This is a genomic window from Trichocoleus sp. FACHB-40 (assembly GCF_014695915.1).
GTDB classification, from domain to species: Bacteria; Cyanobacteriota; Cyanobacteriia; order Cyanobacteriales; family FACHB-T130; genus Funiculus; species Funiculus sociatus.
In genome coordinates this window covers 1-115,343 of record NZ_JACJPF010000111.1, presented here as the reverse complement: position 1 = coordinate 115,343, position 115,343 = coordinate 1, and the positions used below count along the sequence as shown (strand labels likewise).

General features: G+C 45.3%; 92 protein-coding genes and 2 pseudogenes (1 of these 94 running past the window's edge). 55 read left to right on the top strand and 39 right to left on the bottom strand.

All coding sequences use genetic code 11. The features are described from left to right. Positions 1–499, bottom strand: partial view of a ParA family protein gene (locus H6F63_RS27380; RefSeq protein WP_190442655.1) — the 5' portion only. It extends 443 nt beyond the left edge of the window; 499 of the gene's 942 nt are visible here — the first part of the coding sequence; it begins with the start codon at positions 497–499; its stop codon lies off the left edge, out of view. A gap of 419 nt (positions 500–918) precedes the next feature. Between H6F63_RS27380 and H6F63_RS27375 the strand changes: the two genes are divergently transcribed. Genes H6F63_RS27375 through H6F63_RS27360 form a run of 5 tightly spaced genes read left to right on the top strand, consistent with a single transcriptional unit; the run spans position 919 to position 5,155 of the window. Continuing rightward, entirely contained in the window at positions 919–1,353 is a 435-nt protein-coding gene (locus H6F63_RS27375; protein WP_190640446.1) for an HHL1-like protein, read from the top strand. A 47-nt stretch (positions 1,354–1,400) separates the two neighbouring features. After that, positions 1,401–1,523 carry a hypothetical protein gene (locus H6F63_RS30740; protein WP_277876503.1) on the top strand — a complete coding sequence of 41 codons (123 nt, stop codon included), beginning with the start codon at positions 1,401–1,403 and terminating at the stop codon, positions 1,521–1,523. A 48-nt stretch (positions 1,524–1,571) separates the two neighbouring features. Beyond that, complete coding sequence (locus H6F63_RS27370; protein ID WP_190640445.1) at positions 1,572–3,032, top strand: AAA family ATPase; 1,461 nt, start codon at positions 1,572–1,574, stop codon at positions 3,030–3,032. Beyond that, on the top strand, positions 3,029–3,916 hold the full coding sequence (locus H6F63_RS27365) for a Rho termination factor N-terminal domain-containing protein (RefSeq protein ID WP_190640444.1): 888 nt from the start codon (positions 3,029–3,031) through the stop codon (positions 3,914–3,916). The genes H6F63_RS27370 and H6F63_RS27365 overlap by 4 nt, the downstream gene beginning before the upstream one ends. 30 nt (positions 3,917–3,946) lie before the next feature. Beyond that, positions 3,947–5,155: a glycosyltransferase family 4 protein gene (locus H6F63_RS27360; protein ID WP_190640443.1), complete on the top strand. Its 1,209-nt coding sequence runs from the start codon at positions 3,947–3,949 to the stop codon at positions 5,153–5,155. A gap of 52 nt (positions 5,156–5,207) precedes the next feature. Here H6F63_RS27360 and H6F63_RS27355 read toward each other — a convergent pair whose 3' ends face one another. The 4 genes from H6F63_RS27355 to H6F63_RS27340 form a co-directional block, all read right to left on the bottom strand. After that, positions 5,208–6,266 (bottom strand): fatty acid desaturase, encoded by a 1,059-nt coding sequence (locus H6F63_RS27355; RefSeq protein ID WP_190640442.1) that lies wholly within the window; start codon positions 6,264–6,266, stop codon positions 5,208–5,210. Positions 6,267–6,419: 153 nt separating this feature from the next. Further along, complete coding sequence (locus H6F63_RS27350) at positions 6,420–6,662, bottom strand: hypothetical protein (protein WP_190442663.1); 243 nt, start codon at positions 6,660–6,662, stop codon at positions 6,420–6,422. 146 nt (positions 6,663–6,808) lie between these two features. Further along, positions 6,809–7,312, bottom strand: a complete 504-nt coding sequence (locus tag H6F63_RS27345; protein ID WP_190640441.1) for an isoprenylcysteine carboxylmethyltransferase family protein — start codon at positions 7,310–7,312, stop codon at positions 6,809–6,811. Between the two features lie 93 nt (positions 7,313–7,405). Next, positions 7,406–8,356: an aldo/keto reductase gene (locus H6F63_RS27340; protein ID WP_190640440.1), complete on the bottom strand. Its 951-nt coding sequence runs from the start codon at positions 8,354–8,356 to the stop codon at positions 7,406–7,408. A 178-nt stretch (positions 8,357–8,534) separates the two neighbouring features. On the opposite strand from H6F63_RS27340, the gene H6F63_RS27335 reads away from it, so the two are divergent. Then, the gene (locus H6F63_RS27335; protein ID WP_190640439.1) at positions 8,535–9,980 is read left to right on the top strand and encodes a BCD family MFS transporter; all 1,446 of its coding nucleotides are present in this window, start codon (positions 8,535–8,537) and stop codon (positions 9,978–9,980) included. Positions 9,981–10,067: 87 nt separating this feature from the next. After that, positions 10,068–10,871: an inositol monophosphatase family protein gene (locus H6F63_RS27330; RefSeq protein WP_190640438.1), complete on the top strand. Its 804-nt coding sequence runs from the start codon at positions 10,068–10,070 to the stop codon at positions 10,869–10,871. 68 nt (positions 10,872–10,939) lie between these two features. On the opposite strand, the gene H6F63_RS27325 is transcribed toward H6F63_RS27330, so the two are convergent. Beyond that, on the bottom strand, positions 10,940–11,812 hold the full coding sequence (locus H6F63_RS27325; RefSeq protein WP_190640437.1) for a ChaN family lipoprotein: 873 nt from the start codon (positions 11,810–11,812) through the stop codon (positions 10,940–10,942). 97 nt (positions 11,813–11,909) lie between these two features. Then, positions 11,910–13,025, bottom strand: a complete 1,116-nt coding sequence (locus tag H6F63_RS27320; RefSeq protein ID WP_190640436.1) for an ATP-binding protein — start codon at positions 13,023–13,025, stop codon at positions 11,910–11,912. Between the two features lie 152 nt (positions 13,026–13,177). On the opposite strand from H6F63_RS27320, the pseudogene H6F63_RS30260 reads away from it, so the two are divergent. Further along, a pseudogene (locus H6F63_RS30260) lies at positions 13,178–13,342 on the top strand (hypothetical protein); the annotation flags it as partial. 69 nt (positions 13,343–13,411) lie between these two features. Here the strand turns inward: H6F63_RS30260 and ppsA are convergent. The 3 genes from ppsA to H6F63_RS27300 form a co-directional block, all read right to left on the bottom strand. Continuing rightward, a complete protein-coding gene (gene ppsA / locus H6F63_RS27310) occupies positions 13,412–15,889 on the bottom strand; it encodes a phosphoenolpyruvate synthase (protein WP_190640435.1) in 2,478 nt (825 codons plus the stop codon). A 161-nt stretch (positions 15,890–16,050) separates the two neighbouring features. Beyond that, on the bottom strand, positions 16,051–17,049 hold the full coding sequence (gene gap, locus H6F63_RS27305; RefSeq protein WP_190640452.1) for a type I glyceraldehyde-3-phosphate dehydrogenase: 999 nt from the start codon (positions 17,047–17,049) through the stop codon (positions 16,051–16,053). A 295-nt stretch (positions 17,050–17,344) separates the two neighbouring features. Beyond that, the gene (locus tag H6F63_RS27300) at positions 17,345–17,491 is read right to left on the bottom strand and encodes a hypothetical protein (protein WP_190640434.1); all 147 of its coding nucleotides are present in this window, start codon (positions 17,489–17,491) and stop codon (positions 17,345–17,347) included. 175 nt (positions 17,492–17,666) lie between these two features. On the opposite strand from H6F63_RS27300, the gene H6F63_RS27295 reads away from it, so the two are divergent. The 6 genes from H6F63_RS27295 (at position 17,667) to H6F63_RS27270 (ending at position 25,240) form a co-directional block, all read left to right on the top strand. Continuing rightward, positions 17,667–18,533, top strand: a complete 867-nt coding sequence (locus H6F63_RS27295) for an STAS domain-containing protein (protein ID WP_190640433.1) — start codon at positions 17,667–17,669, stop codon at positions 18,531–18,533. A gap of 16 nt (positions 18,534–18,549) precedes the next feature. Continuing rightward, positions 18,550–18,966, top strand: a complete 417-nt coding sequence (locus H6F63_RS27290; protein WP_190428087.1) for an STAS domain-containing protein — start codon at positions 18,550–18,552, stop codon at positions 18,964–18,966. A gap of 4 nt (positions 18,967–18,970) precedes the next feature. Next, on the top strand, positions 18,971–19,351 hold the full coding sequence (locus H6F63_RS27285; RefSeq protein ID WP_242020172.1) for an anti-sigma regulatory factor: 381 nt from the start codon (positions 18,971–18,973) through the stop codon (positions 19,349–19,351). A gap of 4 nt (positions 19,352–19,355) precedes the next feature. Continuing rightward, positions 19,356–20,387 (top strand): ATP-binding SpoIIE family protein phosphatase, encoded by a 1,032-nt coding sequence (locus H6F63_RS27280; RefSeq protein ID WP_190640432.1) that lies wholly within the window; start codon positions 19,356–19,358, stop codon positions 20,385–20,387. A gap of 352 nt (positions 20,388–20,739) precedes the next feature. Continuing rightward, the gene (locus tag H6F63_RS27275; RefSeq protein WP_190640431.1) at positions 20,740–22,902 is read left to right on the top strand and encodes an ATP-binding protein; all 2,163 of its coding nucleotides are present in this window, start codon (positions 20,740–20,742) and stop codon (positions 22,900–22,902) included. Next, positions 22,895–25,240: a response regulator gene (locus tag H6F63_RS27270; protein WP_190640430.1), complete on the top strand. Its 2,346-nt coding sequence runs from the start codon at positions 22,895–22,897 to the stop codon at positions 25,238–25,240. Before H6F63_RS27275 ends, H6F63_RS27270 begins: the two co-directional genes overlap by 8 nt. A gap of 31 nt (positions 25,241–25,271) precedes the next feature. Here the strand turns inward: H6F63_RS27270 and H6F63_RS27265 are convergent, their stop codons facing one another. After that, a complete protein-coding gene (locus H6F63_RS27265; protein WP_190640429.1) occupies positions 25,272–25,931 on the bottom strand; it encodes a heterocyst differentiation related protein in 660 nt (219 codons plus the stop codon). Between the two features lie 327 nt (positions 25,932–26,258). On the opposite strand from H6F63_RS27265, the gene H6F63_RS27260 reads away from it, so the two are divergent. The 9 genes and pseudogenes from H6F63_RS27260 to H6F63_RS27220 all read left to right on the top strand — a co-directional run bounded on the left by H6F63_RS27260 (position 26,259) and on the right by H6F63_RS27220 (position 37,360). Next, positions 26,259–26,666, top strand: coding sequence for a GFA family protein (locus H6F63_RS27260; protein WP_190640428.1), 408 nt, complete (start codon positions 26,259–26,261; stop codon positions 26,664–26,666). A gap of 274 nt (positions 26,667–26,940) precedes the next feature. Continuing rightward, positions 26,941–29,403 carry a CHASE2 domain-containing serine/threonine-protein kinase gene (locus tag H6F63_RS29575; protein WP_199298313.1) on the top strand — a complete coding sequence of 821 codons (2,463 nt, stop codon included), beginning with the start codon at positions 26,941–26,943 and terminating at the stop codon, positions 29,401–29,403. 321 nt (positions 29,404–29,724) lie between these two features. Further along, complete coding sequence (gene bchI, locus H6F63_RS27250) at positions 29,725–30,849, top strand: magnesium chelatase ATPase subunit I (protein WP_190428100.1); 1,125 nt, start codon at positions 29,725–29,727, stop codon at positions 30,847–30,849. A gap of 158 nt (positions 30,850–31,007) precedes the next feature. Next, positions 31,008–31,790, top strand: a complete 783-nt coding sequence (locus H6F63_RS27245) for an ABC transporter ATP-binding protein (RefSeq protein WP_190442696.1) — start codon at positions 31,008–31,010, stop codon at positions 31,788–31,790. Positions 31,791–31,875: 85 nt separating this feature from the next. Beyond that, positions 31,876–33,324 (top strand): MlaD family protein, encoded by a 1,449-nt coding sequence (locus H6F63_RS27240; RefSeq protein WP_190640427.1) that lies wholly within the window; start codon positions 31,876–31,878, stop codon positions 33,322–33,324. Between the two features lie 204 nt (positions 33,325–33,528). Continuing rightward, the gene (locus H6F63_RS27235) at positions 33,529–34,764 is read left to right on the top strand and encodes an LL-diaminopimelate aminotransferase (protein ID WP_190640426.1); all 1,236 of its coding nucleotides are present in this window, start codon (positions 33,529–33,531) and stop codon (positions 34,762–34,764) included. A gap of 533 nt (positions 34,765–35,297) precedes the next feature. Then, positions 35,298–35,789 (top strand): DUF4383 domain-containing protein, encoded by a 492-nt coding sequence (locus H6F63_RS27230; protein ID WP_190640425.1) that lies wholly within the window; start codon positions 35,298–35,300, stop codon positions 35,787–35,789. A gap of 275 nt (positions 35,790–36,064) precedes the next feature. After that, positions 36,065–36,472, top strand: a pseudogene (locus H6F63_RS27225) (NAD(P)/FAD-dependent oxidoreductase); the annotation flags it as partial. A gap of 516 nt (positions 36,473–36,988) precedes the next feature. Then, positions 36,989–37,360 carry a signal peptidase I gene (locus H6F63_RS27220; RefSeq protein ID WP_190640424.1) on the top strand — a complete coding sequence of 124 codons (372 nt, stop codon included), beginning with the start codon at positions 36,989–36,991 and terminating at the stop codon, positions 37,358–37,360. A gap of 77 nt (positions 37,361–37,437) precedes the next feature. Here H6F63_RS27220 and galK read toward each other — a convergent pair whose 3' ends face one another. After that, on the bottom strand, positions 37,438–38,502 hold the full coding sequence (gene galK, locus H6F63_RS27215; protein WP_190640450.1) for a galactokinase: 1,065 nt from the start codon (positions 38,500–38,502) through the stop codon (positions 37,438–37,440). 420 nt (positions 38,503–38,922) lie between these two features. Here galK and H6F63_RS27210 point away from each other — a divergent pair, with 420 nt between their 5' ends. Continuing rightward, a complete protein-coding gene (locus tag H6F63_RS27210) occupies positions 38,923–39,141 on the top strand; it encodes a hypothetical protein (protein ID WP_190640423.1) in 219 nt (72 codons plus the stop codon). Between the two features lie 52 nt (positions 39,142–39,193). On the opposite strand, the gene H6F63_RS27205 is transcribed toward H6F63_RS27210, so the two are convergent. The 5 genes from H6F63_RS27205 to H6F63_RS27185 all read right to left on the bottom strand — a co-directional run bounded on the left by H6F63_RS27205 (position 39,194) and on the right by H6F63_RS27185 (position 46,371). Continuing rightward, complete coding sequence (locus H6F63_RS27205) at positions 39,194–40,504, bottom strand: glycosyltransferase (RefSeq protein ID WP_190640422.1); 1,311 nt, start codon at positions 40,502–40,504, stop codon at positions 39,194–39,196. Positions 40,505–40,971: 467 nt separating this feature from the next. Continuing rightward, a complete protein-coding gene (locus H6F63_RS27200; RefSeq protein ID WP_190640421.1) occupies positions 40,972–42,009 on the bottom strand; it encodes a DUF6745 domain-containing protein in 1,038 nt (345 codons plus the stop codon). Between the two features lie 174 nt (positions 42,010–42,183). Further along, the gene (locus H6F63_RS27195) at positions 42,184–43,278 is read right to left on the bottom strand and encodes a M24 family metallopeptidase (protein ID WP_190640420.1); all 1,095 of its coding nucleotides are present in this window, start codon (positions 43,276–43,278) and stop codon (positions 42,184–42,186) included. Positions 43,279–43,376: 98 nt separating this feature from the next. Beyond that, positions 43,377–44,477 carry a galactose-1-phosphate uridylyltransferase gene (gene galT / locus H6F63_RS27190; protein WP_190640419.1) on the bottom strand — a complete coding sequence of 367 codons (1,101 nt, stop codon included), beginning with the start codon at positions 44,475–44,477 and terminating at the stop codon, positions 43,377–43,379. Next, positions 44,389–46,371, bottom strand: a complete 1,983-nt coding sequence (locus H6F63_RS27185; RefSeq protein WP_190640418.1) for a sugar-binding domain-containing protein — start codon at positions 46,369–46,371, stop codon at positions 44,389–44,391. Before H6F63_RS27185 ends, galT begins: the two co-directional genes overlap by 89 nt. A gap of 396 nt (positions 46,372–46,767) precedes the next feature. Here H6F63_RS27185 and H6F63_RS27180 point away from each other — a divergent pair, with 396 nt between their 5' ends. Continuing rightward, entirely contained in the window at positions 46,768–47,472 is a 705-nt protein-coding gene (locus H6F63_RS27180; RefSeq protein ID WP_190640417.1) for a glutamine amidotransferase, read from the top strand. A gap of 56 nt (positions 47,473–47,528) precedes the next feature. Here H6F63_RS27180 and H6F63_RS27175 read toward each other — a convergent pair whose 3' ends face one another. After that, positions 47,529–47,855, bottom strand: a complete 327-nt coding sequence (locus H6F63_RS27175) for a metalloregulator ArsR/SmtB family transcription factor (RefSeq protein ID WP_190640416.1) — start codon at positions 47,853–47,855, stop codon at positions 47,529–47,531. A 145-nt stretch (positions 47,856–48,000) separates the two neighbouring features. Here H6F63_RS27175 and trxA point away from each other — a divergent pair, with 145 nt between their 5' ends. Together trxA and H6F63_RS27165 are read left to right on the top strand one after the other, a co-directional pair. Then, positions 48,001–48,366: a thioredoxin gene (gene trxA, locus H6F63_RS27170; protein WP_190428120.1), complete on the top strand. Its 366-nt coding sequence runs from the start codon at positions 48,001–48,003 to the stop codon at positions 48,364–48,366. Between the two features lie 101 nt (positions 48,367–48,467). Beyond that, positions 48,468–49,574: an alkene reductase gene (locus H6F63_RS27165; protein WP_190640415.1), complete on the top strand. Its 1,107-nt coding sequence runs from the start codon at positions 48,468–48,470 to the stop codon at positions 49,572–49,574. A gap of 44 nt (positions 49,575–49,618) precedes the next feature. Here the strand turns inward: H6F63_RS27165 and H6F63_RS27160 are convergent, their stop codons facing one another. The 6 genes from H6F63_RS27160 to pbpC all read right to left on the bottom strand — a co-directional run bounded on the left by H6F63_RS27160 (position 49,619) and on the right by pbpC (position 58,277). Then, positions 49,619–50,785 carry a pyridoxal phosphate-dependent aminotransferase gene (locus H6F63_RS27160; RefSeq protein WP_190640414.1) on the bottom strand — a complete coding sequence of 389 codons (1,167 nt, stop codon included), beginning with the start codon at positions 50,783–50,785 and terminating at the stop codon, positions 49,619–49,621. A gap of 134 nt (positions 50,786–50,919) precedes the next feature. Then, positions 50,920–51,666 carry a Mut7-C RNAse domain-containing protein gene (locus H6F63_RS27155; protein WP_190640413.1) on the bottom strand — a complete coding sequence of 249 codons (747 nt, stop codon included), beginning with the start codon at positions 51,664–51,666 and terminating at the stop codon, positions 50,920–50,922. 379 nt (positions 51,667–52,045) lie between these two features. After that, on the bottom strand, positions 52,046–52,768 hold the full coding sequence (locus H6F63_RS27150) for a pentapeptide repeat-containing protein (RefSeq protein WP_190640412.1): 723 nt from the start codon (positions 52,766–52,768) through the stop codon (positions 52,046–52,048). A gap of 157 nt (positions 52,769–52,925) precedes the next feature. Then, complete coding sequence (locus H6F63_RS27145) at positions 52,926–54,569, bottom strand: glycoside hydrolase family 15 protein (RefSeq protein WP_190640411.1); 1,644 nt, start codon at positions 54,567–54,569, stop codon at positions 52,926–52,928. 223 nt (positions 54,570–54,792) lie between these two features. After that, positions 54,793–55,620 (bottom strand): hypothetical protein, encoded by an 828-nt coding sequence (locus H6F63_RS27140; RefSeq protein WP_190640410.1) that lies wholly within the window; start codon positions 55,618–55,620, stop codon positions 54,793–54,795. A gap of 326 nt (positions 55,621–55,946) precedes the next feature. After that, a complete protein-coding gene (gene pbpC, locus H6F63_RS27135; protein ID WP_190640409.1) occupies positions 55,947–58,277 on the bottom strand; it encodes a penicillin-binding protein 1C in 2,331 nt (776 codons plus the stop codon). Here pbpC and H6F63_RS27130 point away from each other — a divergent pair. The 4 genes from H6F63_RS27130 to H6F63_RS27115 all read left to right on the top strand — a co-directional run bounded on the left by H6F63_RS27130 (position 58,169) and on the right by H6F63_RS27115 (position 60,738). Continuing rightward, positions 58,169–58,435 (top strand): hypothetical protein, encoded by a 267-nt coding sequence (locus H6F63_RS27130; protein WP_190640453.1) that lies wholly within the window; start codon positions 58,169–58,171, stop codon positions 58,433–58,435. The two genes, pbpC and H6F63_RS27130, sit on opposite strands and share 109 nt — an antisense overlap. Positions 58,436–58,548: 113 nt before the next feature. Beyond that, complete coding sequence (locus H6F63_RS27125) at positions 58,549–59,859, top strand: glycosyltransferase (protein ID WP_190640408.1); 1,311 nt, start codon at positions 58,549–58,551, stop codon at positions 59,857–59,859. 199 nt (positions 59,860–60,058) lie between these two features. After that, entirely contained in the window at positions 60,059–60,352 is a 294-nt protein-coding gene (locus H6F63_RS27120; protein WP_190419249.1) for an AbrB/MazE/SpoVT family DNA-binding domain-containing protein, read from the top strand. Beyond that, positions 60,349–60,738, top strand: coding sequence for a type II toxin-antitoxin system death-on-curing family toxin (locus H6F63_RS27115; protein WP_190640407.1), 390 nt, complete (start codon positions 60,349–60,351; stop codon positions 60,736–60,738). The genes H6F63_RS27120 and H6F63_RS27115 overlap by 4 nt, the downstream gene beginning before the upstream one ends. Positions 60,739–61,011: 273 nt before the next feature. On the opposite strand, the gene H6F63_RS27110 is transcribed toward H6F63_RS27115, so the two are convergent. Further along, positions 61,012–61,707 carry a Uma2 family endonuclease gene (locus H6F63_RS27110; RefSeq protein WP_190640406.1) on the bottom strand — a complete coding sequence of 232 codons (696 nt, stop codon included), beginning with the start codon at positions 61,705–61,707 and terminating at the stop codon, positions 61,012–61,014. Between the two features lie 158 nt (positions 61,708–61,865). Here H6F63_RS27110 and H6F63_RS27105 point away from each other — a divergent pair, with 158 nt between their 5' ends. The 3 genes from H6F63_RS27105 to H6F63_RS27095 all read left to right on the top strand — a co-directional run bounded on the left by H6F63_RS27105 (position 61,866) and on the right by H6F63_RS27095 (position 71,697). After that, entirely contained in the window at positions 61,866–67,607 is a 5,742-nt protein-coding gene (locus tag H6F63_RS27105; RefSeq protein WP_190640405.1) for an alpha-2-macroglobulin, read from the top strand. 157 nt (positions 67,608–67,764) lie between these two features. Then, positions 67,765–68,448, top strand: a complete 684-nt coding sequence (locus tag H6F63_RS27100) for a hypothetical protein (RefSeq protein ID WP_190640404.1) — start codon at positions 67,765–67,767, stop codon at positions 68,446–68,448. Between the two features lie 303 nt (positions 68,449–68,751). Continuing rightward, positions 68,752–71,697: an EAL domain-containing protein gene (locus H6F63_RS27095; RefSeq protein ID WP_190640403.1), complete on the top strand. Its 2,946-nt coding sequence runs from the start codon at positions 68,752–68,754 to the stop codon at positions 71,695–71,697. A gap of 198 nt (positions 71,698–71,895) precedes the next feature. On the opposite strand, the gene H6F63_RS27090 is transcribed toward H6F63_RS27095, so the two are convergent. From H6F63_RS27090 to H6F63_RS27075, 4 genes are all read right to left on the bottom strand, one after another. Further along, positions 71,896–73,068: a patatin-like phospholipase family protein gene (locus H6F63_RS27090; protein WP_190640402.1), complete on the bottom strand. Its 1,173-nt coding sequence runs from the start codon at positions 73,066–73,068 to the stop codon at positions 71,896–71,898. A gap of 79 nt (positions 73,069–73,147) precedes the next feature. Further along, positions 73,148–73,513: a dihydroneopterin aldolase gene (folB, locus tag H6F63_RS27085; protein WP_190640401.1), complete on the bottom strand. Its 366-nt coding sequence runs from the start codon at positions 73,511–73,513 to the stop codon at positions 73,148–73,150. A 35-nt stretch (positions 73,514–73,548) separates the two neighbouring features. Further along, positions 73,549–74,481: a bestrophin family ion channel gene (locus H6F63_RS27080; protein WP_190640400.1), complete on the bottom strand. Its 933-nt coding sequence runs from the start codon at positions 74,479–74,481 to the stop codon at positions 73,549–73,551. A 185-nt stretch (positions 74,482–74,666) separates the two neighbouring features. Further along, complete coding sequence (locus H6F63_RS27075; protein ID WP_190640399.1) at positions 74,667–75,974, bottom strand: glutamate-5-semialdehyde dehydrogenase; 1,308 nt, start codon at positions 75,972–75,974, stop codon at positions 74,667–74,669. A gap of 333 nt (positions 75,975–76,307) precedes the next feature. On the opposite strand from H6F63_RS27075, the gene H6F63_RS27070 reads away from it, so the two are divergent. Beyond that, positions 76,308–77,339: a diacylglycerol kinase family protein gene (locus H6F63_RS27070; protein ID WP_199298311.1), complete on the top strand. Its 1,032-nt coding sequence runs from the start codon at positions 76,308–76,310 to the stop codon at positions 77,337–77,339. A gap of 101 nt (positions 77,340–77,440) precedes the next feature. Here the strand turns inward: H6F63_RS27070 and H6F63_RS27065 are convergent, their stop codons facing one another. The 3 genes from H6F63_RS27065 to H6F63_RS30735 all read right to left on the bottom strand — a co-directional run bounded on the left by H6F63_RS27065 (position 77,441) and on the right by H6F63_RS30735 (position 82,207). After that, positions 77,441–79,021: a metallophosphoesterase gene (locus tag H6F63_RS27065; protein WP_190640397.1), complete on the bottom strand. Its 1,581-nt coding sequence runs from the start codon at positions 79,019–79,021 to the stop codon at positions 77,441–77,443. A 1,537-nt stretch (positions 79,022–80,558) separates the two neighbouring features. After that, the gene (locus H6F63_RS27060) at positions 80,559–81,920 is read right to left on the bottom strand and encodes an NAD(P)/FAD-dependent oxidoreductase (RefSeq protein WP_190640396.1); all 1,362 of its coding nucleotides are present in this window, start codon (positions 81,918–81,920) and stop codon (positions 80,559–80,561) included. Between the two features lie 164 nt (positions 81,921–82,084). After that, complete coding sequence (locus H6F63_RS30735) at positions 82,085–82,207, bottom strand: hypothetical protein (protein WP_277873914.1); 123 nt, start codon at positions 82,205–82,207, stop codon at positions 82,085–82,087. On the opposite strand from H6F63_RS30735, the gene H6F63_RS27055 reads away from it, so the two are divergent. Both H6F63_RS27055 and H6F63_RS27050 read left to right on the top strand, forming a co-directional pair. Beyond that, positions 82,198–82,695 (top strand): DUF29 domain-containing protein, encoded by a 498-nt coding sequence (locus tag H6F63_RS27055; RefSeq protein WP_190640395.1) that lies wholly within the window; start codon positions 82,198–82,200, stop codon positions 82,693–82,695. The two genes, H6F63_RS30735 and H6F63_RS27055, sit on opposite strands and share 10 nt — an antisense overlap. Positions 82,696–82,969: 274 nt before the next feature. After that, positions 82,970–83,608: a Uma2 family endonuclease gene (locus H6F63_RS27050; protein ID WP_190640394.1), complete on the top strand. Its 639-nt coding sequence runs from the start codon at positions 82,970–82,972 to the stop codon at positions 83,606–83,608. Positions 83,609–83,784: 176 nt separating this feature from the next. Here H6F63_RS27050 and H6F63_RS27045 read toward each other — a convergent pair whose 3' ends face one another. Next, the gene (locus tag H6F63_RS27045; RefSeq protein WP_190640393.1) at positions 83,785–84,375 is read right to left on the bottom strand and encodes a TetR/AcrR family transcriptional regulator; all 591 of its coding nucleotides are present in this window, start codon (positions 84,373–84,375) and stop codon (positions 83,785–83,787) included. Positions 84,376–84,466: 91 nt separating this feature from the next. Then, positions 84,467–85,021 (bottom strand): GNAT family protein, encoded by a 555-nt coding sequence (locus H6F63_RS27040; protein WP_190411806.1) that lies wholly within the window; start codon positions 85,019–85,021, stop codon positions 84,467–84,469. A 249-nt stretch (positions 85,022–85,270) separates the two neighbouring features. Between H6F63_RS27040 and H6F63_RS27035 the strand changes: the two genes are divergently transcribed. The 17 genes from H6F63_RS27035 (at position 85,271) to H6F63_RS26955 (ending at position 103,034) form a co-directional block, all read left to right on the top strand. Next, positions 85,271–86,620 carry a cytochrome P450 gene (locus H6F63_RS27035; RefSeq protein WP_190640392.1) on the top strand — a complete coding sequence of 450 codons (1,350 nt, stop codon included), beginning with the start codon at positions 85,271–85,273 and terminating at the stop codon, positions 86,618–86,620. 371 nt (positions 86,621–86,991) lie between these two features. Next, a complete protein-coding gene (locus tag H6F63_RS27030) occupies positions 86,992–88,815 on the top strand; it encodes an aspartate kinase (protein WP_190640391.1) in 1,824 nt (607 codons plus the stop codon). A gap of 190 nt (positions 88,816–89,005) precedes the next feature. Then, entirely contained in the window at positions 89,006–91,543 is a 2,538-nt protein-coding gene (locus tag H6F63_RS27025; RefSeq protein WP_190640390.1) for a tetratricopeptide repeat protein, read from the top strand. Between the two features lie 162 nt (positions 91,544–91,705). Next, positions 91,706–92,113, top strand: coding sequence for a hypothetical protein (locus H6F63_RS27020; protein ID WP_190640389.1), 408 nt, complete (start codon positions 91,706–91,708; stop codon positions 92,111–92,113). Between the two features lie 210 nt (positions 92,114–92,323). Beyond that, positions 92,324–93,703, top strand: coding sequence for a hypothetical protein (locus H6F63_RS27015; protein ID WP_190640388.1), 1,380 nt, complete (start codon positions 92,324–92,326; stop codon positions 93,701–93,703). A gap of 83 nt (positions 93,704–93,786) precedes the next feature. Further along, complete coding sequence (locus H6F63_RS27010) at positions 93,787–94,482, top strand: Uma2 family endonuclease (protein ID WP_190640387.1); 696 nt, start codon at positions 93,787–93,789, stop codon at positions 94,480–94,482. Continuing rightward, positions 94,479–95,408 carry an RluA family pseudouridine synthase gene (locus tag H6F63_RS27005; RefSeq protein ID WP_190640386.1) on the top strand — a complete coding sequence of 310 codons (930 nt, stop codon included), beginning with the start codon at positions 94,479–94,481 and terminating at the stop codon, positions 95,406–95,408. Before H6F63_RS27010 ends, H6F63_RS27005 begins: the two co-directional genes overlap by 4 nt. 75 nt (positions 95,409–95,483) lie before the next feature. Then, on the top strand, positions 95,484–95,621 hold the full coding sequence (locus H6F63_RS27000) for a hypothetical protein (RefSeq protein ID WP_190640385.1): 138 nt from the start codon (positions 95,484–95,486) through the stop codon (positions 95,619–95,621). 729 nt (positions 95,622–96,350) lie between these two features. Beyond that, positions 96,351–96,869, top strand: a complete 519-nt coding sequence (locus H6F63_RS26995) for a phycocyanin subunit beta (protein ID WP_190424722.1) — start codon at positions 96,351–96,353, stop codon at positions 96,867–96,869. An 86-nt stretch (positions 96,870–96,955) separates the two neighbouring features. Then, on the top strand, positions 96,956–97,444 hold the full coding sequence (gene cpcA / locus H6F63_RS26990) for a phycocyanin subunit alpha (RefSeq protein ID WP_190424724.1): 489 nt from the start codon (positions 96,956–96,958) through the stop codon (positions 97,442–97,444). A gap of 131 nt (positions 97,445–97,575) precedes the next feature. Beyond that, positions 97,576–98,451 (top strand): phycobilisome linker polypeptide, encoded by an 876-nt coding sequence (locus H6F63_RS26985; protein WP_190640384.1) that lies wholly within the window; start codon positions 97,576–97,578, stop codon positions 98,449–98,451. A gap of 116 nt (positions 98,452–98,567) precedes the next feature. Further along, on the top strand, positions 98,568–98,846 hold the full coding sequence (locus H6F63_RS26980; protein WP_190444310.1) for a phycobilisome linker polypeptide: 279 nt from the start codon (positions 98,568–98,570) through the stop codon (positions 98,844–98,846). Positions 98,847–98,957: 111 nt separating this feature from the next. Beyond that, positions 98,958–99,743 carry a HEAT repeat domain-containing protein gene (locus H6F63_RS26975; protein WP_190640449.1) on the top strand — a complete coding sequence of 262 codons (786 nt, stop codon included), beginning with the start codon at positions 98,958–98,960 and terminating at the stop codon, positions 99,741–99,743. A gap of 81 nt (positions 99,744–99,824) precedes the next feature. Continuing rightward, positions 99,825–100,442, top strand: coding sequence for a HEAT repeat domain-containing protein (locus H6F63_RS26970; RefSeq protein ID WP_190640383.1), 618 nt, complete (start codon positions 99,825–99,827; stop codon positions 100,440–100,442). A 96-nt stretch (positions 100,443–100,538) separates the two neighbouring features. Beyond that, positions 100,539–101,372, top strand: coding sequence for a phycobilisome rod-core linker polypeptide (locus H6F63_RS26965; RefSeq protein ID WP_190640382.1), 834 nt, complete (start codon positions 100,539–100,541; stop codon positions 101,370–101,372). 71 nt (positions 101,373–101,443) lie between these two features. Then, the gene (locus H6F63_RS26960) at positions 101,444–102,190 is read left to right on the top strand and encodes a phycobilisome rod-core linker polypeptide (RefSeq protein WP_190640381.1); all 747 of its coding nucleotides are present in this window, start codon (positions 101,444–101,446) and stop codon (positions 102,188–102,190) included. Positions 102,191–102,272: 82 nt separating this feature from the next. Beyond that, complete coding sequence (locus H6F63_RS26955) at positions 102,273–103,034, top strand: phycobilisome rod-core linker polypeptide (protein WP_190640380.1); 762 nt, start codon at positions 102,273–102,275, stop codon at positions 103,032–103,034. 18 nt (positions 103,035–103,052) lie between these two features. Here H6F63_RS26955 and H6F63_RS30730 read toward each other — a convergent pair whose 3' ends face one another. From H6F63_RS30730 to H6F63_RS26945, 3 genes are all read right to left on the bottom strand, one after another. Further along, on the bottom strand, positions 103,053–103,184 hold the full coding sequence (locus H6F63_RS30730) for a hypothetical protein (RefSeq protein ID WP_277876501.1): 132 nt from the start codon (positions 103,182–103,184) through the stop codon (positions 103,053–103,055). Continuing rightward, complete coding sequence (locus H6F63_RS26950) at positions 103,168–103,869, bottom strand: Uma2 family endonuclease (RefSeq protein ID WP_190640379.1); 702 nt, start codon at positions 103,867–103,869, stop codon at positions 103,168–103,170. Before H6F63_RS26950 ends, H6F63_RS30730 begins: the two co-directional genes overlap by 17 nt. A 528-nt stretch (positions 103,870–104,397) precedes the next feature. Continuing rightward, positions 104,398–106,263 carry a response regulator gene (locus H6F63_RS26945; RefSeq protein WP_190640378.1) on the bottom strand — a complete coding sequence of 622 codons (1,866 nt, stop codon included), beginning with the start codon at positions 106,261–106,263 and terminating at the stop codon, positions 104,398–104,400. An 807-nt stretch (positions 106,264–107,070) separates the two neighbouring features. On the opposite strand from H6F63_RS26945, the gene H6F63_RS26940 reads away from it, so the two are divergent. Beyond that, positions 107,071–111,480 carry a GAF domain-containing protein gene (locus H6F63_RS26940; protein ID WP_190640377.1) on the top strand — a complete coding sequence of 1,470 codons (4,410 nt, stop codon included), beginning with the start codon at positions 107,071–107,073 and terminating at the stop codon, positions 111,478–111,480. A gap of 28 nt (positions 111,481–111,508) precedes the next feature. Here H6F63_RS26940 and H6F63_RS26935 read toward each other — a convergent pair whose 3' ends face one another. Both H6F63_RS26935 and H6F63_RS26930 read right to left on the bottom strand, forming a co-directional pair. Continuing rightward, positions 111,509–113,284, bottom strand: a complete 1,776-nt coding sequence (locus H6F63_RS26935) for a PAS domain-containing protein (protein WP_190640376.1) — start codon at positions 113,282–113,284, stop codon at positions 111,509–111,511. Between the two features lie 542 nt (positions 113,285–113,826). Next, complete coding sequence (locus H6F63_RS26930; RefSeq protein ID WP_190640375.1) at positions 113,827–114,528, bottom strand: iron-containing redox enzyme family protein; 702 nt, start codon at positions 114,526–114,528, stop codon at positions 113,827–113,829. Positions 114,529–115,343: the final 815 nt, after the last annotated feature.

The following is a 115,343-nucleotide window of genomic DNA, read 5'->3' as shown; positions in this document are numbered from 1 at the left end:
TCAAGAGGTTATAGCCGGGAGCGCAGTCCAAAATAATGAAATCATAGTCTTTAATAACCGGCTCTAAAATTCCTCTGATTAATTCCCTTTCAAAGTTATTCCAGACTTCGATGAAGTTATTGTTGTCCCCATTCATCGCTTTTTCATGGAGCATTTCGGAAACTAAAAATTCATCGTAGAGGTCAATGTCTCCCGGTAATAAATCGAGTCCTTTGACTGTGCAAACGTAAGGTTGAATGATATCTTGAATTGACAACTTGCTGGGAATTTCTGGTCTAATTGCTTTGTAAACCAGTTGCCTTAATGTGCGCTTTTCTTTCCGGCTCTTGCCAAAGTCTTGTGGCGACATTAGGCTGAGCGTAGCGCTGATTTGGGTGTCTAGATCGACAACTAAAACCCGCTTCCCATAAGTTTTGGCTAAACAAGTCGCCAAGTTGACGCTGAGAGTCGTCTTACCGACACCGCCTTTCATGTTTACCGTTGCAATGACATATCCCATGTGTTCGCTCCTCTGGTGGGTGATGCTCGCTCTTACAGCGAATCCCCGGCACTCGATCGCTGGTCAACTGTTACAGCCTTAATAATAATCTTGGATTCTTTGTCGGAAGGCAATAGTGCGCCTTGAAGAGTTGCGCCGACTTTGCGATCGCAGTGTCTCCCTTGTCAACTAAGGAGAAGGCGAGCGCTGCAATATATTAACCGCTTTGGGCTTATGAGAGCGATAAACCTAACTTTCTGTCTCAAGTTCGTTTCTCATGGCTGAATATTTATAGATGCTGTGAAATATTCCCCAGAAGCGCGATCGCTCTCGTTAATTCAATAACTCTAGCTGATTGTGCGCCAGAACCGCATCCGCCTTGCGCGATCGCAAATGCTTAAAATTATGTAAAATTTTGTAAATACCTGAAAACAAGATTTATGACAACTAATAGTGGATTCGGCAAAGCCAAGACAAACAAAAAACCAACCAAATCCGCCTCTAAACGCACTCAAGCTTCCAAGCACTACGACAAATTGAAGTCGGAAGGCGTACCAGAATTTAATATATACATTCGCACTCAGGGTAAAAAGAACTGGTATCCAGCGGGTTCTCTAGCAGTAAATCGCACCAGCCAGATTAATCAAGCCATCTTTCAAGAAGAGGAGAACTTGCGCGAAGCCTCCTTACGCCTGTATCCAGTGCTACGAAAGAATAAAAGCCAGTTGGAATATGGCTATCGTCTCAAAGGTTCTGAATTTGCAGATGAGCCGATTGAGGTTGCGGTTCCTCAAGAGCCAGTTTTACCTAACTTCTTCCAATCGACTTTCGATAAGGTGAAGAACAGCTTCTCTGGTTTGTTCAAGCGCGGTTAATTTTTTTTAATTAAAGGATAGTTTAAGCGATCGCGTGGCGAGGAAAAATGCGCGATCGCTCAAATTTACTATTGCTGCTGTCAGACGTGCGAGGCTACACTCATAAAAGTATCAAAAAACATCATCTCAGGTTAGCGATCGCCCTGGCGCGGAAAACTTCATTCTATTGAGTAGGTTTAAGGTTCCAATCGGTGCAGTGTTATTAAGGAAGTACAGAATTGAACTTTAATCCTGAGCTTTGCCGCAACGAGAGCGAAGTAGAAAGTAAACTCATAGTTCAATATCTGCTGCCACAGCTAGGATACACTCCAGAAACTTGGCATCAAGAGATTGCCGTTGGCAGCATTCGATTAGACTTTTTGGCATTTGCAGCGCAAGTTGTTCCATTTGTATTGGATGACAACTCGCCGTTAAGTGTCGTGATGGAGGCAAAGCATCCTAATCAAAACTTAAATAGACATACTGGTAGGCTCAAGCGCTACTTAACGAGTTTAAATGTAGAATATGGATTGCTAACAAATGGTAAGGAACTTAGAATTTACCAGAAAGTTCAGGATGATATTCAGTTAGTATTTCACTGTTTGGGCAGAGAAATTAGCTCTAGAATAGACGAAATAAAAACTCTCATTGGTAGAGATAACTTAAAAGAAAAACCTACTGAAATCGAAAATATCCAGATTAATCCCAATGAGAACCAAATCCCCACCTCTAAAAATTCACCAGCAAACCCTTCGATTGAAGTAACAAACGTACAAGCGGATTCAATTAATTTTCAACCCCAATCTACTGAACTTATTAAAGAGAAAAGGCAACATACTGTGAAAACAATTGCAATTTACCACAACAAAGGCGGCGTAGGCAAGACAACAACCGTAGTCAACCTAGCCGCCGCTATCAGGAAGAAAGGCAAAAAAGTCCTTATTGTTGACTTAGATAGCCAAGCTAATACTACCTTTGCAGCAGGTTTAGCAAAATTTGATGATGAAGAACTAGATGAGGTAAAAGATTGCAATGTTCGTCATCTATTGCAGTCAGAAGAGTTTTATCCTATAAACGAAGTTGCTAAGAAATCTCAGTATACTAACCCAGAAATTGATGTGTTGCCTTCCCACATCAGTTTAATGCAATACGAAACTGAGCTAAATCAACAAGATTCTAGTAAAATAATGCTTTTGCAAAAACTAAAAGCAGTAGAAGGTCAATATGATGTTGTAATTATTGATACGCCACCATCTTTAAACCTTTATGCCAGAATTGCCTTAATTACAGCTGACTATCTAATTATTCCTTCGGATCTAAAACCCTTTGCTAATCAAGGGTTAGTAAACGTTAAAGATTTTGTTAAAACAATTAATGGGTATCGGAAATTTCTCAACAAGCCACCCATTGAAATATTAGGTGTTCTTCCTTGTAAAATATCTACTAATTCCAGGTTTGGGCAATATACCTTACCAAAGCGCTTAGAAGTGATTCCTAAACGCTACGATTTGAAAGTAATGGAAAGCGTTATTTATGAAAGAGAGGAACTGGCAAAATGTACCGAAAGAATGCAGATTGTAGGTAATATAGAAATACCAGATCCAATATCGGTGCTTGATTTTAAGCCAGATTCCCTCTCAGCTAAGGAATTTGAGTTACTAGCAAAAGAAGTTTTGCAAGAAATAGGACTAAGTGCATGAAATTATCTACTTCGCTCGTAGCAGTAAAAAAAATTAACTCTAATGTTCCCCGTTCAGAATTTTTAGAGGATGAGTTAAATCGGACTGCTGAGTTAATTTTAAAAGCTGAAGGTATTATTAATCCCCCAGTTATTCGCAGAACCCGTGGGGAATCCTATGAGTATGAGGTAGTTAATGGACACTTTGAATACTACGCCGCTGTTAAGGCTCGTGAGATAGATGCTCGTAAAGGGGAAATGATTGGAGCTTTCATTATTGAATCAGAAAATGAGAAAGTTCTTATGGATCAGGTTAAAGTCCTGAGAAACCGAGAAAGTAATAATGAGTCATCAGTTGCTGATACACAGCCTTTAAATACGGTTGAATCATCAAAGGAAGTAATACAAATTGAAAGTTTATTGCCCGAAATGGAGAGTTTGATAGATAGAAAACTTCAACTGATTAGCAGCAGGATCAGTGAACAAAATGAGGAACTTCTCAGGGAGCAGGTTGAAGTCCTGAGAAGTCGAGAAATTAATAATGAGTCACCAGTTGCTGACATACAGCCTTCAAATACGGTTGAATCATCAAAGGAGGTAATACAAATTGAAAATTTATTGCCTGAAATTGAGAGTTTAATAGATAGAAAGATTCAACAGATTAGCAAGAATATCAGTGAACATATTAATGAATTTGTTCAAAAAATTGAACTAATCCTGAATAAGCCAGTAAAAGTAATAATTAAGGAAGATGATACGCCTTCGCTTAAAGAACCGGACTACACTAAAATGACAGTTCCGCAGCTAAAAGCGAGGGCAAAAGAACGGAATATAAAGGGATCTTCAGGTATGAATAAAACTCAACTCATTGCAGTTCTTGAAAAAGTTGATGCAAGTCATACTTAGCGACAAATCTGTAAGACTAAACGAATTTTTATGAATATTTTAATGCTTTCTTCAACGTTTCCCTATCCGCCTAGCCGGGGGGGAACCGAGATTAGAACCTTTAACTTGTTAAAATACCTGCACCAGCGTCATAACATCACACTGGTAACGCAACGCCACAGCGGAGTATCAGATGCAGAAGTAGAAGAACTTCGTCAGTGGGTAAGCGACTTGGTGATTTTTCCGATTCCTGCGGAACCCAAAGGTGGATTATTGGGGAAAGTGGGACGCTTTACAGAGTCACTGGTTAAGGGAACGCCGCCAAACGTTTTGCATCGCTACTCACCAGAAATGCAAGCTTGGGTGGATGCGTATGTCAAAGCTGGGAAGTGTGACGCGATTACCTGCGAACATAGTGTAAATGAAATCTACGTTCGCCCGGAATTTCGCAATTCAGTGCGGACGGTGGTAGATATCCATAGTTCTGTTTATGGCTGGAGTAAAAACCATCTGGAAATGGGGGCTTCTCCTAATGCTTTGCGCGATCGCTTGTATCTCTCAATCTTGTACAGTTATGAGAAACGCTACTGCACTAAATTCTCAAACATTGTAGTCACTACAGAAGACGATCGGCAGCAAATGCTCCAGTTTAATCCTGCTGCTGAAATTAGGGTAATTCCTAATGGCGTTGATCTAGAGTTGTTTCCCTATCGTCCTAAAGATCCCGGTGGACACCAGCTAGTCTTTGTGGGGGCGATGGATGCTTCCCACAATATTGACGCGGCGCGGTTTTTTACCTTAGAAGTCTTGCCAGAACTACAAAAGCGTTATCCTGATGCCACATTTAGTATTGTAGGAGCCAGACCAACGCCTGAAGTCAAGGCACTCTCGGATCGCTTGGGGGTAATAGTTACAGGTAAAGTGTCCTCAATGGCAGAACAGTTACACTCAGCAAGTGTTTGTGTTGTTCCGCTACGCACGGGGTTTGGGATCAAAAATAAAACTCTAGAGGCGATGGCTGCTGGGGTGCCTGTGGTGGGAAGCGATCGCGGTTTGGAAGGATTAGCCGTTGAGGGTGAAGGCGTACCTTTACGGGCGTTACGCGCTAACGGGGTACGAGAATATGTGGATGCGATCGCGCGACTTTTTGAAGATGCCCAGTTGCGAGAAGAGTTGTCGAAAAATGGGCGATCGCTAGTAGAAACAGAGTATACCTGGGAAAGCGCTGGATCGCGTTATGAACAAGTCTTGATTTCTTAAAACACTCTCGGTACGCAGAAATATTACTTTGCGTACCGAGAGCGTTTAAAGTTTAATTTTTGCTACCTGCGTGATATTCATTGAAAGACTTGTAGTAGTCTTCTGAATCGTAGAGGTGGCACTCGTCGGTAATTTGCTTCATCAAAGACCAAGAGAAGCTAGTCTCGCGAATTGAGTCTCCCCACTTTTCTTTGATAGCGCTATGCGCTAGTCGCAAATTATAGGAGGGAATTGCAGTGGAAATGTGATGAGGAATGTGAACGTTGATATCGTGGCAAAGGAATTCTACCCAACGCGGATAATCGCAGTGAACCGTCCCAAATAGCTGCGCTTGCGCCTCATTCCACTCGGTAGCGGGAGTAAAGGGAATTTCTGGTGCTGTGTGGTGAACCAGAGTAAAGGTACTCATCCAGAAGTGGTAAACCAACCACGGTAAGAGCCAAAATTTAACAAATCCCCAGACACCAGTTGTCGCAATTAACAAGGGGAACGCGACGCTGGCAAATCCCAAAACCACCAGTGCGGACAATTTTACCTTCTGCCGCTCTTTGCCTTGGAATCGCGTCCAATCAAAGTGCATCATCGACCAGTGGATTATCGAAGCTAACCACCAAAACCGGCCCCGCATTAAGCGATAGCCCCACTGTCCCGCCTTTGGCATACTGTCATAGAACTCTGGCTGGAAGGGTTGCCAAGCGTTGTCTTCCTCAAGCTTGTTAGTGTGGGCGTGATGGTAATTGTGCAGAATTCGCCAACTGTGGAAGGGATAAATTAAGGGCAACATAAATATATGCCCCACCAAATCGTTTACCCAGCGGCGGTTGGCAAATGAGCGGTGTCCGCAGTCATGGCCAATTACAAAAAAACCTGTCAACGCTGTGCCTGTAAATATCCACAGTAAAGGTGTCAGATACCAGGGCGCGATCGCTAACCCCCAATATCCCAATCCCACCATTAAAACGTTGATTACCACGCTCGTCCAGGCTTTCTGACGATTTTTAGCAAAAACCTCACGCGGCAGACTTTTCAAAATGTCTCTCAGGCGGAGAGTTTCAGCCGTTGTTGCAGATACCAGGTTGGTGTCGGTTACTTTGATTGTCGATAGAGTCATTAAAAAATTTTCTAAGTATCAGTTAAGTGAATTCAGCCATCAATGCACAAAAAAATACTGCCCGGTGCGGATTAGTGGCAGGCAATGGTTTTTGTCAGCTATCGATTGCTGACCGGGCTACAAACCGCACTGAAGAAGGACAAAACCTTACTACTATAGCTTTTTGTTACCGATGGCATCGGAGAAAGCCGCATCTTGACAATCTAATGTTAGACGCTGCTTTTTAAGTGATTGCAGTTGCTGCAAAAGAATTTCAACTTCCACTTGCAAATGCAAGAACTTTACTTGCTGGTCGGTTTGATACACAGCTTTGGTTAACAAAGGCGATACATTACTCCCCAGATGGGAGTTGCCAACATTTTGAGGACGGGTCAGTGTTGATGAAAGAGTGGACATCAATAGATATTTCTGCTTACTCACACCATTGTGCAATTTTATCCTGAACTGTCAACTTAGTAAAACTTCATGTGGCAATTTTACACCTGGGCAAAAAAAATCAGAGTGGTAGACAAAGTGTGATACCCTATACTGGTTTGGTTCGCTCAGTAGAGCCAGGGAATCAGCTTTTTAACTTCTTGCCGATAATTTGCGTAATCTGGGTACTTCTGCGTTAACCATCCTTCCTCGTGGCTGGCTTTGGCATCCAAAAAGACGAATAGGATAGCTGCGGCTACCAGGTGGGACAAGCTGACGAAGAAGATTGCCCAACTTAAGGCAGCCAGAATTAAGCCACTGTAGACGGGATGGCGCACGATGCTGTAGATACCAGTTTGAACTAGCTGCCCGTTGTCTTTGGGATAAGGTAAGGGAGTCAGCTGCTGTCCCAAATCCAGCAATGCTTTGGCAAGTAGCAGTAATGCCGCCAGTCCTAATAGAGCGGCGACGCTTAAGTTGATAAATTTGTCAAGAGGTAAATTAACCGGACGGTAGACTGGCAAAACGACAAAACCGACGATGAGAATTGCCTGAGCTACTACCCAGTATTCGCCTCTTTGATTATTGCGCCAGCCTTTGCGGGAGAAGCCCCAATCTGAGAAGATTTTCATAGGATGCGATCGCTCTGTCAATTTTGGATTTTGGATTAAATTCGCTGGTTCCCATGCTGAGCTTGGGAACCAGCGTAGAGGCTAGAGCCTCAATTAATTTCGCCAAGGGCGGCTCAAAAGTTCCAGATGGGCAACTTCCTGGGCGCTCAACTGCCAACCCAGCGCCCCGGCATTCTGCCGCGCCTGTTCGGCTGACTTCGCCCCCGGAATGGCAATCACCCCATCCTGGGCAATCAACCAATTCAGGGCAACTTGAGCGGGTGTTTTTTGATACTTTTCTCCAAGTTTACGCAACGCACATATCACAGGCTCGATTTTCTCCAAACCGCTGCGATTGAAGCGAGAATCAAATTTACGTGCGCCAGTCGGCTCCTTGCCATCCTCGATTCTATATTTGCCAGTGAGTAACCCCTGAGCCAAAGGACTATAAGCCAAAATAGTCACGCCTAGCTGACGCGCCATGTCGAGAATGCCGTTAGCCTCGACTTGCCGAGTCAGCAGGGAGTAGCGCACCTGATTTACAGCCAAAGGTACGCCTCTAGCCGCTAAAAGCTGATAAGCTTCTTTCATCTGTTCGGCTGAGTAATTGCTGACACCGACTGTAGCAATTCTGCCCCGCTTCACCTCTTCCGCTAGGGCATTCATCAGCGTTTCTTGGCTCATCAGGAAGGCGAAAGGCCAATGCACCTGATAAAGGGCTACTTGTTCGACCCGCAGACGTTTTAAACTCTCGGTTAAGGCATCTGACACGGATTGTCCGGTAACTCGCCAAGGGTAAGGGCCGTATTTTGTGGCAATCTGGGCTGTGCGCCCAGTTTCTTGCATGAACTTTCCCAAGAACTCCTCTGATTTTCCTGGGCCGTACACTTCAGCCGTGTCAAAGAAGTTTACGCCGGAATCCAGAGTCGCTTCAAAAGCTTCCCGTAACTGGGTTTCCCCGTAGTCGCTGCCATAGTTCCAAAATAGCTTGTCGCCCCAAGCCCAAGCGCCGATACCTACAGCAGTGAAGGTGGGGCCATTTTGCGCTAACGTGATGGTTTGCATTGGTAATACTTTTTACAAAAGTTTATATTTTTCAGTTTATCGTTGCAGATAGTTGCTGGGGGCTATGGTGAAATTAAAACAGCGTGATGTGCAACTTTATCCTTAAAAAGGGCGCTAAGAAAAAATTGCACCGAAGCGTAAAAACAGTAATGCGTGTATTGATTTCCTTTTAAAAAATATGGCAACAGGTGATATAAATTTACAGCCAGATGAGTCGAAACCGCTTGAATCAATCAAGAAAGTGAATTTGTTCACCATGTTTCGACTCGGCTTGTTTCAGATGGGATTGGGGATGATGGCGGTGCTGGCGCTGGGAATCCTGAACCGAGTGATGATTGGGGAACTGGCGATTCCGGCGACAATTGCGGCTGGTACTATTGCGATGCACCAGTTTATCGCCCCAGCACGGGTGTGGTTTGGGCAGATGTCGGATTCTAAGCCGTTATTTGGTTTCCATCGCACGGGCTATGTGTGGGTAGGGGCGGCGCTGTTTGCGATCGCATCCTTCCTGGCTGTACAAGTAATGTGGCAGCTGGGTAATGTGGTGCAAGCTGCTGGGGGTTGGGTATGGACAACTCAAACTTACGGTTGGACTGCGGTACTTGCACTGATTTTCGCGCTTTATGGTTTGGCCCTGAGTATGAGTTCCACTCCCTTTGCAGCGCTGTTGGTGGATGTTTCCGATGAAGATAACCGTTCCAAACTCGTCGGAATTGTTTGGTCTATGCTGATGGTGGGAATTGTTCTTGGGGCAATTATCGGTGGTACTTTGCTCAAAAAAGTTGCCGCAGATGCACCACTTTCGGAATTGCAGGCATCAGTAAATCAGCTATTTATGATTGTCCCCGTCGGCGTGTTTGGGCTGGCGTTACTGGCGACAGTGGGCGTTGAAAAAAAATATTCCCGCTATACTTCTCGTTCTACTTTAGTAGACCGGGAAGACAAAATTACTCTAGGGAAAGCGCTGCGAGTATTAACTGCTAATCGGCAAACGGGGATATTTTTCACCTTTTTGCTCGTGATGACAATTAGCTTATTTATGCAAGAAGCAGTGATGGAACCCTACGGAGGCGAAGTTTTCGGAATGCAAGTTTCGGAAACTACTAAGTTAAATGCTTACTGGGGAACCGGAACGCTACTTGGGATTAGTATCACTGGATTTTTGATTGTGCCTCGTTTAGGAAAGCAAAAAACAACTAAATTAGGCTGTCTTTTGGTAGCGGCTACTTTTGGATTAATTATCCTGTCCGGATTCACCCACAATCAGAAGTTGTTGCAGGGAGCGCTATTATTATTTGGTTTGGCTTCCGGCGTCACTACAACAGGCGCAGTTAGTTTAATGTTGGATTTGACTGCGGCGGAAACGGCTGGTACATTTATCGGTGCTTGGGGATTATCACAGGCAATGGCAAGGGCAATCGCAACTGTTACAGGTGGTGCTGTACTGGATGTGGGTAAAAGTTTATTTACTACTAACTTGGTGTTAGCCTATGGATTGGTGTTTGCACTGCAAGCAGTGGGAATGGTAGTAGCGGTTTGGTTCCTTTCTCAGGTGGATGTGACAGAATTTCGCGACAATGCAAAAGTTGCGATCGCAACTGTCCTCGAAGGTGAATTAGACTGATAAATTGCTAATGGCTAATTGCTAATTGCTAATTGTGAGGATGCCATGAACCATTAGCAATTAGCAATTAGCGATGAACTATAAACTATGAACGATTTTTTTGAGCAAGTTTTAAACTTTGCGAATGAGACTACCGCTAGAATTGGCAAGCAGCTAATGCAAGATTTTGGGCAAGTGCAAGCTTCCCAAAAAGCTGATGGGAGTCTGGTGACGCAAGCGGATAAGTGGGCGGATCGGGAAATTCGAGAAGCGATCGCTGACGCTTTTCCCAGCCACGATGTCTTAAGCGAAGAAGCTGAACACACTTTTTATGGTGCCGAATGGTGTTGGGTGATTGACCCCATCGATGGTACAACAAACTTTACACGGGGAATTCCTATTTGGGGGATTTCAATGGGTTTGTTGTATCAAGGTACACCCGTTTTCGGGTACGTACATTTTCCCCCCATCAACCAAACCTTTCACGCCTTTTGGTACGAGGGAGAGAAAAATGGTGCCTTTTTAAATAATCAACCGATTCACACCAGCCCTGACTCTCCCAGCCACAATCACTTTTTCTGCTTGTGTGCCAGAAGTACCTCTGTTTTGCAGAAACCTTTCCCCTGTAAAATTCGGATGCTAGGTGTCACTACCTACAACTTTGTTGCTGTTGCTTCTGGTACTACCCTTGGCGGTGTCGAGTCTACGCCTAAAATTTGGGATATTGCAGCAGTGTGGGTAATTTTACACGCTGCTGGCGGGGTTTGGGTGTCCCTGAAGGATGAAGCGGTATTTCCCTTGCAAGAAGGAGAGGATTATGGCGATCGCTCTTTCCCCACTTTAACTGTTGCTCGTCCCGAATTGGTGCCAGTTTTTCAACCCTTAGTGCAATTTTTGGGTAATAAGAAGTAAACGCAGAGGTAGCGCTGTTACGCTACCTTTGCGTTTATCTTTGCGAACTTTTATTCTTAACTCAGTTCTCACTCAGAAGTTACCCAAAAGTAGTCAGCGATCGCTTTGTCACTTGAAGCTTGCATGACTTCCGATGGATTGAGTAAGATTGAGGATTGGACTATATTATTTCCCAAGCGTCGCGCAACGCGGCTGGGAATACCATAGCCATAAATAATATGAGCTTGTCCAGCCAACACAATGACTTGATAATCTGGGTTTGCTTTCACAAATTGGGCAATTCCCTCTGCCATTGTTTCATCCCAAAGCACCTGCGCTGTGAAGAAACGCTCAAAGCTTGCACTATTTCCGTGTCCGGCGACTTGATACTGTTGAAAAGACTCTTGCACCATTTGGCGATATTGGGAATTATCCGTGCGAATTTCATTAAATGGCGGAATGTACTTTTTATCATCTGGTGTCAGACTTTCTAATCCTTGGCGTGCGACTTTGCGCGTTACTTCGCTGGGAGTATTTAAGGCTAAAACAGGTAAATTATTTTCCTTAGCAAAACTCAGAATCGGGGCGTAAGATTCCCACGGGAAACCCCAGCGTTTTTCATATTCGCTTTGTTCTAATAACTGGGTTTGGGTTATTTTTCCAGCTAGATATTGATTGAGTACACTTTGATAAGGACGCTGGAACATTTCCATTGCGATCGCTATTTTAGAATTTTGCCGATACAGTCGCTGAATAATCTCCAACTGGGCTTTGTGATCTTCAGAATTATCGTGGGTTTCGCCTAAGTAGATGACTTTGGTTTTGGCGAGTTGTTGCAAAACTTCTTCGACAGAGTATTGCTGCTGCTGGGGACGGGAGATTTTTTGGGCATGAGCGGGCAAGGTGCAGAGTAACATAATTAAAAGCGACCAAGCCGAGATAGTAATTGAGTGTTTTTGCATAGAAATATTGTGGCTTGCGATCGCGCATATAGTTTTGGATTGGGGATTGGGGATTGGCAATCAGGGATTAGGGATTAGGGATTGGGAAGAATCTTACCTAGTCCCCAACCCCCAGCCCCCAGTCCCCAATCCGATGCTTTAGCCAGAAACCCAGCAAAGGTAAAGCTATCTGGTAGCCGTACTTAGCGCCGTATACCAAACCTTTCTGTTCTAAACTTGCCAAAGCACCTTGGAGAGAGCCACCTCTAGAAAGTTGGTGTTTTTGGATGTATTCGCGGCTGTGCGGGCTATCTGTGGGGTCAAGAGCTAAACTTTCTAGTACCCGAACTTGGCTGGAAGGTAGCAGTAAAATCAGTGACTCGAAGGTAATAGATATATCTTCAACTAATGCTAAAGCACTGCGATGGACGTGGTGGGGTTGGATTAGTCCTTCTTTCTGGCTTCCGTATAAAACTCGGCAATCCAGCCAAATTCGTCTAGCTAGCGCGATCGCATCCCCTAAATGTCCTTGAACGTAGCTTAAAAATAGCGCTAAACCATCTGCATCAAATTTCAATCCTTGCAAGCTCATTGCTGTCTCAATCCATGCGCTGAGTTCTTGATTAGACAGGGGTGCTAAACAGACAACCTGCAAGTTACTATCTTGTACCCAAGGTTCTCCGACTGTAGCAATTAGCGCGTAGCTGACATGAGTATGTATGGCGATTTCTTCACGCAGATAAGCTTCCCATTTGCCATCTCTATCCCAAGAGCGGATGTGGGGAAAATTCCGAAAAACCATCACTACGCGGCTATTGAGTTTATCAGCGATCGCTTGCGGTAAGTTCAGCAAAATTTGAAATAGCGACCATTCTCCCTCACTTGATAGATTCCAAACTAAACGAGTTTGCCCATTCGGCAATTCCTCCAAACTCAGGGGATGTTCCGCAATCCACTGCCCAATTAACGCCAGTTCTTCCGGTGCGGTGAAGGTCGCCATCAAGCTTTCAGCGAACAATTGTAGAAATCTCTTGCCATCAGTGGTTCGCAGACAGTCAATTTCTAGCACTCTAGCTTTCACTTTCTGTGCTGCCCAACGAATAAGCGATCGCCTTCCACTACCAGGAACCCCTGTAATCAGTAAATCGCCATCTATTGAGAGAATTTGGCTGACTTGTTGCAGTTCTTGTTGTCTACCTACTAAATCTTGCGGCACAAACGGATTCGCGACCATCTTCCTTCACTTTGACACTCACTCTACTTTATAGTTCTATGACCCTCATTCCCATTTTCTCCTTCTCTCGTTTCTCTCGTTCCCAGGCCAGAGAAGCATTGTACTTTCCTTTCAACTCTATCGGAAATTTCAATGCTAGTTTCCTTGACCGCACTTCCTAAGCCACCGTCATCCGCGACGGGCAAAAATTGCGAATTCCCTCACAAGATTTAGTACCAGGTGACGCAGACTTGCGAATTCAAGCACGGAATTTGCAAATTGATGAATCAGTTCTCACAGGCGAATCCGTTGCTGTTGAGAAAGAAGCCGAACCGCTAAATAACCGATTTAATTAACCTCAACATATTAATAAATGTAGGGTGGGCGCAATCTCCACCCTACCAAATTTAAACGCCTTCGACTTCCGCAACCATTAAGAGAGTTTTCAATACAGAATCGGGATTCAAACTCATCGAATCAATCCCCAACTCTACCAAAAACTTAGCAAATTCCGGATAATCGCTGGGCGCTTGACCGCAAATTCCAATTTTGCGATTAGTTTTCTTGGCGGTTTCAATTGCCATCTTCACCATCCGCTTCACAGCTTCGTTGCGTTCATCAAAGATATGTGCTACTAAAGCTGAATCTCGATCTAAACCTAACGTTAACTGTGTCAAATCGTTAGAACCGATGGAGAAACCATCAAAAACTTCAGCAAATTCTTCCGCCATGATTACGTTACTGGGCAACTCGCACATCACGTAAACTTGCAAGCCATTTTTTTCTCGTTCTAAACCATGTTTCGCTATTTCAGCTAATACTTTGCGTCCCTCATCAGGAGTGCGACAGAAAGGAATCATCGGGATAACATTTGTCAAGCCCATTTCATCCCTTACCCGCTTTAACGCCTGACACTCTAACGCAAAGCCCTCGCGATATTTCTCATCATAGTAACGAGATGCTCCCCGCCAACCAATCATCGGGTTTTCTTCTTCGGGTTCAAATTGCTTACCGCCTAAAAGATTGGCGTATTCATTACTCTTGAAATCGCTCATCCGCACAATTACCGGATTTGGATAAAAAGCGGCAGCAAGTCTGGCTACACCTTGGGCTAATTTATCGACGAAGTATTGCGGTTTGTCTTCATAAGTTACAGTCATTTCCGCAATTTTCGCCTTAGCTTCTTCATCCTCTAATTGCTCGTAATTAATCAAAGCTAAAGGATGCGCTTTGATGTGATTGGCGATGATGAATTCTAATCTGGCTAACCCAACACCATCATTAGGAATACTTGAGAAACTAAATGCTTCTTCCGGATTTCCCACATTCATCATTATTTTGGTGCGAGTGCGGGGCAAATTTTCTAGCGCTACTTCTCGGACTTCGTAGGGCAATAATCCTGAATAAACTCTTCCTTCTTCTCCTTCGGCACAAGAAACTGTCACCTCTTGACCTGTTCTTAAAATATCTGTGCCATTCCCACATCCGACAATTGCCGGAATTCCCATCTCCCGTGCAATAATTGCGGCATGGCAGGTGCGCCCGCCTTTATTAGTAATGATGGCGCTGGCTTTTTTCATTATCGGTTCCCAGTCGGGGTCAGTTTTATCTGTTACTAAAACTTCTCCTGGTTGGAACAGTTCAATTTTCTGGACATCGAGAATTACTCTAGCTTTTCCCTGTCCAATCATTTCCCCAACAGCACGGCCTCTAACTAAAGGAATTGGTAATTGGGAAGATTTGTCCCCAGTCGCAAGTCCTCTATCCCCTGTCCCCAATTTCAAGTGATAGCTACGTAGGACATTTTTACCTTTTTGGGATTGTACTGTTTCCGGGCGGGCTTGGACGATGAAAAGTTCATCTGTAATACCATCTTTTGCCCATTCAATGTCCATCGGCGTATACTTACCGTGAACTTCACTGTAGTGATCTTCGATTAAACAAGCCCACTTAGCTAGTTGCAAAATTTCGTCGTCGTTGATGGCAAATTTCTGCTGTTCGCTTAAGGTTACACGTTCATTCTTGGTGATTCTACATCCACCAACATCGCAGACTAATTTGAACTCTTTGCTACCGACTCGTTTGTCGATAATTGGGCGGAATCCTTCTTTTAATGTAGGTTTGAAAACTAAATATTCGTCAGGGTTGACTGCCCCTTGAACGATGTTTTCTCCCAATCCGTAAGCGGCGGTGATTAAGGCAGCATTTTTAAATCCGGTTTCAGTGTCTATGGAGAACATGACACCAGAGCAAGCTAAATCTGAACGCACCATTTTTTGAACGCCAACGGAGAGGGCCACATTAAAATGGTCGAAATTTTTGGCGTGGCGATAGGAAATTGCTCGGTCGGTAAATATGGAAGCAAAGCATTTATGGCAGGCTTCTAAAACGTCTTTGATGCCGTTAATATTCAGGTAGGTTTCTTGCTGTCCGGCAAAACTGGCATCGGGCAAATCTTCAGCGGTGGCGGATGAACGCACGGCTACATCGGTATCATAACCATATATTTCGCACATCTGGTGATAATAGGTTGCGATCGCTTCTTGCAATTCCCTTGGAAACGGCGTTTTTAGAATCAACGACCGGGCTTTTTTTCCCCGTTCCTGCAAGTTCTGCACGTCTTCTACATCCAAGTCAGCAAACAGTTCGCGCAACTGCTTTTCTAACCCCGCAGCTTGAATAAAATGCCGGTAAGCATAGGCAGTAGTTGCAAACCCACCGGGAACCCTGACCCCCTGCTTGGTCAGTTGTCGAATCATTTCCCCCAAGGAAGCATTTTTTCCCCCGACTATTGGGACATCGACAATCCCAACTTCATCAAACCACAGAACCAGCGATCGCTCTTTAGAAAACCGAGAAGTCCTTTCTGTAGCCGCTGTAACCATAGCTTTTTCTCCTCTTGTAGGTTTATTTTAGCTATCGCTACCCCCTAAAGAGGTATATTGCATCACTTCGTAATTTTTTTTACAATTTCTTTGGGATCATCGAATTTTCCCTCGTTCCCTAACTGGGCCAAGGAACGAGGGAAAAGGCTCCAGCCTCTTACCTACACGTAGCTAGTCAAATCTACCAAGCGGTTAGTGTATCCCCACTCGTTGTCGTAATATGCCAGTACCTTAACGAAGTTATCGGCAAGGACGCTAGTCGAAGGTAGATTCACAATAGCCGAACTAGGATCGCCCACGCAGTCGGAAGACACCAAAGGCACCTCACTTACCTTGAGAATTGACTGCATCGAACCCCTGGCATACTTGCGTAAAGCGTCGTTAACTTCCTCCACCGTCACCGATTTTTCCAATACTGCACTCAAGTCTGTGACTGAACCAGTTGCGGTTGGGACGCGCAAAGCCATACCATCAAGTTTTCCTTTCAATTCCGGCAACACCAACGCCACTGCAACTGCTGCGCCAGTAGTCGTGGGGACGATATTCTGCGCCGCACCGCGTCCCCGCGCCCACTCTTCAGGATGTCCAGTGTCTACTAAACGCTGGTCGGCAGTATAAGCGTGTACCGTAGTCATCAGCGCCTTCTCAATGCCAAATTCATCATTTAAAATTTTGGCGATGGGGGATAAGCAATTGGTGGTACAAGAGGCAGCTGAAATGACATTATCTCGCTCGGCATCATATTTTTCGTGATTAACTCCAAACACGAACGTAGGAACTGCACCTTTAGCAGGGGCGCTGATAATTACCTTTTTTGCTCCCGCTTCTAAGTGCATTCCGGCTTTTTCTGCCGTGCGGAAGATGCCAGTAGACTCGATAACGACATCAATTTCCGATTCTTTCCAGGGAAGGGCGGCGGGATCTCGTTCAGCTAATAGGTTAATTCGCTTGTCGCCAATTATCAGACTTTTATCGTCATATCCCACCTCGCTCTCGAAGCGTCGATATACGGAGTCGTATTGCAGTAAATATGCTGCTTGGTCTGATTTTAAGGCAACGTCATTGATGGCTACAACTTCCAGATCGCCTTTAGAAGCGGCAATGCGAAAGAAGGCTCGTCCAATTCTGCCAAAACCGTTGATGGCTACACGTTTCATCAGTATCTCGCCCTTGACAACAATTTTTTAGAATCAATTACTTACAAATTAGTTAACTCCTTCATCCCATTTGCTGCTGTAATATTTGCCACTTTTAGGGAATGTTTAAGTTGTAGTTAACTATGGAGAAATTAATAAATAATTAATCTTAATTTCCGGAATAACAAACAAAATATCTATCAGAATGGGGACGCAATATGTCAGTTTATTGGAATAGGTGGCTAAAGAACGATTCAAAATGTTGGGATGATATGAACAACTTCTGGTCTAGCGATCGCTCTTTGCAACTCCTGATATTTCATCTGGCAAAGTTTCGGAAACTCAAGCTTCCCGTCTCACCATCTACACCACGACGAGCAAAGAAGCGCGATCGCGTGAATGCAAAGATAATGGTGATACCTAGTCCATTTGTCCAACCTAAGCCGTATAATAAAATGTTGGCCAAATAGCCTTTTAGAAACTACCGCAGACTGAACAGTTAGCTACTGGTGTCAAGTGTATGCAGCTTGCAACAACTCACGCCAAGCGCCTCCTAGTAAACAGCTCCAGTTAATGCTAGTTATCCTAAAAGCCTAAATACTGCACTTTTTTTAACCCAGTCAGCGGCGGGAGGCGTTGAAATGAACTTGAACGGTAAAAGCAAAATTCCGGCAATTGTCAAAAATTACGAAGCCCAACTGTTGACAGAGTGGCTAAACGAGCAAGTAGCTGCTGGTATCCGTAAAGACTTGCTCAGGGAGACAGAACTACGCGAAGAGTGCAAAGAATTTCTTGACCTGTTTACAAATGCAGTACAGGGAGGTAATTTAACCGATATCCAAACGTCTCAGTGGCGTGGCGTGCGGGATTTGCTGGCTTCGATTTCGCGATCGCGATCGAATAAAGGCTTCACCCCATCAGAAACCGCCATCTTTGTTCTTTCCTTTAAGCAGCCTTTATTCAGCCGCTTGCGCCAGGAACTAGCACAGGATGTCGAGACACTTATAGATGAGATTTGGTGTGCCACTAACCTCCTAGATAAGCTAGGACTCTGGACGACGGAAAGCTATCAAAAAGCCCGCCAAGAGGTAATCCTCCGCCAGCAAGAGGAATTGATGGAACTCTCAACGCCAGTCGTAAAACTGTGGGAAGGGATTTTAGCATTGCCCATTATTGGCACCCTCGACAGCGCCCGCACTCAGATTGTCATGGAATCTCTACTAAACAAAATTGTCGAAACGGGTGCAGAAGTTGCCATCATCGACATTACCGGAGTGCCAACCGTAGATACCCTGACAGCGCAGCACCTACTAAAAACAGTAACAGCTGCTCGACTGATGGGTGCTGATTGCATCATCAGCGGTATTCGTCCCCAAATCGCTCAAACCATCGTCTACCTGGGCGTGGATCTGGCTGATGTAATTACCAAAGCTACCTTAGCCGATGCCTTTGCTCTAGCCTTAAAGCGAACGGGGGTGGCGTTCGTTCGCTCCCAGACACCCACTTAATAAGCAAGGAGTTGTAATGGAACGCATCCCCATTCTTCAGATGGGCGAATTCCTCCTAGTCACTATTCAGGTGGATATGCACGATCGCCTAGCGATGACCTTGCAGGACGATCTGACAAACCGGATTACCCAGACAAATGCTCGTGGTGTCCTGATCGATATCTCAGCATTGGAAATAGTTGATTCCTTTATTGGGCGGATACTGGGAAACATTGCCAAGATGTCGCAGGTGCTAGATGCACAAACGGTTGTCGTAGGAATGCAGCCAGCAGTCGCCATCACTTTAGTAGAGTTAGGACTTTCCTTAACAGGTGTTCGCACAGCCTTAAATGTTGAGAAGGGAATGACTCTTTTGCAGCGATCGCTACGTAGAGACAGCGGCTATCGCGTCTCCACTCCAAGGGGGTTTCTGGATGGTGATGCACAAGCATGAAACCATGAGCATCAACACTTCGGCAGATGTTGTGCTAGTACGGCAAGCCGTGCGTCAGTTTGCCGTAGAGCTGGGTTTTAGCCTGATAGACCAGACTAAAATTGTCACGGCGGCGAGCGAATTAGCACGCAACACCTTGGACTATGGCGGTGGTGGAACAGTCAAACTAGAAGCATTAGATGAAGGAATTCGTCGTGGTCTGCGTTTGACTTTTGAAGATTCGGGGCCAGGTATTCCAAACATCGATCTAGCGCTAAAAGACGGCTTCACCACCGGAGGTGGACTCGGTATGGGCTTAAGCGGTACAAAGCGGCTGGTGAATGAATTTAATATTGTTTCCAATGTCGGCGAAGGCACCTGCGTCACAATAACCAAGTGGAAGTAACTATATGAGAGATCCAGTCGGCTTGCCCATCTTAGAGCCTAGTCAGGCTGGTGAAGCCCGACGGATGGCTTTATCCCTCGCCAGTAGTCTCGGTTTCAACGAAACAGAACGAGGGAAGGTAGGCATTGTTGTCACCGAAATGGCAAATAACCTGGTTCGTCACGCTACCGACGGTCAGTTGCTGCTCCAAGCTGTGGAAAAAAACGACATCGTGGGGATCGAAATCCTAGCGCTGGACAAAGGGCCAGGAATGAGCAATATCAGCGAGTGTTTGCGCGATGGCTATTCTACGGCGGGAACTCCGGGAAATGGCTTAGGCGCGATCGCTCGCCTCTCCACTGTTTTTGATATTCATTCTGTTCCCAGTGTAGGGACAGCCTTATTAAGCCAACTCTGGGCTAGTCCTAACCAAGAATTGCCGCTACGCAGCAATATAGATATAGATATAGGTGTAGTGTGCTTGCCCAAAATAGGTGAGGAGGTTTCCGGTGATGCTTGGGCAATAGATCGCTGTGGCGATCGCACTCTGTTATTAGTTGCAGATGGTTTAGGTCACGGGCCTCTAGCCGCCGAAGCGTCGTTAGAAGCGGTGAGGATATTTCGAGAGAATGTCTGTCAAAGTCCTAAAGAAATTATTGAAGCAGCTCATGCAGCTTTGCGAAGTACACGGGGAGCAGCAATGGCGATCGCTGAAGTAAACTTTGAAAAACAAGCAGTTCATTTTGCTGGAGTGGGCAACATTTCTGCCTCAGTTCTTTCTCCCAACCAAGAGATAGGACTAGCCCGTTCTTACAGTATGGTTTCCCATAACGGCACTGTCGGGCATGAGGTTCGCAAAATTCAGGAGTTTGTTTATCAGTGGCCTAAAGGGGGGATTTTGATAATGCACTCCGACGGTTTAGGTACGCAGTGGCGTTTAGATCGTTATCCTGGTTTAGTCGCAAAACATTCCAGCCTGCTTGCTGGAGTTCTATACCGGGATTTTACCCGACACCGCGATGATGTCACGGTACTGGTCGCACGGGAAAATTATTAATAACTCTAGGGTAGGCAAGATGCCTGTTTATTTAATTGCAGGCAAGATGCTTGTCCTACGGAAGAACTATAGCAGTCCTAAATGATTCGTGAAGGCGAGATCCGCCACTTCTCTAAGAAGTGGCGGATCTGAAGGGCTGGGTCACAACTCTGGATCGGATGGCTATATAGCAATCTTTACACGGGTTGTAAGAATTGCTCAACCGTAAAGAGGCGTTGGCGGAGCCTGCGCGTTAGCGCTTAGAGCAAGGGAGGAAGGGAAAGAAGGAAGAAAGACGAGGAAACAGAGAAAGAAGAGAGACAGAAGGTTTTATAAATGATTTAGGATTGCTATATCTATTAATAAATAACCTATGGCTAAGGAAGAGATAGTTATCCTCACTATAGAAATACGCTTTGAACAAGATGTCGTTTTGACACGTCAGCGGGTGCGCCAGATTGCGGAGTTGTTGGGTTTTGACTCTCAAGATCGGACGCGCATTGCTACTGCTGTTTCTGAAATTGCCCGCAACGCTTTTCAATATGCAAAGGGTGGAAAAATTCAATTTTGGGTGGAAGGCGAATCACCTCAAATATTCATGGTTTCCATTCGTGACAAAGGGCGGGGTATCCCTAATCTCAAGACTATTCTAGAGGGAAAATATGCGTCGAATACGGGAATGGGGTTAGGCATTATTGGCAGCAAACGACTAATGGATCAGTTTCGCATTGACTCAACCCCTGAGCAAGGAACAGTGGTGGTGATGGGGAAAAATCTGCCTAAACGCAGTCCTATAGTCACCACAAAACGTTTGGCTGAGATTGCTAATGAGTTGATAATGCGATCGCCTGAAAATCCTTATTCGGAAATTCAGCAGCAAAACCAGGAACTGCTTCGCACTCTAGAAGAACTAGAAAAACGTCAAGCCGAGCTAGCTCAGCTCAACCGTGAGCTAGAGGATACTAATCGGGGTGTTGTGGCACTATATGCAGAATTAGACGAAAAAGCTGATTCTTTACAGCGCGCTAATGAACTTAAAACTCGCTTTCTCTCGAATATGAGTCACGAGTTTCGCACACCGCTAAACTCTATTTTGTCTCTGTCCCGCCTACTGCTAGATCGGATGGATGGGGAATTGACAGATGAGCAAGAAAAGCAAGTAAGGTTTATCCGCCAATCAGGTGAAGGACTTTTGGAGTTAGTTAACGACCTTTTGGATCTGGCAAAGATTGAGGCGGGAAAAATTGTTATTCATCCGAATGAGTTTGAGGTGAGCGAGCTTTTCGGCGCTTTAAGAGGTATGCTGCGTCCTCTTCTCGCCTATAATTCTTCAATTTCGCTGATTTTTGAAGAACCCGTTGGTATTCCCACACTCTACACTGATGAAGGCAAAGTTGCTCAAATTCTGAGAAATTTTATTTCTAATGCAATCAAATATACAGAAAAAGGTGAAGTTCGCATTGCTGCCAAATTGGTTGGTAGAACGGTAGTTTTTTCGGTAGCTGATACCGGAATTGGCATTGCACCGGAGGATAAAAAGCGAATTTTTGAGGAATTTGTCCAGGTAGATTCCGCTTTTCAAAAGCGGGTTAAAGGCACAGGACTTGGACTTTCTCTATCACGGCATTTAACCGAATTGCTAGGCGGCAATGTTTCTTTAACAAGTGAGGTGGGAAAGGGTTCAACGTTCTTTGCTATCATACCGATTAGCTACAATAATTCCGAGTTTGGGGCAGTGGTGCCCGATGTAAACTGGCAGTTAGATCAGTCTCGTTTGCCTGTACTCGTAATAGAGGACAACGACGAGACATTCTTTACTTACGAGAAGTATTTTCAGGGTTCAAATTATCAGCTTATTCAAGCGCGATCGCTCCAAGAAGCCCAACTTGCTCTTGAGATGTTTAAACCTGTCGCGGTAATATCTGACATATTACTAAAAGAGCAAAATACCTGGAATTTGATTTCAGAAATGAAACAAAATGAAGCAACGCGGGATATCCCCCTGCTCGTGATTACCGTTATCAATAACGATAAAAAAGCGCTAGAATTGGGAGCAGATGCGTTCTTTGTCAAACCAATAGAGCGATTATTACTATTGGATAGCTTTAATAAACTTATTAATAAAAAGAGACAACAGAAAATTTTGATAATTGACGATGACCAAGTATCCCGATATTTACTAAAGCAATTATTAGCTTATACTAATTTTACAATCCTTGAAGCCGAAAACGGACGCGAAGGTATCCGCTTAGCGGGAGAAGAAAATCCGGATTGCATTTTTCTGGATCTGGCAATGCCACATATGAACGGATTTGAGGTGATAGAAGTTCTAAAAAGCGATCGCGCTACTAGCAATATACCGGTAATTATTAATACATCAAAAGTCCTAGAAGAAGAGGAAAAAAGGGATCTTGCCCGCAGGACGGTAGCGATTCTCTCTAAAGATCCATCGCGGGAAGATGCGATCGCCCGAAGTCGGGAAGCACTGCTTAAAGCTGGGCTAGTGCTGGAACCTGGAGAAAAAAATCATGGATGATAGCGTTATAACTATTCTGCACGTAGACGACAACGAAACTAACCGCTATGTCGTCAGCCGGATGCTAAAACAAGCCGGATTTCTGGTGAAGGAAGCAGCAACAGGCGAAGCTGGTCTGCGAATGGTTGAACAACAACCCGACTTAATTATCCTTGACGTGAAGCTTCCAGATATCGATGGGTTTGAGGTGTGCCGCCGGATTAAGGAAAACCCTGTTACGTCCTTTATTCCCGTACTACATTTATCCGCTAGTTTTGTCAAGAGCCAAGACAAAGCACAGGGATTAGAAGGCGGTGCAGATGCCTACCTAGCCCAGCCTGTAGAGCCAATAGAATTGATCGCCACTGTCAAAGCGTTGCTCCGCATCCGAGAAGCTGAGGAATCGGCGCTGGGTTTAGCGAAGGAGTGGCAGACTACCTTTGATGCAATAAGCGACGGTGTTTGTTTACTCGATGCCGAAGGAAAAGTCCTGAGATGTAACAGCGCCATGTGTCAGCTTCTAGAGAAACCCTTCAGCGACATTGAGGGTAGCTTTCACCAGGAACTCCTACAAAAAATACTGAGTTCTATCGAGGTGTGTCCCTTTTCTAGCATTCAGGAAACTCAGCGTCGCGAAAGCAGAGAGCTAAAGAACGGTACGCGCTGGTTTGCCATCACCGCAGATCCGATATTTGACCAGAGCAAAGCTTTCACAGGTGCGGTTTACATAGTAGCTGACATTAGCGATCGCAAGTCTGCCGAGGAAGCACAACGGGTAAGCGAAGAGCGGTTCCACCTGTTGTTGGAAAATGTGAAGGAGTACGCAATTTTCTTTCTCGACACAGAGGCGCGTATTGTCCGTTGGAGCGCTGGGGCAGAAAGCATTTTAGGGTATCAGGAAGCAGAGATCCTGGGACAACATTCTTCAATTATCTTTACCCTAGAAGACCTGGAGCGCGGCGAGGACAAAAAGGAACTCCACTCAGCAGCAACGGAAGGTCGGGCTGAGGATGAGCGCTGGCACGTTCGCAAAGACGGCAGCCGTTTCTGGGCAAGTGGCTTCGTAACACCCTTAAAAGATGAAACTGGATTGCGAGGCTTTGTCAAAATCATGCGCGACTTCACCGAACGCAAGCAAGCTGAGGACGAACGCGCCCAGCTACTCGCCTCGGAACAGGAAGCACGCACCGCCGCCGAAGCAGCCAACCGGATGAAGGACGAATTTTTGGCGACACTTTCCCACGAATTGCGATCGCCACTAAATGCGATGCTAGGGTGGCTGCGACTGCTCAATACTCGAAAGTTTGACGAAGCAACTACTGCTAGAGCTATGGAGACAATTGAACGGTCTGCCAGAGCGCAAGCACAACTGGTTGAGGATTTGCTGGATGTCTCCCGCATTATTCAAGGCAAACTCCGCTTGAGTGTCCGCCCAGTGGAACTGTCTACAGTCATTGAGGCGGCTCTTGATACCGTCCGCCCAGCGGCTGAGGCTAAGGCAATCCGGCTGCAAAGCATACTCGACCCGGCAGCCGGGCCAGTTGCAGGCGACTCAGACCGTTTGCAGCAGGTAATCTGGAACCTGGTATCTAATGCGATTAAGTTTACGCCCAAGGAAGGGAGCGTTCAGGTTAGCCTGAAACGGATTAACTCTCATGTGGAGATTACAATCAGCGATACCGGAGAAGGCATCAACCCGGACTTTGTGCCTTATGTTTTCGAGCGGTTCCGTCAAGCTGATAGCTCTATCACTAGGCAATACAGCGGACTCGGACTAGGTTTAGCGATTGTCCGCAACTTGGTAGAACTGCACGGCGGAACAGTTCGCGCTCACAGCGAAGGCGCGGGGAAGGGAGCAACATTTATTGTCAAACTTCCAGTTATGCCTGTCCGTGTAGAGACAAGCAATGCGGAGCGGGTACAGCCAGCAGCTGTTGAAAGTGGAGTATCGTTCGATCCGCCCTCGCTGGATGGGTTAAAGGTACTTGTGGTGGATGACAATGCTGATACTCGCCTGTTTCTGACTACGGTACTCCAAGAGTGCAAAGCCCAAGTAAAAGCAGCTGCATCGGTAAGCGAGGCAATGGAGCTGATTAAACAGTCAAAGCCAGATGTTTTAGTCAGCGATATCGGGATGCCTGAAGAAGACGGCTATACTTTGATCGGCAAGGTAAGAGCGCTATCGCCAGAGCAAGGGGGCCTGATTCCAGCTGCTGCACTAACAGCATACGCTAGGGCTGAGGATCGGACGCGATCGCTTATGTCCGGTTTTCAAATACATTTACCTAAGCCTGTGGAACCAGCCGAGTTAGCTGCGGTAGTTGCAAACCTCGCTGGGAGAAGTGGAATTCGTTGCTAATTGCTAATTGCTAAATGTCATTAACCCTTGACTAATACCTGTCATAATCTATCGGGTCATCTCGTCTGCTTTCCAACCGAGGCGGCAGAAACTCAGAACGCCTTCTTTGAGTTACACTTGGCGGGTGAGTAGGAATCGGATGAATCACTTGCACTGTCCGGGAATGACGCTGCTGTTGCGAGAACACAACAAAAATTCCTGCAACGACAATGCCACCAAACAAGGTTAAAACGATTCCTCCAAATGCCCAGAGTACACCGGAAAGAATTTGATTATTCTGCTGCCCAGCAGTTGCCAAAGTCGCTGAGTTCACCTGTCCTCCCAGCACATTTGTTTTTGCCTGCGTTGTCAGAGCCTCGATAAGCGTCTGCTGATTCCGCAGTTGAAGTTTCATCTGCTCAGTTTCATTCCGCTGCTGTTCCAGCTGATCTCTGAGCCGTTCTGTGTCGTTCTGCTGTCGTAGACAATAGGAAGAAGATTGAGTCTGATCCTGCGGCGCGATCGCGCTAGCAGCAGGAGGAGGCGGCGGCAGCTGCCCCGTCATCGAAGGCTGACCAAGCGGCGGCGGTGGCACCGCAGTATAAGCGGATAGGTTAGTTTGGCCTGCACTACCTCCTGTCTTCAGCAAGACGATAGCCGCAATTCCAGCGAAGGCAGCCCCGGCCAGAAATGCCATACTTTTATCACTCATCGTTCTTGCTTCTTAACTGCAACTTAACCACACACAGAACTGACGCACTCTGACCAACCTCACTTTAACCCGACTTTACTCGCGTTGAACACCGCAACTGAGTATAGGGGGTATTGAGCAATTTGTTAACACATCATATCTTTTATGAATACTTCTAATACATTCATGCACCAGAATATTTTAGGTATCTATTTCAAATTTTTTTACCTGGGCTTTTGCCCACCTAGATACTCATCAGTGCTATGCTTGCCACACTAGGCGGTTATCATGTCTTGGGGTCTACCATCGGCATCAAAACCACCGCCATTTAGCCCAAGATTCTGCGAAATGAGCGCATCAGAAGAACTGGTTACTTATGAAGGCGGCTGTCACTGTGGCGCAGTGCGCTTTCGCGTCATAGTGGACGAGCATAACGCAGATGATTGCAACTGCTCCATCTGTAGAAAGAAGGGTTTTTTACATTTAATTGTGCCACCAGAGCATTTTACCTTACTGTCTGGTCCAGAGGTTTTGACAACCTATACCTTCAACACTGGTATTGCCAAGCACACTTTCTGTCGTATTTGTGGGATTCACCCATTTTATCGCCCCCGCTCCCATCCCGATTCGATTGATGTCAACGTGCGCTGTTTGGATGGTGATGTCTTGTCTCGCTTTCACATCGTTCCTTTTGATGGGATGAATTGGGAGGAAAACGTACATAAGATTCGCTCTGAGACATCCAAAACCGAGTGATAAATCGGCAAATATTTCAAAAAAAAATTAAAATCAAGCTAAATGGTAGATTAATTCTGCCAACGGCGGGTACTAAAATGCAAGCATGGTCAGGGGCATTGGTTCAAAGAAGCTGTTGAAGGCTGGAAGTGGCTGTAGGCAAGCTCTTACCCAACAGCCGTAGCGGTGAGAAAAATTAGCAAGTTCTGACACCGTAGCGGTTCTTTAAGGGTAGGGAACGTTTTAGACTGGCAATCTTCCTTGGCTTCTAATCTTATAACCTGACATTTATGTAATGGCTCAGCTCTCAAAGCCGAATTTCAGTGGAATGCGATCGCGTCTGGTACGCACAGGTGCCTCAGTATGGAGGCTACCAACAGTTCTAGTGAGTGTGGCAGTCAGTATCTTTGTGGTGGGGTTGCGGCAGCAGGGCCTGCTGGAAACCTTAGAACTGGGTGCTTATGACCAAATGGTGCGGCTGCTACCAGAGGAAAAACCAGACCCCCGCCTGTTGGTGGTGGCTGTCACGGAAGCGGACATCCAAACTTACAAAAATTACCCAATAACTGATGGCGTGATGCAGCAGTTATTGACAAAACTGCTTTCAAAAAATCCGCGTGCTATCGGGCTAGATATTTATCGCGATTTGCCCGTAGAACCGGGTCATGCGGCATTCTCCAAGCTAATGAGTAGCGATCGCCGCATCGTTCCGGTGTGTGCAGTCAAAGACGCGGAAACCCCCGGCACACCATCACCGCCCAAGATTGCCGATGACCGCGCTGGCTTTGCCGATATAGGGAAAACTGATTCTGATGGCATTATCCGCCGGGGTTTGTTATTTGTCTCTCCATCCGCTCACAAGCCTTGTCCTAACCCTAACTCCTTTGGGTTCCAGTTGGTACAACGTTACTTGGAAAAAGAAGGAATTGAACCAACAGACAGTGAGGAAGGTTATCTCAAAATAAAAAATGCCGTATTCAAACCGCTACAAGCCAATGATGGAGGGTATATACGGGAAGATACACGCGGTTATCAAATCCTGCTAAATTACCGCGCCCCCAAATATCCGGCAAAGCAAGTCACAATGTCCCAAGTTCTCAACGGTCAGGTTGACGAAAACTTGGTAAAAGACCGCATTGTTCTCATCGGTGTCACCGCCGCCAGTGTTGATGATGCTTTTTATACTCCTTACAGCGCTGGAGTGACGGGAAACCGCAAAATGCCCGGAGTTGTGATTCATGCCCAGATGGTAAGTCAGATTCTCAGCGCTAGTCTAGATGGGCGTCGTCAATTTTGGTTCTGGCCTGAGTGGGGAGAAGCACTTTGGGTGGTAGGTTGGTCTGTAGTCGGCGGGCTGGTGGCTTTTCGGCTGCGGCATCCAGGGCATCTGGCACTGGCAGAAGGCGCGTGCTTAGCAGTTTTGTCTGGAACGTGCTGGCTTCTGTTTACTCAGGCGGGATGGGTGCCAGTGGTGCCGCCAGCCTTGGCTTTGGTGATGGCTGGTGCTGGGGTGATGGCTTACAATACTCACCAAGCCGAGAAAGAGCATAAAAAGATTGCGCTTTTGGTTCGGGAACAGCAGAATAACCTGCTGGAGATGCAAGCACTGCTGAAAGAAAAACGGCAGGAGACTTTAGCGACAGGAGCGATCGCTCCTGAACAATCTTGGGCGCTAACGGATGATTCAACAGCGATCGCTCCTGAACAATCTTCGGCCATAGATGATAGTTCAACAGCGGTCTGGGAAGACAACCCAGACGCGACTACCAAAGCCGCCGATCTGCACAACGAGCAATCAAAGCGGCCTCTCTTACCATTGTCCTTAGCCGGACAAATAGGCGATCGCCGGGGTGGTTCCCTACTAGCAGGACGCTACAAAACCGTTCGGGGTTTAGCTTCCGGCGGTTTTGGTCACACCTATCTAGCAGAAGATATCAAGCGACCTGGTAATCCCCTGTGCGTGATTAAGCACTTGATGCCTGCTCATCGTGATGAAAAATTTTTGCAACTGGCAAGACGACTGTTTCACACAGAAGCGGAAATTCTAGAACAGTTGGGTCATCATCCTCAGATTCCCCAATTATTAGCTTATTTTGAAGAAAACCAAGAATTCTACTTAGTTGAAGAATTTGTCAAAGGTCATCCGCTGAGCGACGAATTACCAGTAGACAAGCGCCTACCAGAAGCACAAGTAGCTGAAATCCTGTACGGGATTCTAGAAACTTTGGCTTTTATCCATGAAAACTACGTAATCCACCGGGATATCAAACCCAGCAACATTATCCGCCGCGAAAAAGACAATAAACTGTTTTTGATTGACTTTGGGGCGGTTAAACAAATGCAACCCCAAAACCCTAACGAACAGGAAAATCTCACCGTTGCCATTGGTACGAAAGGTTACACGCCACCTGAGCAATACAAAGGTAAGCCAAACTTCAGTAGCGATATCTACGCCGTTGGCATAATTGGTATTGAGGCGCTGACAGGCATATCTCCCCAAAAGCTTTCTAGTGACGAAACCTGCAACGTCATCTGGCGCGATTTCGCCTCAGTTCAGGAGGAATTTGCCAACATCATCGATAAAATGGTGCGTTACCACTTCCTCGACCGCTACCAGACAACTTTAGAGGTACTCAACGATTTGAAACGCCTAAAAGATTCTGGCACTTTACAACAGTCGGTCATGCCCAGACAAGATTTGGGACTCACAAGTGCGGAGCCAGAAATTAGAAGTCCCTCTTCAGGGGTGCCGAGATGAGGGGGATTGGGAATTGGGGGCTGGGTAGCAGAGGGAGCTAGGGGATTACCACTCCATAGTTAACAGGACTTACGCAGTTAATTAGTGAATGCCTGATTCTGTCCTAGGGGCATGGCATTGCCATGCCCCTACAGCGTGTTGACGTGCGTAAGCCCTAGTTAAAAAGGGATTGGGAATTGGGGGCTGGGTAGCAGAGGGAGCTAGGGGATTACCACTCCATACTTAAAAATGTAATCATTTTTAAGTTGTGAATTAGAATTTTTAAGGGATAAAAGTGGCACAATGAAAGTCTGTCAATAACAAGCCCGGAGTAAAAATTCTGTGAGTCCGACTGCCTCAGCGCCTGAAAAAAGAGCAAGCCGTGCGGTTTTTCCTTTCACTGCGATCGTCGGTCAGGAAGAGATGAAACTGGCTTTGCTGCTGAATGTAATTGACCCCAAAATCGGCGGTGTCATGATTATGGGCGATCGCGGCACTGGCAAATCCACCACCATCCGGGCGTTGGCTGACCTATTGCCCGAAATCGAAGTCGTTGCTGATGACCCCTTCAATAGCGATCCCAACGACCCCGACGTGATGAGCGACACCGTGCGCGACCTGGTTGCACAGCAACAGGAAATACCCGTCGCCAAGAAAAAAGTCCAGATGGTTGACCTGCCCCTTGGTGCCACAGAAGACCGCGTTTGCGGCACCATCGACATCGAAAAAGCTTTATCCCAAGGAGTCAGAGCCTTTGAACCCGGACTCCTCGCTAAAGCTAACCGGGGTATTCTCTACGTGGATGAAGTCAACTTACTTGACGACCACCTGGTAGATGTGCTATTAGACTCAGCAGCTAGTGGCTGGAACACCGTAGAACGGGAAGGCATTTCGATTCGCCACCCTGCCCGGTTTGTGTTGGTGGGTTCCGGCAACCCGGAAGAAGGCGAACTGCGCCCCCAATTGCTCGACCGTTTCGGAATGCACGCTGAAATCCGCACGGTGAAAGAACCAGCGTTGCGAGTGGAAATTGTAGAGCAACGAGCCGAGTTTGACCAAAATCCGCAGCAGTTTCTCGAAAAGTACCAGGACAAGCAACAAGAGTTGCAACAAAAGCTAGTCAGCGCCCAGGAGTTACTACCCTCGGTCAAAATGGAGTACGAGCTGCGGGTAAACATTTCCTCTGTTTGCTCAGAATTGGATGTGGATGGTCTGCGGGGTGACATCGTGACCAACAGGGCCGCAAAAGCGATCGCGGCCTTGGAAGGACGCACCGAAGCGACTGTAGACGACATCCGCCGCGTCATTGCCCTTTGTCTGCGCCACCGTCTCCGCAAAGACCCCTTAGAGTCGATTGATTCCGGCTACAAGGTAGAAAAGGTCTTCGGGCGTGTCTTCGGGCTGGAGATGTCCTCAGAAGAAACTGGCACGGCTACATCGAACGGAGTTCGTCAAGGCGTAAGGTAATGGGATTGGGCATTGGGGATTGGGAATTGGGGATTGGGAATTGGGAATTGGGAATTGGGAATTGGGAATTGGGGGAAAGTCTTACCTAGTCCCCAGTCCCTAGTCCCCAGCCCCCAGTCCCCAGTCCCCAGTCCCCAGTCCCCAGTCCCCAACCCCCTATGTCTGAACCGCTAATTGAACTAAAGGGAATTTCTAAATCTTTTGGCAGCAGTGTCATCCTAGATCAGGTTAATCTGACGATTTATCAGGGTGATGCGCTGGCAATTATTGGCCCCTCTGGAACTGGGAAATCGACGATTTTGCGAATTATTGCTGGACTGCTGGCTCCCGATGCTGGCGAGATTTATATCCAGGGAAAGCGTCGTAAGGGTTTAATTGAAGATGCTGAAGATCCGATAAACATCGGCATGGTGTTCCAGCAGGCGGCTTTGTTTGACTCCTTGACAGTGGAAGAAAATGTCGGCTTTCTGCTGTTTCAGCGTTCTAAACTAGCGTATCGGCGGATACGAGAACTGGTAGAGGAAAAGTTGGAGATGGTCGGGTTGGGGGGAATGAGCGATCGCTACCCCTCCCAGCTTTCCGGCGGGATGCGGAAGCGAGTCAGTTTCGCCCGTGCTATAATGTCCAATCCAGACAGCTCCCAGGACACGCCAGAAGTTTTACTGTATGATGAGCCTACCGCTGGACTTGACCCCATCGCCTCCACGGTGATAGAAGATTTAGTCCGGCAGTTGCAGCGTCAGCAAGGCGGTTGCGGCAGCTACGTGATGGTGACGCACCAAGATAGTACCATTCGCCGCACCTCTGACCGAATTGTGTTTCTCTATCAAGGACAGATACAGTGGTCAGGTGCAACAAGTGAGATTGACACTACAGATGATCCTTTGGTGCGACAATTTTTTAGCGCCAGTGTAACCGGGCCCATTCATGTTGTCGGCTAAAATCAATTAAAAATTAAAAATTAAAAATTAAAAATCTGCTTTTTTAATCTTTAGTTTTGCATTTTTAATTTTATGAGGAAGACAGATGCGATCGCGAACAGTTCGAGAAGGCTCCGTCGGTTTGTTAATCCTAGTGTCCCTTTTCTTGTTTGGTGGACTAATCTTTTGGATACGTGACATCAGGTATGGTAAAAAAAGCTACACGGTAATCGCAGAATTTGCCAACGTTGGGGGAATGCAACAAGGCGCTTCCGTCCGCTATCGCGGCGTTAACGTCGGTCAAATTACCGCCATTAACCCCCGCTCTAATGGCGTGGATGTAACAATGGAAATTTCCCCAGCAGACTTGGTAATGCCAAATGAAGTCGTAGTTGAAGCCAATCAATCCGGTCTGTTGAGCGAAACTTCCATCGACATTAATCCCCTCAAGCAGCTCCCCCCTGAAGTTAAAGTTGCGCTGCCGCTTGACCCCCAATGCCCGACGGGCCTGATTGTTTGTAACAACGAGCGTGTAAGAGGTCAAATTGGTATTAGTTTCGATGAACTGCTTCGCAGCACTACCCGCATTGCCAATCTCTACAACGACCCAACTTTATTAGCTAACCTGAAAGCAGCCACTAAAAATACCAGCGATGCCGCAGTTGGAGTGGCGCAACTCACTCGCGATTTCTCCGGTTTGAGTGCGACAGTACAACAAGAGATAAAAACCTTCTCAGGTGCTGCCAATGCTGTAACCCGCGCCGCCAACCAAACCAGCGCCCAACTTAATCAAATTGGCGGTACAGCCAATCAATTCGGTTTGGCAGCAAATCAGATTACTAGAACTGCCAATCAATACAGCCTAACCGCCACTCAGCTAAACCAACTGCTTGGCAATGTCAACAGCTTAGTGGTACAAAATCGTTCGACTTTGCTCAGCACTTTAGATAACTTTTCCACCAGCAGCCAACAACTACGCACTACAGTAAACAGCCTGACGGGACAAGTCAACCAGTTTGGCAATACGGAACTGCGGCGTAATTTAGAAGTTCTTTCGGCTAACGCAGCGCAGGCATCTGTTAATGCGGCGCAGGCATCAGCTAACTTGCGCGACCTTACCACCGCTCTTAATAGTCCAACAAATTTGGTGGTGTTACAACAAACATTGGATTCGGCGCGAACAACTTTTGAAAACGCCCAGAAAATCACATCCGATTTGGACGATCTCACAGGCGATCAAGCTTTCCGTAACAATTTACGAAATTTGGTCAATGGACTCAGCGGTTTGGTGTCTTCAACGGAGCAACTAGAGCAGCAGGTTCAGATAGCTGAGGTTTTGGAACCAGCAAGAGCGGCGATTAACACGCAAGTTGCCGCAGGAAAAATGAATAAAGACGTTTCTTCATCGTTCTCCTCTAGCCCTTTGACAAATATTAAGGCCCAGAAGCAGTTAAAGTCTAACTCAATTGCTCGACCGAAAGCGATCGCTTTACCCCCTGCTTACTGGCATGAAGAATCAACCCAGCCAGCGGCGGATTTTGAAAAGAAAAAGTGAACTTGCTTTTGTTACTCAGGATGAATGACTGGTTCTATCATCCAAACTTCTGCTGCGGCTAACTTCAGACAAACAGGAGGCAGAAATGCCTAGCCTAGATGTGAATCGAACCCCCGCTAAACGCCAAAGATGTTATAGCGACCCAAGGATGTCAATATAATATTTTACTGGTTCTGTCGCGGAGCGTGTTTAGAACAATCTAGTATGGCAACAATTAACACCAACTACCTGAAGCTGAAAGCAGGCTATCTGTTTCCCGAAATTGCTCGACGGGTGAATGCTTTCGCACAAGCCAATCCTGATGCCAACATTATTCGGCTAGGTATTGGCGATGTCACGGAACCACTGCCGGAAGCCTGCCGCGCAGCTATGATCAAAGCTGTGGAAGAAATGGGCGATCGCGCTAGTTTTAAAGGTTATGGCCCAGAGCAAGGCTACGCCTGGTTACGCGAGAAAATTGCGATTAATGACTTCCAATCGCGGGGATGCGAGGTTGATGCTTCGGAAATTTTCATCTCCGACGGTTCCAAGTGCGATACAGGCAACATTCTCGACATCTTTGGAGATGATAATGCGATCGCAGTCACCGATCCTGTTTATCCGGTGTATGTAGACACTAACGTGATGGCAGGACATACGGGAGACCCTAACGAGAAGGGCGAATTTAAAGGTTTAGTGTATCTGCCGATCACCGCAGAGAACAACTTTACCGCAGAGATACCTCGTGAGAAAGTTGATTTGATTTATCTGTGCTTCCCCAATAATCCTACGGGAGCGATCGCTACCAAAGAACACCTGAAAGCATGGGTAGACTACGCCAAAGCCAATGGCTCGATCATTTTCTTCGATGCAGCCTACGAAGCATTTATCACCGATCCCAACCTTCCCCACTCCATCTACGAAATTGAAGGAGCAAGGGATTGCGCGATCGAGTTTCGTTCCTTCTCCAAGAATGCAGGTTTTACTGGTACCCGTTGTGCGTTAACAGTAGTACCAAAAACGCTCACAGCAAAAGCCACCGATGGTTCTGATGTGGAACTCTGGAAGCTGTGGAATCGCCGCCAGTCCACCAAGTTTAATGGCGTGTCTTATATCGTGCAACGCGGAGCCGAGGCGGTTTACTCCCCAGAAGGCACTGCACAAACTAAGGCGCTTGTCAACTTCTATATGGAAAACGCCAAAATTATTCGCGAGCAGCTGACAGCAGCCGGATTGCAAGTATATGGCGGCGTGAATGCACCTTACGTCTGGGTGAAAACGCCCAATAATTTGTCTAGTTGGGATTTCTTCGATAAGTTGCTGCACACAGCGAATGTTGTGGGAACCCCCGGTTCTGGTTTTGGTGCAGCAGGCGAAGGCTACTTCCGCATCTCGGCGTTTAATAGTCGGGAAAATGTGGAAGAGGCAATGAAACGGATTACCGAGCAATTTAAGGTGTAGGGCGGGTAGTTTGACTATCGATTCTCGCCGATCATACTAGACCTTGTATTGGTAGTGGTAAGTATAGCAATCCTATCTGAGACGTGAACTATATAAATGTTTTTTCGTAAGGCACGCATACAGTTTACAAATTAAATAGGATTGCTATATGTAATGGAAAATACACTACACAGTTAATGAGGCATTTATGTATACGTCTACAGTTACCGCGAATATTATCCTATTCGGCATAGTAAGCGTGTGTAAGCTCTGCTAGATTCTAAACTTTGATGACTGTGATTTTTTGTATTTATAGTGACAAAGTAAACTAAACGCAGAACTATTCCTTATTATGTAGAGCAATAAACTGCTCAACTCAATTCAATAATGCCTTTTGGTAGATTTAAAGCGATATAAAATCAGTTTAATAAAAAGTATAGTATCTGGCAGAAAGTTTCCCGGATTACTTCTTACCATCATGACGGATAGTAAGTTAAACCGAAATTCCTCCCTGACCGATTTTGAGTATTTTTTTTTAGAAATGAGGTATCAATATGCAACAGCGTTATGCTGATCTAATCAGCCGGATTAGCGACAAAGAGCGTGCTTTTGCCCTAGCTATTGGCATCTTCTTTTTGTTTGTAGGCATTGTTGGATTTATACCGGGCTTTACTGCTATGCCTGAAGTTGCATCCGATGCGCCGCTTTATGTACCTAATCTCAAGTTTAGTGACGGATACGGCAATGTGTTGGGCCTATTTCCCACCAATTATTTGCATAATGCCGTACACATTGTAGTGGGTATTCTGGGAATTGCCGCGGCTACTAGCCTCAGTGGTGCGCTGGTATTCAATCAAGGTTTTGCCATTGTCTATACCTTGATAGCAATTATGGGTTTGTTGCCTTTCACGAACACAACTTTCGGCTTAATGCCAATCTTGGGAAACAATGTTTGGCTTAATGCTCTCACGGCGGCAGCAGCAGCTTATTATGGGTTCTTTAAGCCTGCAAAATTAAAGGATGTTGGTGTATCGCCTAGCGTCTAGTTTGGTAGGGTGCGTTAGCCAAGCGTAACGCACCCTTTGCTGCAAGTATTTTGTATATTAGAATACTATTTGAGTTAACACAGAACTATTCCTTAAATACAAGTAAGACAAGCTTTTAGGATGAAGCTGTAATTTCTAAGGATATCGAAAATAAAAGAAGTATTAACGAACTGGGGAGTTAAAATCGACCTTCTAACTGAAGCTTTATAGATGCAAGCCTACGATGTTGTAATTATGGGGGCTGGTCATAATGGTATCTAAATTCAACATTTCTGGGTACGGGATGGACGGAAGAGTTGAAAAATAAGGTAGCAGACCGGGTGCTTGACAAATTAGCAGACTATGCTCCAAATGTCAAAAATTCAATCATTGCTCGTAATGTGGAAAGTCCCGCTGAACTAGGCGATCGCTTGGGAGTCCTGAAGGGTAATTACTATCATCTGGATATGATCGACCAGATGATGTTCTTCCGTCCTTTGTCAGAGATTGCTAATTATAAAACTCCGATTGAGGGTTTATTTCTGACGGGTGCGGAAACTCATCCCGGTAGGTCAATTTCTGGGATGCCGGAACCCAATTGTGCGCGAGCTTTCTTACATAATCAGCGTCCGATTGATCAGACTCTGGCTGATGTGGGTTCTGCTGTGAAATCAACAGCAAAATCTGTTTTAAATATCAAATAGGGGGGAGGACAAAAATATTATGATTGCACGAGATTTTATTATTTGTTTGCGAGAAACAACTTTCAGTTTTGCACTGAAAAAACCTCAAGAGTGTTTGTTGCATCTTCCCTGTGGGTGTGCTAATCCAGGGGAAGCAATCAAGTGTGAAGACTGTCCTTATCTTGAAGCTTGTTTGTCTCGTTGTAAGCCGAAGAAAGCTAAGGGAAGCAATGTCAAAATTGTTTGATTGTACCAAGTTGCATTCATAGGAACTATAGCAATCCTATTTTATGGGTGAAAATTACCTTTTTTTACGAACCGCAGAGGCAAGAAAGGGCGCAGAAGAGGAGAAAAGGGAGAATCTAAATAAATTAGGATTGCTATAGCAATCCTAAATGATTCGTGAACCCCTGTAGGGACACGGCACTGCCGTGTCCCTACACCAGGGCGAATACTCGTTCACAACTTAAATAGGATTGCTATATATGCGATGCTAAGAACAGCATGACATATTTGAACACTACTTGATATTACCTAATGCAGCCTAAAGTTATTTTTGGAAACGCTCAGACTGAGGGTAAAAAACGTTGGGGTTGGATTCTTGGTCACTTTGTAACTCCGACGGATGACCCGCGTTCGACCACAGATTTAGAGGTAAAATGGGCTGTCCACCAAGCAGGAGATAGTAGAGATCAGTGGGCAACGAACGAGGAAGCAACCACACTTTCTATTCTGATTAAAGGGCGATTTCGCCTGCAATTTCCGGAGCAAGAAGTATTATTATCTGGTGAGGGTGACTATGTTCTTTGGGTACCTGGTGTAGCTCATTCTTGGTCTGCTCTTGAAGATTCTATTATTCTGACTGTCCGATGGCCTTCAATCTCAGGCGATAGTGTAGAAGTTGGCTAATTGCTAAAACTAATGTAAGCCCTCCCCAATCCTGGCCGTAAATGGCAAGGGTTGGGGAAGGTTTTAAAAGACTACAATTAAATTTCTGGAACTAGAATGCGTCCGGTGTTACCTGCATTTTTGTAACGTTCAAGTACGTTTTGCGCGATCGCGCCCGCTTTTCCCGCCTCAACCAAAGCCACGCACGCACCCCCAAAACCAGCACCAGTCAGCCTTGCACCAAAGACTCCCGGAGTTTCTTGCAAGATCGCCACGAGGGTATCCAGAGCTAGAACGGAAACTTCGTAATCGTCGCGCAAGCTGGCGTGAGAAGCGTTCATCAATTCCCCAAACCGTTGTGCTGACACTCCTTGCAGAACCTCCAACACTCGGTTATCCTCGGTGACGACGTGACGAGCGCGACGCCGCTGGGGTTCGGGTAAATTTTCCACTGCTTGCGGATCTGTGATATCTCTGAGCGCTTTAACCCCTAGCGATCGCGCTGCTTCTTCGCACTCAGCGCGACGCTGGTTGTATCCGCTAGTCGCCAAAGTACGAGGTACGCCACTATCGATCACCAAAACTTCTGCACCAGCAGGGAAAGGGATAACTTGGCGTTCGAGCGATCGCGTGTCTAAAAACAGCATAGAATCTGTGTCAGCCAAGCTCGAAGCCATCTGATCCATAATGCCGCAGTTGACGCCAGCATATTGAATTTCCGCCTGTTGTGCTATTTCGGCGATGCGGACATCATCGAGATCGAGATTGAGGAGCGATCGCACTCCCCTGAGCGTTGCAACTTCCAAAGCCGCACTGCTAGACAAACCCGACCCCATCGGTACCGACGAACTAACGTGCAGATTCAGCGGCGGTATTGCTTGTCCTTCCTGCTGCAAAAGCCTGATACACCCCAATATATAGCTGGCGAATCCTGGCGGCGTGTGTTCGTTGTCGCAAATGCTTACCCGTTCGTCGAGTTCTTGCGAGTAAAAGTGGTGCTGTCCATCCTTGCTGAAACCCAAATTTACCGTTGTCCGTTGTGGAATCGCTGTTGGTAACACGAATCCATCATTGTAGTCGGTGTGTTCGCCTAGCAAGTTCACCCGTCCTGGTGCGCTGGCTTGCGTTTCAGGTGTTTTACCAAATATCTGCTGGAAGTCCATCATAGTTTATTACGAGCTAGCGTTACATTGACTTTTTTTCGTATTTTCTCAACGAAAAACTTGGGAACTATTTTTTGTGGCTATCCCTAACTGAACCAGAAAAATATAATTTCCCACTACCTATGATATTTATATAAAAATTTGACCTTTATTAACATCATAGTATGCAGCATTTCGTTAACCTTTACCTTAACCAGCAACAGTTATTATTTCAATATTTAATCTATCTCCACATCTTTTAATATTTTAAAATAGCTCTTGTATTTTCAATCACAACTATCCTTAATACTACATCCTACCGGAGATAGACCTAAAAATAAGCTTTATTAGCTTCCGGAAAGAGTAAATAATAAGTAGAGATTTTATAAAATTAATTACACAATCAGAAAGCTTTTAAGGAAACAAAGAGGGTTAGTAACTATGCTTAATATAGGTGATTACGTCCTAAGTCAAAAAACAGGACACATCGGCAAAGTTATCGGCTATGGACATGAAATAATTGGGAACACTTACACTTCAACAATCAAAGTGTTAGTCGAGCATACCCCAGATTTTAGTAAGAAAGGACTTGTGGAGGAAGACGTATATTCGGCATGGACAGCTTGGCAGGGAGCTAATAATTCCAAACTCATGAGTTAACTGCCATGACTAGGATTAACTAAAGTTGAGAACCTCCTCCCTGCCAGAATCATTAGGTAGAGTAGGCAACTCCCCTAGATAAAACTGGCGTTAATCCCGACAGGACTGGATGCCCGGACTTGACCACTTGCTCAACAATATCAGCAGCTCCTTTTACTCCACCTGATTGACGGATAGATTCTTTCAACTTTAAAGCATTATTTAAGTAAGAATCCTCCGTCAGCACCCGTTTAATAGCCGCTTGCAGTTCAGTCGCGTTCAGGTTAGCCAAAGGAAGCGCTTCCCCAGCCCCTGTCCACCTAATTCGCGCTCCCGTTCCTGGCTGTTCATATGTGATTGGGATGGCAACCATAGGAACCCCGTGACTCAGCGAATCTAGTACCGTGTTGAGTCCTCCGTGAGTGATGGTTAAGCTAGCTTTGGAAAGCAGTTCTAGTTGAGGAGCATATTTTACAACTAAGGGAGAACCGGGCAGTCCTTGCACCGCTTCTACATCCATCCCGCCCCCAAGAGTGATAACCAGTTGCACATCCAGCTCCTCGCAGGCTGCGGCGATGCAGTGATAAATATCCTCTTTAGTATTTTGCACAGTTCCAAGCGAAGCATAAATCAGCGGTTGCCCGGTCAAGCGTTCGTAGGGAAAGGAAATTTTGCGCGGCGAGGGATTGCGAAAAGGCCCGACGTAATGGAAGTGCTTTGGTAGGTTGGCGCAGGGGAAATCAAAAGCAGCAGGTTGCTGGCTAATGTGGGCAAGTCGAGAACGGGAAGCATACAACTTGCGAATCACAGGTAACTTCCACTGTTTACGATACTGATTGAGGGCTTGCAGAAGCGGTTGGCTATTGCGATCTAATAGGTAATAAGCAGCCTGATTGCGAAGACGCGCCCACAACTTATTCTCGTAGTTCCAAAGAGTGAAGAAGGGAGGAATTTCTGCTTTGCGGTGGATAGCTTGGGCGCAGGACACGGTTACAAAAGGCATACCCAAGTATTCGGCTACCGTTTCACTTGCTGGTTCTAGCTGATCTGCCAGCAGTGCTTCAATTCCCGCTTCTGCAATGGCACGGGGGGCATCCTCGCACATCGTAGCTGTGAAACGTTGGCACACTTCCACTGAATAACGTAGGGATTCTATACCGCTTAATTTACCTAATTCTGTGAAGCTTTCGGCAAGTTCGCCCGGTCGATAAGCAGACTTTCCAATAGGCCAAAAATTTAGTCCTTCCGAACGCACTGCTGTTTCTAAATCGGGTATTTGCAGGAAGGTGATGCGATGACCGCGCCGTTGTAGCTCTCGTCCCAAGGCTGCCATAGGATGAATATGACCAGCAAAAGGTGGACAAATTACACCAAAGTGAGTCATGGCTTGGATCAAATAAAGTTTTAACGATGTTTGGGTTTTATGGGAGTGCTATAGATTCAGAAGATAAGCTACAAGAAGTAATCGCCGAGAAATTTGCCTCAAGAGCGATCGCGCAGTTAACTTCTGAGACTGATAGCTAAAAGCTTAAGTCAATAATTAAAGCACGAAAGAGTATAAAAGATTCTTGTCTTATGGTATTTAAACCCTACAAGAATCTTTTTTATTGGTTTCTACTAACCAAAGTAATTGCTACTACTTAATCTATACTTCTAGCTAAAGAATAGTCTTACTGTTAAGGTAGGTTGTAATTTTAAATACTAAAAATTTTGGTTTTTGTCAACTAAGAATAAGTGTAAGTTCAGTAAACGATAGTAAAACCAAACAAATTCTTATAATAATTGGGGTTCGTTACTCAAGACAACCTACATGAGTTTTATATTATTAGCCCTAATGTACATAACTTTGGTTCAAGTTTGAATGGCAAACTCTTCCGGGGAAATTCCCCAATTCACCCAACGAATAGCCTCCCGCGCCGATATCATCTCAGGTGGTACGCGCAACGCATGAATAAATCCGGTGCTTGGGCAAGTCATCTTTAACAAAGATATTGGCTCAACATCAACATCAATATCAATTTTTAATAAACTGTATTCTTGATAAGAATCTAGCTCAATTGCCCCTAGTTCCTGGGCAATTCTTTCGTAGCCAATTCCCTGAATTAACACTTGCCGCAGTTCGGCGTTATTTTCTTCTAAAAGCCATTGGGGTTGCCACTGGTTCGGGTGAACTGTTCCGTATTTTTCAGGTAATCTCACGCCATGATAGGCATAGAGACTATATCCGTCAGCAAACTGTATTGCTGGTGAGCCTTCCGCGTGGAGACGCTGCTGGTTGTCCAAGGAGAGGACGCGAGGGCGATCGCATATAATTGCTATCTTTTCATAAGGGTAAATCCAGCCGCAATTCTTAACTATTGATTGAAAAACAATCCATTCTTTTAAATTTTCAGTGCAATTTAAATTTAAAACAAAAACACAAAATTCTATAAAAACCCCACTACTAGACCATTCTTCTATGTCAAGACAATAACCAAATATAGATAATTCAAAACCTAATTCCATACCAATCTTGCTAGACACTTGGTTGTGTAAATGCGTGTGTAGCTCTTCAGTTTCAAAGTAGCTCCTCATTTTTTCCCATAGTTGCCCCATCAGTTTGTCCCATAGTTTATATTCCAGTTCCTGAGACACTCGACCATACGAATCATCTGTAAATTCTCTTGATTCTTTACTCAACCACTGATTATCTGCTGAATAAGGGCTATCACAAAAAATAATCTTTGGTTCAGATAAAGCAATCAAGTTATAGGCTTCTTTTACCGCTTCAGCAGCTTTTTCTCTATCAATTGGCTCAGTTGAATATGCTATGTTTCTCCATTTATCCCGATAAAGCGGAATCAAAGCTTCTTGCTCTGGAGTAAGCTTTTCAATCTTTTTCTGTGACATATTGTGGCGGTGTTGCTGAAAATATCTGGTGTAAAAATTGCCCTGGCGATTAGAAATCGCGGCTACACAAACAAAGTCCGCCTGCGCGGACTTAAGAAAATTTGGTATTTTTAAACCTTTGTCAAGCAGGTTTCGTGTGTATAGCCGCGAATTCAATTCGCTAGGGCATTTCCATTATCCAACTTCCAAAGGTACAGGGCGCAACCTTCCTTCTACCTCCACACTAGGCCAATTTGGATCTAAAGTTAGATTTTCCAACTTGCCATCATTAACAAGGACAAAAGTATCTTCAATCTTTGCCCCTGGTACACTTGGATTCCAAGCAACAGCCATATTCTCCGCCAGAGTGTCATTAGTCGTGGGATTGGCTACAACTTCTCGCGCCAAATATCCCGTAGTTCCACCCTGATGATGTTCGCGGATGGCATTAGGAAAGCCGTGCTTTTGATAAGCATTAGCTAAAGTGTCATAAACTGCATTAAGCGATACCCCAGGCTTTAAAAAATTCAGCCCTTCCGCTTCAATTTCCCTGACATGGCGGTGCAATTTGGCGCTTTCATCGGACGAACCAAATGACACAAATCGGGTAAGATTCGCATACAAACCATGTTCCCTAGCGCAAAACACCAGCATCGCTTGCTGTCCAATTTTTTCGCCGCTAGCGGTAGCGTGGCGGTAAAGCGGCAAACGTCTCTCGCCTGCTACCAGCGTCAGCGCTGGATGTATCCCCCTCGCCCACAAAGCCTCTGCACCTGCACCCGCAAGCTGATATTCTGTCCAATCCGGCTTGGCGGCTTTTAGTACCTCAGTCATCGCTTCGCTCGCTTTACGCCCTAGCTGGCGATATCGCTCCAACTCACTTGACATCAGGGTTCGTTTATGCTGCTGTAGAGACGCGGGTAATCGCTTCTCTACATGAGGAAGCGGGCGATCGCTTAAAACTTTCCCTCCATTGGTAGCTTCCTGCACAAAAGATTCACGCGCCGCAGCATCAGCCCAAGGATTGGCGTAAAACTGGAAATTTGCCGAAATTTCCTCATCTTTAAAACGCTGCGCTTCGATTTCGTCAGTTAATATCCACGCATCTTGGGCTGTCACCAGCACTTCTGCGACTCCGGTTTCTGCGGTTAGCAGTACGGTGCTGGAACCGCCAGCAGTCGCCCATGCGAACCAGTCTGTGCCGCGTAGCCGTAAACCCTGCGCGTCGGCTTCAGTTAGGGCTTTTCGGATTAACTCTAGCTTCTGGGATTCTTCACTAAATTGATTCATAACTCACCTTTTACAGCAGGAAACCCCTCCCCCAGCCCCTAGCCGGAGTTCTTCCCCCTTCCCTTGCAAGGAACGGGGTTAGGGGGTTAAGTTTTGATTCACAACCGTACCGAATTTTCGAGTGTTATGGCTACAGCTTGTAAATCCTTAGCTTTCTCCTCCGGAAGCGCATCATTAGCAAACATCCCTGCTGCTAGTTCAGTTCCCGCCAAATACTTAAGCCGATCTTTGGTACGATAAGGCGGATAAAATTCGGCGTGCAGGTGTGCTTCTGGATGCGGTTGTCCATCGGTAGGTGCTTGGAACCAAGCCATCAAGTAAGGAAAGGGACGATTCCACAAACCATCGTATTTAAGAGTAACAGTCTTTAAAGCTTTGGCAAGTCCCGCCCGTTGCTCTGGGGTAAGATCCATGAAAGTGGCAGCAGGCTGGATGGGCGCAAGCCAAACTTCGTAAGGATAACGCGCACAAGCGGGGATAAATGCGATCGCTTGCTCATCCTGATAAATTATCCGCTGCTTGTCTTCGATTTCCTTTTGTATCAAATCTTGCAGCAAGCCCCGGTTATTTTCCTGATAATATGCCTGCTGACGCTCTAACATTCGGGCGGGAACAGGCGGGACAAAAGGATAAGCGTAGATTTGTCCGTGGGGATGCTGCAAAGTCACCCCCATTTCTACACCCTTATTTTCAAACGGCAACACATATTGAATGTGGGGATTTTCGCCGATAACGCGAGTGCGATCGCTCCAAACTTGGAACAGCAATTCTAAATGATCCAGTTCCAGGGAACCGATAGTAGCCTGCGGATCTTGAGTAAAAACCACCACCTCGCACGCACCATCTGCGGGGAGAGTTTCAACAATGCTGGCGGGTGGGTTATGCGCCGCCAGCGTCATTGAAGGAAAGCGGTTATCAAAAACCGCTACATCATATCGACCTTGGGGTAGTTCAGTGGGAAAGTTAGGATCGGTGGTAGGTGCTAGAGGATTGTATTCTGCGGGCGGCATAAAAGTCCGCCCCTGACGATGCGAAGCATAAGCTATCCATTCTCCCCGCAACGGGTGCCAACGTAGATGAGGATTTGCGGCTACAGGTTCATTGCTGGGACTAGGAGCTATAATTCCCTCCGCAATGGGGTATCTGCTGTACAGCTTCAGAGTGCGACCATCCGGTTTCAACAGATCCAGGGAATGCATTTTTGTCTTGCGACCATCCAGCTTTCATCCCTGAGAGCATAGCGTCTTCCTCGTCTTCGCCGCCCCTACCTAGAGTCGCAGATGCGATCGCTTCTATGGGGAATTTCGGTGTCCGGTCAGCATACAACAGTCCGTTAGCTTCTTGGAAAGTATCCGTTAGCTGGGTGTAACAAAATCCGCTGAATAATTCGACTTTGTTAACCACATTCAGTAACGCGGTATACCTTACTTCCAGTTCCGAGAGATTTTCAGAACGCACGTATCCCCAAACTTTGTTTGAATCAGGGCTTTCCCGATGCGCGTAGGCAATGCCCCCGAACTCAGTCAGCATGATAGGCTGTCCTTGATGAGGATACCCGTCAAGCGTCAAGACGCGCCCACCCGGCCGCTGGCGATCGAACAGATCCGATAACTTCACCTCTGGCCCATAGCGCTTCGATAACCGAGTCGGTCTGTTATCGTAGTCGTGGATAGCCAGGATGTCGGTGGCCGCACTTTCCCAGCCATCGTTACCAATTACAGGGCGAGTCGGGTCTAGAGTTTTGGTTAAGTGATAGAGTGCTTGCACGCAGTGGCGATGCGCCTCTGTTGCTGTTAAGTCGGGAACTCCCCAAGATTCGTTGAACGGCACCCAGACTACAATACACGGATGGCTGGCATCGCGTTCGATAACCTCAGTCCACTCCTTCGTAATGCGTTCTACGGCTTTGGGACTAAAGCGATAGGGGCTGGGCATTTCTTCCCAGACCATCAAACCAAGTACGTCCGCCCAATACAAGAAACGGGGGTCTTCTATCTTTTGGTGTTTGCGGACACCGTTGAAGCCCATTGCTTTGGCTAACTCCACATCGCGCCGCAACGCCTCATCTGAGGGAGGAGTCATCAGCGTGTCGGGCCAGTAACCTTGGTCTAGAACCAGCCGCAGATAGTAAGGGCGACCGTTAAGCATAAAGCGATCGCGCTGAGTTGACACAGTCCGCATCGCTGTATAGGATCTTACGTCATCCAACAGCTTGTCATCAGACCACAACTGCACAGAAGCATCAATTAAAGTCGGTTTCTCCGGACTCCACAGTAACTCGTTGCGGTAGTCGTCGATACCAGGGTCAGATAAAGCAATGCGGCGGTGAATCTCCCCGTTAATCACTTCGTAGGTATCGTTTACCAGCAGATGACAGCCGACGGTTAGTTTAACTTTAATTTGGATGCCATCGCGTAGCTCACCCCCAACAAAAGCCTCAAAACCAATCTCCCACCGCTCAAAGTGCGGAGTCCAGCGAATACGCTGAATATAAGTAGAGGGAACGCGCTCAACCCAAACAGTCTGCCAAATTCCACTGGTGCGCGGATACCAGATACTGTGGGGTTCCAACTGCCAATCTTGCTTACCGCGAGGTTTAGCTAAGTCTTGCGGATCGTCTTGCGCCCAAAGTGTTACTCGCTGGGGTTCATCTTTATTCAATACAGATGTAATATCTATAGTGAATGGGGTATGACCGCCCTCATGTTCAGTCATAAACTGACCATTGACCCAGACTTTCGCACAATAATCTACAGCTCCGAAATGGAGGAGTACCCGCCCCTCACCTTCCGGTACGTCAAATTCCCGCTCATACCAGCAATTAGGATGAAAACCCGTATCGCCTATCCCACTTTGGGCGGATTCGGGAGCAAAGGGGACTTGAATGGTATGTGTCCACTCAGAAATATCTGAAGGACGAATTTTTTTGCCATCGTCATCAAATGTAAACTTCCAAGAGCCGTTCAGACAAACCCAGTGCGATCGCTCTAACTGCGGACGCGGATATGCTGGTTTCCGATCATAACAATCCGCGGAGTTAGCAGGATTGCAGGGGATATAACAGTTTTCTAGCCACTTACCTAAAGAGTGCATAACTTCATCTACCCAAGGTTATATATCTAGAGTACCCGCAAGTATCTGACCTGTAACTGTTTTTGGATATTTTATTTAAAAATATTTCAAAGTCTCACACAGTCTAGGTTTCAACAAGTTGAGCCTATATTTATTTTACCCTTTGGTACAATTGCATTACAGAAGTAGTGTGCGCTTTGGAGAGCGTAACACACGGCCAGCCTTCTACTGGACTACTCGAAGCGACTCAAAGAACGTAGATTGGCGAGCCAGTACCGTGCTGCTTTGTGTTTTTATCATTAGGCAGTATAAGGAAGATATTACCAGCATTTCGACCGATTAATGCAGTACCAGAATAAACAGTTTGTATTGCCTCCTTCAAAGAAAATTCTTATGTAACTTTACACAGATGCAATAGTGAAAAAAATTCTTTTAGTTATACATCAAAAAACATCAGATTCCGGACTTGTTGGGCAAATTCTCCGCAGCAACGGTTATGAACTTGATATTCGTTGTCCCAGCATCGGAGAGGAACTACCACGCACGATGGACAGCCACGAAGCTGTTGTCATATTTGGTGGGCAGATGAGCGCAAACGATAGCGAAACCCTACCATTTATTCGTAGAGAACTGGATTGGATACCGACTGTTCTCTCTTCTGGTAAGCCTTTTTTCGGAATTTGTTTGGGCGCTCAGTTATTGGCGCGTGTACTTGGTGCATCCGTTGCACCTCATCCAGAGGGCATGACTGAAATCGGCTATTTTTCAGTCGAGCCAGCAGACGCAGCACAAGAACCTTTTGACTCCCTTAGATATGTTTATCACTGGCACCTTGAGGGATTTGGACTGCCAACAGGAGCAGTTAAGTTAGCTAAAGGTGAGATTTTTGAAACACAAGCTTTTCGTTATGGAGATAATGCTTACGGCGTACAGTTCCATCCTGAAATAACCAAAAAAATGCTCAGAAAATGGACTACCCTTGGCGCTCATATGCTGACACTTCCAGGCGCACAGTCTCGCGAAGAACAAATACAAAAGCAATTACTTTATGGCAGCGAATGTGAAAATTGGCTAAAGGGTTTTCTTCCCTTCTGGCTGCAAACGACAAAATCAAAAGTGTGACTACTTTTACTCTGGTTCCCAGTCAGAGCCTGGAAACCAGAGATGATAGAGAGCTGCTATTTGGGCATCAAACTGGCGAAGCAATCTTGCAGTAACTCCCGATTCAGCGAGTTATACTTGGTTTGCCCTTCTTTTCGGGTTTGGATTAACCCAGCTTCCAGCAGTGTCTTAGAGTGATGACAAAATAGAGCCAGACTAATCCCTAACTGATTGGCTATCTCTGAACCGCTCTTTTCCCCACACTCGCCGCAAAGAGCTAACATCTCCACCATCCGCAAGCGCGTTGGGTCAGCGAGAGCCGCAAAGATTTTCGCTCGACGTTCTATGTCCCCTTGTGCAACTCGATACACCGAGGGCGATTGAACGCTATCGTTGTTATTCATAATTTCTATTTTATGTCTAAAAATAGTTAAATAACTACTTGACTACTATAGAAGATTGCTCTAGTATTTAGTTAAATGGTTGTTTAACTACTAAACCAGTCGATTCGCCTCACGTTGCGCTCCAGCCTGAAGGAGGCTGAAAATCATGTCAGAGAACTCTAAGTATGTCATCTTGACAGAAGATAACTTTGAAAACGAAGTTGTTGCTAGTTCAGTTCCGGTTGTTGTGGATTTCTGGGCTGCTTGGTGTGGGCCTTGTCGAATGCTCAATCCTTTGATTGAAGAATTAGCTGCCAATTTTGAAGGAGTTGCTAAGGTCGGCAAGTTGAATATTGATGAGTACGGGCAACTTGCTAATCAATACAAAATTCAAGCTGTTCCAACTGTTTTGTTTTTCAAAGATGGTCAAGTTGTGGATCAAGTAGTTGGGGTAGCGCCTCTGGCGGTGTTTGCTGCCAAAGTCAACGATTTACTTCCACAGAATAACTCAACAATAGAGCAAGCTGCTTAAATTAGTCAGTTTCTATATCGGTGATTTCAGCCAGCGAAAGTATTGTACTAGCTGGTTGAAGTTCCTGATACTTTAATGTCGTTGCAATGGAGATTCTATCTATGAGTGCTAATGTCAATCTTTTCTCACCTGTTCAGTTGGGTTCCTTAGAACTTCCTAATAGAATTGTGATGGCTCCGTTAACTCGGATGCGTGCTGGTGAAGGAAATGTTCCCAGAGCAATGAATGTTACTTATTATGAACAACGGGCATCGGCGGGGTTAATTATTGCTGAGGCAACTCAAGTATCGCCGCAAGGACAGGGATATGCCAATACTCCAGGGATTCATTCGCAAGAACAAGTGGCTGGGTGGCAATTGATAACGGATGCAGTTCATGGGCGTGGCGGGCGGATTTTTCTACAACTGTGGCACGTTGGGCGCATTTCTCACCCGTCACTGCAACCGGGGGGAGAATTGCCAGTAGCACCAAGCGCGATCGCTCCCGCCGGAGAAGCTATGACTAATGAGGGGCCAAAACCCTTTGTAACTCCTCGCGCCCTCTTAACTCAAGAGATTCCGGGGATTGTCGAACAATACCGCCAAGGGGCTGAAAATGCTTTGGCGGCGGGATTTGATGGTGTGGAAATTCACAGCGCTAACGGTTATTTACTTGACCAGTTTCTTCAGGATGGCACGAATAAACGCACCGATGAGTATGGGGGTTCAATTGAGAACCGCGCCCGACTTTTGATGGAAGTAACTGAAGCGGTGGTAAGTGTTTGGGGTGGAGAACGGGTAGGAATTCGCCTTTCTCCCAGTGGTACTTTTAACAGTATGTCTGACTCAAATCCAGCAGCTTTGTTCAGCTATGTAGCTTCTGCACTTAACCGTTTTGGTTTGGCTTACTTGCACATTGTGGAGCCGAGACTTGATGGCAATACTACGCTCGAAGTCAATACAGGCGGCTTGTCTGTGGGATACTTCCGCCCCATCTTCAAGGGAATGCTGATTGCGGCGGGAGGATATGACCGCGAGTTGGGGAATGCTGTCTTGGCTTCTGGTGATGCGGATTTGGTGGCATACGGTAGGCTGTATATTGCGAATCCTGATTTGCCTGAGCGTTTTGCAGCTAATGCTCCACTCAATAAGCCGGATCGCGACACGTTTTATGGTGGAGATGAGAAGGGATATATTGACTATCCCAGTCTGGAATTACAAACTGTGTAAATCTCTCGTTCCCAGTCTCTGACTGGGAACGAGGAAGGGTTACATTAAGCCGCTAAAATTGTCTTCAAACCGCGCACTAATCGCTCAATACCTTCTGCTGCTGTCTCTTGTTGCAATGCACCGTAGGCGACGCGCAAGTAACACCCGTCCTCCATACCAAAGGTTGTACCGGGAATGACAGCTACACCATGTTCGCGGATTAGTCTTTCTACCAGCTCCATTGCGTGCAGATTAGCATGAATTTTCAACAGAAAATAGAATGCTCCGTCTGCGGGGGGAACTGTACAAATATCTTGTATGCCACCAAGTTTTTCTAGTAGGAGTTGACGCACGGATGCGATCGCGCTAATTTTTTCCTGACAGTAAGCAACTCCTGTTTGCAATGCTCCTAATGCTGCATACTGCGAGATGACTGGCGGACAAATTAGAATCGTATCTTGGACTTTCTTTACCGACACCAGCAGATGTTCTGGAATTACCATATATCCGATACGCCAAGAAGCAAAACCGTAGGCTTTTGAGAGGGTATAAAGTGAAATTGTATAATCGGTATTAGCATAAATTGAGCCTGGAGAAAAGTGTTTTACGTTATTGTAGGTAAAATATTCATAGGCTTCATCGCTAATATGATAAATTGCGCGATCGCGACATATTTGATTAACTTGGCGCAAGGCTTCTGGCGAGTAGACTGCGCCTGTGGGATTATTAGGTGAAATCGTGACGACAGCACGGGTTTTATTTGTAATTGCAGATGTGATCGCATCTGGACGCAGCTGATAATTTTCGTCAGTAGCAACGAGTACCGGACGGCAACTCGACATGGTAATTGCCATTTCGTGATTGAAATAATAAGGCGTTTGGATAATAATTTCGTCCCCTGGAGAAGTGATGGCAAGAATCGCATTCATAAATGCCATGTTGCTTCCAGCAGAGACAACAATGCAATTTTTTCTGTTATCGATATTATTCTCGGCTTTCAGTTTTTCCGCAATTACATCTAGCAAAGGTGGAATACCTTCTACTGCTTTGTACTTGTGATTTTCTGGTTCGGCTAGAAATTGCGAAATCTGTGAAATTGCCTCTTTTGGCGGATTGTAATATACCACGCCTTGACCCAAGGAAATCGTCCCCGGATGGTTGCGGATTAGTTCTCCGACGACGGGAATTATTGGCGATTGTACCGCCTGCATACGATAATTTAAGGTTGACATTAAGGAATGGATTGGTAGCTAGGGGCTGGGAACAAAAACAGGGCTGGGAATAGGTGATTAGGGATTAGGGTAGGGCGAGAAGCCAGGGTTATATTCTTCTCTTCCCCAGTCCCTAGTCCCCAATCCCCAGTCCCTCATCCTGAAGAAAGCACTGCTTCTATAAATTGCTGCATTCGTTCATAATGCGCCCCTTTCCAATAAATCTGGCTGCATTCAGTACAGCGATGAAATTCATTAATTTGCAAGGCGGTATTGGGTGGTAATTGATCAATGATGGTTTCCTTAGCTACGGGTTTTAATAATCCATTGCAACGCAGACATCTTTGCAATGGCAAAACTCGTTCAAATAAGTTAAAGCGTCGCAGGACTTCCACAATTTGTCGCTCTGGGTTAGTTTCTCTGACATAATATCCATATATTACTAGACTACGCATTAATAGACCTTTATCGCGAGTCAAGAGAATTCGTTCTTCAGCAGATGAAATTTTGGCTAATTCTTCGTCGTCGTAATCATTGCGGTAAAGGGCATCAAACCCTAACATTCGTAAAGATGTTGCCAGCTTACCTAAATGTATATCTAAAACAAAGCGAAAAACATTTAGCGGTTGAGGTCGCACGAGAGAGATTATTGCTGCGTTTTCATTGGCAGCGGAAACCGGATAGACTTGGATGCGATCGCTATCAGCTAAAATATATGAAAAATCTACAGATTTCCCATTAACTAAAATCAAGTCAACTTCCGGATGGGGTACACCTAGAGATTCAATCGTGTCCTTAATCGATGCTCGTTCTTCAAAGAGATGAGTAATTATTACTTGCCTTCTTTTAGGCGGCAAGAAATCATTCAGTTCTGCATAAAAGCGAAAATCTGCTTTAGCCATATTGAGAAATTAATCAACTTGTGTTACTCTCAATTTTTTTTTATAATAATCCTTAAAGGAACTATATTTTTTTATTTCTAGCGTTTCGTTACAAGAGAAACTTGGCGGATGCTATAGCGGTTCTCGAACTCATGAGGTACAGAATCTCACACTATCTATTTGATACAAGAGAAGAGAAAAAAATACCTGTGCCTCACTAGTATGAGAATTGCTATATACCAGGAAAATATTAAGATTTTCTTGGATTTACTACCCTCAATTATCTTTTCCTCCTGCCTCTTTTAATGGTGAAAACGCCAGCATTGCAATTCCTGCCATGAACGCGCCCTCAAACTAATACCAATAGCAATGCTTAATAACGTATCCATAATACTCAAATTCAGTCATTAGATAGGGTTGCTGTTGCCAAATCAGCTTCAATTAACTTGGCACCACTTAAGTTAGCACCACTCAGGTTAGTTCCACTCAAATCAGCACCTCTTAAGTCTGCCAATTCTAGATTTGCTCCCCTTAAATCGGCTTCGCTGAGATTAGCCTCACTCAAGAAAGCTTTACTCAAATTTGCCCCTCTTAAATCTGCTAGCCGCAGGTTAGCTTTAGCCAGGTTTGTTCTAGCCAAGTTAGCTGTACGCAGGTTGGCTTCGGTCAAGTTGGCTTCAATCAAATCTGCATCACTTAAGTTTGCTTTACTTAAATTGGCTCCACACAGGTTTGCTAAACTCAGTTTTGCCCAGCTCAGGTTAACTTCACTAAGTAAACACTCACCAAGCCTAGCGCACCTCAAGTTAGCATTGATAAAATGCCTTTCTCCTGCTGCATAACGTCGCCTTAAGTCATCAGCACTTAATCTGCTTGTCAGGGCGATTTTGGCACCATTGTAACACCATCGCGCCCCTAACAATTCAGCAGCCGTATTAACCGCTATTTCATCATTTTTAGTTACTAAAATACCATTACAACCATCCCAATGACCGCCAATTATAAAGGCAATGTCTTGGGCAGCAAATGAGGAGTCAAATAAGAGAACATCTTGCTTGTTCCGGGCTTCAAAACTATTGAAGTTATTTGGGAAATTTAATATTTTTTGGATTAAGTTTTTCATACCCTACTTTTCCTCACGGTCGTTGAAGTAAAAACGCTTGACGGCTAAAGGCAATGGCGAACAAACCCGATTAGCCTGCCGGCTATATTTGCCTTAAAATAAGCTTTGAATAGCCTAGCAAACGCAAACATATTTAGACATCAATCAACAGGCGTATTTATCTCCGGAAATAAGCCGGGGAGAGGGTTTCTTTCCAATTGCTGCCTCCGTTGTTATCCCAATTGTTCCCATCAGTGAAAGCAAAATTTAAAGTGGTTCCACTCAGTGGTATAGCAATTGTGGTTTCCCAAAAGCCATCATTTCGCTTAAGCATCGGCTTGTCAGTGACACTTTGCCAATTGTCGTGTCCCCAGTGTAAATTTAACTGTTTAGAACTCGCCAAAAAACCTTTGTAGTAAATTGTTAAAGCTTTCCCTGGTTGCACAAAAAAATGGTTATAATCAACCGTTTTATCCTCATGCGGCTTGTATAAATTGCTCACATAGCGCTGATAAACAATCTCCGGCATATCCATTATTTTGCCAGTATAATTCGATGCCAACAGCGTGATGTATTCCCCCATCGACCAGGAAAGCGGTGTCATTGATTTAGTTGGAGTTCCTGGCGTAAAACCAGAGGGCGCGTTTAAATCCCACACTTGCTCAGAAATCATGTAAGAACTGTTAGCAAATGCACGCATTGTTGCCAAATAAGAGTCAGCATTTCCACCGTTGGCAATGACAAAATGACCGCGTTCTCCCGTAAAAATAGGCCACAAACGCCCGATACCAGCACCAGTATAATCAGCGCCAGTTGATGTTTCACCATAACCATCATGATTGTAGCGAAACCATCCGTCTCCTTTCCCGGGAATTGTTTGTTTAATTATCGAGTCAATTGCAGCAATCGAAGATAGGATATAAGGATTATTTCCCGGTTTTACCCCATGACGCACCAGTTCTAAAAAACTGCTATCAACGATAGAACGTTCATCATAAGAACCGCCTCCGTTGCTTATATTCAAAATGTGTCCGTCGTTGGGATTCCCGTTATCATCAATCCGTTGAAAATATTTGCCATTCCCGATAGAACCGCTAGTCGTGAACGTCCAATTTTCTACCATGCCTTGCCAGTAATCTGCTTTCGCGAGATAGTTAGTTTGGCTAGTTGTATCACCGTTGACTTTAGCAATGTCTGCGGCACAGACTAAAGCTGCAATTTCAGATGCAATGGTTCCTGGTGAGTAACCTGCATTTTCTTCCCAACGCTCTTGTTGCGTCCACGGCCCATTTTTTACAATATAGTCAGCAGCAGGTTTGATATTATTTATATAAGTTGTTGCATCGTTACGACCGAGTTTCCAAGCCAAAATAATTGGAAACGCTGTCTCGTCCATTTGAATTCCTGTCCAATAAGGCGTACCATCTACAAAAGCATTCTGAAGAAAATGTCCGTCGGGTTGTTGCATGGTAGTTAACAACCAGCCGAGGGCTTTGGAAGCAGTAGCCGAGTCACCCGCTACCATTAAGGCACTAGCTGTTTTATATAAGTCACGAGGCCAAATTAGATGGTAGCCGCCTTGCATTTCGATGCCTAGGGGATTGCAGATTGAGTAGTTAGAATTACCCCAAGGATTGCCTAAACCGGCAACCATAGCACCAGAGGTTTTGTCAGTAGCTGCCTTTAGTGCCATTGCAGCCACGTAATATTGAGTATCAGCAGTGCCGCCAAAGTTGTTTAAATTATTGGTGTAGTTGTTCCATTGTGCGTTGTAAGTGAACAGCATATTAGGAACATTATCGTTCAGAGTTTCTGCTGCCACTTTTGGTAGTGGTAAATATGTAGTGAAAAAATTACTACATAGATAGCGACGCATTATAATGATGGATAAAATACCATATAGCCCCAATGTGATTTTCGGTAGTGGTATAGAAGTAGTGATAAATCTACTTTTACCCCCTACTGTACAAGGCTTTGAGCATTAAATATCACTACCTGTTTACCACTACCGTTTTAGTTTATATATTTACCTTTTCACTACATATTTACCACCACCCCACTTTTTTAGCGTTGGTTTCGTTGTTGCCAAAGCCGAGAACTAAGTTAAAGGTGACTGATTTCTGGTTGGCATAAGGACTTAAATCAAACATCGCCATTTGGGCAATGTTTCCATTAGTTGCTGATTTATAAGTCCAGTCCATCCTATTATCAATTTTACCACCTTTTAAGTCTTGCCAGCCGTCGCTCTGTCCGACGAAGCCAGAGGATATCATGCCTTTTTGGAAATTTAAAGAGCTTGCTAGTGCTGATGCCATACCATTAGTAGAATTTTTAGCAATCAGCATCCCAATACCGTTGTAGCTGGTGTTGTAACCTGTTGTAGATTTTCCATCGTTGCCAATTGCTGGATGGTACAACGTATAAAGTTTGAAGTTATCTAACGTTCCCCTCAAAGCAGTGAAAGTCACCTGCTGAATTAATGTATTTCGGTTGGGGTCGGTGAATATTGTTTTTTGTATTTGATATTTGCCATTTTTGGCTTTGTTGGTGATATTCCAAGAAAGCGATCGCGTATTATTTAGATTAACCTGGCTGGTAGTATCCTGCTTCTCTTCATCAACCCAAGTTTTAGCAGCATCCCCCACTAAAAACTGCCAGTCTACCGTAGCCGCCTTATCAACAGAAGGGTAAAATACCTCACCAATAATGCCATTAAAACCAGTGAACCACACTTGGCTAGTAGTATTTTCGCCAGTACCAAGAAAAGTAAGGGTTGAAGGCGACCAAATGGGACAAGCACCCGGATAACCAAAAGCTTCATCTTGAGTAATAGCAACCGAAAACAAAACTTTAGTTAATATAACCAAAATCATCAACACAATGACTATGATGGCCCTTACAAACCAATTAAATTTCTTCAAAGGCTTTCTCGCACCAGACAACAGATGTGATTTAATTTTACACTTTTATAAACAATTAGATGCTAGGGCAGAAAGTCTGTCTAAGAACGAAAAAATATTTCACAATCTATTTAAGATTGCTATATATAGCAATTCAAGGGTTGGGTGCGATACATAATGTAGGGACATGGCAATGCCATGTCTCTATGTCCCTAGCAAGGTGGGGAGAACGTCTGAACCGGGATATATTCCACCCAACTGAGAAACGCTATATACTAATCTTTATTAAATCAAAAAGTCTAATGTGACAACACCGGAGGCTTAGCAATAGAGAAACCCCGACGTGTTTGCCTATACTCAGCCAACTGCACTTGAAAGCTTACCGTATCCATCATTTCACCGCTTTTAGCTTGCAAAGTCCACTTACCAGGACGAAGCTGCCAAAATAGAGAATTGGACGACTGCGTAGCTAACTTCTCCCCATTCAACCACCACTCTACAGGCTGCGTAGGCATTGCCGCCAGCCTAAACTCCAACCGTTGCGTTCCTCTTCCCTCTGCGCCTCGGCGGTTCGTTTCTTCACCTGGATGCAACAGGAAAAAATCGCCATTGTGAGGAGACAAAATCTTCAGACTACTAGAAGTAAAACTCGGTTGATCCTGTCTTGCCAACCACTCATCATACTCTGAAGGCAAGTTAAAAGTGTGTGACTGACGCTCATAATTGCTAATATCTTCTGTAAACAAATATTCTTGTACTACCGAGGGACAATCTGGTGTAGGCTTCAACCCAGAAATTGCACAGATAGGACGTTGCACGAGGTTTTCTGGAAGCGGAAAAGCGGCGGGTTCTTGATGCGAGTGCAGGTGTAACATAATTCGATTCCATAGAGGTGCTGCACCTGTCACTCCAGAAACTTGTCGCATCGGTTCGCCATTGAAATTGCCTACCCAAGTTGCAACAGTATAATCGGTAGTAAAACCCACAGTCCAAGTATCTCTAAAATCGGAAGAAGTACCAGTTTTAACTGCGGCTGGAAACGGTAAAGCTAGTACAGATTCTACACCAAAAGCTGTAGCACGAGCATAGCGATCGCTTAATATATCAGTAATTAATTCCCATTCCGATTTTCGGTTTTGAAATCCCCCCTTTTGCAGATTGGCAGTTTGATAAAATGTAGTTACAAGGGGTGTCGCTTCTCCAAGTCTTGCTAAGGTGACATAAGCCCTCGCCAACTCCCATAGGCTAACTTCACCGCTACCTAAAATTAATCCCAAACCGTAATATTCTGGCGAGTGAGTTAAATGCTCAAATCCCAATTGATGCAGACGATTAAGAAAATTTTGTACGCCTACCTTTTCTAACACCCGCACCGCTGGAACATTTAGAGAATTTGCCAAAGCTAGGCGCACCCGCACTGGACCTAGAAAGGTTTCATCGTAATCGGTAGGACTATACAGTTTTGCGCCGGGAATGGCGTAATGAGTCGGCACATCAGCTAAAATTGTATTAGGGCGAATAGTACGATTTTCTAAAGCTAATTCATATAGAAAAGGTTTGAGAGTTGAACCCGGTTGACGCAATGCCTGAACTCCATCGTTGCGTCCCAATGATTGTTCATTAAAATAATCGGGAGAACCGACATAAGCCAAAACTTCTCCAGTGTGGTTGTTAATAACCAAAGCAGCCGCATGATGAACATTATTTGGGGTGAGGGTGCGAATTACCTGCTGAACTTGGGCTTCCACAAATTGCTGTAAGGGACGGTCTATAGTGGTGCGAATTTGAGAAGAATTATGCTTAGGTAATTGACTGGCTGCCCAGAATAAAAAGTGAGGTGCGGCAATAATTCCCTGCTGCCGAGGTGCTAGGGAAATTTCTTCTTTATATGCTCGTTCTGCTTGATTACGTGTGATATAATTGTCTTGAACCATGCGATTTAAGACATAAATTTGCCGTTTCTTTAAGCGTTTCCAATGGTCGTAGGGATTGAAGTAAGTGGGATTATTAGGAACGGCTGCGAGAAGACTAGCTTGGGCAAGATTAAGATCGCTTGCAGGAATATCGAAATAGTTGCGGGAAGCAGCTTCTAAACCATAAATATTTCCTCCCATTGGCAGGCGATTGATGTAAGCAGCGAGAATTTCATCTTTATTCATGCCAGCTGCTAGTCGCCAAGATAGCCAAATTTCCTGCATTTTGCCCGGCAAAGTGCGGGGAACAGGATCTAACATCCGGGCTAGTTGCATAGTAATAGTGGAAGCACCGGACGTAATTCTTTTGCTGTGAATTGCATCTTTAAGCGATCGCGCTACAGCCTTCAGATCCAACGCCCCGTGATGATAAAATCGTTTATCCTCGGCAGCTAAAATAGCGTTGATAAACTGGGGTGAAACTCGATTCAGCGGCACAACAGCAGTATGCTCTTGATCGCGAGTGAGTAACGTGCCGAGAGCAAGTCCATTGCGATCGCTAAATTCTATTGCTTGCGTGTCCTGGGCAATATCTTTGGCGCGAACAGGTGCCAGATAAGGAAGCGATCGCACTGTCAAACACAGCAACACTAAAGCTAACAATACGCGAAATTTCTTGTTTATACGCCAAATCAACCAATTTTTGGGTTGTCTCATCACATAACCCCACTAGGGAAGAAGACTTACCATTACTTCATTGTGGCGATCGCCTTTACCGGATGAGGGTGTTTTTAGGGGAAGTGCGATCGCATCTTCCCTCTAAGCGCTTGAAACTGGCAGATAGTAAGCTTCCACCTCAAGACAATGATGGGTAATTCTTCCTAATCACCCAATAGAGTCCACCAATCGGGTGAAGAAAGTACCCTTAAACCGCCGTAGTTTTGTAGTAATACAAGTAACTCATCTATAAAAAGATACGGTAGCCATTATGAAGATTGTTCTACACACTTATGGTTCCCTAGGCGACCTGCATCCTTATATAGCGATCGCCCTAGAATTAAAGGCACGCGGGCATCAAGCAGTAATTGCCACAGCTGGGTTCTACCGTAACAAAATCGAAGCGGCTGGTCTTGAGTTCCACCCAGTCCGTCCCGATTTTCCCACAGACGTTGAACAGCAACGAGAACTTGTGCGTCTGATCATGGACAAGCAAAACGGCACAGAATACGTCTTTCGCCAAGCAATCTTACCCTATGTCCAAGAAACTTATGCGGATCTGATGTCGGCAGTGCGCGGTGCTGACCTGTTGGTGACGCACCCCCTCAGCTTCGCAGGAACGCTTGTTGTTGAGAAAACAGGAATTTGTTGGGTTTCCAGCGTACTGTCTCCAATGTCGTTCCTCTCCGCCTACGATCCGCCAGTGGTAGCGACTTTACCCAGTTGGCTGAATCTACGCATACTTGGCCCTGGGTTTAATGGAGCACTCATCCGCCTCGCCAAAAATCGTTTCAGCTCGTGGGATGAACCCCTGCGACAATTACGGGCGCAGCTTGGTTTATCTCCCCTTGCCGATTCTATGTTTGAAGGGATGAACTCCCCCAACTTAGTGCTGGCTTTATTTTCAGAAGCTCTCGCAACTCCTCAACCCGACTGGCCAAAACAGACTTGCATTACCGGATTTACTTTCTACGATCGCAATGGCAATACTGGTCTATCTCCGGAACTGTCGTCATTTTTGGATGCGGGAGATCCGCCAATTGTCTTTACTTTGGGAAGTTCCGCCGTGTGGGTTGCTGACAAGTTTTACCTCGAAAGTGCCAAAGCTGCCTTAAAGTTAGGCTATCGGGCTGTATTGCTGGTTGGCAACAATAACCCCTCCCTGCCAAAAGAGTTGCAATCTAAAGATATTGGTGTTTTTGACTACGCTCCTTACTCGGAACTGTTTCATCGGGCTGCTGCTATTGTGCATCAAGGAGGCGTGGGCACAACCGCACAGGTGTTGCATTCCGGTCGCCCGATGTTGGTGGTACCCTTTAGTAACGACCAACCAGACAATGCAGCACGTATTACTCGTTTAGGAGTCGGACGGACTATCGATCGCGATCGCTATACAGCTTCCCGTGCGGCTAAGGAACTCGATCGCCTGTTGCGCGAACCTCGCTACCAGGCTAAAGCCGCAGAAGTTGGCACTAAGGTACAGGCAGAAAATGGAGTCAAGGTTGCCTGCGATGCAATTGAAGCACAATTGAAAAAAGACAAGAACGCTACGCTTCATAGTGCGTCCGCGTCGCCTGTTTAACTATTTTGTGGAGAGTGCGATCGCGCCTTTCAAAGATTGGAGCGATTTTTGATGGACGCGATCGCGAAGCGCCGACCTGTCGGTTCGCACCTTTGCATCAAGAAAATTTGCCAAAACCTTAATGACTCAACAAGGAGATGAAATTCTATAGTTTTATATTATAATATGTATAATTACTATCCAATTAAGAGGTGATAGTATGCATACTCTAAAGATTCGACGGATTGGCAATTCGGGAGCAACATGGTCTAAAACAGTATTGCAGGCACTGAATGTCAGTAGACATCTCCAGAAATTACATTTCAAACTTAGCAGCACAAGGGTTTCAGATTCATGTTTTGAGAGGTCTAGTCAGGGAGACAGCAGTTTCCTGACAGAAACTCCAAATGGAGTTCAAATTACTGCGTATGATCCTGATTTTGAAGCAGCAATGCAGGCTTTTGCAGAAACCCGCAAAAACTACAGCAATGCCTTTCGTGAATTAGCTAAATGAAGGAACCCGAATGGGTGCCTGAGACAGCAGTAAGCGCCATTCATGAAGAGCTAATTGCAGAACATGGCGGTAAGGCTGGATTGAGAGATTCGGGCTTACTTTCAGCGAGTCTAGCCAGACCTCGGCACTTATTCTCTTACAGTGAAAATGCAACTCTGTTTGATCTGGCAGCAGCCTACGGCTACGGTCTGGCAAAAAATCATAGTTTCGTCGATGGCAACAAGCGAATCGCTCTTGCTGTCATCGACGTTTTTTTACGGTTGAATGGCTATAAATTAGTAGCACCAGAACCAGAAGCAGTAGTAATGATGAACTATCTAGTGGAAGGAGTGGAGGATCAAGATACCCTAGCCGTTTGGATTGCTGAAAACTCTCAAAAATTCTAAGTTGTATTATAAAGATGCTACCCCCACTGAACGATATTTAGTAAACTCTCTTGCAGTTAACAACCAGAAATGGTATATTTGTAATAATCCTACGATAAATACAAATATTAATATATATTTAGAACCTGCTAGCAATTTTAGCCAGCAGATGCTTTATAGTAAGAATTTTTTCTTGTATAGTTAAACTCCCTTTACTTAAGTAAAGGGAGTTTAACTATACAAGAGTAGGCAAGGTGGTCTACCCACCTTACTATTGAGGTTGGCATTGCCCACCTAAAGAGTATCGGGGTCTATTCCCTTTTGTCTTAACTTGGCAATTAGAGAATTAAGTTGTTGTTCTGCTTGTTCAGCTTGTTCTTCAGGAGTGGAAAAGCGATTTCCCTCAGAGTCGTACCAGTACAACCAGTCCCGCGCCCATCCCTCATAAGTGCCTCGTCCCCGTCCAATTCCCAAACCAATTTCAGGCATCCACACAGGTTCACCAGAGCAACGCACATACTGACCATCAACTAAGCGATACGCCTCGAAGGGTTCATGCTTGTCACGACGATTGTATTCAGGGTTGTAAACTACGTAGTACAACACGCCTAAGCTTGCATATTTTATCGGCTTCTCATCGTATTCTCCACCGTAAGTTTGCGAGACAACTTCTAATGCCAAAATCGGGGCAATGTAGTTTTCTTCCCACAAAACATAACTTAAACGTCCCCTGGCACTCTTACGCCGTTCTACCCCCAAGCTGAGAAAGCCATCAGGCACGATAGGAGTTTGACGAACTCTATCTGTCATGTAGTAGATACCCATGTTTACCCCAAAAAACCAATCCGTTCGCTCTTGCCAGATGAAAGCTAAAATTGCTCTCAGCAAGTTGGGAACTAGATTTTGCAGTTCATTGTCCACAGGAGTATCGTCAGAATCAGGTAGTTCTGTTGAGGATGGCAGATAAGGTAATGGGTCATACTGTACCATGATGGCTTTCCCCTAGACTTACTGTTTGGATCTTAGCTAAGCGAGAGTAGTATCAATCTCCCATAAAGTAAAGATTTTAGTCTTTAATTGTTAAGCTCCCCGGAAGGCTGACAGATTGAGATGTAGAAGATTGATTAATAAGTCAGTCGGCAGTTGTCATGCAAAATATCGGCATTTTTAGAACTTGGACGCAGTTTTTATTCGTCCTCATACTTACATTAGGCATGGCTGGATGCGGCGTGATTAATCTCTCTGGAAATGAGCCACTTCCAGCCGTTCCATCTTTACCCACTCCGCAATTACCAGATTGGATTGAGCAAATTAGTCCGACTGGGGAAGCTGAACCTCTAAGCCAAATCTTGATCCGGTTTAAAGAGGCTGTAATTCCAGTTGAGAGTCTTGATAGTCCAAATCAGCAGGAAAAACTGCAAAAATTTGAAATTATACCGCCTTTGCCTGGGCAATTTCGATTTTTGACACCGCGAATGGTGGGATTTCAGGCAGATAAAGCACTGCCAAAAGCAACGCGAGTCAGAGTCACCCTCAAGGCAGGTTTAGGGGATCTAAAAAATCATCGTCTGGATAAAGATGTGGCTTGGACTTTCAATACTGAAACAATTAAACTAACTAATTTACCTAACACTAATAGTGAAAATCCTGATAATCAAGCCATTGATTTAAAGCCAACCCTGAGATTTAACTCAAATGTGGAATTGGATCTTGCTTCAATACAAGAACATTCGCAGCTAATTCCCGAAGGGAAGAATAAGGGCGTGCGGCTCAAAGTTGACTTGGAAAAAGATGCAACTCCAGCGGATAATGAGCAGCCGCAGGATAAATTTGACCCTTCAAATCACACCTGGAGGTATACTTTAGTACCGCAACAAACTCTCTTAAAGGCAACTCGTTACCGCTTACAGTTTTCTCCCGGTTTGCGTCCGGCGCGTGGTAATTTGCTTACTGAAATGCCAATTGCCAGTAAAGTAGCAACCTACTCGCCGCTGAAATTTCAAAAAATCCAATATTACGGACAGTCGGATGCCGGCGGAACCTATGGGCGGTTTGTGAAAGGTAGCCCACAACTGCAATTTAATAACGGCATTGTTGCAGATTCAGCTATAGAGAATATTACCATAAATCCTGCGTTAAAACAAGCTCCTAAACTGGTTCAATCGGCAGATGGGGATAGTTTGGTTAGTCTCAATCCTTGGGCTTTGGAACCTGCTACGAATTATACAATTACCATTGGTGCCATCAAAGATAAGTTCGGGCAAACCTTGGATAAACCAGTGACGCTGAAATACGAAACAGGCGATGTTGCTGGGGATATTTGGGTGCCTTCCAGTTTGAATATTTTTCCCGCAGGTAAAGATTTACAACTGAATATTTCTACAACAAATTTACCCGAATCGAAGTATAAAGCAGCTTATCGAGTAGTTCAACCAACAGATTTGGTTTATAGCGATTCTGCTTATCCGAGAGGAGAGGGAAACGATTTATTGCCTAATCCCAATTCTTGGCAAAGCTTCAAGGTATCGGGTAAGAAAAATCAGTCTATTGATGTTACTGTTCCTTTGCGAGAAAAATTGGGTAACGCCACGGGAATGTTAGCTTATGGCGTTCAGGCGCGAACTAATCGCTACTTAGAAAATAATAAGCAGCAATGGCGCGAACCGATTAATTATGGAATGGTGCAATTAACTAATTTGGGTGTATTTACACAGTGGTTTCCAGAGTCTGGTTTAGTCAGAGTGCATCATCTTTCTGATGGTTCTCCTGTAGTAGCTGCACGCCTTGAGATTTATGAATCAAAGTTGGAAGCAAAATCTCGTCCTCAACCTACGCCTTGTGCAACTGGCCAAACCGATCAAAATGGTACGCTGTTGTTAAATCGTCAGAATTTGCAGCAGTGTTTGGGCGGAAATTCTGGCTTTGAGAAAGCCCCGAACTTGTTAGTAATTGCTCGTGAAAATCAAGATTGGGCATTTACCCGGACAGAGGAATATAGCGGTGCTTATGGCTATGGTGTTGATTCTGGCTGGGATGATGGTAAGCCACAATCGCGGGGGGTAATTTTCTCAGATAGACAGCTTTATAAACTTGGGGAAAAGGCGGCATTTACTGGTTTTGCTTACTATTTAGAAAATGGCAGTATCAAGCAGGACAAAAATGCTATTTACAAAGTAACGGTGTTAAATCCAGATGGTAAAAAGACAGATTTAGGCACTCAAAGCACAAATGAGTTTGGTACATTTTCCCTAGAATTGCCGTTGCGAAATAATCAGCCTCTCGGCTATTATTCAATTCAAGCTAAAGGTAAAAGTGGTAGGGAAATTTCTGGCAACTTTCGGGTTGCTGAATTCAAACCGCCCAATTTTAAGGTTGAGCTAAATTTAGACAAAGAATTTGCTATAGGTGAGCAACAAGTTGAAGCGAAAGCTGCTAGCAATTATTTGTTTGGTTCCCCTGTGGAAGGAGGGAAAGCTCAATATTATGTCACCAGGTCGCAAACTGATTTTACCCCGAAAGGGTGGGAGCAATTTTCCTTTGGGCGACAGTGGTTTTGGCCGGAGGAAACTCCTACTCTCGCCAGCGATGTGCTGCAATCAAATCAGGTGTTAGATGGTGGCGGGAAGAGTAGTCAAATTGTCAAAATTGCTAAGGATTTGCCTTACCCGATGATTTATCGGGTGGATGTGCAAGTTGCGGATGTTTCTAATCTGTCTGTCTCTGATTCTAAAACGTTTACGGTATTGCCGAGCGCTCGCTTAATCGGACTTTCCAGCAATTTCGTTGCTGATGCTCTTCAACCTTTCCCCGTCCAGGTTATCGTCACCGATGCTACCGGAAAAGCGATCGCAGGTCAACAGGTGCGCGTCCAACTGCAACAGATAAAGTACAGCAGCGTCACGCGAGTAGTGGAAGGCAGCAATACTGCTAAAAATCAGGTTGAATATAAGACGGTAGGAGAAGTAGAGGTAAAATCGGGAAGTAGTCCTCAATCTGTCTCGCTGACTCCGACAGAATCCGGTTCTTATCGGATTCGCGCCAACTTTGCTGATTCTAAAGACGAAGTAACCGCCACAGATTTACAGATTTGGGCAACTGGCGACAACGCGGTAAACTGGGGAGAAAGAGAAAACGATCGCGTAGAAGTAAAACTCGACAAAGACACTTACAAACCCGGTGAAATTGCCACAGCCTTAATCCAGTCTCCCTATCCGGAAGCAGAATTATACTTTGCAGTTGTCCGCGACAAACCTCTTTATAAAACCATTACCAAAGTTAAAGGTGGTGCGCCGCAAATTAAATTCCAAGTGACACCAGAAATGCTGCCGAATGCAGCAGTAGAGGCTGTCTTGGTTCGACAAGGCGCTAATATAAACCAGGTGGATTTGGGAAATCTGAAAAACCTGATGCGAATTGGTTTTGCACCTTTCAAAACCAACTTAGACGACAAGTATTTAAAAATTGTCGAGACGGTGAATGCACCATCTTTACAACCCGGTGCAGAACAAACAGTACAACTAGAATTGAAGGATGCTACCGGAAACCCAGTAAAAGGACAATTTACTGTGATGGCGGTGAATGAGGCGGTGTTGCAATTGAGTGGATACCGTCCGCCGGATTTGGTAAAAACTGTTTATGCAGAGCAGTCTATTTCTACTCGCTTCAGCGATAATCGTCAGAATGTAGTAGTACAACCCAATCAATTAGCTAAACCCAAAGGCTGGGGTTATGGCGGGGGACAATCAGCAGGCGCAGCAAGTACGCGCATCCGCAAAGATTTCCAAGCTTTAGCTTACTACAATAGCGTCGTCTCAGATGAAAGTGGACGAGCTAGCGTGACTTTTAAGTTACCAGATGACTTGACGACTTGGCGGGTGATGGCTGTTGCTACTGATGGAAATTTGCGCTTTGGGAACGCTGAGACGACGTTTATCACAACTAAACCCCTGCTGTCTAATCCTATATTGCCGCAGTTTGCGCGTCCAGGCGATCGCTTGGAAGTTGGTTTATCTGTCACTAACAACACCCAACAAACAGGAAATTTGGCGATTAACGGTGTTGTCGGCGGTTCCTTACAGTTTGCAGACAATCATCGGGGGATACAAACCACAGCAGAATCTGGAACTCGCGCCTATCGCTTTCCTATAGTTGCAGGTAGTGCAGGCGAATCTCAAGTGAAGTTTACCACGCAGTTGAACGGTATATCTGATGCTTTTGAAGTGCCTTTGGAAGTGAAGCCGTTAGAAATTACTGAACAGGTTGTAGAGTCGGGAACGCTCCCCCCTAACCCCCCTTCAACAAGGGGAGGAGAGGTGAAGATTCCTGTGAATGTTGATAAAAATGTTGTTCCTGATGCGGGAGGTTTGGAGATTTCCCTAGCTAGTACGCTGATACCGGAAATTACCGCACCAGCGAAACAAGTTTTGCAGGATGAACAATTACCTTTCTTGGAACCTGCGGCGAGTCAGTTAGCGATCGCATCCAACTTGCAAACGCTTTCTCAAAAATACGGTCAAACCTTTGCACAGTTCAACCCAACGCAACAAGCGAACCAATCTCTAGAACGCTTGCAAAAACTCCAGCAACCAGATGGTGGATTCGCCGCTTGGCCTGGTCAAGAGAAGTCCGATCCGTTACTATCTCCTTACGCAGCTCAAGCTTTAGCCAGAGCATCGAAAGCGGGACTAGCGGTAGAACCGAGAATGGTATCTCGCTTAACGACTTACTTGAAGAAAATTCTCGCAGATCCCGGTCAATATGATTTTTGTAAGCAACAACTCTGCAAGAATCAGGTGCGACTAGAAGCACTCTCTGCTTTGGCGGAACTGGGAGAAAAGCGCAATGACTTCCTTGCAGACATCTACGCACAGCGCAGTCAATTCGATCCGGTTACGCAGATTAAGCTGGCGCGTTACCTGTTTCAGTTCCCAGAGTGGCAAGAAGAATCTCAAACTCTGTCGAAACAATTCCAGCAGAATATTTATCAAACGGGTCGCACTGCTACGGTAAATTTACCCCAAGGTTTATCTTGGATCAACTCGCCAACAACAGCTCAAGCTCAAGCTTTGCGGCTAGCGTTAACGCAAAAGAGTAATCCAGAAATCCTAGATCGGTTGTTGCAAAGTCTCCTCGCACTGCGACGAAACGGCACTTGGCAGAATACCTACGACAACGCTCAAGCACTCACCGCTTTGGTGGAATATAGTCAGACGCAGCCAACACCGCCGAACTTTGCCGCAACGGTGAAACTCGCTGGCAAGAAATTGACATCGGCACAATTTAAGGGATACACCAACCCCAGCCAGGATCTTACGGTACCGATGAACCAGTTGCCGAGCGATCGCCACGATCTGATTGTGCAAAAATCCGGTCAAGGCACGCTACACTACCTAGTTGCTTATCGCTATCGCTTACAGGGAAATCAACCGGGAAGATTTAACGGCTTACGGGTGACGCGAGAAATTCGTCGGGTTAGCCAAGAAAAAGTCTTGCAAAAACAGGGTCTTTATGCTAAGGATGAGCCGTTGACTGTGGAAGCGGGACAGGTGTTTGATATTGGTTTGGAGATTATCGCCGATCGTCCTGTGGATCGGGTTGTGATTACCGATCATCTCCCGGCGGGGTTTGAGGCGGTGGATGCCAGTTTCCAGACTAGCGGTGTCAACGTGCGATCGCAGTCCGATAACTTTGGCTTCAAGACAATTTATAGTGATCGCATTGTCGCTTATAGCGATCGCCTTGAACCTGGAGTTTACAGCCTGCACTACCTCGTCCGTTCCGTCACCCCAGGCACCTTCCTCTGGCCCGGTGCAGAAGTTCATCTGCAATATGCTCCCGAAGAGTTTGGACGCACTGCTTCTTCTACATTGAAGGTGTCACAACCGAAGTAACAACGCAAAAGCAACGTGTAGAGACGTTGCTTTTGCCTATTTTTGCCTTTTGCCTTTTGGTTTGGTTGCGATCGCCCATAGCCGTGCAAATATTATGATTATTTGCCACAACGGCAATTATTGCGATATCAAGACCTAAGTATATTCAATAAGCAACATGGCTGGAAAACCCGTAAATAGTAGTGCAGGTGGTTGTCTGGTTGTCCTTTTGCCTATTGCCTTTGGAATTGCCTTTCTGTTTGTAGCATGGCCTGTGCTGTTAGCACTGCTGTTGCTGGGAATTATTTTGAGGCTTTGGCAAAACTATCAATGGCAAAAGTGGAGTCAGCAAGTAAATCCTTTTTTTCATCAGCTGATCCAAGAAACCCAAGGGCGCGTTACCGCACTTGACTTGGCAATGAAAGCAAATCTGCCTGCATCAGCAGCGCAACGGTACTTAGAGACAAAATCTCAGGAATTCGGCGCTCGCGCCCTTGACTATCAAGACCAAGGCACAGTTTATTACTTTGTTACCGCTAGAACTCTAGGCACCATATTTGACGATAGCGAAGAGTACAGTCTAGGTGATGATACCGATGATGAGTCCTCAGAAGACGAAACAACCTCACTAGATGAGCAGCCAAGCACACGCTTACAAGACAAACAACCGACTGAAAAACAAACAAGCTCTAAAGGTATCATCCAATCCGAACTGGCAAGGCGGCTTGATGTTCATTCCAGCACTGTTTACAAACGCAGAAGTGAGCCATACTTTTCAGATTGGAGCAAGAGCCGAGATCCAGAAGGAATTGCCTGGAAATACTCCTCCAAAAGTAGGCTGTTTTTTCCCATAGAATCGTAGCCGAAAGAAAATAAATCACCCACAAAGAAGAAGGTAAAAATGCTTAGTTTTGCCTTCTTCACTTCCAGAAACAGCCTAGGTATTATTTTGCCTGCAAAATATGATAATAATAATAACTTTGATATTTTGCCTTGTCTTCACACGAGCAATCGTAGCTTCATACAAACAACATATCAATCCTGTAAAAGATTGAGAATAGTTAAGAAATAACAAGAATATTAAAAATTAATAAAAATAGTAAAATATTAGTTATAAAACGGTTTTGCAGCCTATATATACCCATGCTTAAATGAGTATTTATAAATGATAAAACCACAACTAGCTAGTAATCAAAAAGTTAAACTAGAGACAAATCACCAACCTTGTATCATTGATGCCAATATGAGCCTAGTGCCGCGCCAGTTCAGCCCAAAACAGGCAGAGGCACTGCAAAGTTTAGCACGTCAGATCGTTGCCCAACAAGAATTACGCCGCGATTTGGCCCGTTTGACCTATGCCCCACCACACCAAGAAGTAGAAAAATTAGGGCGTTTCTTCACGCTTTCTGAGGAGCGCCTGCGCCTACTAGAGTCAGTGGTGGTCAACGCTAATGATGGGATTGTGATTACCGAAGCCGAACCGATGGAGGAGCCGCTTGGCCCTAAGATTGTCTATGTCAATGAAGCCTTTACCAGGATGACAGGTTATAGCCTGGAAGAGGTTGTTGGCAGGACTCCGCGGTTTTTGCAAGGGCCGAAGACCGAGCGATCGCAACTAGACAAAATACGTCAGGCTATTTCGCGCTGGGAGTCAGTCAGAGCCGAGTTAATCAATTACCACAAAGACGGTTCGCAATTTTGGGTAGAGCTGAATATCGTGCCACTGGCAGATAGTAGCGGTTGGTTCACCCATATGCTGGCGGTGCAACGCGATATCACTGAACGCAAAGCCGCTGAAGAAGAACTAAGATCCCATGCGTGTGCCTCAGCAGTGATAGCGCAACTCGGTCAACGGGCGCTTTCTGGCACCAGTCTTGACAAGCTGATGGATGAAGCCATCACCATTGTTGCCCAAACCTTGGAAGTGAAGTATTGCATGGTTTTGGAACTGATGGCGGGAGGTAATGCTTTCTTTCTCAGAGCGGGTGTCGGTTGGCAGGAAGGGTTTGTCGGGTCTGCGAAAGTAGGCGCTCACGACCGTTCCCAAGCCGGATATACGCTGCTGACAGGGAAGCCAGTCATTGTCGAAGACCTCCGCATCGAAACGCGCTTTTCTGGAACACCATTGCTGCACAACCACCGGGTCATCAGCGGCATGAGTGTGATTATTCATGGTCAAGGCGAACCTTTTGGGGTGTTGAGCGTTCACACGACGACTCACCGAAAGTTTACTGAAGATGACGTACATTTCTTGCAAGCTGTTGCGAATGTTTTGGCGGCAGCTCAGGAGCGCCAGCAAGCAGAAGAGGCGCTGCGGGAAAGTGAGGAGCGCTATGCACTGGCGGTTCGTGGCAGTAATGAGGGACTGTGGGACTGGAACCTGAAAACAGAAACAATCTATTTTTCACCCCGCTGGAAATCCATGCTGGGGTGCCAAGAAGACGAAATTAGCGACAGTCCCCACGAGTGGTTTGACCGGGTGCATCCGGAGGACTTTTATCGAGTCAAAGCAACACTAGACGCGCATCTGGAAGGGCTGACTCAGCACTTCGAGAAAGAGTATCGGATGTTGCATAAAGATGGAACTTACCGCTGGATGATCTGTCGGGGGCTAGCTATTCGAGATGCCGATGGGAAAGCGTATCGGATGGCTGGATCGCAGACTGATATTTCAGACCGGAAGGTGGCTGAGGAACAGTTAATTTATGATGCGTTTCACGATCCGCTGACTGGGTTGCCAAATCGAGCATTATTTATGGATCGGCTGGGACAAGCGATCGCGCGATCTAGAAGACAGCCAGAGTATCAGTTTGCAGTTTTATTTCTGGATCTGGATCGGTTTAAAGTAGTCAATGACAGCCTGGGTCATGTTACGGGCGATTCTCTGCTAATTGCGATCGCAAATCGTCTGCAAATTTGTCTGCGAGAAGGCGATACGGTGGCGCGGCTTGGGGGCGATGAATTTGTCCTCTTGTTAGAGGATGTTTGCGATCTCAGCTTTCCGATTGCGATCGCCCAACACATTCAAGAGGAACTGCGGACACCTTTTAATCTAGATAGACACGAGGTAGTTATTACCGCTAGCATTGGCATTACTCTGAGTGGCGGCCAGGTGAGCGATGCCTCATCCGGCATCCAGAATGTATGTCCCTATCCCGGAGACATTCTGCGGGACGCTGATATCGCCTTGTATCGTGCCAAAGCTCTTGGCAAAGCCCGCTACGAGGTGTTTACTACCGCTATGCACGCCCATGCTGTGGCTCGCTTGCACTTAGAAAATGACCTCAGACGCGCCCTTCCAGAAAATTCTGAATCCTCAATTAATAATTCTCCATTAACTCAAAATTCAAAAAACCAAGCTAAAAAATCAAAACTCTTGCTGCACTATCAGCCAATTGTCTCCTTAGCCACTGGCAAACTTGCTGGCTTTGAGGCATTGGTGCGGTTGTCTCACCCGATGCGCGGCTTGGTTTCTCCAATTGAATTTATCCCCGTTGCAGAAGAAACTGGTTTAATTGTGCCTATGGGAATCTGGATTTTGCGGGAAGCTTGTCGTCAGATGCGCCTCTGGCAACAAGAATTTCCTGACTTAGCGCCCTTAACGATGAGCGTCAATTTATCCGGCAAACAGTTTTCCCAACCCGATTTAACTGAACAAATTAAGCAAATTCTTGAGGAAACCGAGTTACCAGCCCACTGTCTCAAACTGGAGATTACTGAAACTGTGGTGATGGAAAATGCCGCCGCTGCTACGGCGATGCTTCAGCAACTAAGTAACTCTGGAATTCGGTTAAGTATTGATGATTTTGGCACTGGATATTCTTCTTTAAGCTACCTGCACCGTTTTCCCCTCAATACGCTAAAAATTGACCGTTCCTTTGTTAAGGGTATGCGGGGAGAAGGGGAAGATTCCGAAATTGTAAAAACAATTCTTACCCTGGCTCACAATCTGGGACTGGATGCGATCGCAGAAGGGATAGAAACGGCGGATCAGCTGGAGAAATTGCGATCGCTAAACTGCGAATTTGGGCAAGGATACTTTTTCTCTAAGCCACTTGATAGCAATGCGGCTGGTTTATTCATTGCCGCAGATTTTGATAATAATTATTAAGTTCGTATTTCTCGTTCCCAGTCAGAGGATGTCCCAGAAGTGTCAAAAGTTAGTTTAATTCCCCTCAGCCCCGCGCTAGAGAAAAGGGGGGAGAATCAAGTGTTAGTCCCCCTTAAAAAGGGGGATCTCCACCCTCTAAGCGTCTCAATTATTACTTTTCAGACGTCCTCTCAGAGACTAGAAACGAGAAATATTAACTTAATATTTCAATAAACTCATCAACGCTTCTTGCACTGGTCGTTGACTGATGTAAACCCTTGCAGCTTCAACCAGATTTGCAATATTCACCGGACTAGCATCATCTATATCGTCACTCAAGCGTTTTCCGGTCAATTTGCTATCTAATCTGAATTGCAAACGCAAGTAACGATTATCCTGAATAATCTGCTTAGCGATGTAATTATTAATGTCGGATGAGGCATCAAAAATTACATCAAGAATTGGTAACGCCCATTGGGTTGCACCCCATTGTTGAGCAGATTCTAGGGGAATTTCACGGGTAAGACTTCCTGTACCCACCGAGAGGACAGAAAGATCCTTGGGTTCATAGCCAAGTCGCAATGCTTCAGCGATCGCGCAAGCTGTCGGATTATTTGCGCCTACACCGCCGTCAATAACTGAATATACCTTCGTCACTCGGTATATAGAAGTAGTGTCAGGCACCACCGCCCAAGGTTCATCAACTATCGCCTGATGAATTGTCCCTCTGTACCCGATGATAGTACGAGTTTGTCCCCTTCCCGTACCACTGACGATCTCAATAAGCATTTGATTGTAATCACTATTGTCGTCTGCTGCCTCTGGACTCAGCGTTATAGTGTTTATATCTCCACCTTGAGCTTTGCCTTCTTCTTTCCGATCCAATCTGTGTGCAGGGAAAAAAGTAGGTGCAGACGCAGAACAAACACACGCTTCCCACACAGGAAGATCGCCAAAAATTTTGCGCCAGCTTTTAAAAATCAGCGGTTCCCGGCCAATTGTATCGTAGGCAGTAACCAGCAGATTTGTTGAAGTGATATCTGACAGTTTTTTGTATTTGAATTCTTCTTTGAGAACGGCAATTAAACCGCTATCTGAATACTTAGGAGCCGAAATTCCATACTGAAGAACTAATCCCGCCCGTTGCGGCGACCAAATGCTTCTATAGGGAAAGATTCTAGAACCTTTTCTTTGGTATAGTTCCACCATCTGGGAAGGTTGAAGACCTGTGGCAATCCCTGCTGCCAAAACTGCTCCCGTAGAGGTTCCAGCAATTAAGTTGAAATACTGATTTAAAGGTTGGCCGATCATTTTTTCGATTGTTGCCAGCATCGTTGCAGCAATTACGCCTCGAATACCGCCACCGTCAAAGCTTAAAATCCGAAAAGTCACGCTTTTTCTCCCCATGAATAATTTTATTTTCGGTCAGGTTGCTAATAGCTAATAATCATTAACGATAAACCATTAGCTATTAGACTTCTTCCTTCGTTCTTGTCACTTCAAGGGTGATTTTGCCGCCAAAGTCTGGAATTGGTGCGGCGGGTTTGCTGAGTCGAATTTGAACTTGTGTCACTTGCTCTAATTCTAAGATGTTCGATGCGATCGCGCTGATTAATCGTTCCACCAAGGCAAATTTAGACGTTTTTACCAGATGCTTTACTGTTGAAATCACTGTGCGATAATCCAGAGTGTCTTCTATAGCATCGCTTTTTCCCGCTGGTGCCAAATCCAGCCATAAAGTCACGTCCACTTCAAACCATTGTCCCAGTACCTGTTCCTCTGGTAAATAGCCTGTGTAGCCGTAGCAGCGAATTCCTGTTATCTGAATGTTATCCATTGCAATTTTGAGTTTAATTTTTCAGAAGGCAAAATTTATGCTATATCCTGTACAGATACATTCGCACTTAAGACTTCTGCCTCCTGAGGTTTATCAATTAAATCCTCAATATTCTGAATCATTGAGCTACAAATCTCATCTAATGGCAAATCATTAGTATCATGTCCGAAAGGATTCTCTATCTCATTGCCGATTTGTTCGATTCCAAACAAAACAAAGCTTAGTAAAATAACGATTATAGCTGTCCACCATCCCGATTTTGCAACTAATTGAAAAGGTAACAAAAAGCAATATATTAGCAATAATCGCTTCAGGTAGATAGAATAAGCTAAAGGAATTGGCGTTTTTAAAATGCGTTCGCAGCCAGTTAAAGCTTCTACCATTTTATCTAGCAATTCGTTCATAGCAATCAACTGATTGCTACTTAATAAATTTCGGTTATGCTGCTGTTGTAGGTAATCGCCAATCCAAAGAGCAACTTCTAACGGGGGATTTTTCACACTTTTGAGCTTGAGCGATTGGGATGGGGTAATTATATCTTCCAACTCGCTTATCGGTTCTTGGCGCAACTGTAATTTAGTAGCGATCGCAAAAGCACCCAATAGGCGCAGCGTTGAATCTTTGTTTTCTTTATCTATCCGTTCTGTAGTAGCGATCGCTACCCGAATCTGACGCGCTAAGTTGCGGACATTCACAACTAAAATACCCCATGATTTCCTACCTTCCCAGAACCTATCGTAAGCCGTGTTTGTCCGAAAAACCAATAATAAACCTAATACCAAGTTGTAGACAACATTAGTAACTAAGCTAGCCAAACTATTCTCTGATACGGGTAATCCCCAATAATAAAATAGAGAAATTAAAAAGCCAAATCCTCCGCACAACAAAACACGAGGAAAAATGATGGGAGCCACTGACCCCCGCAATTGTAAAGCCATTGCAAACCAGTTTAATTCGTCATTAATCATTAATTATTAGCCCTTAGCCATTCTCTCGCTCCCCGGCTAGAACCAGGGAATGCACTCGTAAAGGCTCTGCCTCTGGTTCCGAAATTCTGCAAGTTTAATCGCAAGCTTATAAGGTAGAACTATACGAATTTCTTAGTAGAAAGTCGGCTGATTGGCATTCCCAAGCTCCACCTGGGAACGAGAGATTACAAATCGCGATGGATAAAAGGTTTGGCATCTGCACCGCTGTAGGTGGCGGCAATATGCCCATCACCTACAATTTGATATTTGTATGTCACCAATCCTTCTAAACCGACTGGCCCGCGAGGCGGCATTTTTTGAGTGCTAATTCCCACTTCTGCACCGAATCCGTAGCGGAAGCCATCAGAAAAGCGAGTGGAACAGTTGTGGAAGACACCAGCAGCATCAACTTGAGCGAGAAATGTTGCAGCAGCTTCAGAATTTTCGGTCACAATAGCATCTGTATGCTTTGAGCCATAAGTGTTGATGTGGTTAATCGCGTCCTCCAAGGAATGCACAACTTTAATAGAGAGAATTAAATCGCTGTATTCTGTCACCCAGTCTGCTTCTGTAGCAGCTGCAATGTCTAGAATTTCGCAGGTTTTCTCATCTCCCCGCAATTCCACATTTTTTGCTTGCAAAGATTTAGCAACTTTCGGCAAAAATTCGGAAGCGATCGCGTTATGCACCAGCAGCGTTTCTAAAGCATTGCAAGCGGCTGGATAGTGGGTTTTGGCATCTACGGTAATGGCTACAGCTTTCTCAATATCAGCAGCTTCATCCACATATACATGACAAATTCCTTCTGCATGACCCAAGACCGGAATCCGAGTGTTATTCTGCACAAATCGGACAAATGAGTTAGAACCTCTAGGAATAATTAAATCCACATACTGATCTAACTTCAGCAATTCCAGCGTTTCTTCTCTGGTAGTTAGCAACTGCACAACATCTGGATTAATGCCAGTTTGGGTTAGTCCTTGACGAATTGCTTTTACTAAAGCTTCGCAAGAACGCACTGCTTCCTGTCCACCTTTGAGAATGACACCATTGCCGGATTTAATCGCCAGAGTAGAAATTTGCATTACTGCATCCGGACGCGCTTCAAAAATCACTCCTAGAACACCTAGAGGACAAGTTATGCGCTTGAGAATTAAACCTGTATCTAGTTCCCGATGAATTTGGACTGCGCCGACAGGATCGCTCAAGCGTCCCACATCTCGCACACCCGCGATCGCGCCCTGCAATTTTGTCTCATCCAACTTTAACCGAGCATAAAGCGGTTTAGGAATTCCCGCCGCCTCCGCCGCCTTGCAATCAGCCGCGTTAGCCGCCAAAATTTCAGGTGTTGCGGCTTCAAGCGCGATCGCGATCGCCACGATTGCTTGATTTTTAGCATCGGTTGAGAGAAGCGCCAGCTGACGCGCAGCTTCGCGGGTGAGTCGAGCAATGTCGTCAATTATGGATGAAGAAGCAATCTGGGAAGCAGTCATAGTATTGAATCGAGTACCGCCGTGCAAGCCAAAGTCTAGCGAAAAATCTCTGTATGCCTTTACTTACATCTTGCCTGACGGCACCTTTAGATGTTGATAATTGCAGAGATATAAAAGTTTAATTTTACTACAGGGTGAATTCTGGCCACTGCCACAGTACAAAATAATTGTGCAAAATCAATCTTGTTGAAAGTTTGGCTTTCTTAAGTCAATCGCGCTTTAACCTAGCAACTTTGGTATTCTACCCAAAACCGCTAGTTGTGTGTGCTAAGGTGAACCTAAAACTAGCAGCTCTACGAGTCTAATAGTTACCCACTCTGCAACAACCTCTACATGAAGCGCGCTCGCCTGATCATGAACCCGATTTCGGGCGATACTCAGCCCAACCCGATGAAGCTGCCCGAAATCATCGCGGGGATGGAAGCCCAAGATATTCGAGCTGACCTGGCATTTACTACTGCTTCAGAGTCACCTTCCTTGATTGCACAGCGAGCAGTAGAAGAAGGCTACGACATGGTTGTTGTCGGTGGTGGCGATGGAACTGTAAGTGAAGTTGCCAAAGGCTTAATCCACGCACCAATTCCGCTCGGCATTATCCCCATAGGCACCTATAACAATATCGCCCGCAGCCTCAACCTGCCAACCGATGTCGCCGAAGCTTGCGCTGTGTTGGCGCACGGTGAAATTAAGAGCATTGATGTAGGTCAAGCCAACAACGAAAATTACTTCTTTGAGGCGGCTGGTGTGGGACTGGATGCAGCCTTGTTTCCATTAGGTGAAGAAATCAAAGGTGGGCGTTGGGGTCGGATGCTCCAAGCTGCTCAACTGGCAATTGGCTATAAACCGCAACGGCTAAATATCCAGCTTGACCGTCCAATATCTGAGGCTATCGTTCAACCTGTCTCTCGGCGGCGATTTTTGCTGCGGCGAGTGGGACGCAACCGACGCAAGTTTCGGATAGAAGCTTTGCTGGTAGCGATCGCCAACGGCCCTTATTACGGTACTGGTTTTACTGTAGCTCCAGATGCCATCATGGATGATGGTCTGCTGACGGTGAGCGTCTTCCGCGACTTTAGTAAATGGGAACTGATTCGTCACTTCTGGTCAATTAGCAAGGGACAATATCATCGCAGTTCTAAAATCGAAACTTACCAAGTTGCAGAGGTAAGACTAACATCAAAGGCGAAGTTACCAGTCCACATCGACGGTCATCCTCTGGGAGAATTGCCAGTCACCCTCAAAAGCATCAAGCACGCGCTTAAAGTTATTGTGCCAGCAGCAGATATGCCTAGCTACAAGCGAAAAGACGACCCAAATCCTCCGGTAGCCTTGCCAGTAGCCTCTGTTGATGGCTTGGAAACTTAATAAACTGAGTGTGTCAGATGCGGGTAACGCAGGGGAGGTGGCGAGAGGTCAGAATGTAGTACACCCAATTGCAAACCCCTATCTGAGATCAAAGCCAAAAGTTAAATTGCAAACGGTTCAAGTTCGCTACTGTTCCACTGTTTTCTATATTTCTCAGCGATAAACGGTCGAATTTTAAACTTAGGGGGGCGACCGTCTTGGACATCGATCCGCAAAAACGAGTACGGTCGTCGTTTGTAGAAACCTTGACCACTGCGCCCGACAAAAAGCAATGATTTCGCTACCAAGCGGGTGCGATCGCTCTGACTATTCCGAAAGGTTTCTGTCAATTCCGATCCTTCGGAGCGTTGGCGGCGGAGGCTGTAACCGCTGCCACCACACACGATCCAATTCAGGTTGGAATCTGCGTGTCCAGTATCGCCAGTACGGATATATTCCAAGCAGTGAGCATGACCGCTGAGAATTAGATCGACCAGGGGACGCCCCGCCGCCTGTTTGCCAACTGCATTAGCCACCGCATCCAGCACCTGGCGGAGTCGGTGGCGAATCGCTAAAGTTTGTGCTTGGTGCCACTTTGTCGCTTCTGTGACATAGGGGGGATGGTGAAAATAAATCACACGTCCACGCACCTGGGCTGTATTCCAAGATTCAATTAGCTTTTGTCGCAGCCAGTTTAGTTGTTCCAGGTCAATGACAGTTGTTTCGTCAGCTGCTAGTTGTTTCTCAATATCAAGCAGAAGCTCATCGATTTGCTCTAGCTTGGTACGATTGTCATCAAGCTGTTCCGCATCGTCAGGTTGGTTAGAGTCAAGTTCAGATGAAGCTTCAATAATTTGCAGTTTTTGCCGCTCCAGGTCATCCCGACGCTTTTCCAGTTCCTGGCGGTAAGCGTCCCCCTCTTTTGTGGCTGGAAGCGGTGATGGTGCGTTAAAAGTATTTGAGTCAAGTGCAAAGAAATCAATCCCGCCGCTACGGAAGGTGTAATAGCGGTTAGGTAAGCGGGTAAAGCGTCCCGGTTGATAACGAAGACAGCGACCTGTTTCGGTTTTGGCAGTGTAATGGCTGTCTAGATGATGTTCCAATTCTCCCTTGGGGTCAAACGCCTTCAGGTAGTCAAGAAACGCCCGTGCATAGGCATTGCCCTGTCCCGAACCATGCCAGCTAATGTCGAAGCCGCCATCTAACTTCGACTTTAACAGGCGGCGCAGTGGCAGAGCCGCGTGTGCTATCAGACCGTAGATAATCGGCACGTCATAGTAATCGTGGTTCCCTAGTACAGGAAGAAACGGCGTATTGAAGACCATCTGGTCATAAGTAATGCGCTCTGGTTGTTCACCCCCCACCAAAAATTCTCGGTAGGGAGAAATGAAGTTTTTCAGGTAGTATTCGCTGGAGCCAACCAGATAGATCACGTCCCCGGTGTGCAAGACGAAACGACTCTCTTCGCGGTGGGGCAGCATTAGTTCTGCAACTTGTCGTTGAGGATTTTCTCCCCGATAGGCACCAGAACCACTATCACCGACGACTAAAAATGAAAACTCTGGACTCTCAGAGCCGCCATCATCTAAAACCATCCGGGTTTGATCGATTCCCCGCTCCACAAGACTCGGTTCCAGCCACCGCACCCGCTCCTTCATTTTGCGGATTTTGAGTGATATCGGTGGGTCGGACACGAATCTCATAGTTTATTACTCCCGGATTTCTCTGTTTGCTGGCTAACTTCCATGCTTGCTGATTTTACCTGTTTGCATCGCAGAAGACATCTAGGCTTTGATATATAGCGGTTCTCCGTTGAGTGGGGCCACTTATTTTTGCCAAGCTGCACTAGCCTGAGCGCCACAGGACAACGATTAGCCTCACTGAAGGACATTGGCAGATTGAAAATCGACTGCATTGGGTTAAAATCGAGAACAATCTTTAAGGGCGTAGCACTCGTCAAAATCGAATCAAGCTGCTATGGATAATAATTACATGCTCAAGATTTTGGCTGCTTGTTTAACCCAAATTGATGAAAACTCTCAACCCGCTTGTCAATAGCATTTGAGATGCGCTTGCCCTGTGTAATAGATTAAGCAAAATTTTTAGGAACAGGTATTCTGCTAAACTCAATTGACTTTTTAAGCGGTTTTGGTGGAATGTGGGTAGTATTATCATTAGGTAGGTCTTATTGACGAAACTAGACCTATATTTTTTATCACAAAATGTTACTTGCCTTACATACAAAGCTTTTTAGCCTATTTCGTCGCCCCTCCAGGTCTTAGTCACCTTTACTCCTTGTAAAAATAATGATAACCCAGGTACTAAACCCAACTGCTTTAACTCTAAGCAAATTTTAGATTCAACCAGGATAAATAAATTTTTCTTTTACCGTAAACAAAAGTATACTCAAGCTAAGATTAGGTATTGATAGGAATCTTTGAATTTTCCGCCGTATCCCCTCAAATGTAATAGGTAGTGGAAAGGCATTAGCTAAACTTTCTAAGCTGACTTTTTTGATTGATTGCAACAAATTTATCAGAATCGTTAGGATTAAATACTCAGAGCGGTTCAGGTGACTTTTTAAATGACTTTGGTAAGATTGGGGTAATATTGTCATTAGTTCGGTCTTGTTGCGAAAGATTGCCCGAACTTTTTTTACCATAATCTGTCCACTTCTGGCTAGACAAGCCTTTCCGCCCCACTGGTTAACCCTTCAGGGTTTTTTATTGTAGATTCTACCATTTTTAACAATATGGTTAGAACCACAAGGAGGGCAGTCAGGTCTAGAAGTAAGCAGAATTACTAAAAATTTTGGTATTTTTAAAAATCATAACATTTAATATGAGTTCAGATTTAAAAATTGATATTGATTAAAAATTATACTGGTTGTCTGGTCTGAAGAACCACTTATTCAGCTAAATAAACAACTACCAGGAAGGGTCATAATGAAAGCTTTTTATTTGATACATTTAACCTTTTACTACATATTTACCACTACCTAATCATGATAGTGGTCAACACATATGCTTAAGTAAACGGTATTGTTTTAAAAAGCAAAGGTACAAGAAAGAAGCCCAGGCTTGACGAATAAAATTCGCGACTACACAGAATCTTATCCACTGCGGCTTGGGTCGAAAAGTCGTCGCCGGTGGACGATAGTTTATACAGCCGTGATTATGAACATCGCCGGGTGTTTTTTCTCTCTTGTACCTCTGCGCTAACATGAGCGTACCTTTGCGTTTAAACTTCCACCGCTTCTTTGCTTTTCACTGGCGCATAAAAATCACCGTTAGCGTCAACTGCTATTCGTCCACTTGATTCCTCACCAGTAATCAAACGTGCGCCGCGTTTCTTCGTCCAATAGTTCCAGCCCCACTGGAGCAGCACTATCAGTTTGTTGTCAAATTCAATGAGATAATAAATGTGGATAAATACCCAAATTAACCAAGCGATTACACCAGAGAATTTCACAAAACCAAGGTCTGCAACCGCTGCATTACGTCCAATAACTGCTAAACTTCCTCGGTCAATGTACTGGAACGGTAGCATACTGTAACCAGCAAGTTGCTGTTTAATTAGGTTGGCGACATACTCGCCTTGCTGCATCGCTACAGGCGCTACACCGGGTAACGGTTTCCCGGTTTGATGAGTATAATTCGCTAAGTCCCCAATAACAAAAATATTGGGATGTCCTGCTACACTCAAGTCAGCTTCAACGATGACTCGCCCTGAACGGTCAAGTTGAGCGCCTGCGCGTTCTGCTAAAACTTTTCCCATCGCCGAAGCTTTAACCCCAGCAGCCCATAAAATTGTTCTAGCGGGAATTTCTTCGACTGTATCTCCTTGTTTTGTGGTGACAATATTATTGTCAATATTCGTGACTAGCGTCTTTGTTTGCACAGTTACGCCCAATTTGTTGAGGGATTTTTCGGCTTTTTCCGATAAATCTGGTGCGTAGGGTGGCAAAATGCGATCCATTCCTTCCAGCAACAAAACTTTTGCTTCTGCGGTGTCGATGTTGCGGAAATCTTTTTTGAGGGTGCTGAAGGCTAATTCTGCGATCGCTCCCGCTAATTCTACGCCTGTTGGCCCACCACCAACGATCACAAATGTCAACCAGGCACGCCGTTTTTCCGGATCTGTTTCTTTCTCCGCCGCTTCAAATGCCATAAAAATGCGCCGCCGCATTTCCAGGGCATTTTCAATAGTTTTCAACCCAGGCGCTACCGTTTCCCAGTGATCATTTCCAAAATAGAAATGACTTACACCTGTAGCAACAATCAGAGTATCGTAATTTAATTCTTCCCCACTCAGGAATATTTTTCGCTGTTCTGGATCGATATCCTTCACTTCTCCCATAATCACTTTAGTATTCTCGTTTTCACTGACTACAGCGCGGAGAGGGGAGGAAATATCAGCGGGGGAAAGTGTACCCGTGGCGACTTGATAAAGGAGTGGTTGAAATAGATGAAAGTTGCGTTTATCGATTAGCGTCACATTGACAGGAGCGCGACCAAGTGCTTTGGCTGCATATAGTCCGCCAAAACCGCCACCGACAATAACTACATTGTGAGGAGACTGATTTTCCACTGGTTTTACCATAAAATTGACATCCTTTGTTTTATGTTGCCCGTGGCTGTCGTTGAACAAACATTTCTTTACCAACTGACGAGGTTTTCGTTACAGATGTTCATATTACCTTAGTGTGCCTAGTTTAAAGCAAGCGTAGCGGCGGCTACAGGTAGAGCTATTTAGTAAAAAAAGTATTACCGAAGAGGTAGTTGGTGGGAAGCGATCGCATGGTGAACGATAAAACGCGATCGCGCTTTTGCCAGTGGCTCTAAAATTGGGATAACGATTTCCTGGTTTTGACGGCGCGATGCAAACACCAAAAAACCAACAGACAGCGGGAAGCCTGATGCAGAACCTCTACGAAACCGACTTCTACGCTTGGACTCAGCAACAAGCACTCCTCCTCCAACAGCAGCAATGGACTCAGCTTGACTTGCCCAATTTAATCGAGGAGATTGAATCGTTGGGAAAACAACAACGTGCAGAACTACGAAATCGCTTGAGTGTGTTAATTGGGCATTTGTTGAAATGGGAATATCAATTAGAACGACGCAGCCGTAGTTGGTTAGCAACGATTCGAGTACAACGGCGGGAGAGCCTAAAATTGCTAAGAGATAATCCTAGTCTGAAGCCTTATCTTGATGAGGCTCTACAGGAAGCTTATGAGAACGGGAGGGATTTAGCATCAGGAGAAACCAACCTGCCGTTTTCAACCTTTCCCCAAGAATGTCGTTATACGTTAGAGGAAACTTTAAGCGAAGTCTTCTATCCAGGTGAACCTGCGACAGATGAAATGATGGAATGATCGGGAGCAAAAGAGTGGGGTAGCGCCTCAGCGCATCGTCCTTTTTACTTGCCACTCTAAAATCGGATATTCACATTGCCTGAATTACCGATTCATTTCTGACAGATAGTTTTACAAAATTTTTCTAACATCAATTTTTATGAGTTTATAAAAAGATTAGTCAGATTTTTAGGAGACGATCCATACTTTTTTGGAGCAAAACATTTTTGTTGTGCTGCGACACGATGGCTAGGTGCAATACAAGGATTACAGTGGAGGTGGAGGTATAAGTTCCATGTTTGCAGTTATCACACCAGAGAAAATCCAGTTACCCGCAGGCGCAGTGGTGCGGCTACCCGGTAGTTGGCAGGACTATCAAGCACTAACTGAACAACTAGGCGATCGCTCAATACCGCGCATTAAGTATCGACCCGGAGAGATTCTGTTAATGTCACCGCTACCCCGACACGGACGAGAAGCCCACGTTATTGCAATGGTCGTAATAGCTCTCCTAGACCATTTAGGGCGGGACTACGAAGCGTTTACCCCAATCACAATGGAACTGCCAGAGATTAGCGGCATTGAACCGGACTACTGCTTCTATATCGATAACTGGGCAGATGTTGCAGGGAAAGATCGAATCAACTGGGGCATTGAACCATCCCCCGATTTAGTAATTGAGATAGATGTAACCAGCTACACTGATGTAAACGACTACCTGCCCTATCGAGTGCCGGAAGTTTGGTTATATAAAAAGAACCAACTTAAGATTTACCAATTGCAGAGCGATCGCTACACGGTTGTAACCAGTAGCCGCTTTTTTCCCAATATTAATGTTTCAGCATTCATCACAGAGTGTTTCCGAATTGCCTCCGAGCGCAATACCAGCGTTGCGATTCGGGAGTTACGACAAAAATTAGCAAGTGAGAATTAAATCCGAAAAATACAGAAGATGATAATGCGCTCGCAATCGGGAAGCGCTGGTCAGCAGAGTTGTGAAAGTTAGTGGCTCTTGTGGTAAATCTATGGTTGGTGTTATAGAGACACCAAGGAAGTCGAGCAACTTCCAGAAAAGCTTAACTGATACAGAACACCTGCCTCGATGCGATTTTAGACAGTATTACCTTTGAGACAAAGCTCCAAAGCACGACGAATATATGCCTCAAATGTCTCATCAGTGGGTTGAAAGACCATCGCATATAACATTGCTCCGCTCATCAGGTCGAAGACTAAATCGGGTTCTATATCTGTGTGGATTTCATTTCTAGCCTTAGCACGTTCCAGCACGGCTCCAAAGGCTTGCCGTCGCGGTTGTAGATATTTTTTCCAGTAGACCTGGGCAAAAGTCGGACTGCTAGACGCTGTACTAATAATTAGGGCAACAGTTTGACGACCTAACGGGCTGAGTAGCATTTTTGCTGCATTCTCAATGAGGATATCAATATCTCCCCAAAGGCTGCCTGTGTCTAGTATCAATATTTCCTCTCTGAGGCTTTCAATCGCGTCTGCAACCAGTTCTTCTTTAGAACTGTACCGCCGATAAATGGTAGTTTTGCCCACTTTAGCGCGTGCAGCGATCGCTTCGATGCTCATAGATTGATATCCCATTTCTGCTAGCAGCTCAAGAGTTGCTTGTAGAATCGCTTGATGAGATTTTTCGCTACGTGGGCGTCCAGGCGGGCTTTTGATAGGTTTACTCATAAACTCATCTTCGCCCAAACAACGTTCTCAAGGACAATTTGCTTCAAGCGTTCTCAAAGAATTGTCAAATGGGGAGTTGCGTTAGATGCAATCAGTCTTGTTTCTTAATCTGCTCCCACTCCTCGCGCAATATTCCCATGCACAGCGTATCAACGTATCTGCCGTCATACCACTCGTGACCCCGGAGGCGACCTTCTTCCACAAATCCACAGGATTGATAACAGCGAATCGCTCGTTCATTCCTTGAGTTTGTCCTTAACCAAACTCGATGTAGATTCCAGTATCGAAACGCATAATTCAGCAGCAATGCGATCGCTTCACGACCGTAGCCGCGTCCCCAATATTCCTTATCCCCAATTGCAATGCCTAATTCGCAGACACGCGCCACCCCCTGAAATATATCAAAACCAACCAAGCCGCACTGCCCAATGAACTTGCCATCTGCCTCGATCGCAAACCAGGTGCCATCTCGTCCACCTTTAGCGGCATTTTGATCAAACTCTGCTTGTAGCCGTTCCAGGGATTGGGGGATTGGCGGATCGCCCCCACCTGCCAATTCAACGGCTAAATCATTGTTAAACTCGCACAGTTTCGGCAGATCATCCCGCCGTATACCCCGTAGCGTTAGTCGTTCTCCCTTCAACATCGCTAATTGTCCTCGATTTTAGGTACTTACTCATTCATATCAAGTCTGTCAGGAGGCGGTCATGATTCATACAAAAGAAGAAAACAAGTTGGGAGTTAGGAATAGCCTGGTGAATTTTAAAAGCTGTCGCTCTGTCTAAAATGTCCTGCGACCCTAAGGCAGCTCCTCTTGACACTCCCTATTGTAATTACGATACTCAATCGTATCGATATTAATGCTGTCCATTTGTTGTGGAGCCAAGAGAAAACAATGACAACCACCAAACAAGCGCGATCGCTACCTTTACCTCCTGGGAGCTTTGGTCTACCAATTATTGGCGAAACCATTAGCTTTTTACGCGATCCAAACTTTGTACAGAAGCGACACCAGCAATACGGACGAATCTTCAAAACTCATGTGTTGGGTCGTCCTACCATCTTCTTGATTGGAGCTGAGGCAACCCGCTTTCTCTTTGCCAACGAGAAACACTACTTTTCTGACGGAATTGCGGATGGTGTCCCCCCGCAGACCAAAGCGTTGATGGGAACTGGATCGGTAGTGATGCAGATGGGGGATGAACATCTAAGACAGCGCAAATTGCTATCGCAAGCCTTCCAACCTCGCGCACTAGCAGGGTATGCCTCCACAATGGAGGAGATTAGCCGCAGTTATCTCCACAAGTGGGAGCTTTTGGGTCAGTTTTCCTGGTACTCGGAACTAAGAAAATACACGCTGGATGTGGCTTGCAAGTTGCTGGTAGGAACGGAAGCTGCCAGCGATCGCGATTTTGGCGAGTGGTATGAAATTTGGGGAAAGGGGCTACTTTCCATCCCCGTACCCTTACCTTGGACAAAGTTTGGTCGGGCGTTACGGTGTCGCAAGCTGATACTGGGGCGAATTGAGGAGATAGTCAAAGAGCGTCAACAACAAGCTACATCGACTCAGGATGTCTTAGGTTTATTGTTGCAAGCGCGGGATGAAGAAGGAAACACTCTGAGTTTGCAGGAACTCAAAGAGCAACTTCTGACCCTATTATTTGCGGGTCACGATACGTTGTCATCTGCCCTTTCTTCGTTATGTCTTCTATTAGCGCAGCATCCAGAAGTTAAAGAGGCTATCCGTGCAGAGCAAAAGCAATTGGGGTTTCCCCAACCCCTGACGCTGGAGCATCTGAAGCAGATGACCTATCTAGAGCAAGTCTTGAAGGAAGTTCTGCGAGTGTTTCCTCCATCAACTGGTCCTAGAGAAGTCATTGAATCTTGCGAGTTTAATGACTACTTAATCCCTAAAGGTTGGAAGGTACTTTATCACAGCGGCACGACTCATCAAGATAGCAGCATCTATACTCAGCCAGAATGCTTTGACCCAGAGCGTTTTGCAGCCGAACGGGCGGAGGATAAACAAAAACCGATGAGCTATATCCCCTTCGGTGGTGGACTGCGAGAATGTCTGGGCAGGGAGTTCGCCAAACTAGAGATCAAGCTGTTTGCCGCGTTATTAGTCCGCGAGTATGAGTGGGAACTGCTTCCCGGACAAAACTTGGAGATGGTAATGCTACCGACAGTCTATCCCCGCGAGGGTTTAAAGGTGAAGTTTTGGCGGAGAGTGCAGCACGGCTAGGAAAGTGCCTCGCAATGCTTATCAAATCGCACTAAAGCTGTAAGGTGGGCGATGCCCACGCAACTAACACGGCTATCTTTGAATTTGTGCAGCTAGGATTTTTAGCGATCGCATTATCCTTGAACCGTAAGCCCTTCGCCCTATCTCCACACCCCCCGCGATAGATGTTTGACGATAATTAATCAACGCAATCTAAAGTCAGCCTGTTTTGTCCCAGCAAGTCTGATAATTTAATTAGGTTAAATTAAGATGCCTTGCCGTGTCAGCCTGTCGCACCTTTGGTGCGGTTACGAGCTTAGGCAGGCTTGGTTTGTGTAGCCACAGGCTAAGGCAATGTGGGTATATCCCTAGGCAGGATTGGTGAGAGAATTATGGCGCTAATAGTCCAAAAATACGGCGGAACTTCAGTAGGATCGGTTGAACGCATTCAAACAGTCGCACAGCGCGTTCATAAAGCAGTCCAGATGGGCAACTCCTTAGTTGTCGTAGTTTCCGCGATGGGTAAAACTACTGATGGACTGGTAAAATTAGCTACCGAAATATCCACTAATCCCAGTCGCCGGGAAATGGATATGCTGCTCTCCACAGGCGAACAAGTTACCATCGCCTTGCTGAGTATGGCATTGCAGGAATTGGGACAACCAGCAATTTCTCTCACGGGCGCACAGGTAGGAATTGTTACCGAAGCGGAACACACCCGCGCCCGGATTCTGCACATTCAGACAGAGCGCATGGAACGTCACCTAGACGCGGGTAAAGTAGTTGTGGTTGCTGGTTTCCAAGGCATCAGCAGCATAGAAGATTTGGAAATTACCACCTTGGGACGCGGCGGATCTGATACTTCAGCGGTGGCTCTGGCGGCAGCTTTACGAGCAAGCTGTTGCGAAATATACACGGATGTACCGGGAATTTTTACCACAGATCCGCGACTGGTGCCAGAAGCACAACTAATGGAAGAGATTACCTGCGATGAAATGCTGGAATTAGCCAGCTTGGGTGCCAAAGTGCTGCATCCCCGCGCTGTGGAGATTGCGCGGAATTACGGCGTGGAGTTGGTGGTGCGTTCCAGCTGGACAGATGACCCCGGTACGCGAGTGATCTCCCCGACACCAAAACCGCGATCGCTCCAAGATTTAGAAATTGCCCTACCAGTAGACGGGGTAGAATTTGATACTGACCAGGCGAAGATAGCGCTGTTGCGGGTGCCGGATCGTCCTGGCGTGGCGGCGCGGTTATTCGGTGAAATTGCCCATCAAGCCTTAGACATCGACTTAATTATTCAGTCAATACACGAAGGAAATACTAACGATATTGCCTTTACTGTCAGCAAAAACGTGATCAATCGGGCGGAAGCAGTAGCAGCAGCGATCGCGCCCGCCCTCCGTACCCAAAACAGCCCAGAACAGGGAGAAGCTGAGGTGATGGTGGCGCGGCACATCGCCAAAGTCTCCATTGCTGGTGCGGGGATGATCGGTCGTCCTGGCGTGGCGGCGCAGATGTTTGCCACTCTCTCTAGTGCGGGAATCAACATCCAGATGATTTCCACCTCGGAAGTGAAAGTTAGTTGCGTAGTTGATGCGGATGATTGCGATCGCGCTATTTCCCTGCTTTGCCAAACTTTCGAGGTAGATAGTTCCCCAGTCAGACCTAGTGGGCATTCACAACACACAAACACGCCACAATCTTCTCCTCCGGTGCGCGGTGTCGCCCTAGATTTCAACCAAGCACGTCTAGCGATTCGCCACGTTCCAGATCGTCCGGGAATGGCGGCGCAAGTGTTTGAATTATTAGCCCAGAAAAATATCAGCGTGGATATGATTATTCAATCGCAACGCTGTCGGGTAATTAATGGCATCGCCACCCGCGATATTGCTTTCACTGTCGCCCAAGCGGATGCACAAGAAGCGCAAAAAGCACTTTTATCAATCGCACCTTCATTAGGTTGCGGTGAAGTTGCGGTGGATACTGCGATCGCTAAAGTTAGTATCGTTGGTTCCGGAATGGTGGGACAACCTGGTATCGCCGCCAAAATGTTTGAAGCGCTATCCCAGCACCAAATAAATATTCAGATGATTACTACATCTGAAATCAAAATTAGCTGCGTTGTCGCCCAAGATCAAGGTGTTCTTGCTTTACAAGCAATTCACACTGCCTTTGGGCTTGCAGGTACTCAGAAAATCCAAGTTCCCGCATAAAATTTCCTAGCTAATTTTGTTAATTAATAAAGGCGATCGCATTCTCTCCCCTTGTTCCTTTTTCACGGTTCATAATAACCCGATTCCATCCTCTTAGCCCCCCTTTTCAAGGGGGGTTGGGGGGATCGTCTTTCCCATTTTCCCCATCCCTGCGTCAAACTGATAAATAGCAACGTCAAACTTGAAGCAGATGACACAGAACCCCAGCCGAAAAACCCTGCTAGAGCAAGCACATGAGAAACTAGATCGCGGGGAATACGAAGCAGCATTAAAACTATTTCAGCAAGCAATGCTACTGGAACAGCAAAACCCAAAAGCATGGTATGGGTGTGGTTTAGCTTACTATCGATTAAAGGATTATAAAAAGTCAGTTGAATTTCTGGATCGTGCTTTGCTTCTTCAGCCTGACTACATTTTGGCGTTGGCTAGGCGTGGTTTGGCTTATCAACAATTGCAGCAGAATGAGGAGGCGATCGCAGGCTTTGAGAAAACTATTAAAATTGAACCCCAAGATTATGAAGATTGGCGAGGTAGAGGAATTGCGTTATATGGATTGAAACGCTATGAAGAAGCGATCGCATCTTACGACAAAGCGATTGAATTTAAACCTGACTTTCACGATGCTTGGTACAACCGGGGAGCTACGCTGGGTAATTCAGGGAAATCGGAGGAAGCGATCGCATCTTACGACAAAGCGATTGAATTTAAACCTGACTGTTACGAAGCTTGGGCTAACCGGGGAGTTGCGCTGTATAGCTTAGGGAAATTTGAGGAAGCGATCGCATCTTACGACAAAGCGATTGAATTTAAACCTGACTTTCACGAGGCTTGGAACAACCGGGGAGTTGCGCTAGATAGCTTAGGTAAATTTGAGGAAGCGATCGCATCTTACGACAAAGCGATTGAATTTAAACCTGACAAAGACTCAGCTTGGTACAACCGGGGACTTGCGCTGGATAGCTTAGGTAAATTTGAGGAAGCGATCGCATCTTACGACAAAGCGATTGAATTTAAACCTGACTATCACGATGCTTGGTACGCCTGGGGACTTGCGCTGCGTAAGGTAGGTAAATTTGAGGAAGCGATCGCATCTTACGACAAAGCGATTGAATTTAAACCTGATTATCACGAAGCTTGGAACAACTGGGACTTATTAGTAAAAACGCAGCAAAACCCTTTTCCTTACTGGCTGAAGGCTAAAAAAACTTCTACCAAAGCATTAGAACAGCTAACATTTGAACAGTTTCCCTTGAGACATTTGACAGTATTGCAATACTTGTTGAAAATTTGTAGTTACTTGGGTGACACCCAGACATTCGATCGAGAATTAGAAAAAGGGAGACAGCAGCTTGATGAGTTGCTGCGACGCTGCGAATTTGAAACCCAAAAAATCAACCTTGAGCGCAAATTTGCCGCCTTTACGCAATTGAGAGTAGATATCCTCGCCCAATCGCCAGAAAAGCACCAACAAATAGCAGCTTTAGAGACAGCAGAAAAGCGCAAGAATACTTGTTTATCTTGGCTGCGCGAAGGTTGGGATTATGATGTTCCCAGCCCCAGCTACCAGCAAATGCAACAACTATTGAATCCTAAAACTGCTGTCATTTACTGGCACATCAGCCCCCTAACGATTACCACATTTATCCTCATAGACAATCAAGATTTGCACGTTATCACTGAGAAAATCGATGAATTTGAAACTTGGTTTAAAGAATGGAAAAGCGACTATCAAACCTACCGTAACACGCCCCAGACTCCTGCTACTAAAGCAGAGTTACCCTGGCGAACTAAAATATCTTCCCGACTGGAAAAGTTACGTAAAATTCTTGAGATTAAGAAAATAGTGGACAAGCTACCTCCGTTGGTTAACAAATTAATTCTAATTCCTCACCGCGACTTACATTTATTACCCCTACATTACCTATTTTACGGCCGCACTATCGCCTATTTACCCAGTTTTCAAATAGGGATACACTTGCAACAAATAGGAGAATATCCTAAACCCACCAACATTTTAAATGTAGAAAACCCGCGCCGCGACTTGCCTTTTGCTACTATTCAAAATTTAGCTATTTCCCAGCTACATCCCCAGTACGAACAACTAGAGATTCCACCCCTCACCAGAGACGAAATCATTCAGAAACTCGCAGGTGATAGCGACACCTTCAATTTTACCGGACATGGCTACCACGATATCGAACAGCCGCAAAATTCAGCTTTGCTTTTAGCAGATACAGACAAGTTAACTCTAGAGGATAACTTCAGCCAAAGTAATAATTTAGACTTTAGTAAATACAGTTTAATTTGCCTTTGTGCTTGCGAATCTGGGATCGCCAGTCAACAAAACCTAATTGATGAATATGTCGGTTTAGTCAGTGCTTTCCTGGCAAAACGTGCCAGTTGCGTCGTCAGCACTCTCTGGAACGTTGACGAGCAATCCACAGCTTTGCTAATGATTCAATTCTACACCTTCATCGCAGCCGGAGAAACCCCCGCGATCGCCCTAAAAAAAGCTCAAAATTGGCTGCGTAAACTCTCTTATCCTAAATTAGCTCAATGGTATCTCAATCTTGCCGAAGAACTAGCAAAACTTCATCCGGCTGATAGCAAATTATTAAAAGGTTTCGCTGCTAAAATCCAACGCGACCTGGCTAAAATGAGGACATTTCAGCCACCTTTTGAAGATCCTTATCACTGGGCTGGTTTCATTCTCACTGGTAAAATATAGAGAGAGTATGCCCACACTCCTGTTGCGGTCGATGCTCCAGAAACAAAGCCTGTCTACGCAGGCTTTATATTAGCCCGCACAGGCGAACTTCGTTTGTTCCCCCTTGACTTTAGTCGTCGGGCATTTTTGCGTTTTTCAAACTTATTTTTACCCGCATAAATTATGACAGTTAACCTCAAATATTCGCAAGCGATCGCCGTTTACGCCTTTCTCCAAGCTTTAGCCGAACAAACAGAAGCTTTATCATCCGATTTACAAAAGAAAATTAATCAAGTGGGTGAAACATTTGAATCTGACACCGAAACAGCAGTAAATTCCCTCTTGGAACTAGCTAAACATAAGCGTCTGGTTACAGCCTACGAAAAAGTCTATCAGGATACCGTGAATAAGTACCAACCTAAAGAAATGAATAGGTATGACTCACCCGACAAACAAAATCAACCCGATGCAACTCCCACCGAAGGATTAAGTAATATTGCAGTTAACATTTTTAAAGATTCCGACCCTGTAGAAAAATCGAAAGAGAAAAAACAAGAAATAGCAGTCGTAGCCGACTCATGTATTCATTAGAGAACTTAGAGGGTAAGTTGGGTTAATAAACGGATGTTGTTAGCGAAGTCGAAACCTAACCCCCTAGCCCCCTTCCCTATTAGGGAAGGGGGAACCGGAAGCTATCCCAATAGGGGAGAAGTTATATGGGGAAGAAAGCCAATAACGTCAGGAAACTCACCTAACCTATAAATTTCCAAATAACGGTATTAGCAACATAATATTATTTAGATGACAAACTTAGAGTATCCCACCCTCGATTTATTTATCTATAACCTAAGAGAAGATTTAGGCGAAGATGAAGCGGGAATCCGCGAACCATACAAGGATTACTGGACAAAACTACTTAATTTACAAGGACATTTTAAAAACGATAAACAACCAGATAATCGTATTGATTTTGATAAAAGCCTTTACAATTATGCCACTGATGGTTCTTATGTCCGCACAAATTTAGGCGATACAAACTGTCTGCGATTTAGCTGTTCTGTTGATGGTAAATACACCGACTCTGAACTTGAGCCTATTATTACTAAAATTAAAAAATCAGCAATTTTACCTGAATTTGCAACGGCTATTACTAAAACTGACGAAAGAATAGACCCCCTTATCCTTTCCAAAGAAGGCTTTTTAGGACAAACTTGGATGATTTCTGGATGGGTAGATTCATCCACAGATATAAATCAAGATTTAGCACATAAAGCTTACAAATCTATAATAGGTAAAGACTATCAATATAAAGAAGAAGGAAACTTTCTCGGCGGTAAAGTCCTTGAACTATGGCGCGGTGTACAGAAATGGGAAGCGATAGAAAATAACAGTCATGTCTTAATTATTTTTTATCCCGATGAAGCAACCTTTGCTAAAGCTGCCGGATATTACAATGCGTGGCGATACCTATTTTACTGTCGCCATAAAATTCTTTGGGCTTATGCACAGGGGAGGGAACTAAAATCAAGGCTGTTAAATAAATTTAATCAACCATTTCCCAACTTTAGCAATCTATCTCAACGCTCGTTAAAACAACTCAAAAACGATTTACAAACAAATATAAATAACCTGTCTTCTTATGTGCGGGAGATTAATTATCTGGAAATTCAACAACATACCATTGAAGTCAATTTGCTAAACTACGAAAAACAACGCGAACAATTTTTAAATAATGAGAAATTTTTACAAGAATTTAGCAAAATTGCAACCAAAAAATACAAAGCTCAGTTAGAAAAAGATGCTGTCAGCCTGCGCCCAGGAGTAAGTATTTTAGAAAACGTCACAAATACGATTCGGGGCATAGTAGAGATTGAACAAGCAGAACGCGATCGCAACTTCCAAGTTTTCGTCGGATTAGCAGGCGTAGGCATAGGAACAGCCTCAATAGCTGCGTCCACAGTTTCCCCATTTGTCGAAGGAATTACACAGCAACCATTCAAAAAAACTGATGGTACGCTATCACCTAAAAATGCCGCATTATTCAATATTACCACCTCTGCCAGCATCAGCATAGGTATCGGGTTTCTATGTATTCTAGTGGCGCTATTAGCAATTTGGGTTTTTAAGCGATCGCGTATTGTCTCACAAGCCAAATCTCATCGCCAACCCCCTAACAAATAACTCTGAAGTGGCCTGATTTATAAAGTGCGATCGCGCTTCAAAAAAGATACACTCCAAAACATACCAACAACAAAGGTAAAGTTATGGTTACACAGCCGCAATCTCTTCTCAAAGAAGAAATTATCTATCCCGACAGCGACGGACAGCCAATGTCAGATAATACCAAGCAGTTTCGCTACATTGTTACCACTCAGGGGGGATTAGATGCGTTATTTCAAAATGATCCCGATGTATTCGTCGCTGGCGACTTACTTTGGTATCCCATTCAAGGCGACAACAAGACCAGAATAGCTCCAGATGTTATGGTGGTTTTTGGAAGACCAAAAGGCGATCGCGGCTCCTATCAACAGTGGCGGGAAAATAATATTCCTCCGCAAGTAGTGTTTGAAATACTATCTCCAGGCAATACTGCCAAAGAGATGATCAAGAAATACAAATTTTATGAACGCTATGGGGTGGAAGAATACTATTTATATGACCCAGATAGCGGTGAATTGACAGGTTGGCTGCGCTCTGGGGAGGAATTAGAAGAGATTGAGGAAATGTTAGGTTGGGTAAGTCCGCGATTGGGAATAAGATTTGAGCTATCTAACACCGAACTCGTTCTTTATTATCCTGATGGACAGCAGTTTGCTAGTTATGTAGAACTAGCTCAACAACGAGAACAAGAGCGACAACGAGCAGAACAAGCTGAGGCAAGAGCCGAAGAAGCTGAAAGCCAACTGCAAGCTTTACGTGCTTTACTTCAAGAAAGAGGAATTGATCCAACGCAACTGTGACAGAAATTAATTTAGAAGTTCAAGAAACCAACACCCGTATCGACCGCTATCTTTCTCAAGAATTATCAGATTTATCGCGATCGCGCATCCAAAAGCTGATCGAAGAAGGCAACGTGCAGATTAACGATACTGTCTGCACTTCCAAAAAAGCAGCTGTGCAAGCAGGCGATCGCATCTCCCTAGCTATCCCAGAAGCTATTCCCCTCGACCTGGAAGCAGAAGCTATCCCCCTGGATATTCTTTACGAAGACGATTCCCTGATTATTATCAACAAACCTGCTGGTTTAGTTGTTCACCCCTCTGCCGGACACGAAGCCGGAACCCTCGTCAACGCCCTTTTATCCCATTGTCCCCTTGCGGAAATTGGTGGCGTGCAGCGTCCGGGAATTGTCCACCGTCTCGATAAAGATACCACCGGGGCGATGGTTGTTGCCAAAACCGACCAAGCGCACCAACATCTGCAAGCGCAACTGAAAGCTAAAACTGCACGTCGGGAATATTTAGGCGTTGCCTATGGTTCGCCGCGCACCGAAAGCGGCACTATTGACCAACCCATCGGTCGTCATCCGGTAGACCGCAAGAAAATGGCTGTTGTCCCGGAAGAGAAGGGAGGACGACCTTCAGTGACTCACTGGCGGGTGCAGGAACGCCTGGGAAACTACACTTTGATGCTTTACCAACTGGAAACTGGTCGCACCCACCAAATTCGGGTTCACAGCGCCTACATCGGTCATCCCATCGTTGGCGATCGCGTTTACAGTTCTGGTCATTCAGTGGGAGTTAATTTACCTGGTCAAGCACTGCACGCTTGGCGACTCAGGTTGGAACATCCCCTATCAGGAGATTTAGTAGAGGTGACTGCCCCTTTGCCTGGCAGCTTCACTACTCTGCTGGAGGTTCTCCGACGGCGAATTCCCTCTTTTTAAAGAAAAATATATTGCAAGGGTATTGGACAAAACCGCCTCGGCAAGCCAGTAAATTTGGAGTTGGGTTATGCAGTTGTGGTTTCTCTACAAGAAATTGCCACGAATAGCGCGATCGCGTTATTCGCCCTATTGCAAGCACTCACCCAAGAGCAACATCAAGTGGTGCTTCTCATGGAAACTGCTCTTGAGGCTAGTTTTTTCTGGGGTGGGTGAGCGATCGCGCTATTACTTAGCCAGTTACTCAGTAGCCGTAATACACCGCTACTGAGTAACGCACCTAAATTTTTATGCTTTTTACATAATTGCCTTTTACCTTTTTCCCCTCCCCCGGCATTTTTGACTTTTTTGCAGGTGGTGCGGCGACAGATTGCTGCATCTGAACTCAAAATCCGAGATGTTTTTATTTAAATATCTTTACAAATCGACTCTAGAGAAAATATGATGTCTTTCTCTAAAAATGATTGCTCCATCTAGTTTCTAAGCGAATATTAAAAAAGTATAAAGATAGTAATTTTATAACTCTTGGGTATAAACACTTAAGGTTTTTGTAACGATATATGTGTATCATAGGCAATAATTAACAGCTACAAGCCTTATGTATAAAGGATTTGAACTTTTATTCATTGGTCTTGAAATAAATTCACAAATCTTAAAAACACAAAGTCCCAAAGGCGTTGTATAAAAATAACCGGAGGGATCAATAAAAGACAAACGTTAAACAAAACACCGATTTAGCAAGGCAAGCCTACCTCTCATAAAAGGACGAACTTTTCTCATATTTCCATGACAACCGTTTTGTTGCCCACGTGTGAAGTGACAAGCGGGATGAGAGAGCAACTTGAAAGGTGTATTTTGGCTGATGTCTGATTTTGACCTTTCCGCATCGACTAAAACCGTGTTTTAAAAATCACACTCAACGAATATCAGTAGGAGATTGAGTTCATGTTAGATGCATTCGCCAAGGTGGTTTCTCAGGCTGACTCTAAAGGTGAATTCCTGAGCACCGAGCAACTGGATGCCCTGACCAACATGGTCAAAGATGGCAACAAGCGTCTGGATACCGTTAACCGCATCACCAGCAACGCTTCCACCATCGTTGCCAACGCAGCTCGTGCTTTGTTTGAAGAGCAGCCCCAACTGATCTCCCCCGGCGGCAACGCATACACCAACCGTCGCATGGCTGCTTGCTTGCGCGATATGGAAATCATCCTGCGCTACGTTACCTATGCCACCCTGGCTGGTGATTCCAGCGTGTTGGATGACCGCTGCTTGAACGGTCTTCGCGAAACCTACCAAGCACTGGGTGTACCCGGTGGTTCGGTTGCCGCAGGCGTTCAAAAGATGAAGGATGCAGCGATCAAGATCGCCAACGACCCCAGTGGTATCAGCCAAGGCGATTGCAGCCAGTTGATGTCTGAAGTGTCCAGCTACTTCGATCGTGCTGCTTCTGCTGTTGCTTAATAACAACTAGCAAGCTTGCTGTGGGATAACGCGACATACCGCGTTTCTTGGAAAAATCTGTAAACCATTAGGGAGATAAATCAACAATGAAAACCCCAATCACCGAAGCGATCGGAGCTGCTGATACCCAAGGTCGTTTCCTGGGCAATACCGAACTGCAAGCCGTTAACGGTCGCTTTGATCGTGCCACCGCCAGCATGGAAGCTGCTCGTGCGCTGACCCAAAAGGCTCAGCAACTGATCGACGGTGCTGCCCAAGCTGTGTACCAAAAGTTCCCCTACACCACCCAAATGCAGGGGCCTCAGTACGCTTCTGATTCTCGCGGCAAATCCAAGTGCGCTCGTGACATCGGTCACTACCTGCGGATGGTCACATACTGCTGTGTGGCTGGTGGTACTGGTCCTATGGACGAGTATCTAATTGCTGGTTTGGATGAAATCAACCGCACATTCGAGCTGTCCAACAGCTGGTATGTGGAAGCCCTGAAGCACATCAAGGCAAATCACGGTCTTTCCGGTCAAGCTGCTAACGAAGCTAACACCTACATCGATTACGCCATCAACGCCCTGAGCTAGTATTCAGGTGCTATGCCCGGAAGAATCAGCGAGTGTTGGCGGTTAGGCTAGCAGTTGCTAATTTTTCCGGGCATTGTTTTTCTCATTTTCCATAAAAAAAACTTAAAAATTGTTGCGTTGGGAGAGAAAAGATGAGCGGTTTAGTGGCGTCAAATCTAGCAGCAGCAGGCCGGTTGGGCCTTTCTGCATTTGATGATACAAAAGTCGAACTGCGACCTGACTGGACAGAAGACGATCTGCAAGCGGTGTTCCGAGCCGCTTATCGTCAGGTATTAGGCAACGACTATGTGATGAAATCCGAACGCCTCACGGTAGCAGAATCTTTACTGCGACAAGGAAACATCACAGTCCGGGAGTTTATCCGGGCGATCGCTAAGTCGGATGTATACAAATCTAAGTTTTTCTATCCAAATTCAAATCAACGCTTTGTTGAACTCAATTTCAAACATTTGTTGGGTCGTCCTCTTTATGATGAGGCAGAGTTAAGCGAGCATACCCAACTCTGTGAAGATGAAGGGTACGATGCGGAAATTGATTCAATCATCGACAGCAATGAGTATCAAGCCAATTTTGGCAACAACGTAGTCCCCTATTACCGGGGATTTTTGGTAGAGCCGGGCGTGAGAACCGTTGGCTTTAGCCGGATGTTCCGCCTGTATCGCGGTTATGCAAGCAGCGATCGCTCCCAAGTAGAAGGGAAAGCACCCCGCCTCACCCGCGAACTAGGTCGCAACCAAGCTTCCACAATTGTCAAACCCTCTGGCGGTTCAGGTGGCTGGAATTACGGAACTCTCTCCAAAGATGCACCTCCGAAAAAAGCTCTCGGTGGTACTCAGGAAGAAAGCGGACGGGTATATCGCATTGAAGTAACTGGTATCCTGTCTCCAGGCTTCCCGAAAGTTCGCCGCAGTACAAACGCCTTCTTGGTGCCTTACGAGCAGCTATCCCAAAAACTCCAAGAAATCACCAAAAAAGGTGGCAAAATCGTCAACGTGTCACCAGCGTAAGGGAATTGGGATTAGGGATTGGGGATTGGGAGTTTGAAAGAATCTTACCCAGTCCCCAGCCCCCAGTCCCCAGTCCCCAGCCCCCAGCCCCCATAATTACAGGAGCTATATCAACAATGTTTGGACAAACTACACTAGGTAGCGGTACTCTCAGCGACGCCAGCAACCGGATGTTTCGCTACGAAGTCGAGGGTATGCGTCAGACTTACGAATCTGACAAACTCAGCTATCCCATTCGTCGCAGTGGCAGCATTTATGTCACAGTGCCATACAGCCGCATGAATGAAGAAATGCAGCGGATTAACCGTATGGGTGGCAGAATCGTCAGCATTGAGCCTTTGACCCTGGAAAATAATAGTGAAGCGAAAAGCGAAGCCACAGCAGCCCACTCCTAAAGCTTAATCTAGCAATCCTCTGTCCTTTGCATTATTCTGTCCTACGATGCTGGAGTCTACTCAAGAGTGCAGTATTCCGATCCGCCTGGTAGCGAACCGCTAACGGTGGAGATGGCGATCGCCAATCTCCACCATGAAGATTTAAGTCTCCGCTATTATGCTGCTTGGTGGCTGGGCAAATTCCGTGTTAATGAGCCTGCTGCTGTGGAGGCCTTGATTGCAGCTTTGGAGGATGAAGCAGATCGGACAGAGCTTGGTGGATACCCCCTCCGCCGCAATGCTGCACGCGCACTGGGGAAACTGGGCGATCGCCGCGCTGTACCAGGACTGATTCGTTGTCTGGAGTGTTCCGACTTCTACGTTCGGGAAGCTGCCGCACAGTCTTTGGAGATGCTAGGCGATTTGTCCTGCGTTCCAGCGCTGATGAAACTGCTCGACGGTGGTGTAGCTGCCGCCATGCGGGTACCAGGACGGCCCCATTTAGAGCAACCTTCGGAAGCAGTGATGGAAGCATTGGGAACGCTGCAAGCTACCCAAGCAACAGCCCTGATTCAACCATTTCTGGAGCATCCCGTAGCGCGAGTGCAGTATGCAGCGGCGAGAGCAATGTACCAGTTAACAAAAGAGCCAGTTTATGGTGAACGCCTGGTGCAAGCCTTGCAGGAAAGCGATCTGCAACTGCGCCGGGTAATTTTGTCAGATTTGGGTGCAATAGGTTATCTGCCAGCAGCAGAAGCGATCGCATCTGCTGCAACCGAAAACAGCTTCAAGCTGATCGCCCTCAAAGGGCTGTTGGAACAGGTACAGACGGGAGCCTCGTCTGTAGACCCCCAAGATCCGCGATCGCTATCTAGGGATGCCATCCGGGTAATGACCCTGATGGACGCTTTGTTATAGTCACTGGCTAATAGCTAATACCAGTTAGCCATTAGCCATTAGCTATTAGCAATTGACAATTAGCAATCCTTCCACTGACCAATGACTGACTCATCCCAAGAACTGATTGATGCTATTGAGCAGGCGAATTCTCCCGAACGTTTAGTAGCATCAGTCCAAGCCTTAGCAGCTACTCGGCAGACCGCAGGGATTTCCACGCTAATTGCCGTTTTGGGCTACAACAACCCAACAGCAGCAGTGGCAGCAGTTGAAGGGCTGATTCAGATAGGAGAAGCAGCAGTGCAGCCCTTGTTGGAACAGCTGGACGATTACAACTACGGAGCTAGGGCTTACGCGATTCGAGCATTAGCTGCGATCGCATCTCCCAAAGCCTTAGATGCCTTAGTCGCAGCAGCCAGCGACTTTGCGCCCAGCGTCCGCCGCGCCGCCGCCAAAGGGCTAGGAACCCTGCACTGGCACGAGTTAAGTCAAGAACAAATTCCCTCCGCTCAACTCTTAGCACTCTCAACCCTGCTTTCCATCTCTCAAGACCCAGACTGGGCAATTCGCTACGCCGCAGTTGTGGGTTTGCAAGGTCTGGCAACCCAGTTAGAAGTCCGTCAGCCCATCCAAAAACGTCTAGAGGAAATGACTCAAGACCCAGACATAGCTGTTCGCGCCAGAGTTCAGCTAGCTAACCAATTAGTTATTAGTCATTAGTCCTTGGTCAGTGAAGAGTTGGAATGTTAAACGTTCCCTCTTTCAAACGTCTACGGACAGCTAACAACTAACAAGTAACAACTAACAACTAAAAATATGTCAATTCCACTTCTTGAAATTACACCCAAAACCCAGAATCAGCGCGTAGCTGGTTACGAAGTACCCGATGAGGACGACCCGCAGATTTATCGGTTGGTAGATGCAACATCTGACTCCGATATTGATGCCATAATTTGGGCTGGCTATCGGCAAATTTTCAGCGAACATTTGATTTTAGAAAGCTACCGTCAATCCTTCCTAGAATCTCAGCTGCGAAATCGCGCCATTTCCGTGCGTGAGTTTATCCGGGGACTGGGCAAATCGGAAGTTTACCGAAACCTAGTAGCAGATACTAACTCCAATTATCGGTTAGTTGACATCAGCTTCAAACGGTTTCTCGGACGCGCCACCTACGGCAAAGATGAGCAGATCGCTTGGTCAATTGTAATTGCTTCCAAGGGGTTGCATGGTTTTATCGATGCCGTTGTCGATAGCGAAGAATACCGCCAAAACTTCGGCGATGACATCGTACCTTATCAGCGCCGACGGTATAATGAGCGACCATTTAACCTGGTAAACCCCCGGTATAGTGATTACTGGCGCGGTCGTTTGATTGCCCTAGATAATCGTAGCTACCATCAAGCAGCACCCCAAAAAGATATGAAATCAGCAGCGGCTCGTCAAGGCATTCCGGATTCTTTCCTAGCAATGGCACGGAGTATTTCTCCCGGCGGAATGAACTACCAGCGATCGCGCGATCGGGCGATTTCTCAAGCTAATAACATGGAACTTCTAGACACAACCCGCAAAGTTGCTAACCCGCAACCTATTGTAGGTCGCACCGAGGTGGCGCTACCCTATCGCTATCTTTACCAAACGCCAAAAGTCTAGAAGCTAATGGCTAATCGTTCATCGCAATTAGCAATACTTCAATTAGCAACCCTTTAACGAACAATTTAACTATGGCAATTCCTCTGCTTGCATATAAACCCTCCTCGCAGAATCAGCGAGTAGCGGGTTACGAAGTGCCGAATGAAGACACTCCTTACATCTATCGCATTGAAGACTGCATTGATGAAACGGACATTGAAGAGTTAATCTGGTCAGCTTATCGTCAGGTTTTCAGCGAACACGAAATCCTCAATTCTTTTCGTCAGGAAACCTTGGAATCTCAACTGAGAAATCGCTCCATTACAGTGCGCGATTTCATCCGTGGTTTGGCGAAAACACCAGGGTTCTACCGCTTGGTTGTGGAGAAAAACTCCAACTATCGAGTCGTAGAAATTTGCCTCAAGCGCATCTTGGGGCGTGCGCCTTACAATAAAGACGAAGAAATTGCTTGGTCGATTAAGATTGCTACTCTGGGACTAGGCGGCTTTATTGATGCCCTTGTAAATAGTGAGGAGTATCAAACTAACTTTGGCGACAATACAGTGCCTTATCAGCGCCGTCGCTTCAAAGACCGTCCCTTTAACTTGGTGACACCCAGCTACGCCGACTACTGGCGCGACAAGGAAGAAAGCGATCGCTACAAGTGGGGCGATGTCAACAACTTCTTGGCAATGGCTCGGTCAATCAAGCCGAAAGCTGTAACTAATAATGTTACCGTTAATACGGCTAACATTAAAATTCCCGACATGACGCGGGATAATAAACCTCAAGAGGCACGGGTTTCAATTAATCCATCCGCGAGTTTCCCCGTCCGGTAACACAGAGATCTGAATAACTCAGAAGATGTCGTGATACGGGAAAATAAGAAAGTCTCAACTACTTAAAGCAGGAGATTTTTAAATGGCACTGCCATTACTTGAATACAAACCAACAACCCAAAATCAACGGGTCAAAAGCTTTGGAAAGGCGGATCTTAACGAAGATACCCCTTACATTTATCGCCTGGAAGATGCCAATTCTCCGGCAGAAATGCAAGATTTGATTTGGGCAGCTTATCGCCAAATCTTCAGCGAACATGAAATCCTCAGATTCAACCGTCAAATTCAGCTAGAATCTCTGCTGAAAAATGGCAGTATTAATGTGCGCGAATTCATCCGAGGATTGGCGAAATCTGAAGCATTTTACCGCATCGTTGTCTCGGTCAATAATAACTATCGCCTTGTAGACATCTGCCTGAAGCGCTTCTTAGGTCGTCAAGCTTACAACAAAGACGAAGAAATCGCTTGGTCAATTAAAATTGCTACCTTGGGTTTCAGCGGCTTTGTGGATGCCTTGCTTGACAGTCAAGAGTATATCGATGCTTTTGGGGATTTCACCGTTCCCTACCAGCGCAAGCGGATGGAAGGTCGTCCCTTTAACTTGGTGACTCCTCGCTACGGCGAAGACTTCCGCGAAACAGCTGGCACTGTCAAGACCGACTGGCGCTTTACGCTGGAGAAAATCTACAGCCGCAAGTACCAGGATCAGCAACTACCAGAAGGCGACCCCCGCAAGTATCGCGAGATGGCAATTTCAGTCAGCACCAAGCGCAATTACGCTCAAGGCGTGTCAGCGTTTAGTATTGACTACCTGAACAAAGTGCCTAATCGCAACAAACGCTAAGGGTAAAGCTCTAGTTTCTTAAATTACTTGCACCTGCAAGCTTAAATTGTGGCTCTGGTTGCCGCTCATCAGACATTTGGTTGTCAATTTGAGCGGTAGCCAGAGCCACAAATTTTTTGGAAGGATGCGATCGCTACCCTGAAACTTCATCAGGATTAATACCCATTGACCGCAATCTTTCTGCCAGCTGCTCTACTCTAGCTTGAGCCAATTCTTTCTCTTTTCTCTCCGTTTCGGCTTGTTGCTGCGCTAATTCTCTTTGCGTTTCCAATTCCACATAAGACAAAAATTTCTGCCCATCGGGACGATAGAGTTCTAACGCGCCTGACTCAATTTCAAAGCGTATCCCTAAACGAGGACTCACCCAGCCCACCATTGGCTCAATCTCATCGAATCCTTCATCAGAATGCAGCCAACCAGCTAAATCGCCGTCATCCGGGTCATAGATATAATATTCTTCAACTCCATAGCGTTCGTAAAACCTGAACTTCCTCAGCATTTCGGCTTTGCGATTCCCAGGGGAAAGGATCTCAAAGACAACTTGAGGGGGAATATTATCCTCTAACCACTGTCTATAAGAACCGCGATCGCCCTTGGGTCTACCAAACACTATCATCACATCAGGTGCTTGGCGAATTTTATTATCTCCCTCGACTGGATACCAGAGCAAATCGGCTGCTATAAAAACACTTTTATCGTCTTTAAATAAAGCATCTATCCCAAGTTTGATTTTCACAATATAATCAAACTGCTTAGTATTGTCAGCCATCGGTTGACCATCGCTGTCTGGGTAAATAATCTCTTCTTTAGTCAGAATGTGAACTGGTGCAGTCATGGGATATCTCCGTTTTTTCCTGCTAGCATCATGCAAATAAGTAGGTCAACTTAATTAAACTAATGATGTAATGTAGGTTGGGTTTAGGGACGAAACCAAACTTTAGCAAAGGTTTGATGGGTTTCGCTAACAGAGGACTGATTTGAGTGTTTGTATAGCCTCTTAGTGAGTCCATCGTCTCCATGAGAGCTACACCTTTAGAAGCAATCTCTTGTTTGGCTCCCTACTCAAGTGCCTTGGATAAAACAACCCCACTAACGACAACTCTACAGATAAAAAAAAACCAGGGTTAGAAATAAGGTAAACTTGGTGCCGAGCTTGAATTTACTCAACATTAGTATTTATCCTGTTCTATTATAATTAGAGATTAGTGTCTTAATTATAGGTATCATTTAGTGCGGTGACACTGAAATTCGCACTATTTGTTAACAGTTTTATTTCGCTCGTTTTTTGGTGGAGTGAGGTTTATGGGTGCTTAGTAGCGAATGGACACGATAACGCCCAGAGTACCCTTTAAATATGGTCTAATTAAAAAATATTTTCCCACGCTGAAAATATTCTCAGGCAATTTCTACCTTCATGTTTAGCTTTATAAAGCGCTTGATCCGCTTGATGTAATAGTTCTTTAGAGTCAACTAAATTTACGGCGCTGGCGATCGCGCCGCCGATACTGATAGTAATTGATAAAACTAGGTCGTCAGAAATTTTGAAGGGAGCGTTAGCTACACATCCGCGCAAAGATTCGCCATATTCTAAAGCAGCTTGCATACTTAAACCCAGCGTGATGCAGACAAACTCTTCGCCACCATAGCGATACAGCAAACTTGAAGGGCGGGAAGAAGACTGCAATCTTGCAGCGATCGCTTGCAGCACACAGTCTCCCACCGTGTGACCATAAGTATCATTAATTCGCTTAAAATGATCTACATCGAGCAGAAATAAACACAAATAGCGATAGCGAGTATTGGCATCGCGGTTGCCTACCTGTCGCAGCATATGAGGCAATGCTTGATCCATTGCGCGACGATTCAACACACCCGTTAGCTGATCTGTCAGAGAGAGAGATTCTAATAATTCAGTCCGCGCCGTCAGTTGCTGATTCACTTGTCTGAGTGCCTGATTAGTTTCGCTCAATTCTTGCGTTAACCGTTGCAACCGCAATCCAGCTCCCACTCTTGCCCGCAATTCACTCATATCAATCGGCTTTGGTAGATACTCATCTGCTCCTGTATCTAAACCCTCAACTCTGTCTTTTATATCGCCACGAATCGTTAGTAAAATAAAAAATGCCAGCGATAGTTCTGGATCGGATTTGACCTGGCGACACACTTCCAGTCCATTTATTACTGGCATCATCCAATCGCAGATAATTAGATGAGGGCGTTCTGAGTGTGCTTTCATTAATCCCTCTTCACCATCACTGGCTACCGTGACCTCATGGCCCATGAGCTGAAGAGAATTCTTTATTACTAATCGAACGCTCGGATCGTCATCAATAATTAAAATTCTTGCCATAGAGCCGACCTGCATCCTTACAGTTTTATCGGCAGGAATAATTAATGGAGTTTCAGGGTCCATATTTTCACACTCAATTATTTTATCCAAAAAAGATTGGATACGTTGCAAATAATTTTCTATTTTGTGCAATAACTGACTAGCTGCCTCTGGCATTTCTTGTTGAGCTTGAAGTTCTAACTGACCGGCTAGAAATTGCAGGTGTTTGACACCTACATTTGCACTGGCACCCCTAATTTGATGAGCACTATGCGCTATAGTTACAAAATCATTGGCCAATAGTGCTGTTTTTACAGTTACTAAATTATTTTGGGTGTCTTGCACAAAAGCTTGTAATATTTCTCTTTGCAATACCCTATCGCCAAGAGCTATATCGTTTAATCGGTTTAAATCTACCAACAGATTTGCGTTTGACTCATCTGTGACGATCGCAGCCGTTGGGATATCTTTAATTGCTTCTGGCAATTGGAATGCCAACTCTTGTTTGTTTTTTAAAATTACCCCAATCCAAGTTTCTAACTTAGTGGCTAATTCTTCTTCACTAACAGGCTTAATCAGGCAATCATCCATGCCAACACTCAGACATTTTGTTCGGTTGGCTGTCGTTCCATTCGCAGTCATCGCGATCGCAATTATCTTTCGCTTCGCACCTTCTAAATGACGAATTCTTTTAGTCGTTTCATAACCGTCTAGCACTGGCATCTGACAATCGATTAGTACAAGCTCATAATTAACTTGTGATATCATCCATAAGGCTTCTTGACCATTCGCGGCTACATTGGCTTCATAGCCTAACTTTTTTAACTGTTTTAGGACAACCTTTCTGCTCACAAGGCTATCTTCTACTAACAGAATTTTTATGGCTGTATGCTTTGTCATATAAATGTTTAAGAATTTAACTCTTGATATGGGCAATATGCCGATAGGGACTGTATAATATTTTACATAAACTAGCAGAGTTTAATCTTTATTATTGCGGTTAATTTATTAAGTTACCTGTTTTTGCTCCGCGTGTAGAAACTTGGCATCTAACGTTTCTTTACTACCATGGTAAAAAAAGTTAATTTTTAGAATAAATTTCTATGGCACCTACATTTACACTATTTTTATATAAATTAAAAGTAAGATGCCCATGAACTTTGCTGGCAACAAAGGATGGAAGAGCATAAGAACACTCTTTGCCCTTATACCATTTTGGATTGTAGATTTTGCCCCCGGCGAAGGAGTTTCTTAAACTCCGATGATTTTAGATTTTGAAAGTGTTACCAGTAGCTAGTTTCAGAAATTGAAGTGTTGCACGCATCACAGCAAATGGTATTATCCCTCTTCTTGTAAAGCAACATAAGTGCTTCCTTATTGACACTGGACTCAGCATCAAGATAGACACCCAAACGCGATCGCGCACAACAAAACATGAAAATCTCTTTTCTCGGACTCTCACCCCCTGGCAAGAACTCTCCCCAATCAGACCGCCAAACTCAAGCGCCCCAAATTTTAAGATTGAAGTTTCCGTTTATTAGGTATTTTTATGGGGGATTAGGAGCTAAAAAATAGGAAACAGCCCGCTTGAAGGTGCTATTACGTAGCTTTTCTGAGGGCGGTCGCTCTTTATTTCAGTAACTTTATAATATCGCGCGTTTTCACTACACCAGTACCAATGAAGATGCCATCATCAGAGCAAGAGAAATGAAAGCACCTTTGCCAGATAACGAACAAGAACGGATAGAAGCGCTGCGGGAGTATGAAATCCTCGACACAGAGGCAGAACAAGCATTTGACGATCTGACACGGTTAGCGGCATACATCTGCGGCACACCAATTGCTGTAGTTAGCTTGGTGGATACAGATAGGCAGTGGTTTAAATCAAAAGTTGGTCTAGCAGCACCAGAAACTTCCCGCGATATTGCATTTTGCGCCCATGCCATCCTGCAAACCGAACTATTAGTGATTCAGGATGCAACCCGCGACTCGCGGTTTGCTGATAATCCCCTAGTGACCAACGACCCCAACATCAGATTTTACGCGGGTACTAATTTGACAACACCAGAGGGATTGCCAATAGGAACCTTATGTGTAATAGACTCTGTACCGCGAGATTTGAGTCCCGAACAGAGGCTGGCATTAGAAGCGCTGGGTCGCCAAGTAATGACGCAGATAAACTTGCGGCGAAATAATCGCGATTTGGTACAGCTACAGCAGCAGTTGCGTAAGAGTAAGGAACGCTACGAGGTATCAGTCCAAGGTTCCAGAGACGGATTATGGGATTGGGATATTGAAACTAATCAAGTTTATTTCTCGCCGGCTTGGAAAAGTATGCTGGGTTTTGCAGAGCATGAAATCGAAAATAATTTTTCTGAGTGGGAAGCACGCCTGCACCCAGAAGATCGCGATCGCGCTCTTGCAACCATTCAAGCTCATTTCGAGGGCTTAACACCATATTACGAATTAGAACACCGCTTGCTGCATAAAGATGGCACCTATCGCTGGATTCTAGCTCGTGCATTATTGCTAAGAGATGCCAATGGCAAACCCTCCCGTATGGCGGGTTCCCATACCAATATTACTGAGCGCAAGCAGTCGCAGGACAAGTTGCGAAAAAGCGAAGAGTCTTTCCGGTTATTGGTAGATGGAGTTAAAGATTACGCAATTTATATGCTCGACACCACCGGACACATCGTCAGTTGGAATGCGGGAGCAGAACGTATTAGTGGTTTTAGCGCAGAAGAAGCCATTGGTAAGCACGTTAGTTTTCTTTATGAGCCTGGAGAAAACCAGCAAAGTAAAGTACAACAAGAATTAGAGATAGCGATCGCCAACGGTCGTTTTGAAGCAGAAGGCTGGCGCATCCGGAAAGATAGAACGCGGTTTTGGGCAAATGTTGTAGTCACCCCAGTACACGATCAAGCAGGACTTGTGTGCGGCTTCTCCAAAGTGACGCGAGACGTCAGCGAGAGAAAGCGCCAAGAAGAATCACTGGCTCTAAGCGCCCGGCTTGCCAACTTTCGCGCCGATATCGATTCTGCCCTCGCCCAGAGCGACACGTTGGCAGGCATTTTGCAGCGCTCTAGCGAAGCAATGGTACAGCATCTGGATGCAGCCTCAGCTCGGATCTGGACACTGAACCGGGAAGAAAATGTTTTGAAACTGCAAGCCAGTGCTGGGATAGACGTACAAATTGATAGTTTCTCTAGCCGTGTTATTGTTGGCAAATCACAAATAGGCGCGATCGCTAAAAGTGGCAAACCCTACTTGACAAATTACGTCATCCACGACCCTCTTTTAGGCGATCAAGATTGGGCAATTCAGGAGGGAATAGTCGCCTTTGCTGGATATCCCCTCATAGTCACAGGAACTCTAGTGGGCGTGCTGGCAATGTTTTCCCGCCAACCGCTCAGCGAATTTGTTCTCAAAGCCTTGGAATTTGCCGCCGACGAGATTGCACTGTGGATAGAGCGCAAACAAGCACAAGAAGAAGTTAGGCGGCAGAATTTGCGAAGTCAAATCTTCGCGGAAATCACCCTAAAAATCCGCCAGTCCTTACAACTAGAAGAAATTCTCCAAACCACAGTCAGCGAAGTGCGAAAATGCCTGCAAGCCGACCGAGTAGTGATTTATCGGATTTGGGCAGATAAAACTGGAAAAGTCGTAACCGAGGACGTAGTTCCTGGCTGCTCTGCGATCTTGGGGCAAGATATCGCCGACAATTGCTTTCAAGCAGATTACTACCCTTTATACCGTCAGGGAAGAATTCGCGCGATCGCAGACCTAGAAGATTCTGACATCCAACCTTGCCATCTCGAACTACTGCAAAAATTTCAAGTCAAAGCCAATCTTGTCGTACCCATCTTGCAAAAAGATGAACTCTGGGGACTGCTAATTGCCCACCAGTGCGCCCGCCCCCGAAAATGGTCTAGCTTTGAAATTGATCTTTTGCAACAACTAGCCGACCAACTTAGCATTGCCCTAGCTCAGTCCCAACTCTTAGAAGAAGAAACCCGCCAACGTCAAGAGCTAGAAATCGCCCGTCGGCAAGCCGAATTAGCAAGCCATGCCAAAAGTACCTTTTTGGCAAATATGAGCCACGAAATCCGCACCCCCATGAACGCCGTCCTGGGAATGACCGGACTGCTTTTAGAAACCCCCTTGAACCCAGAACAAAAGGATTTTGTGGAAACGATTCGCATCAGCGGAGATGCGCTTTTGTGCTTAATTAATGAAATTTTGGACTTGTCTAAACTGGAGGCTGGCGAGATGGATCTTGAAGTTTTAGACTTTGACCTTTCCACCTGTGTCGAAGAAGTATTAGACTTACTCGCGCCCCAAGCCCATGCTAAGGAGTTGGAAATTGCCGCCTTAATCTACCGCAATGTTCCCACCCAACTTCAGGGCGATGTCGGTCGTCTGCGGCAAATTCTCACCAACCTGATTGGCAACAGCATTAAGTTTACCAGCATCGGGGAAATAGTCGTGCGGGCAGAACTCCAATCAGAAGCCCCCACCTCAGCCACCATCCGCTTTTCTGTAACCGATACCGGAATTGGCATTGCAACAGAAGACCAGAACGAACTATTTCAACCCTTTTCTCAGGTAGACTCCTCCGCCACCCGCAAGTATGGCGGTACTGGCTTGGGGTTAGCCATCTGCAAACAGCTTGTTACCCTTATGGGAGGAGAAATTGGCGTTGAGAGTCAGCCTGGAGGAGGCAGCAAATTTTGGTTTACCATTCCCTTCACAACCCAGAGTAAACCAATCGCAACCGCTTCCTCTTCTATAAGTCTTATGGGGCGGCGGCTGTTAGTCGTGGATGACAATGCCACTAACCGCAAAGTTGTTCGCTCCCAAGCAGCGAACTGGGGTATGCAAGTAGATGAGGCGGATGGTGCAGCTACCGCCATCAAAGCTTTGCAAGAGTCTGTGGAATGGGGAATGCCCTATGACGTTGCGGTGATTGATATGCAGATGCCTGTAATTGACGGCATCACCTTAGGAGAACGAATCAAAGCAAATCCCACCTTCGCTAAATTACCCTTAATTATGCTGACTTCCGCTGACGGGCGGGGAGAGGCACAACGGGCAACAAAAGCAGGATTTGCCGCCCATTTGATTAAGCCAGTCAAGCCATCTCGTTTATTAGATATCATCCTAAACATCTTAGGCAAGCAAGATGTCGCGGCTACACAGTTATTAGCTAATGACCAAGCACTAAAAACTCCGGACTTTTCTACAACAGACCATAAACAACTGGCAATAGGGGCGCACACCAGTGCGTCCCTAGCAACGAACAACAAACAAGGGACAACAGAGAAAAAATTAAGAATTCTCCTAGCTGAGGACAATCTGATTAATCAAAAAGTGGCACTCAAGCAGCTAGGAACTTTAGGTTACGAAGCTGATGTCGCTGCCAATGGTCAAGAAGTCTTGGATTTATTAGCAAAAATTCCCTACGACTTAATTTTGATGGACTGCCAAATGCCCATCCTTGACGGTTATGAGGCAACGCGAGAGATTCGGCGGTGGCAACAAAATGGTTTTCGCCGCACTGCGATCATTGCTCTGACGGCTAATGCGATGAAGCAAGACCGAGAACGGTGTCTCGAAGCTGGGATGGATGACTATCTCAGCAAGCCTGTATCGCGGGAACAGTTAGCCGCACGGCTTGAGCATTGGAAACAAGAGATTTTTCAGAAGGTAAATGCCAAGGTAAATCCCAGCAATGCGGATGTTGTCACACCTGAAAAAAGTGAAAATTTGCCAAATTTAATTGACTGGGAGCATTTGCATCATCTCTCTGAGGGTAGCGAGGAGTTCGAGATGGAACTTTTGCAAATGTTTGTTGAGGAAGTTCAGAGTCATATAGAGATCGGGAAAAGAGCGATCGCTATTAATGACTTTACCAGCATTCAGCAAGAAGCCCACCACATCAAAGGTGCCAGCGCTAACGTCGGCGTAAAACAGATGCGGCTTTGTGCAGAAAAGTTGGAACAACTAGCTTTCCAGAAACAGATTCAGGAAGCGGCTGACACAGCATCCGAGTTGGAAACATTGCTGTGGCACCTTCAATCGCTTGTGGATGAAAAACTGAAATCAAATTTTTGATATTTTATCGTCATGAATTATCAAAAAGTTAATGAGAGCATCGAACTGGAATTTCAATCCAAAACTCAGTTCCTTGCTCTGGTTCTGAAAAACACTTCAACACTCCACCATGCTTTTCAATAACAATTTGGTAGCTGATAGATAGTCCCAATCCTGTACCTTGACCAACTGGCTTAGTCGTGAAGAAAGGGTCAAAAAGACGGTTTTTAACATCTTCCGTCATTCCTAGCCCATTGTCTTTTATTTTTATTACCACCCGTTCAGCGTTCAAAACCTCAGTCTGAATCCAGATAGTAGGTGGTTGTCTGTTGTCTGTTGTCCGTTGTTCCTTGCTGGAGGACTGACAACAGACAACAGACGCTTCCACAGCATCAATCGCATTATTGAGAATATTCATAAAGACCTGGTTCATCTGTCCAGCATAACAATCTATGTTGGGCAAATTGCCATACTCTTTAATGACTTGAATCGCCGGATGTCCGACTTTCTCTTTCAGCCGATTCTGCAAAATTAATAAAGTGCTATCTAATCCTTCGTGAATGTCAACTGTCTTCATTTCCGCTTCATCCAAGCGGGAAAAGTTGCGTAGAGATAGAACAATTTGGCGAATGCGGTCAGCTCCCATTTTCATCGAAGACAGCATCTTGGGTAAATCTTCCATGAGAAATTCAAGGTCGATAAGTTCAATTTCCTCTTGAATCTCAGGAACAGGATGGGGATAGTGCTTGGCATACAGTTGCAGGAGGTTTAGCAAATCTTGAACATATTGATTGGCGTGAACCAGATTACCGTAGATGAAGTTGACAGGATTGTTAACTTCATGGGCCACACCAGCAACCAATTGGCCCAAACTGGACATTTTTTCAGTTTGAATTAATTGGCCTTGTGTATGTTGCAATTTTTGCAAGGTTTGTTCCAGCTGGTTTGTTTTTTCTCTCAACTGGTTTTCCGATTTTTGCACTGCTTCTTCAGCAAGTTTGCGCTCAGTAATATCAGTAGAAATACCGCAGACTGCATATGCAAAACCAACACAATCATACAGGGGAAACTTCAGAGAAACATAGGTGTGTAAGCCGTCTTCGTAAAGAACATTCTCTTCTCTAGAAATTTCAACTCCGGCTTTCAATACTTGTTGATCGTTTGCTGTAACTATATCAGCTGCCTCTTTGTCAATTAGATTGTAGTCAGTCTTGCCTTTTATCTCCTCTTTGGTCATGTTGAATAAGGTTTCAAATCGGCGGTTGATTAGAGTATATTTGCCTTCAGTGTCCTTGACGTAGATAACTGCTGTGGAGTTATCGATAATATCTTGTAGCTGCTTTTGGCTTTCCCGCAGTGCTTGCTCAGAATGCTTACGGCTAGTGATTTCAGTATTCAAACCAGCTATACGATAAGGCTTTCCGAGTGCATCTCGAAACAAGCTACCGCGAGAAATAACCCACCGATAAGAGCCATCCTTGTGTCGTAAGCGGTGTTCTGATTCGTAATAGGAATTTATTCCATCAAAATGGGCTTGGAGGGTGGCTAATACCCGTTCGCAATCGTCGGGATGCAGGCTTTTTTTCCACTCGTCAAAGTTATTGGGAAATTCATGTTCCAAGAAGCCAAGCATACTTTTCCAAGAATCTGAAAAAAAGACTTGGTTGGTTTCGAGATTCCAGTCCCACACTCCATCGTTAGATCCTATAACAGCCAGCTCCAAACGCTCTTTGTCTTCAGGTGATAATGGTTCCCTTTCTTTGGGTGCTATAATTTCACCTTCTAATTTTTTATGGTGCAATAGCTCATTTGTAAGATTTGTCATTAGGAACTCCAGCTCAGCTTTTGTTATCAGTTGGAACTATTTTGTATCATTTGACACTGCAAATATTAATTAAAATCTGTGTTTATTGCTAATAAAAAAGATGCAATTATTATTAATATGGAAGTTAAGCGATCGCTTACTCACCCATTGGACTTAACTTGTTTCGATAAACAAGTGACAGAATCATATTTGTTGTCACACCATCAACGTACAAAAATTTGGAGCCGCTATATTTTATATATCCTATGAATGTAACACTCTAAAATTAAGAAGGTCTGGATATTAGTGCATTATTATATCGAAATATATCTTTTTTGGCAAGATAAATATTACTAGCTTCTGGAAGCTGCCTGTGGAAAAATTTCCGCACCATTCACTATTTAATTCCTCAAGTTAGGTCTTTATTTAGAATTCCCAAAATCAAGAGCGTGATCGCCATCTCAAAGAATAATTTTATAAATTGCATAAAAAATAGGAAGCGATTGCATCGCTTCCCCTTCTCTCAGTATTACTACTGAATTATAAAATTGTGTGAATGGAATTTAAGAAAAAGAAACGCGGTAAAGTCCATCCAAGAAAGCTATGATTGCATCACGCATCTCTTGTGCGCCTCGCCATACAGCTTCTAACTTTTCTCCGGAAGTCGGTACTAAACGAGCAAGTTCAACAACTTCTCCAACATGATCGACTTCAAGTTCTTCGTGGAGGGTAATCCAAGTCAGTTTCTCAGATGCGATCGCATTTTGTCTACGAATTTCCTGTCCCAAACATTGATCAATTTGCAGTGCGCTGACTTCACTAGCAATAAACCCCCCAAGTCCTTCGTAAGGATCTTGAATGAAGAAAAGCTTTTCACCGCGTTGACCGAATTCGCGACCAGGTGCCAGAAGTTCTTCAGTATAATCAGCTAAACGCCAAGGTTCCAGACCATCAACCATACGCTGTAGCATCACGCTGTGAATGCGAGAAAAGTCTCCTTCGCCAAGTTCTTCGTTCAACTGTTTGGCAATGATACTACGCATATAATTGTCATCTATCCGAGCAGCCAAATTTGCAAGCCAACGCACGAAATTTTTGGATACTCCCCCTTCTACATTCATATTCATGGTGAAGATCCAAATCGCAGTAAGATTGACTGGTTCTTGCTTAAGCCTTTGGAAAATCGGGTGTTCCGCAAGAGTTTGCTGTTCGTAAAGGCGAACAATTTCTTCTGCTGGAGGTAAGGTGCGCTCTAGTATTTGCATTATCTACCCTGACAATAGGACCCGGAATTTGACAACGAGCAAACTTCAAGGCTTAGTCAAAATTTCCACACAGTCTCTTAAACTTATGTAGTTTTAGATTGCCCGTATCTTTATAATTACTTTGTATTAGAGTTCATGTCATCAGAAATTTCACTGACAGTAAATGTATTGATATTCATTACTGACAGTACAAATAATCTCAGTAATCTTCCTTAATGTGGGGCGATCGCACTAATTAATGGGAGCATCCCATTTTTGCAAATATAAGCGCACAGGCTAGAAGCCTGCGGCTAAACAAACAAAGCGTTTGCGTTGGCAGACTTTGTTTGTCTAGCCGCGACTTTACTCGTCGGACATTTTTACAAAAGTGTGATGCTTCCCTAATTAATCGCGTAGCGCTCCTTTTTTAGCCTGCTTAGCCCAGACAATTTGTCTGCCTTACGGATATTGTAAAAAGCTGCACATCGTACACCCTTACACGATTAAGCAATTAATACTGTTCACGAGAAGCTAAAAAGCCAAAACCTGCGTAGGTTGGAGATCCATAAGAAAAGCGAGTGAAACAGAAAACTTCAATCAGGCGCTCCAACTTAACTGTGCCTACCTAGATAATTTACCCGCTATCTAATGTTTGCGGAAAAGTCAGATTATCCTAAACTTATTCAGGTTGGCTAGATATTAGCAACCTACCTATTGTCTAAGCAGGGCTATTTCATTCTAATCGAGTAGTTGATATGGTATTGAAGTCATCTCACGATACTGCCAACCACCAATGTCTCAATTGGCTATTGTCGAAGCATTTGCCGACCTACCCG

Excerpts from the sequence above, each read along its gene's own strand:
- H6F63_RS27375 (WP_190640446.1), top strand. The coding sequence starts at position 919 with ATGACAACTAATAGTGGATTCGGCAAAGCCAAGACAAACAAAAAACCA.
- H6F63_RS30740 (WP_277876503.1), top strand. The coding sequence starts at position 1,401 with ATGCGCGATCGCTCAAATTTACTATTGCTGCTGTCAGACGTGCGAGGC.
- H6F63_RS27365 (WP_190640444.1), top strand. The coding sequence starts at position 3,029 with ATGAAATTATCTACTTCGCTCGTAGCAGTAAAAAAAATTAACTCTAAT.
- H6F63_RS27360 (WP_190640443.1), top strand. The coding sequence starts at position 3,947 with ATGAATATTTTAATGCTTTCTTCAACGTTTCCCTATCCGCCTAGCCGG.
- H6F63_RS27355 (WP_190640442.1), bottom strand. The coding sequence starts at position 6,266 with ATGACTCTATCGACAATCAAAGTAACCGACACCAACCTGGTATCTGCA.
- H6F63_RS27350 (WP_190442663.1), bottom strand. The coding sequence starts at position 6,662 with ATGTCCACTCTTTCATCAACACTGACCCGTCCTCAAAATGTTGGCAAC.
- H6F63_RS27345 (WP_190640441.1), bottom strand. The coding sequence starts at position 7,312 with ATGAAAATCTTCTCAGATTGGGGCTTCTCCCGCAAAGGCTGGCGCAAT.
- H6F63_RS27340 (WP_190640440.1), bottom strand. The coding sequence starts at position 8,356 with ATGCAAACCATCACGTTAGCGCAAAATGGCCCCACCTTCACTGCTGTA.
- H6F63_RS27335 (WP_190640439.1), top strand. The coding sequence starts at position 8,535 with ATGGCAACAGGTGATATAAATTTACAGCCAGATGAGTCGAAACCGCTT.
- H6F63_RS27330 (WP_190640438.1), top strand. The coding sequence starts at position 10,068 with ATGAACGATTTTTTTGAGCAAGTTTTAAACTTTGCGAATGAGACTACC.
- H6F63_RS27325 (WP_190640437.1), bottom strand. The coding sequence starts at position 11,812 with ATGCAAAAACACTCAATTACTATCTCGGCTTGGTCGCTTTTAATTATG.
- H6F63_RS27320 (WP_190640436.1), bottom strand. The coding sequence starts at position 13,025 with ATGGTCGCGAATCCGTTTGTGCCGCAAGATTTAGTAGGTAGACAACAA.
- ppsA (WP_190640435.1), bottom strand. The coding sequence starts at position 15,889 with ATGGTTACAGCGGCTACAGAAAGGACTTCTCGGTTTTCTAAAGAGCGA.
- H6F63_RS27295 (WP_190640433.1), top strand. The coding sequence starts at position 17,667 with ATGAACTTGAACGGTAAAAGCAAAATTCCGGCAATTGTCAAAAATTAC.
- H6F63_RS27290 (WP_190428087.1), top strand. The coding sequence starts at position 18,550 with ATGGAACGCATCCCCATTCTTCAGATGGGCGAATTCCTCCTAGTCACT.
- H6F63_RS27285 (WP_242020172.1), top strand. The coding sequence starts at position 18,971 with ATGAGCATCAACACTTCGGCAGATGTTGTGCTAGTACGGCAAGCCGTG.
- H6F63_RS27280 (WP_190640432.1), top strand. The coding sequence starts at position 19,356 with ATGAGAGATCCAGTCGGCTTGCCCATCTTAGAGCCTAGTCAGGCTGGT.
- H6F63_RS27275 (WP_190640431.1), top strand. The coding sequence starts at position 20,740 with ATGGCTAAGGAAGAGATAGTTATCCTCACTATAGAAATACGCTTTGAA.
- H6F63_RS27270 (WP_190640430.1), top strand. The coding sequence starts at position 22,895 with ATGGATGATAGCGTTATAACTATTCTGCACGTAGACGACAACGAAACT.
- H6F63_RS27265 (WP_190640429.1), bottom strand. The coding sequence starts at position 25,931 with ATGAGTGATAAAAGTATGGCATTTCTGGCCGGGGCTGCCTTCGCTGGA.
- H6F63_RS27260 (WP_190640428.1), top strand. The coding sequence starts at position 26,259 with ATGAGCGCATCAGAAGAACTGGTTACTTATGAAGGCGGCTGTCACTGT.
- H6F63_RS29575 (WP_199298313.1), top strand. The coding sequence starts at position 26,941 with ATGGCTCAGCTCTCAAAGCCGAATTTCAGTGGAATGCGATCGCGTCTG.
- H6F63_RS27245 (WP_190442696.1), top strand. The coding sequence starts at position 31,008 with ATGTCTGAACCGCTAATTGAACTAAAGGGAATTTCTAAATCTTTTGGC.
- H6F63_RS27240 (WP_190640427.1), top strand. The coding sequence starts at position 31,876 with ATGCGATCGCGAACAGTTCGAGAAGGCTCCGTCGGTTTGTTAATCCTA.
- H6F63_RS27235 (WP_190640426.1), top strand. The coding sequence starts at position 33,529 with ATGGCAACAATTAACACCAACTACCTGAAGCTGAAAGCAGGCTATCTG.
- H6F63_RS27230 (WP_190640425.1), top strand. The coding sequence starts at position 35,298 with ATGCAACAGCGTTATGCTGATCTAATCAGCCGGATTAGCGACAAAGAG.
- H6F63_RS27220 (WP_190640424.1), top strand. The coding sequence starts at position 36,989 with ATGCAGCCTAAAGTTATTTTTGGAAACGCTCAGACTGAGGGTAAAAAA.
- galK (WP_190640450.1), bottom strand. The coding sequence starts at position 38,502 with ATGGACTTCCAGCAGATATTTGGTAAAACACCTGAAACGCAAGCCAGC.
- H6F63_RS27210 (WP_190640423.1), top strand. The coding sequence starts at position 38,923 with ATGCTTAATATAGGTGATTACGTCCTAAGTCAAAAAACAGGACACATC.
- H6F63_RS27205 (WP_190640422.1), bottom strand. The coding sequence starts at position 40,504 with ATGACTCACTTTGGTGTAATTTGTCCACCTTTTGCTGGTCATATTCAT.
- H6F63_RS27200 (WP_190640421.1), bottom strand. The coding sequence starts at position 42,009 with ATGTCACAGAAAAAGATTGAAAAGCTTACTCCAGAGCAAGAAGCTTTG.
- H6F63_RS27195 (WP_190640420.1), bottom strand. The coding sequence starts at position 43,278 with ATGAATCAATTTAGTGAAGAATCCCAGAAGCTAGAGTTAATCCGAAAA.
- galT (WP_190640419.1), bottom strand. The coding sequence starts at position 44,477 with ATGCATTCCCTGGATCTGTTGAAACCGGATGGTCGCACTCTGAAGCTG.
- H6F63_RS27185 (WP_190640418.1), bottom strand. The coding sequence starts at position 46,371 with ATGCACTCTTTAGGTAAGTGGCTAGAAAACTGTTATATCCCCTGCAAT.
- H6F63_RS27175 (WP_190640416.1), bottom strand. The coding sequence starts at position 47,855 with ATGAATAACAACGATAGCGTTCAATCGCCCTCGGTGTATCGAGTTGCA.
- trxA (WP_190428120.1), top strand. The coding sequence starts at position 48,001 with ATGTCAGAGAACTCTAAGTATGTCATCTTGACAGAAGATAACTTTGAA.
- H6F63_RS27165 (WP_190640415.1), top strand. The coding sequence starts at position 48,468 with ATGAGTGCTAATGTCAATCTTTTCTCACCTGTTCAGTTGGGTTCCTTA.
- H6F63_RS27160 (WP_190640414.1), bottom strand. The coding sequence starts at position 50,785 with ATGTCAACCTTAAATTATCGTATGCAGGCGGTACAATCGCCAATAATT.
- H6F63_RS27155 (WP_190640413.1), bottom strand. The coding sequence starts at position 51,666 with ATGGCTAAAGCAGATTTTCGCTTTTATGCAGAACTGAATGATTTCTTG.
- H6F63_RS27150 (WP_190640412.1), bottom strand. The coding sequence starts at position 52,768 with ATGAAAAACTTAATCCAAAAAATATTAAATTTCCCAAATAACTTCAAT.
- H6F63_RS27140 (WP_190640410.1), bottom strand. The coding sequence starts at position 55,620 with ATGATTTTGGTTATATTAACTAAAGTTTTGTTTTCGGTTGCTATTACT.
- pbpC (WP_190640409.1), bottom strand. The coding sequence starts at position 58,277 with ATGAGACAACCCAAAAATTGGTTGATTTGGCGTATAAACAAGAAATTT.
- H6F63_RS27125 (WP_190640408.1), top strand. The coding sequence starts at position 58,549 with ATGAAGATTGTTCTACACACTTATGGTTCCCTAGGCGACCTGCATCCT.
- H6F63_RS27120 (WP_190419249.1), top strand. The coding sequence starts at position 60,059 with ATGCATACTCTAAAGATTCGACGGATTGGCAATTCGGGAGCAACATGG.
- H6F63_RS27115 (WP_190640407.1), top strand. The coding sequence starts at position 60,349 with ATGAAGGAACCCGAATGGGTGCCTGAGACAGCAGTAAGCGCCATTCAT.
- H6F63_RS27110 (WP_190640406.1), bottom strand. The coding sequence starts at position 61,707 with ATGGTACAGTATGACCCATTACCTTATCTGCCATCCTCAACAGAACTA.
- H6F63_RS27105 (WP_190640405.1), top strand. The coding sequence starts at position 61,866 with ATGCAAAATATCGGCATTTTTAGAACTTGGACGCAGTTTTTATTCGTC.
- H6F63_RS27100 (WP_190640404.1), top strand. The coding sequence starts at position 67,765 with ATGGCTGGAAAACCCGTAAATAGTAGTGCAGGTGGTTGTCTGGTTGTC.
- H6F63_RS27095 (WP_190640403.1), top strand. The coding sequence starts at position 68,752 with ATGATAAAACCACAACTAGCTAGTAATCAAAAAGTTAAACTAGAGACA.
- folB (WP_190640401.1), bottom strand. The coding sequence starts at position 73,513 with ATGGATAACATTCAGATAACAGGAATTCGCTGCTACGGCTACACAGGC.
- H6F63_RS27080 (WP_190640400.1), bottom strand. The coding sequence starts at position 74,481 with ATGATTAATGACGAATTAAACTGGTTTGCAATGGCTTTACAATTGCGG.
- H6F63_RS27075 (WP_190640399.1), bottom strand. The coding sequence starts at position 75,974 with ATGACTGCTTCCCAGATTGCTTCTTCATCCATAATTGACGACATTGCT.
- H6F63_RS27070 (WP_199298311.1), top strand. The coding sequence starts at position 76,308 with ATGAAGCGCGCTCGCCTGATCATGAACCCGATTTCGGGCGATACTCAG.
- H6F63_RS27065 (WP_190640397.1), bottom strand. The coding sequence starts at position 79,021 with ATGAGATTCGTGTCCGACCCACCGATATCACTCAAAATCCGCAAAATG.
- H6F63_RS27060 (WP_190640396.1), bottom strand. The coding sequence starts at position 81,920 with ATGGTAAAACCAGTGGAAAATCAGTCTCCTCACAATGTAGTTATTGTC.
- H6F63_RS27055 (WP_190640395.1), top strand. The coding sequence starts at position 82,198 with ATGCAAACACCAAAAAACCAACAGACAGCGGGAAGCCTGATGCAGAAC.
- H6F63_RS27050 (WP_190640394.1), top strand. The coding sequence starts at position 82,970 with ATGTTTGCAGTTATCACACCAGAGAAAATCCAGTTACCCGCAGGCGCA.
- H6F63_RS27045 (WP_190640393.1), bottom strand. The coding sequence starts at position 84,375 with ATGAGTAAACCTATCAAAAGCCCGCCTGGACGCCCACGTAGCGAAAAA.
- H6F63_RS27040 (WP_190411806.1), bottom strand. The coding sequence starts at position 85,021 with ATGTTGAAGGGAGAACGACTAACGCTACGGGGTATACGGCGGGATGAT.
- H6F63_RS27035 (WP_190640392.1), top strand. The coding sequence starts at position 85,271 with ATGACAACCACCAAACAAGCGCGATCGCTACCTTTACCTCCTGGGAGC.
- H6F63_RS27030 (WP_190640391.1), top strand. The coding sequence starts at position 86,992 with ATGGCGCTAATAGTCCAAAAATACGGCGGAACTTCAGTAGGATCGGTT.
- H6F63_RS27025 (WP_190640390.1), top strand. The coding sequence starts at position 89,006 with ATGACACAGAACCCCAGCCGAAAAACCCTGCTAGAGCAAGCACATGAG.
- H6F63_RS27020 (WP_190640389.1), top strand. The coding sequence starts at position 91,706 with ATGACAGTTAACCTCAAATATTCGCAAGCGATCGCCGTTTACGCCTTT.
- H6F63_RS27015 (WP_190640388.1), top strand. The coding sequence starts at position 92,324 with ATGACAAACTTAGAGTATCCCACCCTCGATTTATTTATCTATAACCTA.
- H6F63_RS27010 (WP_190640387.1), top strand. The coding sequence starts at position 93,787 with ATGGTTACACAGCCGCAATCTCTTCTCAAAGAAGAAATTATCTATCCC.
- H6F63_RS26995 (WP_190424722.1), top strand. The coding sequence starts at position 96,351 with ATGTTAGATGCATTCGCCAAGGTGGTTTCTCAGGCTGACTCTAAAGGT.
- cpcA (WP_190424724.1), top strand. The coding sequence starts at position 96,956 with ATGAAAACCCCAATCACCGAAGCGATCGGAGCTGCTGATACCCAAGGT.
- H6F63_RS26985 (WP_190640384.1), top strand. The coding sequence starts at position 97,576 with ATGAGCGGTTTAGTGGCGTCAAATCTAGCAGCAGCAGGCCGGTTGGGC.
- H6F63_RS26980 (WP_190444310.1), top strand. The coding sequence starts at position 98,568 with ATGTTTGGACAAACTACACTAGGTAGCGGTACTCTCAGCGACGCCAGC.
- H6F63_RS26975 (WP_190640449.1), top strand. The coding sequence starts at position 98,958 with ATGGCGATCGCCAATCTCCACCATGAAGATTTAAGTCTCCGCTATTAT.
- H6F63_RS26970 (WP_190640383.1), top strand. The coding sequence starts at position 99,825 with ATGACTGACTCATCCCAAGAACTGATTGATGCTATTGAGCAGGCGAAT.
- H6F63_RS26965 (WP_190640382.1), top strand. The coding sequence starts at position 100,539 with ATGTCAATTCCACTTCTTGAAATTACACCCAAAACCCAGAATCAGCGC.
- H6F63_RS26960 (WP_190640381.1), top strand. The coding sequence starts at position 101,444 with ATGGCAATTCCTCTGCTTGCATATAAACCCTCCTCGCAGAATCAGCGA.
- H6F63_RS26955 (WP_190640380.1), top strand. The coding sequence starts at position 102,273 with ATGGCACTGCCATTACTTGAATACAAACCAACAACCCAAAATCAACGG.
- H6F63_RS30730 (WP_277876501.1), bottom strand. The coding sequence starts at position 103,184 with ATGAAGTTTCAGGGTAGCGATCGCATCCTTCCAAAAAATTTGTGGCTC.
- H6F63_RS26950 (WP_190640379.1), bottom strand. The coding sequence starts at position 103,869 with ATGACTGCACCAGTTCACATTCTGACTAAAGAAGAGATTATTTACCCA.
- H6F63_RS26945 (WP_190640378.1), bottom strand. The coding sequence starts at position 106,263 with ATGACAAAGCATACAGCCATAAAAATTCTGTTAGTAGAAGATAGCCTT.
- H6F63_RS26940 (WP_190640377.1), top strand. The coding sequence starts at position 107,071 with ATGAAAGCACCTTTGCCAGATAACGAACAAGAACGGATAGAAGCGCTG.
- H6F63_RS26935 (WP_190640376.1), bottom strand. The coding sequence starts at position 113,284 with ATGACAAATCTTACAAATGAGCTATTGCACCATAAAAAATTAGAAGGT.
- H6F63_RS26930 (WP_190640375.1), bottom strand. The coding sequence starts at position 114,528 with ATGCAAATACTAGAGCGCACCTTACCTCCAGCAGAAGAAATTGTTCGC.